This window comes from Affinundibacterium macrobrachii, from assembly GCF_014652415.1.
Classification (GTDB): Bacteria; Pseudomonadota; Gammaproteobacteria; order Burkholderiales; family Burkholderiaceae_D; genus Undibacterium; species Undibacterium macrobrachii.
The window spans coordinates 634,387-749,729 of record NZ_BMYT01000002.1; the positions used below are offsets into that span (position 1 = coordinate 634,387).

92 protein-coding genes (2 of these 92 only partly in view) are annotated in these 115,343 nt (G+C 45.9%); 59 read left to right on the plus strand and 33 right to left on the minus strand.

What is annotated here, in order from left to right:
- The 4 genes in view from IE103_RS08445 to IE103_RS08460 are tightly spaced (at most 40 nt apart) and all read left to right on the plus strand, a layout consistent with a single transcriptional unit that may run on beyond the window.
- On the plus strand, nucleotides 1–691 hold the final stretch of the coding sequence (locus tag IE103_RS08445) for a glycosyltransferase family 2 protein (RefSeq protein WP_189345660.1). Its footprint begins 1,028 nt before the window's first position; only the last 691 of its 1,719 coding nucleotides appear in the window; the start codon falls outside the window, past its left edge; it ends in the stop codon at nucleotides 689–691.
- Nucleotides 691–3,126 (plus strand): glycosyltransferase family 2 protein, encoded by a 2,436-nt coding sequence (locus IE103_RS08450; RefSeq protein ID WP_189345661.1) that lies wholly within the window; start codon nucleotides 691–693, stop codon nucleotides 3,124–3,126. Before IE103_RS08445 ends, IE103_RS08450 begins: the two co-directional genes overlap by 1 nt.
- Before the next feature lie 40 nt (nucleotides 3,127–3,166).
- Nucleotides 3,167–3,781 carry a class I SAM-dependent methyltransferase gene (locus tag IE103_RS08455; RefSeq protein WP_189345662.1) on the plus strand — a complete coding sequence of 205 codons (615 nt, stop codon included), beginning with the start codon at nucleotides 3,167–3,169 and terminating at the stop codon, nucleotides 3,779–3,781.
- Nucleotides 3,778–4,983 carry a glycosyltransferase gene (locus IE103_RS08460; protein WP_189345663.1) on the plus strand — a complete coding sequence of 402 codons (1,206 nt, stop codon included), beginning with the start codon at nucleotides 3,778–3,780 and terminating at the stop codon, nucleotides 4,981–4,983. The genes IE103_RS08455 and IE103_RS08460 overlap by 4 nt, the downstream gene beginning before the upstream one ends.
- Before the next feature lie 139 nt (nucleotides 4,984–5,122).
- On the opposite strand, the gene gatB is transcribed toward IE103_RS08460, so the two are convergent.
- The 3 genes from gatB to gatC form a co-directional block, all read right to left on the minus strand.
- A complete protein-coding gene (gene gatB / locus IE103_RS08465; RefSeq protein WP_189345664.1) occupies nucleotides 5,123–6,595 on the minus strand; it encodes an Asp-tRNA(Asn)/Glu-tRNA(Gln) amidotransferase subunit GatB in 1,473 nt (490 codons plus the stop codon).
- Nucleotides 6,596–6,675: 80 nt separating this feature from the next.
- Entirely contained in the window at nucleotides 6,676–8,130 is a 1,455-nt protein-coding gene (gene gatA, locus IE103_RS08470) for an Asp-tRNA(Asn)/Glu-tRNA(Gln) amidotransferase subunit GatA (RefSeq protein WP_189345665.1), read from the minus strand.
- A 94-nt stretch (nucleotides 8,131–8,224) separates the two neighbouring features.
- Nucleotides 8,225–8,527, minus strand: a complete 303-nt coding sequence (gene gatC / locus IE103_RS08475) for an Asp-tRNA(Asn)/Glu-tRNA(Gln) amidotransferase subunit GatC (RefSeq protein ID WP_189345666.1) — start codon at nucleotides 8,525–8,527, stop codon at nucleotides 8,225–8,227.
- A 544-nt stretch (nucleotides 8,528–9,071) separates the two neighbouring features.
- Between gatC and IE103_RS08480 the strand changes: the two genes are divergently transcribed.
- The 6 genes from IE103_RS08480 to IE103_RS08505 all read left to right on the plus strand — a co-directional run bounded on the left by IE103_RS08480 (nucleotide 9,072) and on the right by IE103_RS08505 (nucleotide 16,315).
- Nucleotides 9,072–10,106 (plus strand): rod shape-determining protein, encoded by a 1,035-nt coding sequence (locus IE103_RS08480; RefSeq protein WP_186941084.1) that lies wholly within the window; start codon nucleotides 9,072–9,074, stop codon nucleotides 10,104–10,106.
- Nucleotides 10,107–10,269: 163 nt separating this feature from the next.
- Complete coding sequence (mreC, locus tag IE103_RS08485; protein WP_189345667.1) at nucleotides 10,270–11,361, plus strand: rod shape-determining protein MreC; 1,092 nt, start codon at nucleotides 10,270–10,272, stop codon at nucleotides 11,359–11,361.
- Nucleotides 11,358–11,873, plus strand: a complete 516-nt coding sequence (mreD, locus tag IE103_RS08490; protein ID WP_189345668.1) for a rod shape-determining protein MreD — start codon at nucleotides 11,358–11,360, stop codon at nucleotides 11,871–11,873. Before mreC ends, mreD begins: the two co-directional genes overlap by 4 nt.
- A gap of 36 nt (nucleotides 11,874–11,909) precedes the next feature.
- Nucleotides 11,910–14,045 (plus strand): penicillin-binding protein 2, encoded by a 2,136-nt coding sequence (gene mrdA / locus IE103_RS08495; protein WP_189345669.1) that lies wholly within the window; start codon nucleotides 11,910–11,912, stop codon nucleotides 14,043–14,045.
- Nucleotides 14,045–15,154: a rod shape-determining protein RodA gene (rodA, locus tag IE103_RS08500; protein WP_189345670.1), complete on the plus strand. Its 1,110-nt coding sequence runs from the start codon at nucleotides 14,045–14,047 to the stop codon at nucleotides 15,152–15,154. Before mrdA ends, rodA begins: the two co-directional genes overlap by 1 nt.
- A gap of 9 nt (nucleotides 15,155–15,163) precedes the next feature.
- A complete protein-coding gene (locus tag IE103_RS08505) occupies nucleotides 15,164–16,315 on the plus strand; it encodes a septal ring lytic transglycosylase RlpA family protein (RefSeq protein WP_189345671.1) in 1,152 nt (383 codons plus the stop codon).
- 31 nt (nucleotides 16,316–16,346) lie between these two features.
- On the opposite strand, the gene rsmI is transcribed toward IE103_RS08505, so the two are convergent.
- A complete protein-coding gene (rsmI, locus tag IE103_RS08510; RefSeq protein WP_189345672.1) occupies nucleotides 16,347–17,267 on the minus strand; it encodes a 16S rRNA (cytidine(1402)-2'-O)-methyltransferase in 921 nt (306 codons plus the stop codon).
- Nucleotides 17,268–17,314: 47 nt separating this feature from the next.
- Here rsmI and IE103_RS08515 point away from each other — a divergent pair, with 47 nt between their 5' ends.
- From IE103_RS08515 to IE103_RS08535, 5 genes are all read left to right on the plus strand, one after another.
- Entirely contained in the window at nucleotides 17,315–17,701 is a 387-nt protein-coding gene (locus tag IE103_RS08515; RefSeq protein ID WP_189345673.1) for a YraN family protein, read from the plus strand.
- Nucleotides 17,702–17,870: 169 nt separating this feature from the next.
- Nucleotides 17,871–18,467: a phosphoheptose isomerase gene (locus IE103_RS08520; RefSeq protein ID WP_189345674.1), complete on the plus strand. Its 597-nt coding sequence runs from the start codon at nucleotides 17,871–17,873 to the stop codon at nucleotides 18,465–18,467.
- Nucleotides 18,460–19,131 (plus strand): BON domain-containing protein, encoded by a 672-nt coding sequence (locus IE103_RS08525; protein WP_189345675.1) that lies wholly within the window; start codon nucleotides 18,460–18,462, stop codon nucleotides 19,129–19,131. Before IE103_RS08520 ends, IE103_RS08525 begins: the two co-directional genes overlap by 8 nt.
- Nucleotides 19,132–19,194: 63 nt before the next feature.
- Nucleotides 19,195–19,785: a LemA family protein gene (locus IE103_RS08530; protein WP_189345676.1), complete on the plus strand. Its 591-nt coding sequence runs from the start codon at nucleotides 19,195–19,197 to the stop codon at nucleotides 19,783–19,785.
- A gap of 48 nt (nucleotides 19,786–19,833) precedes the next feature.
- Complete coding sequence (locus tag IE103_RS08535; RefSeq protein ID WP_189345677.1) at nucleotides 19,834–21,870, plus strand: M48 family metallopeptidase; 2,037 nt, start codon at nucleotides 19,834–19,836, stop codon at nucleotides 21,868–21,870.
- A 59-nt stretch (nucleotides 21,871–21,929) separates the two neighbouring features.
- On the opposite strand, the gene IE103_RS08540 is transcribed toward IE103_RS08535, so the two are convergent.
- The 4 genes from IE103_RS08540 to IE103_RS08555 form a co-directional block, all read right to left on the minus strand.
- Nucleotides 21,930–22,355 carry a BLUF domain-containing protein gene (locus IE103_RS08540; RefSeq protein WP_189345678.1) on the minus strand — a complete coding sequence of 142 codons (426 nt, stop codon included), beginning with the start codon at nucleotides 22,353–22,355 and terminating at the stop codon, nucleotides 21,930–21,932.
- A gap of 35 nt (nucleotides 22,356–22,390) precedes the next feature.
- Nucleotides 22,391–23,095, minus strand: a complete 705-nt coding sequence (folE, locus tag IE103_RS08545) for a GTP cyclohydrolase I (RefSeq protein ID WP_189345679.1) — start codon at nucleotides 23,093–23,095, stop codon at nucleotides 22,391–22,393.
- A gap of 139 nt (nucleotides 23,096–23,234) precedes the next feature.
- Nucleotides 23,235–23,444, minus strand: a complete 210-nt coding sequence (locus tag IE103_RS08550; protein WP_189345680.1) for a zf-HC2 domain-containing protein — start codon at nucleotides 23,442–23,444, stop codon at nucleotides 23,235–23,237.
- Nucleotides 23,445–23,451: 7 nt separating this feature from the next.
- Complete coding sequence (locus IE103_RS08555) at nucleotides 23,452–24,036, minus strand: sigma-70 family RNA polymerase sigma factor (RefSeq protein ID WP_189345681.1); 585 nt, start codon at nucleotides 24,034–24,036, stop codon at nucleotides 23,452–23,454.
- A 90-nt stretch (nucleotides 24,037–24,126) separates the two neighbouring features.
- Here IE103_RS08555 and argB point away from each other — a divergent pair, with 90 nt between their 5' ends.
- The 4 genes from argB to slmA all read left to right on the plus strand — a co-directional run bounded on the left by argB (nucleotide 24,127) and on the right by slmA (nucleotide 27,195).
- On the plus strand, nucleotides 24,127–25,050 hold the full coding sequence (argB, locus tag IE103_RS08560; RefSeq protein ID WP_189345682.1) for an acetylglutamate kinase: 924 nt from the start codon (nucleotides 24,127–24,129) through the stop codon (nucleotides 25,048–25,050).
- Nucleotides 25,051–25,210: 160 nt separating this feature from the next.
- The gene (locus IE103_RS08565; protein ID WP_189345683.1) at nucleotides 25,211–25,543 is read left to right on the plus strand and encodes a hypothetical protein; all 333 of its coding nucleotides are present in this window, start codon (nucleotides 25,211–25,213) and stop codon (nucleotides 25,541–25,543) included.
- Nucleotides 25,544–25,885: 342 nt separating this feature from the next.
- Nucleotides 25,886–26,590, plus strand: coding sequence for a pyrimidine 5'-nucleotidase (locus tag IE103_RS08570; RefSeq protein WP_189345684.1), 705 nt, complete (start codon nucleotides 25,886–25,888; stop codon nucleotides 26,588–26,590).
- Between the two features lie 32 nt (nucleotides 26,591–26,622).
- A complete protein-coding gene (gene slmA / locus IE103_RS08575; RefSeq protein ID WP_189345685.1) occupies nucleotides 26,623–27,195 on the plus strand; it encodes a nucleoid occlusion factor SlmA in 573 nt (190 codons plus the stop codon).
- Between the two features lie 82 nt (nucleotides 27,196–27,277).
- On the opposite strand, the gene IE103_RS08580 is transcribed toward slmA, so the two are convergent.
- The 3 genes from IE103_RS08580 to ettA form a co-directional block, all read right to left on the minus strand.
- Entirely contained in the window at nucleotides 27,278–27,874 is a 597-nt protein-coding gene (locus IE103_RS08580) for an IMPACT family protein (protein ID WP_189345686.1), read from the minus strand.
- An 80-nt stretch (nucleotides 27,875–27,954) separates the two neighbouring features.
- The gene (locus tag IE103_RS08585) at nucleotides 27,955–28,317 is read right to left on the minus strand and encodes a flagellar basal body-associated FliL family protein (protein ID WP_189345687.1); all 363 of its coding nucleotides are present in this window, start codon (nucleotides 28,315–28,317) and stop codon (nucleotides 27,955–27,957) included.
- 228 nt (nucleotides 28,318–28,545) lie between these two features.
- The gene (gene ettA, locus IE103_RS08590; RefSeq protein ID WP_189345688.1) at nucleotides 28,546–30,213 is read right to left on the minus strand and encodes an energy-dependent translational throttle protein EttA; all 1,668 of its coding nucleotides are present in this window, start codon (nucleotides 30,211–30,213) and stop codon (nucleotides 28,546–28,548) included.
- Nucleotides 30,214–30,818: 605 nt separating this feature from the next.
- Here ettA and IE103_RS08595 point away from each other — a divergent pair.
- From IE103_RS08595 to IE103_RS08605, 3 genes are all read left to right on the plus strand, one after another.
- Nucleotides 30,819–31,868: a GGDEF domain-containing protein gene (locus IE103_RS08595; protein ID WP_189345689.1), complete on the plus strand. Its 1,050-nt coding sequence runs from the start codon at nucleotides 30,819–30,821 to the stop codon at nucleotides 31,866–31,868.
- A gap of 157 nt (nucleotides 31,869–32,025) precedes the next feature.
- Nucleotides 32,026–32,982 carry a LysR substrate-binding domain-containing protein gene (locus IE103_RS08600; RefSeq protein ID WP_189345690.1) on the plus strand — a complete coding sequence of 319 codons (957 nt, stop codon included), beginning with the start codon at nucleotides 32,026–32,028 and terminating at the stop codon, nucleotides 32,980–32,982.
- Between the two features lie 278 nt (nucleotides 32,983–33,260).
- A complete protein-coding gene (locus IE103_RS08605) occupies nucleotides 33,261–35,216 on the plus strand; it encodes an alpha/beta hydrolase family protein (protein ID WP_189345691.1) in 1,956 nt (651 codons plus the stop codon).
- Nucleotides 35,217–35,326: 110 nt separating this feature from the next.
- Here IE103_RS08605 and IE103_RS08610 read toward each other — a convergent pair whose 3' ends face one another.
- Nucleotides 35,327–37,456, minus strand: coding sequence for a M56 family metallopeptidase (locus IE103_RS08610; protein ID WP_189345692.1), 2,130 nt, complete (start codon nucleotides 37,454–37,456; stop codon nucleotides 35,327–35,329).
- Nucleotides 37,449–37,850 (minus strand): BlaI/MecI/CopY family transcriptional regulator, encoded by a 402-nt coding sequence (locus IE103_RS08615; RefSeq protein ID WP_189345693.1) that lies wholly within the window; start codon nucleotides 37,848–37,850, stop codon nucleotides 37,449–37,451. Before IE103_RS08615 ends, IE103_RS08610 begins: the two co-directional genes overlap by 8 nt.
- Before the next feature lie 652 nt (nucleotides 37,851–38,502).
- On the opposite strand from IE103_RS08615, the gene IE103_RS08620 reads away from it, so the two are divergent.
- The 3 genes from IE103_RS08620 (at nucleotide 38,503) to IE103_RS08630 (ending at nucleotide 47,879) form a co-directional block, all read left to right on the plus strand.
- Complete coding sequence (locus IE103_RS08620; RefSeq protein WP_189345694.1) at nucleotides 38,503–42,093, plus strand: indolepyruvate ferredoxin oxidoreductase family protein; 3,591 nt, start codon at nucleotides 38,503–38,505, stop codon at nucleotides 42,091–42,093.
- A gap of 233 nt (nucleotides 42,094–42,326) precedes the next feature.
- The gene (gene icmF, locus IE103_RS08625) at nucleotides 42,327–45,605 is read left to right on the plus strand and encodes a fused isobutyryl-CoA mutase/GTPase IcmF (RefSeq protein ID WP_189345695.1); all 3,279 of its coding nucleotides are present in this window, start codon (nucleotides 42,327–42,329) and stop codon (nucleotides 45,603–45,605) included.
- Nucleotides 45,606–47,021: 1,416 nt separating this feature from the next.
- Nucleotides 47,022–47,879, plus strand: a complete 858-nt coding sequence (locus tag IE103_RS08630) for an alpha/beta hydrolase (RefSeq protein WP_189345696.1) — start codon at nucleotides 47,022–47,024, stop codon at nucleotides 47,877–47,879.
- A gap of 65 nt (nucleotides 47,880–47,944) precedes the next feature.
- Here the strand turns inward: IE103_RS08630 and IE103_RS08635 are convergent, their stop codons facing one another.
- The 3 genes from IE103_RS08635 to IE103_RS08645 all read right to left on the minus strand — a co-directional run bounded on the left by IE103_RS08635 (nucleotide 47,945) and on the right by IE103_RS08645 (nucleotide 51,449).
- Nucleotides 47,945–49,816, minus strand: coding sequence for a serine hydrolase (locus IE103_RS08635; RefSeq protein WP_189345697.1), 1,872 nt, complete (start codon nucleotides 49,814–49,816; stop codon nucleotides 47,945–47,947).
- 356 nt (nucleotides 49,817–50,172) lie between these two features.
- Nucleotides 50,173–50,592, minus strand: a complete 420-nt coding sequence (locus IE103_RS08640) for an organic hydroperoxide resistance protein (RefSeq protein ID WP_189345698.1) — start codon at nucleotides 50,590–50,592, stop codon at nucleotides 50,173–50,175.
- Nucleotides 50,593–50,987: 395 nt separating this feature from the next.
- Nucleotides 50,988–51,449, minus strand: coding sequence for a MarR family winged helix-turn-helix transcriptional regulator (locus IE103_RS08645; RefSeq protein ID WP_308426978.1), 462 nt, complete (start codon nucleotides 51,447–51,449; stop codon nucleotides 50,988–50,990).
- Nucleotides 51,450–51,772: 323 nt separating this feature from the next.
- On the opposite strand from IE103_RS08645, the gene IE103_RS08650 reads away from it, so the two are divergent.
- The 3 genes from IE103_RS08650 (at nucleotide 51,773) to IE103_RS08660 (ending at nucleotide 53,283) form a co-directional block, all read left to right on the plus strand.
- Nucleotides 51,773–52,315, plus strand: coding sequence for a hypothetical protein (locus IE103_RS08650; protein ID WP_189345699.1), 543 nt, complete (start codon nucleotides 51,773–51,775; stop codon nucleotides 52,313–52,315).
- 15 nt (nucleotides 52,316–52,330) lie between these two features.
- On the plus strand, nucleotides 52,331–52,876 hold the full coding sequence (locus tag IE103_RS08655) for a hypothetical protein (RefSeq protein WP_189345700.1): 546 nt from the start codon (nucleotides 52,331–52,333) through the stop codon (nucleotides 52,874–52,876).
- A gap of 65 nt (nucleotides 52,877–52,941) precedes the next feature.
- Entirely contained in the window at nucleotides 52,942–53,283 is a 342-nt protein-coding gene (locus tag IE103_RS08660; protein ID WP_189345701.1) for a hypothetical protein, read from the plus strand.
- A gap of 52 nt (nucleotides 53,284–53,335) precedes the next feature.
- Here the strand turns inward: IE103_RS08660 and IE103_RS08665 are convergent, their stop codons facing one another.
- Nucleotides 53,336–54,385 carry a type 2 periplasmic-binding domain-containing protein gene (locus IE103_RS08665; protein WP_189345702.1) on the minus strand — a complete coding sequence of 350 codons (1,050 nt, stop codon included), beginning with the start codon at nucleotides 54,383–54,385 and terminating at the stop codon, nucleotides 53,336–53,338.
- 429 nt (nucleotides 54,386–54,814) lie between these two features.
- On the opposite strand from IE103_RS08665, the gene IE103_RS08670 reads away from it, so the two are divergent.
- The 11 genes from IE103_RS08670 (at nucleotide 54,815) to IE103_RS08720 (ending at nucleotide 71,485) form a co-directional block, all read left to right on the plus strand.
- The gene (locus IE103_RS08670) at nucleotides 54,815–55,234 is read left to right on the plus strand and encodes a DUF2845 domain-containing protein (protein ID WP_189345703.1); all 420 of its coding nucleotides are present in this window, start codon (nucleotides 54,815–54,817) and stop codon (nucleotides 55,232–55,234) included.
- 443 nt (nucleotides 55,235–55,677) lie between these two features.
- Entirely contained in the window at nucleotides 55,678–55,767 is a 90-nt protein-coding gene (gene kdpF, locus IE103_RS08675; RefSeq protein ID WP_189345704.1) for a K(+)-transporting ATPase subunit F, read from the plus strand.
- Nucleotides 55,767–57,587 carry a potassium-transporting ATPase subunit KdpA gene (gene kdpA, locus IE103_RS08680; protein ID WP_189345705.1) on the plus strand — a complete coding sequence of 607 codons (1,821 nt, stop codon included), beginning with the start codon at nucleotides 55,767–55,769 and terminating at the stop codon, nucleotides 57,585–57,587. The genes kdpF and kdpA overlap by 1 nt, the downstream gene beginning before the upstream one ends.
- 16 nt (nucleotides 57,588–57,603) lie before the next feature.
- The gene (gene kdpB / locus IE103_RS08685; RefSeq protein ID WP_189345706.1) at nucleotides 57,604–59,838 is read left to right on the plus strand and encodes a potassium-transporting ATPase subunit KdpB; all 2,235 of its coding nucleotides are present in this window, start codon (nucleotides 57,604–57,606) and stop codon (nucleotides 59,836–59,838) included.
- A gap of 49 nt (nucleotides 59,839–59,887) precedes the next feature.
- The gene (kdpC, locus tag IE103_RS08690; RefSeq protein ID WP_189345802.1) at nucleotides 59,888–60,460 is read left to right on the plus strand and encodes a potassium-transporting ATPase subunit KdpC; all 573 of its coding nucleotides are present in this window, start codon (nucleotides 59,888–59,890) and stop codon (nucleotides 60,458–60,460) included.
- Nucleotides 60,461–60,502: 42 nt separating this feature from the next.
- Nucleotides 60,503–63,265, plus strand: coding sequence for a two-component system sensor histidine kinase KdpD (gene kdpD, locus IE103_RS08695; RefSeq protein ID WP_189345707.1), 2,763 nt, complete (start codon nucleotides 60,503–60,505; stop codon nucleotides 63,263–63,265).
- The gene (gene kdpE / locus IE103_RS08700) at nucleotides 63,262–63,981 is read left to right on the plus strand and encodes a two-component system response regulator KdpE (RefSeq protein WP_189345708.1); all 720 of its coding nucleotides are present in this window, start codon (nucleotides 63,262–63,264) and stop codon (nucleotides 63,979–63,981) included. Before kdpD ends, kdpE begins: the two co-directional genes overlap by 4 nt.
- Nucleotides 63,982–64,153: 172 nt before the next feature.
- The gene (locus IE103_RS08705) at nucleotides 64,154–64,900 is read left to right on the plus strand and encodes a TorF family putative porin (protein WP_189345709.1); all 747 of its coding nucleotides are present in this window, start codon (nucleotides 64,154–64,156) and stop codon (nucleotides 64,898–64,900) included.
- A 278-nt stretch (nucleotides 64,901–65,178) separates the two neighbouring features.
- On the plus strand, nucleotides 65,179–68,874 hold the full coding sequence (locus IE103_RS08710; protein WP_189345710.1) for a response regulator: 3,696 nt from the start codon (nucleotides 65,179–65,181) through the stop codon (nucleotides 68,872–68,874).
- Between the two features lie 117 nt (nucleotides 68,875–68,991).
- Complete coding sequence (locus IE103_RS08715; RefSeq protein ID WP_189345711.1) at nucleotides 68,992–70,182, plus strand: pyridoxal phosphate-dependent aminotransferase; 1,191 nt, start codon at nucleotides 68,992–68,994, stop codon at nucleotides 70,180–70,182.
- Between the two features lie 328 nt (nucleotides 70,183–70,510).
- Nucleotides 70,511–71,485, plus strand: coding sequence for an alpha/beta hydrolase family protein (locus IE103_RS08720; RefSeq protein WP_189345712.1), 975 nt, complete (start codon nucleotides 70,511–70,513; stop codon nucleotides 71,483–71,485).
- Nucleotides 71,486–71,698: 213 nt separating this feature from the next.
- On the opposite strand, the gene IE103_RS08725 is transcribed toward IE103_RS08720, so the two are convergent.
- Nucleotides 71,699–72,253 carry a cytochrome b gene (locus IE103_RS08725; protein WP_189345713.1) on the minus strand — a complete coding sequence of 185 codons (555 nt, stop codon included), beginning with the start codon at nucleotides 72,251–72,253 and terminating at the stop codon, nucleotides 71,699–71,701.
- 241 nt (nucleotides 72,254–72,494) lie between these two features.
- On the opposite strand from IE103_RS08725, the gene IE103_RS08730 reads away from it, so the two are divergent.
- The 3 genes from IE103_RS08730 (at nucleotide 72,495) to IE103_RS08740 (ending at nucleotide 76,511) form a co-directional block, all read left to right on the plus strand.
- A complete protein-coding gene (locus tag IE103_RS08730) occupies nucleotides 72,495–73,700 on the plus strand; it encodes a sensor histidine kinase (RefSeq protein WP_189345714.1) in 1,206 nt (401 codons plus the stop codon).
- A gap of 129 nt (nucleotides 73,701–73,829) precedes the next feature.
- Nucleotides 73,830–74,579, plus strand: a complete 750-nt coding sequence (locus tag IE103_RS08735) for a LytR/AlgR family response regulator transcription factor (protein ID WP_189345715.1) — start codon at nucleotides 73,830–73,832, stop codon at nucleotides 74,577–74,579.
- Nucleotides 74,580–75,053: 474 nt separating this feature from the next.
- Nucleotides 75,054–76,511, plus strand: a complete 1,458-nt coding sequence (locus IE103_RS08740; protein WP_189345716.1) for a M4 family metallopeptidase — start codon at nucleotides 75,054–75,056, stop codon at nucleotides 76,509–76,511.
- A 135-nt stretch (nucleotides 76,512–76,646) separates the two neighbouring features.
- On the opposite strand, the gene IE103_RS08745 is transcribed toward IE103_RS08740, so the two are convergent.
- Nucleotides 76,647–77,636: an alpha/beta fold hydrolase gene (locus tag IE103_RS08745; protein WP_229827176.1), complete on the minus strand. Its 990-nt coding sequence runs from the start codon at nucleotides 77,634–77,636 to the stop codon at nucleotides 76,647–76,649.
- A 205-nt stretch (nucleotides 77,637–77,841) separates the two neighbouring features.
- The gene (locus IE103_RS08750) at nucleotides 77,842–78,822 is read right to left on the minus strand and encodes a sodium-dependent bicarbonate transport family permease (RefSeq protein ID WP_189345717.1); all 981 of its coding nucleotides are present in this window, start codon (nucleotides 78,820–78,822) and stop codon (nucleotides 77,842–77,844) included.
- Between the two features lie 113 nt (nucleotides 78,823–78,935).
- On the opposite strand from IE103_RS08750, the gene IE103_RS08755 reads away from it, so the two are divergent.
- Nucleotides 78,936–79,820, plus strand: coding sequence for a LysR family transcriptional regulator (locus IE103_RS08755; RefSeq protein ID WP_189345718.1), 885 nt, complete (start codon nucleotides 78,936–78,938; stop codon nucleotides 79,818–79,820).
- A gap of 189 nt (nucleotides 79,821–80,009) precedes the next feature.
- Nucleotides 80,010–80,834 (plus strand): hypothetical protein, encoded by an 825-nt coding sequence (locus tag IE103_RS08760; protein WP_189345719.1) that lies wholly within the window; start codon nucleotides 80,010–80,012, stop codon nucleotides 80,832–80,834.
- A gap of 66 nt (nucleotides 80,835–80,900) precedes the next feature.
- Here IE103_RS08760 and IE103_RS08765 read toward each other — a convergent pair whose 3' ends face one another.
- Nucleotides 80,901–84,995: a DEAD/DEAH box helicase gene (locus IE103_RS08765; protein ID WP_189345720.1), complete on the minus strand. Its 4,095-nt coding sequence runs from the start codon at nucleotides 84,993–84,995 to the stop codon at nucleotides 80,901–80,903.
- A 257-nt stretch (nucleotides 84,996–85,252) separates the two neighbouring features.
- Here IE103_RS08765 and IE103_RS08770 point away from each other — a divergent pair, with 257 nt between their 5' ends.
- Nucleotides 85,253–86,953: an alkaline phosphatase D family protein gene (locus tag IE103_RS08770; protein ID WP_189345721.1), complete on the plus strand. Its 1,701-nt coding sequence runs from the start codon at nucleotides 85,253–85,255 to the stop codon at nucleotides 86,951–86,953.
- 76 nt (nucleotides 86,954–87,029) lie between these two features.
- Here IE103_RS08770 and IE103_RS08775 read toward each other — a convergent pair whose 3' ends face one another.
- From IE103_RS08775 to IE103_RS08805, 7 genes are all read right to left on the minus strand, one after another.
- Nucleotides 87,030–88,100 (minus strand): branched-chain amino acid ABC transporter permease, encoded by a 1,071-nt coding sequence (locus tag IE103_RS08775; RefSeq protein WP_189345722.1) that lies wholly within the window; start codon nucleotides 88,098–88,100, stop codon nucleotides 87,030–87,032.
- A gap of 63 nt (nucleotides 88,101–88,163) precedes the next feature.
- Entirely contained in the window at nucleotides 88,164–89,168 is a 1,005-nt protein-coding gene (locus IE103_RS08780) for a branched-chain amino acid ABC transporter permease (protein WP_189345723.1), read from the minus strand.
- 47 nt (nucleotides 89,169–89,215) lie between these two features.
- Nucleotides 89,216–89,968: an ABC transporter ATP-binding protein gene (locus tag IE103_RS08785; RefSeq protein WP_189345724.1), complete on the minus strand. Its 753-nt coding sequence runs from the start codon at nucleotides 89,966–89,968 to the stop codon at nucleotides 89,216–89,218.
- A gap of 1 nt (nucleotide 89,969) precedes the next feature.
- Complete coding sequence (locus IE103_RS08790; RefSeq protein ID WP_189345725.1) at nucleotides 89,970–90,752, minus strand: ABC transporter ATP-binding protein; 783 nt, start codon at nucleotides 90,750–90,752, stop codon at nucleotides 89,970–89,972.
- A gap of 22 nt (nucleotides 90,753–90,774) precedes the next feature.
- Complete coding sequence (locus IE103_RS08795; protein WP_189345726.1) at nucleotides 90,775–92,004, minus strand: substrate-binding domain-containing protein; 1,230 nt, start codon at nucleotides 92,002–92,004, stop codon at nucleotides 90,775–90,777.
- 34 nt (nucleotides 92,005–92,038) lie between these two features.
- Entirely contained in the window at nucleotides 92,039–92,929 is an 891-nt protein-coding gene (locus IE103_RS08800; RefSeq protein ID WP_189345727.1) for an alpha/beta fold hydrolase, read from the minus strand.
- A 200-nt stretch (nucleotides 92,930–93,129) separates the two neighbouring features.
- Nucleotides 93,130–95,415: a TonB-dependent receptor gene (locus tag IE103_RS08805; RefSeq protein WP_189345728.1), complete on the minus strand. Its 2,286-nt coding sequence runs from the start codon at nucleotides 95,413–95,415 to the stop codon at nucleotides 93,130–93,132.
- A gap of 580 nt (nucleotides 95,416–95,995) precedes the next feature.
- Here IE103_RS08805 and IE103_RS08810 point away from each other — a divergent pair.
- Together IE103_RS08810 and pbpC are read left to right on the plus strand one after the other, a co-directional pair.
- Nucleotides 95,996–96,901, plus strand: a complete 906-nt coding sequence (locus tag IE103_RS08810) for a LysR family transcriptional regulator (protein WP_189345729.1) — start codon at nucleotides 95,996–95,998, stop codon at nucleotides 96,899–96,901.
- 164 nt (nucleotides 96,902–97,065) lie between these two features.
- Complete coding sequence (gene pbpC, locus IE103_RS08815) at nucleotides 97,066–99,408, plus strand: penicillin-binding protein 1C (RefSeq protein ID WP_189345804.1); 2,343 nt, start codon at nucleotides 97,066–97,068, stop codon at nucleotides 99,406–99,408.
- Between the two features lie 69 nt (nucleotides 99,409–99,477).
- Here pbpC and IE103_RS08820 read toward each other — a convergent pair whose 3' ends face one another.
- Nucleotides 99,478–100,050 (minus strand): dienelactone hydrolase family protein, encoded by a 573-nt coding sequence (locus IE103_RS08820; protein ID WP_189345730.1) that lies wholly within the window; start codon nucleotides 100,048–100,050, stop codon nucleotides 99,478–99,480.
- A 92-nt stretch (nucleotides 100,051–100,142) separates the two neighbouring features.
- On the opposite strand from IE103_RS08820, the gene IE103_RS08825 reads away from it, so the two are divergent.
- Nucleotides 100,143–100,352: a hypothetical protein gene (locus tag IE103_RS08825; RefSeq protein WP_189345731.1), complete on the plus strand. Its 210-nt coding sequence runs from the start codon at nucleotides 100,143–100,145 to the stop codon at nucleotides 100,350–100,352.
- A gap of 75 nt (nucleotides 100,353–100,427) precedes the next feature.
- Nucleotides 100,428–100,922, plus strand: coding sequence for a nuclear transport factor 2 family protein (locus IE103_RS08830; RefSeq protein WP_189345732.1), 495 nt, complete (start codon nucleotides 100,428–100,430; stop codon nucleotides 100,920–100,922).
- A gap of 99 nt (nucleotides 100,923–101,021) precedes the next feature.
- On the opposite strand, the gene IE103_RS08835 is transcribed toward IE103_RS08830, so the two are convergent.
- Nucleotides 101,022–101,315 (minus strand): hypothetical protein, encoded by a 294-nt coding sequence (locus IE103_RS08835; RefSeq protein WP_189345733.1) that lies wholly within the window; start codon nucleotides 101,313–101,315, stop codon nucleotides 101,022–101,024.
- Nucleotides 101,316–101,699: 384 nt separating this feature from the next.
- Here IE103_RS08835 and IE103_RS08840 point away from each other — a divergent pair, with 384 nt between their 5' ends.
- Together IE103_RS08840 and IE103_RS08845 are read left to right on the plus strand one after the other, a co-directional pair.
- Nucleotides 101,700–102,182, plus strand: coding sequence for an FKBP-type peptidyl-prolyl cis-trans isomerase (locus tag IE103_RS08840; RefSeq protein ID WP_189345734.1), 483 nt, complete (start codon nucleotides 101,700–101,702; stop codon nucleotides 102,180–102,182).
- 115 nt (nucleotides 102,183–102,297) lie between these two features.
- Entirely contained in the window at nucleotides 102,298–103,509 is a 1,212-nt protein-coding gene (locus IE103_RS08845; RefSeq protein WP_189345735.1) for an exonuclease/endonuclease/phosphatase family protein, read from the plus strand.
- Nucleotides 103,510–103,529: 20 nt separating this feature from the next.
- On the opposite strand, the gene IE103_RS08850 is transcribed toward IE103_RS08845, so the two are convergent.
- Nucleotides 103,530–104,273 carry a helix-turn-helix domain-containing protein gene (locus IE103_RS08850; RefSeq protein WP_189345736.1) on the minus strand — a complete coding sequence of 248 codons (744 nt, stop codon included), beginning with the start codon at nucleotides 104,271–104,273 and terminating at the stop codon, nucleotides 103,530–103,532.
- 342 nt (nucleotides 104,274–104,615) lie between these two features.
- Between IE103_RS08850 and IE103_RS08855 the strand changes: the two genes are divergently transcribed.
- Entirely contained in the window at nucleotides 104,616–105,437 is an 822-nt protein-coding gene (locus tag IE103_RS08855; protein ID WP_189345737.1) for a hypothetical protein, read from the plus strand.
- 172 nt (nucleotides 105,438–105,609) lie between these two features.
- The gene (locus IE103_RS08860; protein ID WP_189345738.1) at nucleotides 105,610–105,873 is read left to right on the plus strand and encodes a hypothetical protein; all 264 of its coding nucleotides are present in this window, start codon (nucleotides 105,610–105,612) and stop codon (nucleotides 105,871–105,873) included.
- A gap of 12 nt (nucleotides 105,874–105,885) precedes the next feature.
- Here the strand turns inward: IE103_RS08860 and IE103_RS08865 are convergent, their stop codons facing one another.
- Together IE103_RS08865 and IE103_RS08870 are read right to left on the minus strand one after the other, a co-directional pair.
- The gene (locus IE103_RS08865; protein WP_189345739.1) at nucleotides 105,886–106,785 is read right to left on the minus strand and encodes a DMT family transporter; all 900 of its coding nucleotides are present in this window, start codon (nucleotides 106,783–106,785) and stop codon (nucleotides 105,886–105,888) included.
- Between the two features lie 13 nt (nucleotides 106,786–106,798).
- Entirely contained in the window at nucleotides 106,799–107,872 is a 1,074-nt protein-coding gene (locus IE103_RS08870) for an MBL fold metallo-hydrolase (RefSeq protein ID WP_189345740.1), read from the minus strand.
- Nucleotides 107,873–108,083: 211 nt separating this feature from the next.
- Here IE103_RS08870 and IE103_RS08875 point away from each other — a divergent pair, with 211 nt between their 5' ends.
- From IE103_RS08875 to IE103_RS08900, 6 genes are all read left to right on the plus strand, one after another.
- Complete coding sequence (locus IE103_RS08875; protein WP_189345741.1) at nucleotides 108,084–108,485, plus strand: MerR family transcriptional regulator; 402 nt, start codon at nucleotides 108,084–108,086, stop codon at nucleotides 108,483–108,485.
- Between the two features lie 246 nt (nucleotides 108,486–108,731).
- Nucleotides 108,732–109,916: an isovaleryl-CoA dehydrogenase gene (locus IE103_RS08880; protein WP_189345742.1), complete on the plus strand. Its 1,185-nt coding sequence runs from the start codon at nucleotides 108,732–108,734 to the stop codon at nucleotides 109,914–109,916.
- A gap of 206 nt (nucleotides 109,917–110,122) precedes the next feature.
- The gene (gene aceK, locus IE103_RS08885) at nucleotides 110,123–111,889 is read left to right on the plus strand and encodes a bifunctional isocitrate dehydrogenase kinase/phosphatase (protein WP_189345743.1); all 1,767 of its coding nucleotides are present in this window, start codon (nucleotides 110,123–110,125) and stop codon (nucleotides 111,887–111,889) included.
- Between the two features lie 291 nt (nucleotides 111,890–112,180).
- Complete coding sequence (locus tag IE103_RS08890) at nucleotides 112,181–113,362, plus strand: acetyl-CoA C-acetyltransferase (protein WP_189345744.1); 1,182 nt, start codon at nucleotides 112,181–112,183, stop codon at nucleotides 113,360–113,362.
- A gap of 194 nt (nucleotides 113,363–113,556) precedes the next feature.
- The gene (locus tag IE103_RS08895) at nucleotides 113,557–114,225 is read left to right on the plus strand and encodes an SDR family oxidoreductase (RefSeq protein WP_189345745.1); all 669 of its coding nucleotides are present in this window, start codon (nucleotides 113,557–113,559) and stop codon (nucleotides 114,223–114,225) included.
- 30 nt (nucleotides 114,226–114,255) lie between these two features.
- Nucleotides 114,256–115,343, plus strand: partial view of an acyl-CoA dehydrogenase family protein gene (locus IE103_RS08900; protein ID WP_189345746.1) — the 5' portion only. It continues 46 nt past the right edge of the window; 1,088 of the gene's 1,134 nt are visible here — the first part of the coding sequence; the start codon lies at nucleotides 114,256–114,258; its stop codon lies beyond the right edge, outside the window.

Below are 115,343 nucleotides of genomic sequence, written 5' to 3' on the forward strand. Positions count from 1 at the left end.
AGTTGATTGGTGTCTGCGAGCAAGTGCAAAAGGTTATCGCCATTTAGTCGCTACAAGTGTGTTTGTTGCTCACGCTGGAGGCGTGTCATTTGGTGCGGAGAAGATTTATAGAGTAGCTCAAAATCGTGCAGTCATTGCTTCTCGTTATCCCAGCTACTATCAGGCTTATCATCAATTTCTTAAAGAAGATCCACTGCAAGATGCACGTCATTTAATTCACAGCACATTATTAGAAGATGAATGTGATTGGCTGATGCGTATTGAATCAAATGACGTCGGCAAAATATCCAGTCTGCGTGCATTGCCAGCTCCAATACAAGGTTCTTATGAGCGAATTGCTGTTTGGGAAAACAGGATAGGATCTGTTTTTTCTCAGAAAATTTTGCAGTTGGCACGACTCCTAGCGACGCATGTTGTAACTTGTGCGGTTGAAGATCGCTTAGTTCACTTAAGGTTGTTGATTATTGGTGAGGTCAGTGAAGCCTTGTGGCACACCGGCGTTGTGGATGTATTGCCTTCAATTGGGTTTAAACAAAAGCCATTATTGAGCAATGTTGAAATACTTGGTTTCGCAGGGTGCAGGGAAGTTTTAATAGAGTCCGACCTGCAAGTTGCGTTAAATATCGACCAGGTACAAGTAAATGAGGATTTTGATCCTGCGATGTATTTAGATAATTGGAAAAAGCGCTGATGGAAAATTTCATTTCGCCTTGGTGTGGGGCTGTCGACGGCTTCCATAAAAATTTGTTATACGGATGGGCGTTGAATCGGCTTGATCCAAATTCTCGCGTGGTCTTAGAGATATGCCTGAATAGTGAGGTGATAGGTTGTGTGATTGCTGATGTTATGCGAAGTGACTTAGCTGCTATTTTCAGAGACCTTTCTTTTCCCGATACTGTTCAAGATCGCCCTCATGATCTTTGCCACGGATTTGTCGCCGACTTGGGCGCAGGCTATCAAGCAGCAGATGGCAGTTTATTTGCTCGAGTGGCGAATACCGACGTTATTCTCTCTGGTAAGATTGATTTGAGCGCACCAGAAAAACCTCCAATATCGCTAACAAGTAATGTGTTTTCAGATGGTGCTCTATGTTTATTGGGTTGGTGCATAGACTCCAGAGATACTATGGCACATAAGGAAGTAAAAGCATTTCTTGGGGAGCGACTCATTGCGCATGCTCTAGCCGATCTGTTGCATCCTGCTTTACGTTCATACGATGTTGGTTCACACGGGTTTGAATTAAATTTGCCGCTTGATTTGGCTGATGGACAAGTGCATAGCGTTCGAGTGACTGATGCACTTGGTAATGAATTAAATGGTAGTCCCGTATCTGTGTGTTGCTATGCTTCAGGTGGCAAGACGTTAGTTGACCCAGACCGCGAGCCAGTTATTGCGCAATTACTGGAATCTTACGAGCGCTATTTGCCGCGTAGTTTGGGAATGAGTTCTTATCGAGAGTGGTCGTCGTTATTTGAAGTGGCACCGACACAGGTTCCTACAAAGAAAAAATCGCTACCGAAACCACGTGTTGGGATTATTGTGTGTGCAGGAAGTTTTGAGAATGGCGTTCGTCAGTCAGCCGAATTTTCGCAGGCGTTGCAGGACACTCTACTTAGCTTAGAACAGCAAGATTTCAAACCACATATTTATTTGTCAAATGCCTTACAAATTTCACGTGCAGGAAAGCGCCAGCAACGAGCAACACAGTCGTTTGCAGAATTGTTGCAAAAGGCGCTGGATGATCAATGCGATGTGATTACTTGTGTTCGGCTTGGTGATACTTTGTTACCGCATGCGGTTAGTTGTGCGTTGGAAGGTTTTGTCAGCTCCGCTACGGAAATCGTTTATACCGACAGTGAGTTTGCCGGAGTACCTTGGTTTAAACCAGCTTGGAACCCTGAATATGCGCTATCGAGTGATTATCCTTTGGCGTTTATGCTGGTGCGTCGTGAAGTTCTTGAATCTTATTTGAAGAATAAATCGATGCCCTTGGATCACGCCGAGTTCTCGTGGGGAATGTTAGCGATGGTTTGGCCGCGCGGTGAACGCGCAATTGTGCATGTGCCACGTGTGTTGTATCAACTTAATTTTGCTATGAGTGAATCAGAAGCGGAAAGACGTACTGAAGCAGCTCAATTGGTCCTGCAAGAATTAGAGCCGGAATCTAGGCTATTGCCGCATAAGCCAAATACTGGTGAATTTGCCGCGCGTCGAATTTGTAGACATTTAAATCAGCAAGAACGTAATATCGCGGTGACTCTCATTATTCCAACGCGTGATCGAGTGAATTTATTGAGTCGTTGCATTAGCACATTGCAAGCACATACTGATTGGCCAAATCTGGAAATCATAGTTATTGATAACGATTCGGTTGAGGCGAAAACGAAAACCTATTTTCGGCGTATCGAAAACCAAGGTATAAAAATTCTCTCAATACCTGGTGTGTTTAATTTCGCCACTTTAAATAATCAAGCCGTTAACGTTGCTAAGGGTGAAGTTGTTGGCTTGATTAATAATGATATCGAGGCTTTGCATGATGGATGGCTTGACGAGATAATGAGTCATTTACTGCGACCGAATGTGGGGGCAGTTGGTGCCAAACTACTCTGGCCAAATGGGATGGTACAACACGGCGGCGTGCTGCTCGGCGTTGGAAATGTTGCCGCACATTTTGGTAATCGGCTTGCTGATCAAGATTGGGGCGACCATGGTCGTAACCAACTATTACAGCAGGTGAGCAGTGTGACAGCAGCGTGCTTGTTCCTGCGCAAGTGCGATTATTTTGCTGTGGGTGGCATGGATGGCGATGCGTTTCCTGTTGCTTTCAATGATGTTGATTTGTGTTTGAAATTGCGCCAACTGGGTAAGTCCATTCTCTGGACGCCTTACGCGCGCTTATTGCATGCGGAGTCCGCTAGTCGAGGGCATGAGGATACGCCACAAAAGAGAGCAAGGGCGGAACGTGAAATTGAGATATTTAGGCAACGATGGGGGGCATGTTTGCTGCGTGACCCAGCATATCATCCTAGCCTTAATCTTGATTCACATCGACATGCCTTCGCGGGATTAGCATTACCTCCTCGCGATCGAGCCCCGCGAGATGCACGCTTGTTTAAACATGAATAATTCGCTTATGCAAACTCACTTACAAAGTATCGAGCGCGAAATGAATTCCGAGACCGCGAAAGAAAGTCTTCAATTACTGCATGTTGGTTGTGGCCAGTCTAGGCGCGACGCATTACCGCTTTTTTTTCAGTCGACACAATGGAATGAAATCCGCTTAGATATTGATCCTGATGTCAATCCAGATATTCATGGCAGCATTCTTGATTTGAGCGCGGTGCCCGATGCCAGCGTTGATGCGATCTGGTCATCACATAACTTGGAGCATGTGAATTCGTTTGAAGTGCCAATTGCTTTGGCAGAATTTCGCAGAGTTCTAAAGCCCAGCGGCTTTGTGTTAATTACTGTCCCAGATCTTCGTGCAGTTGCAAAATATGTTGCAAGTCACGATTTGGATCAGCCTTTATATCAATCTGCTGTTGGTCCGATTATGGCAATGGATGTGATGTTTGGGCATCAGGCATCCATCGCAAAAGGTAATCACTATATGGCACATCGGACAGGATTTACTTCTAATTTGTTGGGCAAAGTTTTGCTGAATGCAGGCTTTAGCGAAGTACGTGTACATGAGGGGCAGCGCTGGGATTTATGGGCACTAGCGACTTTGCCAGACACTAGTTCAACGATATTTCAGGAGTTGGAGAGTGTATTGCGATGAAAATTCTTTTTATACATCAAAATTTCCCTAGTCAGTTTATACATCTTGCCGCGCGTCTAGCACAAAAGAAACAAAACAAAGTCGTTGCTTTAACAATGTCGCAGCCACAGCCAATTCCAGGTGTGAATTTGCGTCCATACACTTTGCTGCGGCAAGCAGCGCCGGAAACACATCCACTTTTGAAGGATCAAGAGTCAAAGATTTTGTTGGCAGAAGCATGTGCGGCAGCCGCAATGCAGCTCAAGCACGAAGGGTTTGTGCCAGACGTTATTATTGCGCATCCAGGATGGGGTGAAGCGCTATTTATGAAGGATGTATTTCCGCAGGCGAAATTACTGATTTATTGCGAGTTTTATTACAATTTAGAAGGGCAAGATGTCGGTTTTGATCCGGAGATTCCGCCGCTGAATTTTCAACAACGTTGTCGCCTACGTTTAAAGAATACGACTAACCTACTCAGTATGGAGATTGCTGATGCAGCAATTTCGCCGACAAAGTGGCAGAAAAGTACCTACCCATCTTGGGCGCAAGAAAAAATCACAGTGATTCATGATGGGATTGATGTCGAGCGACTGGCATTTAATCCCAATGCACGTATCGAAGTCGCATCTAATCAGCACCACGCTAATTTGAATTTCAAGCCGGGAGACGAGGTACTAAGTTACGTAGCGCGTAATCTTGAGCCTGTCCGAGGCTTTCAAATATTTATGCGGGCTTTACCAAGTATTTTGCGTAAGCGTCCAAATGCGCATGCCTTAATTGTTGGAGGCGATGGATTAGGTTACGGGCATAGCGCGCCAAATTCACTGAGTTGGCGTGAGCATTTAATGGCCGAGGTGGGAATCGATTTAGACATGCGTCGAGTGCATTTCTTGGGAAAAGTACCATACCAAACTTATTTGGATTTGCTCAGTGTGAGCAAAGTCCATTCTTATTGGACGACACCTTTTGTACTCTCATGGTCTTTTTTAGAAGCTGCGTATAGCGGTCTACCTGTCATTGCTTCAAATACGCAGCCAGTTACAGAATTCGCATCGCAATTGGGGGTTGAAACCTTTGATTTTTTTGACTTCGAAGATTTCTCTAAAAGAGCGACTCGTCAACTACAAGCGAAAACCAGTGTTCGGCGTGGTGTGAATTTTCCTGAGCTTCATTTGGAAAACAGTTTGAGGCAGCAGGTGAAATTGATTAATGATTTATAGCGAACTGTGAAAATAATCTTTCGATTCTATTTGTATGTACTAGATAGAAGCAGCGTAATTCCCAGATTCGTTAGCAATATTGTTGCCGTGAGTTGGAGTAATTTTACGCTTGGCTTCTATCTCTGGTTAGCGAAATAAATTATCCTGCCAACTTCTTCTTCAACAACTCATTCACTTGCGCAGGATTGCCTTTGCCTTTGGTCGCTTTCATTGCTTGACCAACTAAGGCGTTAAACGCTTTCTCTTTGCCAGCACGATATTCGTCGACTGACTGTTGGTTGGCTGCCATTACTTCGTCGATGATTTTTTCTAATGCGCCGACATCGGAGATTTGTTTCAAGCCTTTCGCATCAATGACTTTATCTGCTAGATCAACATCAGCAGATGGTGTTTGCCACATCGCAGCGAATACTTCTTTTGCGATTTTGTTGGAGATGGTGCCATCGGCAATGCGTTGTAGTAGCAGTGCGAGTTGCGCTGCGTTGACTGGGATTGCGCTGATGTCGATGCTTTCACGATTGAGTGTGGAGGAGACATCGCCCATCAGCCAATTGGCGATTTGCTTAGCTTGTGCTGCTTTGTCGCCGTTTGGTGAAGCTGCTAGTGCGGCCTCAAAATATGCTGCCATCGCTTTTGATTGCGTAACGATCATCGCATCGTAATCTGATAAGCCATATTGTTCGGTGAAGCGAGCGCGCATTGCCGTTGGTAATTCTGGCATGGTGCTGCGCACTTGTTCTACCCATTCGCGACTAATGCGTAATGGTGGTAAATCAGGATCAGGGAAATAGCGATAATCTTGTGAGTCTTCTTTGCTGCGCATAGAGCGCGTTTCTTTGCGATCTGGATCATACAGACGCGTCTCTTGCACCACGGTGCCACCATCTTCGATCAGTTCGATTTGACGGCGCACTTCAATATTGATTGCTTCTTCGAGGAAGCGGAATGAGTTTAAATTTTTGATTTCGCAACGCGTACCAAATTCTTTTTGACCAACTGGACGCACCGAAACATTGGCGTCGCAACGGAATGAGCCTTCTTGCATATTGCCATCGCAGATATCAAGCCACACCACTAAAGAGTGAAGTGCTTTAGCGTAGGCGACTGCTTCGGCTGCACTGCGCATGACAGGTTCGGTTACGATCTCTAATAGCGGTGTGCCAGCGCGATTTAAATCAATGCCAGTCATGCCTTGATAGTCTTCGTGTAAGGATTTTCCGGCGTCTTCTTCCAGATGTGCGCGGGTTAATTCAATTACTTTGACTTCTGATTTACCGTCTTTTTCCACCACACAAGTGACAGAGCCACCTTGTACTACAGGGATCTCGAATTGGCTGATTTGATAGCCTTTAGGTAGATCAGGATAAAAATAATTTTTGCGTGCAAAGATTGATTCTGGTGCGATATGGGCGCCAACAGCCAAACCAAATTGAATGGCTTTTTCTACCGCACCTTTATTCATGACTGGCAGTACGCCTGGCAATGCTAAATCGACAGGGCTAGCTTGCGTATTCGGTTCTGCACCAAATTGGATGGAAGAACCACTGAAAATTTTAGAGTTAGTTTTGAGTTGTGCATGTGTCTCAAAACCGATAACGACTTCCCATTGCATAATGCATTCCTTTTGTAATTCTCTATCGACCTAGCGATGTTTTCAAATTCATCTTCCCTTAGCGGGACAGAATTTGCGATTTATTCCGGTGATTTCGTATGCCAATTAGTTGCTTGTTGATACTGATGGGCGACATTGAGCAACTTCGCTTCGGAAAAATAATTGCCGATAATTTGTAAGCCAACTGGGCGGTTACTATTTTTTTCACCTTGGCCGAATCCGCAGGGAATCGACATGCCGGGTAAGCCCGCTAAGCTAGTTGATAAGGTAAAAATATCCGCCAAATAGTTGGCTACTGGATCATCTGATTTATCGCCTAAATCCCATGCGACTGTTGGTGCCACTGGGCCCATGATGACATCACATTGCGCAAACGCAGCTTGAAAATCTTGTGCAATCAAGCGGCGAATTTTTTGTGCTTGTAAGTAGTAAGCATCGTAGTAGCCATGTGATAAAACGTAGGCACCAGTCAAAATGCGACGTTTGACTTCATCACCAAAACCTTCGGTGCGAGTCTTACGATACATGTCATTCAAATCTTTATAGTCAGCGGCACGATGGCCGTAACGTACACCATCAAAGCGACTTAAATTTGAGGAAGCTTCAGCGGGTGCAATGATGTAATAAACAGGGATCGACAATTCGGTTTTTGGTAGCGAGATATCGACTAAAGTGGCACCTAATTTTTCATATTCAGCTAAAGCTGTGCGTACCGCTTGTTCTACATCGCTGGCAAGACCGGTACCAAAAAACTCACGTGGTACTCCAATTCGCAGACCTTTGATATCTTGATTGAGTTGGCGAGAGAAATCTTCTTTGTCACGTTGTACGCTGGTCGAATCTTTCTCATCAAATCCCGTCATTGCATTGAGTAGCCAACTGCAGTCTTCCGCGGTCTGTGCCATTGGGCCGCCTTGGTCTAGCGAAGAGGCAAAAGCAATCATGCCGTAACGTGAGACGCTGCCATAAGTTGGCTTAATCCCAGTAACCCCGCAAAACGCGGCGGGTTGGCGAATCGAACCACCTGTATCTGTACCGGTTGCGGCAGGTGTGAGGCGTGCGGCAATGGCTGCTGCCGATCCACCAGACGATCCACCCGGAACAGCACTCGTGTCCCAAGGATTCTTGACTGCTCCAAAATAGGAATTTTCATTGCCTGAGCCCATCGCAAATTCGTCGCAATTGAGTTTGCCTAGCGTGACCATGCCAGCTTGCTTGAATAATGTGACGACGGTGGCATCGAATGGACTGACATAGTTTTCCAACATGCGTGAACCTGCGGTCGAACGCCAATCGCGCGTCACAAAAATATCTTTGTGCGCAATTGGAATGCCTGTCAGTGCGGTAGCATCGCCTGCAGCCAGCGCTTGATCCGCCGCGTTTGCTTGTGCCAGTGTTAAGCTGCGATCAACATGCATGAAGGCGTTTAAATTGCTGGCTTCAATCCGATTTAAATAATGTGTCGCTAATTCGGTAGCGGAAATTTGTTTGCTCTGCAGCATTGCAGAAAGTTGTTTTAATGAGTGCGTGTGCATGGATTTTTCTCAGCGTATTCTTTGTTTCAAGGTGTGATGCCTGCAGCGTTATTCGGCCGGCTGGTACACATAAAGTGACTGAATGGCGATCTTTCTACTCGATGACTTTTGGTACAAGGTAGAGTCCATCCTGCGTCGCTGGAGCGACTTGTTGATATTCGTCGCGGTGATTGCTTTCAGTGACTTGATCTTCACGCAAGCGCAAACAAATCTCAGGCATCAGTGCAGCAATCGGATGACTAAGTGGAGCAATGCCTGTGGTGTCGACGGCTTTGAGTTGTTCTGCAATGGCGAAGAAACCATTGAGTTTTTCTAGCGTTTGATTGGCTTGTGTTTCGTCAAGTTCGAGTCGTGCCAAATTGGCGATACGTTTAACATCGTTTAATTCTAATGACATAGTTTATTCCGCAGTATGGCGCGCCAAAATAGAGGTTAAAGATAGGATTTGAATTGGTGAAAATGCTGCATTAGGCTTAACGAACTTATTATTTTTATATGTATATTCATTCTTTTTTCTTCCTTTCAAAATTTGCAGAAAAAGTGCAAATTCTATTTGGTAGATTGCCTATGATTTCTAGGATTATAAGGTAGAATGTCGGGTTAATACTCTTAAAATCGCCGAAGATGTCGAGTTTGATGATGAATTAGGCAGTTTTGATGTAAGGACGCGAGAAGCAATTTCGCATGTTCTTAATGCAAATGAGTTTTGTTATTTGTACTCTTTTGTTGTTAAGTTCATTTAAAACATTGCATTTTCATTCCGGCGAAGTGTTTTTCGACCGTGATTTTTTGTGAAAATGTTGAATTGCTCGTGGTTTATACAGCGTAAAGAGTGAACAAATTTTCGTACAGATTCATGCTGTACATGCTTACGTGGTGTGCGACATTGGGGCGCACGATGTGGGCACCACATTGACAATACAGAATACACAGGAATTTACATGTTTGGTTTTTTTCGTAGTAATGACTTGGCAATCGATCTCGGTACTGCCAATACGCTAATTTATGTACGCGGCCAAGGCATCGTTTTGGATGAGCCTTCTGTCGTTGCGATTCGCCAAGAAGGCGGTCCAAACGGCAAAAAAACAATTCAAGCCGTGGGTAAAGAAGCAAAGCAAATGTTGGGTAAAGTACCTGGCAATATCGAAGCGATCCGACCAATGAAAGATGGTGTGATTGCTGATTTCACCGTCACCGAGCAAATGCTGAAGCAGTTTATTCGCATGGTGCATGACACCAAATTGTTTAAACCGTCACCACGCATCATTATTTGCGTACCTTGTGGCTCTACCCAAGTTGAGCGTCGCGCGATTCGTGAATCTGCATTGGGTGCGGGCGCATCTCAAGTGTATTTGATTGAAGAGCCGATGGCGGCGGCGATTGGTGCAGGTTTGCCAGTGTCGGATGCGACTGGATCGATGGTCGTTGATATTGGTGGTGGTACCACAGAAGTCGGTGTGATTTCTCTTGGCGGCATGGTGTACAAAGGCTCTGTACGCGTTGGTGGCGATAAGTTTGACGAAGCGATTGTCAATTACATCCGCCGTAACTACGGTATGTTGATTGGTGAGCAAACCGCTGAAGCAATTAAGAAAACGATAGGTTCTGCTTTCCCTGGTTCTGAAATTAAAGAAATGGAAGTTAAAGGACGCAATTTGTCTGAAGGTATTCCACGTTCATTCACGATCTCTAGCAATGAAATTTTGGAAGCATTGACTGATCCTTTGAATAATATCGTTTCCGCAGTAAAAAATGCATTGGAACAAACACCACCAGAACTCGGTGCAGATATCGCAGAAAAAGGCATGATGTTGACGGGCGGTGGCGCTTTGTTGCGTGACTTAGATCGTCTGTTGATGGAAGAAACTGGCTTGCCAGTGCTAGTAGCAGAAGAGCCTTTGACTTGCGTGGTACGCGGCTCTGGCATGGCCTTAGAGCGCATGGATAAGTTGGGATCATTGTTCTCTTACGAATAATTTGAGATTCTTTGGATTGAAACGCGGGTTAAGTCGCAGGCAATAGTTTTGTTCAATGCGCACCTTAATGATCTATTGAAGTTAGCTTTTAAAGTCAGATCTGGCAGCGGTAGAATGCCAGATCTTTTTTTAAGTTTTATTGCTTGTTTGCTGGCGTCCATCTATGCAACATAGTCCACCACCACTATTCAAACAAGGCGCATCGGCGCGCGTTAAAGTGGTGTTCTTCGCTGTCTTCGCGATCGCTTTATTGGTAGTCGATTCGCGTTTGAATTCTTTGGTGCGCGTACGTCAAATCGTAGCGACCGTCCTTTACCCTTTGCAGATGTTGGTATTGATGCCGCGTGATGCAGCAAATGCTTTGAGCGACTATTTTGCCTCGACCACGCGCCTGCAAAGCGAGCTTGGCGCATTGAAGCAACAACAAATTTTGCAAGCGCAAACTGTTCAAAAAACCAGCTTACTGGAGAGTGAAAACGCGCATCTACGTCGCTTATTGGAATTGAAAGAGCGTACGCCGAGCAAATCATTGTTAGCCGAAATCTTGTATGACGCACGTGACGAATATGCACGCAAGATTATTTTGAATAAAGGATCACAACAAGGCGTTGCGCTAGGTCAGCCAGTCATCGACGAGCGCGGTGTGATTGGTCAAGTAACGCGCGTCTTCCCATTAACTGCCGAAGTCACTTTATTGACCGATAAAAATCAAGCGATTCCAGTGCAGGTTGAGCGCAGCGGTATGCGTAGCGTGATTCATGGTCGCGGTCGTTCAGCTTATTTGGAAATGCGTGTCACCAGTAATGCCGATGTCAAATTGGGCGACACCTTGATTACTTCTGGCTTGGATGGAATCTATCCACCGGGTTTGCAAGTGGCAAAAGTAACGCAAGTAGAGAGTAAGGCGAGTACAACTTTTGAAGTCGTCTTGTGTATGCCTGTGGCGGGATTAGAGCAACATAAGCAGCTCTTAATTTTATTAGTCGACATTAGCCAATTGGCACCACCGGAATCCGAAGAAGAGCGGACCAAAAAAGAAAAAATTAATCGTCGAGTGACGCGTGACTCAGCAAAAGACGAGGATAAGGCGGCGGTTAAAGAGGCTGTTCCTTTAAATGCAGATGCTGTGCCGGCAACGCCAGTCGGCGCAATTGCTGCTACAGCACCGATAAACTCAACAAGTCCAACATCAGTCCAACCGAAAGTGGATGTGCGTGCGAATCCCGCTAGCACAGTTAAAGAGGATAAAAAATGAGCCATCCTCATTACATTTTATTGCCTGCCAATTCTTTCTTTATCGCTTTTAGTTTGATGCTGGCGTTCATCTTGAATTTGTTCCCTTGGGGGCTCAGTGTTGGCGTGCCGGATTTTGTTGCTTTGGCTTTGGTGTTTTGGAGTATTCACCAACCGCGTAAAGTTGGAATCGGTGTCGCTTTCATCATGGGCTTACTGATGGATGTGCATGATGCGGTGTATTTAGGTGAAAATGCCTTGGCCTATACTTTGTTATCTTACTTCGCGATCTCGATTCATCGTCGCGTGTTGTGGTTTCCTCCCATAGTACAAAGCCTACAGGTCTTCCCCTTATTTCTTGGCGTTCAATTGATTCAACTTGCAGTGCGTTTATTGTCCTCTGATTCGCATTTTCCGGGATGGCTATTTTTCTTGGAATGTGTTGTCACCACCGCTTTATGGCCGCTCGCAACGTGGCTTCTTCTCGCTCCTCAACGACGTGCTGTCGATAAAGACAATACGCGTCCGATTTAAGTAAGTTACTCGATCTCAGGCTGGAGTTAAGTAGGCATGACAGAATTAAAAAATACTGAGCGTGAGCTATATTTATTTCGGGTGCGTCTATTCGTCATTGGATTGCTTGCACTCGTTTGCTTCAGTATTTTATTGGGGCGTTATGTATGGCTACAAATTATCAAGCACGACACGTATGCCACCAAGGCCAATGAAAATCGTATATCGGTGGTCCCTATCGTACCAAATCGGGGTTTGATTTTAGATAGAAATGGCGTCATCCTTGCGCGTAATTATTCTGCTTACACCTTAGAAATTACGCCGTCAAAAATTACCCAAGACTTAGATAGTTTGATTGATGATTTGGCTGAGTTGGTTGACATACAGCCCAAACACCGCAAGCGTTTGCGTAAGTTAATGGAAGAATCAAAAAGCTTTGGTAGTTTGCCGATTCGTACTCGCTTATCCGATGAAGAAGTCGCGCGTTTTACCGCGCAGCGCTTTCGTTTCCCTGGTGTCGATGTGCAAGCCCGTTTGTTTCGCCAATACCCTTTGGGCGATGTCGCCTCGCATGTGATTGGTTACATCGGTCGGATTAATAAACGTGATGCTGATTTGATCGAAGATAGTGAAGATGCACCGAATTACAAAGGCACAAACTACATCGGCAAAGAAGGTTTAGAAAAGAGTTACGAAAAAATCTTACATGGCACCACTGGCTTTGAAGAAGTCGAAGTTTCGGCAGGTGGCCGTCCCGTTCGAACGCTATCTCGAAATTTGCCGACTTCTGGCAAAAATTTGATTCTCTCGGTTGATATTGAATTACAAAAAGTTGTGGAAGAAGCGTTCGGCGATCGTCGCGGTGCTTTTGTCGCGATTCAGCCAGAGACGGGTGACGTGCTGTCTTTTGTATCGATGCCGACATTTGATCCTAACTTGTTTGTTGAAGGGATTGATCAGCAAAGTTGGAATGAGCTGAATACCTCCGAAGACATTCCTTTGTTGAATCGTCCTTTGACTGGTGCATATCCACCGGGTTCTACCTTTAAACCATTTATGGCGCTGGCGGCCTTGGAACTAGGTAAACGCACCATGACGCAGGCCATTTCCGATCCTGGTTATTTCGCATTTGGGAATAAGATTTTCCGAGATGATAAACCGGGTGGTCATGGCTTCGTTGATATGTATCGCGCAGTCGCTTTATCTTGTGACACCTATTTTTATCAGTTAGCGAATGAAATGGGTGTTGATACCATGCACGATTTCATGGCGCAATTTGGGATGGGGCAAATCACTGGTATTGATTTGGATAATGAGCGAAAAGGATTATTGCCTTCGACAGCATGGAAGCGCGCTGCCTTCAAAAAGCCCGCTAATCAGCGTTGGATTCCCGGTGACACGATTTCGCTTGGTATCGGTCAGGGGCAAAATACATTTACGCCATTGCAGATGGCGTATGCCACCGCGATTCTGGTGAACAATGGCGTTGTGATGAAACCGCATTTGGTGAAACAGATTGAAGATCCGCAAACCAAACAACGTAGTTTGACCGTTCCGAAAGAAAGTTATCGCATTCCTTTGAAGCCAGAGAATGTGGAATTTATCAAAAATGCGATGGGTGGCGTGGTGCGTGAAGGTACAGGAGCGCGTGCTTTTGCTGGTGCTGAATATACTTCCGGCGGTAAGACAGGTACCGCACAAGTGATTGCTATGAAAAAAACCGAGAAACATGGAACCAAGCACGCGGTCGAGCGTTTCCGCGATCATTCTTGGTATATTGCTTTTGCCCCGATTGATAAACCGAAGATTGCGGTAGCGATCATTGTCGAAAATGGCGGATATGGCTCTGAATCTGCCGCGCCGATTGTGCGTAAAGCTTTTGACTATTATTTATTGGGTAAGCGTCCTGCTGAGAAAGCGACTCCTGTACAACCTGCCGTCGGTAATGAGATTGAAGATATTTCTCATACACATGCTGACGACAATCCGGTGGCAGAATCTGTTAATGCACAGGTAAATAACGCACCGGTAAATCCTCCAGCGACAACACCCACGGCGACACCGGCATCAAGCCAAGGACAAACTCCTGCAAAGCTGCCAATACAAACACAGCCAAAGGTACCACCGCAAGTACCGCCCCAAGCACCAGCGAAGATAGTGACTGAGGTGAAACCTGCCGGAGTAAAAAAATAATGGATAACAAGTCGGTTTACTGGAAGCGCTTTCGTTCTCTTTTCACGGTCTTTGATGCACCACTGGCGATCTTATTATTTTTGATTATCTCAACTGGAGTTGTGACGATGTACTCGGCAGGTTTGGATTGGCCAGGACGAGTTGAACATCACATCCGTAACATCGTTGTTGCTTTTTTTGTGATGTGGATAGTAGCAAATATCCCGCCACAAACCTTGATGCGATTTGCCGTACCTTTGTATGTGCTTGGGGTTACATTATTGATTGGTGTGGCGATGTTTGGCATTGTAAAAAATGGCTCGCGTCGCTGGCTTAATGTGGGTACGGTAGTACAACCTTCAGAGATATTAAAGATCGCCTTACCTCTGATGCTCGCTTGGTATTTTCAAAAACGTGAAGGTGCATTACGTTGGAAAGACTTTGTGATTGCGACCGTGATTCTGGTCATTCCTGCTGGTTTGATTGCGAAGCAGCCCGATCTCGGTACAACGATTTTGGTGTTTGTTTCTGGTTTCTCGATTATCTTTTTTGCCGGTTTGTCGTGGCGTTTGCTGGGAGCGTTGACTATCATTGGTCTGGCTAGCTTGCCTTTAGTGTGGAAGTTTTTATTGCATGATTACCAGCGACATCGGGTTGAGATTATGTTCGATCCGACAGTCGATGCATTGGGTAAAGGTTTTCATATTATTCAATCGATGATCGCGGTCGGTTCTGGCGGCTTAACTGGTAAAGGCTGGCGAGGGGGCACGCAATCGCATCTAGAATTTATTCCTGAACATACTACCGATTTTATTTCTGCTGTGTATTTGGAAGAATTTGGCTTCATGGGCGCAGCCTTTTTAGTGACGCTTTATTTCTTGTTTGTGGTGCGTGGTTTGATGATTGCATCAAATGCGCCAACCTTGTTTTCGCGTTTAATGGCAGGTGCGGTGACGATGATCTTTTTCACCTATGCTTTTGTGAATATGGGTATGGTGGTCGGCATTTTGCCAGTCGTTGGAGTCCCTTTACCTTTCGTTAGTTTTGGTGGTACCGCGATGGTAACGCTGGGTATGGGGGCAGGTATTTTGATGAGCATACAGCATCATCGAAAGTTAATGAAATCTTAGGGCAACTCCATGACTTTATTCTCGCGTGTTTTACACATCGGTGGCTTATTCGCCCTCATCTTATTGAGTGCGTGTTCAAGTCCGCCCAAAGTAAAACCCGTGATACAAGAACAAAGTAAACCTGCATCGAGTATGAATGTAGCTACGACGCCACCTAAGTCTGCGAGCAGTGCCGCACCCGTTTTACCGAAAGCCAATTCTGGTCGTGGTGGTTACTATATGGACGACGGTCCAGGCGATGAAATTCCTGAAGGTTTGGAATCGACCGTTGATCCAATTCCTGTGGTTGAACCTTACTCGCGTACCGGCAATAAGCCATACAAAGTTTTCGGAAAAACCTATACACCGATTAACGACAGCACGACGCCATTCAAGCAAAAAGGCTATGCCAGTTGGTATGGTAAAAAATTTCACGGCAAGCGCACTTCATCGGGCGAGCCTTACGACATGTATAAAATTACTGCAGCGCATCCGACTTTGCCTATTCCCTCTTATGCGCGGGTGACAAATTTAAGCAATGGCAAACAAATCATCGTGCGTATCAATGATCGTGGTCCATTTCATTCCAATCGGATTATGGATTTGTCCTACACCGCTGCGCTTAAGTTAGGCTATTTGGGTAAGGGCAGTAGCGAGGTCGAGCTTGAGCGTTTGTTGCCTGAAGATATTGCAAGAATGGCGGAAAACAGTCAAAACCAACAGGCAAATGTTGGCGTTCAAAATAACACTCAAACTGCCAGCGCAGTTAAAGATCAGCCGAAGTCTGTGGCAGACAAAACTGCTCAAGCGGAAGAAAAAGAAGGTGTTAGTTTGGAGGCTTTGATCGCCTCGCAAGAGCGTATTATTAAAACTGAGTTGCCGCGCGCTGAAGAGAAAGCACCTAGCAGTTCAGAGTCATCAAAATCTCAAAACGGTTTTTATTTGCAATTTGCAGCTTTTGCGATTCGTGCGAATGCAGAGGCAAGCAAAGCGCAATTGATGCAAGTCTTGAAAGATAAGCAGCAAAAATTAGGTACGGAATACGAGTTGCATTTGGAGATTGTTCAACAAGGTAATCTGTATCGCTTGCAAGGCGGTCCTTATGCGCAACGTGAAGCAGCACAAAAAGCAGCGCAAGAATTAGCGGTAGGTAACGCAAAACCGATTGTGGTTCAGCGATAAGCAAATGTCAGTAGCATTCAGGCTTGAGCAATCAAGATTCTTCGTTGTTTGACTCTTTCATTGTTAATGCCAGTTGGTAAAGTGCGTTTTTCTTTTGCCCAGTAATTTGCGCTGCGAGCGCGGCAGCTTGTTTGACCGATAGTTCTGTCAATAAGATGTTCAATACGCGGCGCGCTTCGATGTCATTTTGATCGCTTTCCTCACTTGCACCTTCAACGATCACCACATATTCGCCTTTTTCGCGATGGCTATCTTGCTGTAGCCAAGCAGCGGCTTGCGCTAATGGGCAGCGATGAATTTCTTCGAATAGTTTGCTTAACTCACGTGCAAATACGACTTGGCGCGCGTCGCCGAAAGCTTGATGTAGCGCTTGCGTTGACTCAATGATACGGTGTGGTGCTTCATAAAAAATGAGGCTAGCTGGGATATGCGCTAGTCCTTTTAAAACACTGTCGCGCTGCCCCGCTTTTGATGGTAAAAAACCGACGAAATAAAATTGATCATTGATGAGACCGCTTGCGGATAAAGCGCTAATAGCAGCGGATGCACCTGGTAATGGTGAAACGCGCAAACCAGCAGCGCGTACTGCGTCAACGATAATTGCGCCGGGATCAGATACCGCAGGCGTTCCAGCATCCGACACTAAAGCAATGCGCTCGCCCGCTTGTAGACGGCTAATAATCTTGGCCGCGACTTCATGTTCATTATGTTGATGTGCCGCGATTAAGGGTTTATGCAAGCCATAGCGCGTCAGTAATTGGGCGGTATTGCGCGTATCCTCGCAAGCGACAGCATCGACCAGCGTTAACAGATGCAAAGCACGTAATGAAATATCGGCACTGTTGCCAATTGGTGTTGCCACTATGTACAGAGTCGCGTTAGGATAGCTTTGCTGCTGAACTGCTTCAAATAAAGCACTAGGATTGAAAGAGGCTTGGTGGTGTTGGCTCATGGGGGCTATTTCAAAAGGTTTTTAAGCGCGAATGAAGATTGTACGCTATGACTGAAACAAATTGGCTAGCACGACGATTGGCTGCGATCCGCACCAGTAAGCAAAGAACCGGTGATGCTGCGGAACAGCGAGCGCTTTTGTATTTACAGGAGCAGGGTTTGCAGTTGCTGCAGCGGAGTTTCTTATGTAAAGGTGGTGAGATCGATTTAATTATGCGTGATGGCAAGTATTTAGTGTTTGTTGAGGTAAGACAGCGCAGTTCGAAGCAGTTTGGTGGCGCGATTGCAAGCGTTACATCTAGCAAGCAAAAACGATTAGTTCATGCCGCTCAAGTCTATTTGCAGAATATTAAACAAGTACCGGCCTGCCGTTTTGACCTCGTCGCCATCGAGGGAGAAGAGTTAATTTGGTTAAAGAATGTGATCTCCGCTTGAGCTGACCTACAATGTCAATCTAAGTCATCTTGACAGCAATTGGCAGCAATGATTGGTCGCGCTTCATTAAAGGACAAGAACGACGAATTCGCCGAACGGTAATAAAATCTTTCTTTTACCTGCAAAGCAGGTATCTACTTCGCCTTGACTCCCCTATAATTCTTCCACTATGAAAAATCCACGCATACTTTCGCACTTTCAGGAAAGTGCAGAACTGAAAATGATTTCGGCAGAATTACTAGCCGAGCCGATCGAACAAGCGATTGAGTTAATGTTCACTGCGCTATCGAATGGAAATAAGATCCTAGCTTGTGGCAATGGCGGTTCGGCTGCCGATTGCCAACATTTTGCAGCGGAATTAGTTGGCCGTTTTGAACGTGAGCGTTTGCCCTTACCAGCTTTAGCGCTCACCACAGATAGCTCGATTATGACTGCGGTTGCCAACGATTATAGTTTTCAAGAAGTGTTCTCTAAGCAAGTGCAGGCATTTGGACAAGCGGGAGATATTTTATTGGCGATCACGACTTCAGGAAATTCACAAGGCGTACTAAATGCAGTAGATGCCGCGCTTGAACGTGATATGCGGGTGATTGCGTTAACTGGTAAAGGCGGTGGCGAGATGCGCAGTCGCTTGACGGATGCCGACGTGCATATCTGTGTGCCGCATGACCGCACTGCACGAATACAAGAAGTACATTTATTAACCATACATTGCATGTGTGACGGCATTGATGCCGCTTTATTTGGAGGTGATACGGATGAATAATTCTTTGTGGAATCCGCTGGTGAAAAAAATTTCTCGCCCATTATTGGCAGTTAGTTTGTCTTGTGCGGCTCTAGTCAGCTTGCAAGGCTGCGTTGCCGTGGTGGTAGGTGGTGCGGTGATGGGAACTTTAGCCGCAACCGATAGACGTACTTTTGGCGCGCAAACCGAAGACAAGGCGATCGTTCTGAAAGGGGAAATGGCTGTCAAACGCGCTTTAGGTGATGCAGCGCATATCAACGTCAATAGTTTTAATCGGGTTGCTTTGTTGACGGGCGAAGTGGCTGATGCGCAAGCACGCGCCACCGCAGAACGCGAAGTGAAAGCGATTCAAGGTGTATTAGCGGTGCAGAATGAATTAGTCATATCTGGCTTATCCAACCTATCTGCGCGCTCATCAGACGTCGTGATTACAACCAAGGTAAAAGCGTCGATTGTTGATACCAAAGATTTGTACAGCAGCGCATTTAAGGTTGTTACCGAAGCTGGTACGGTATTTTTGATGGGACGTGTGACGCATCGTGAAGGCGATTTGGCGGCACGTGTTGCAGCCGGTGTGAATGGCGTACGTAAGGTCGTAAAGGTGTTTGAATACATCACCGAGGACGAGCTAAAAACCATGTTAGCAACACCAAGTAAAGTGGATTTGAACGAAGAAAACAAGTAAGCGTGAAGTCAAAATAACAGAGCTGCAAAATAATTTTGCAGCTCTTTTTTTCAGGAGAACGATATGGGATTCATTATTTTTTTACTTATCATCGGTGCGCTCATTTTTTGGGCGATCAGCACCTACAATAATTTAGTTAGTTTCCGCAATCGTTTCAAAAATGGATTTGCGCAAATCGATGTGCAGCTTAAGCGTCGCTATGACTTGATCCCCAATTTGGTCGAAGTAGCTAAAGGCTACATGAAGCACGAACGCGAAACCTTAGAAGCCGTCATCGCCGCGCGTAATCAAGCGGTCACTGCGAATGCGAAAGCTGCGGTCGATCCATCGGATGCGGCGGCGGTACATCAATTATCGAATGCAGAAGGCGCATTAGCATCTTCACTCGGCAAACTGTTTGCATTATCTGAGGCTTATCCTGATTTAAAAGCCAATGAAAACATGCTGCAGCTAACTGAGGAATTGACTAGTACCGAAAATAAAATTTCGTTTGCACGTCAGGCATATAACGACAGCGTGATGCAATACAACACGGCGTGCGAGCAATTTCCAGGCAACATCTTTGCTGGTATGTTTGGCTTTAAGCTTGCTGAGTTATTGCAATCCACCGAAGCACCAGAAGAACGTAAAGCAATCAAAGTTTCTTTTAATTGAAGTTTCAACTGAGTCGATATTTCCGAATTCCAGCACAGGCCGGCGAGCATGAATTTTTTTGAACATCAAGCGCAAGCACATAAAGAAAGTAAGAAATTGCTGTTCTTATTTGTGCTTGCCGTGATTGCGATCGTGTTAGCGGTGAATGGCACTTTAGCTCTGTTATGGATATGGATGAAAGGCCAAATTGGTACCGGGATTTACACTTATCCACGAGGCTTCTTTTTTACTAATACAGCAGTGACTTTGTTGTTCATTGGCGGCGGCATGTTGTTTGAAATGTCGCGCTTAAAAGATGGTGGTGATGCGGTAGCGCGGATGGCAGGTGGTCGATTAGTGCAGCCAGATTCGCGCGATATTCAAGAACGTCGTTTGTTGAATATCGTCGAAGAAATGGCGTTAGCGGCGGGCATGGCATGTCCACGCGTCTATGTGATGGATGAAGAAGATGCGATTAATGCTTTTGCTGCGGGCTATCACCAAAATGAAGCCGTGGTTGCGGTGACACGTGGCAGCTTAACGCGTCTAAGTCGTGATGAATTACAGGGCGTGATAGCGCATGAATTTAGCCATATTTTGAATGGCGATATGCGCATGAATATTAAGTTAATTGGCGTGCTGTTTGGGATACAAATGTTGGCGGGTTTTGGTCAGCATTTGATGGAGTGGGGCGCACGATTCGGTGGTAGTCGGAGCCGTGATGAGAAAGGGCCATCGATACAACTCATCTTGTTTGTATTTGGTTTGGCGCTGTTCGTGATTGGTTATATCGGTATCTTCTTTGGACGTTTGATTAAATCTGCGGTCTCGCGTCAACGTGAATTTTTGGCAGATGCCAGTGCAGTGCAGTTCACGCGTAATCCTGATGGCATTGGCGGTGCTCTACGTAAAATTGGCGGCCTTACACGTAGTAATCAATGTGGTTCGCGTATCAAAAATCCAAATGCGGAGCAGTTATCCCACATGTTTTTGGGCGCTGCACGGCCAAATCTTTTATCTGGTTTGTTTGCCACGCATCCTCCTTTAAGTGAGCGTTTGCAACGTTTGTATGGACGTAATATTGAATTATTGGATGCCAGTGAATTGCCTCCTGAGATGGAGCTTGATGAACATGCAGTGAGCATGGGTTTCTCCGCAGGCGACGGGGCGAATGCGGGATCAAGCTCGACTGGACTCACGGTGTCACCTTTGGGATTTCATCCTGAGTATGGTTATCAAACAGCCCCCGCGTCAAGTGCAAATAGTTTGAGCGACAATGCGACTAAATTAAGTCCCGCTAAACCAAGCCTCGCTAAACCAAGCCCCGCTAAACAAGCAGCACCTATCGCAACCATCCCAGCAGAGCTGGTACACGCTGCGCGCGATCCTAAAGCCGCTAGTGCATTAGTGTACGGACTTTTATTGGATCGACGTGATCCCGCTAGTTTTGAAATTCAACTGGCAATTTTGCGTCAAGCCTTACCTCAGCAATGTGCGCTCGTTAGTTTGTTGCATGAGACATTAGAAAAACTCGCAGTCAGTTTACATCTCCCGATTTTGGATTTGGCAACACCAGCTTTGAAATTGTTAGATGCTGAGCAGCGTCAGCAAATAATGGGAATTAGTGCGCGTTTAATCGCAGCAGATCAAAAAGTATCGCAGGCAGAATTTGTGTTGCAGACCATATTGCAGCGGCGTTTAAATCCAAAGTCTGGCCGCGATGTTGGTGTGAAATATACCGGTCTCGTACAGTTGCAAGCAGAAACCGCTTTGATGATTTCTTTGATGGCGACGACAGAATTTTCTGCTGAACACGCACCGCAGGCGTTTGTAAAAGCATCGAACAGTATGCCAGAGCTACATTTGCAAGTTGCACAATTTGTAGCGCGCGATCAACTGGATTTCTTTGTGGTGAAGCAGGCTTTAGACAAGTTTCAACAATTAGCACCATTGGCAAAACCATTTTTGATTCGCCTGATGTTGCAGGCGAGTGGCAATCCATTGAGCGCTGATGGTGCTGACTTACTGCGTAGTATTTGCGCTGCGCTTGACGCTCCAGTGCCGGACGTTGTGAGTGCGAGCTATGCTGAAAGACCGCAGCACTAATCATTTGTGCTGAGCGCGTTCAGCATTTGTTCTGCGCTCATGTTGTAACAGTATTTTTCTTAAGCGCGTCCGACGATTGCTGCGGTTGCCATTAGTTCTTCAATCAAAGCAAGTGACATTTTTCCTGACATGCGATGAGGATTGAGTTCTGGCAATGCAGAGTATTTCAATAGAATCGATGGATTGATTTTACCTAAGTTCGCTTGACCCATCGTCCAGCCAGCATAACGACGCTGACTAATTTCTTCATAGTCGAGTAACACCACATCGGTATGACGCGGGTCGCGCAAGATGTGTGCATACAGCGTATTGATTGCTTCGCGTCCACCTTCTAACACTTGCATAAACACTTGATCGCTATGGCAGAGTATGCCGGTGATACCGTGTTGAGGGTTGTGATCGCGCGATTGTTGCATGATGCTCTGCACGATTTCACCTAGGTTTCCATCGACAGCACGACTGGCATATAAGAGACGAACTAACATACGATATTCCTCATCACAGTGGATATTTTGTTGGCTTATTTTTTTATCAGCGATAAAAATTCACGACGCAAGTTTGGATCTTTCAAGAATGAACCATGCATCACGCTATTAATCATTTTAGAATCCATATCTTTCACGCCGCGCCAATGCATGCAAAAGTGATCGGCTTCCATCACGACAGCTAATCCATCGGGTTGCATTTTTTCTTGCAATGTATCTGCCAATTGCACTACGGCTTCTTCTTGAATTTGCGGGCGGCTCATAATCCAATCCGCAATTCGCGCGTATTTAGATAGACCGATCAGATTCGAATGTTCATTCGGCATCACACCTATCCACACTTTGCCGATGATAGGGCAAAGATGATGTGAGCAAGCTGAGCGTACCGTGATTGGGCCGATAATCATCAATTCGTTCAGATGCGAGGCATTGGGAAACTCAGTGACTGGCGGCATTGGCAAATACCTGCCTTTAAAAATTTCATTCAAATACATTTTGGCGACACGACGTCCGGTGTCCAAAGTATTGTGATCACTGGCGGTATCGATCACGAGGCTTTCTAATACGCCACGTAGTTTTCCTTCTACTTCCGCTAATAATTGATCGAGTTCGCCGGGTTCAATAAAGTCCGCAATATTGTCATTGGCGTGATAGCGAACTTTGGCTTTGACGATGCGCTCACGAATACGTTGTGAAACGGGGATTGCGGGAACAGCTTGATATTGAGAATCGGTCGGCATTATGTATCCAATCGGCGTAGGCGCCAAAATGCAAGAAATTGGTATGGTAACTGAATCGTCGTACTTGTGTTTTTTGTTTGGGAATTTTTTCGGTTTAACTTTAGCAAGACCATCTTTTTGCGACCGCGCTTATCTGCACTTACTGCTGCGGATCTTGGTCAGATGACTTGCCAGCCGCCATTTGTTTCATCGCCATGCGGATAGTTTGCATCTGCGTCTTAAAATTACTACAAGATGCACACATACTCAGATGTAGCTTGAGTTGCGCGCGCTCTGTCAGACTCAGTTCGCGGTCTAAATTCTCTGAGAGTTTTTGATGGGCTTGTTTGCAAGTGTATAGAAATAACATAGCGATCCTATTTTGTTGTCGTGGCAATAGCGAACCAATTGAGTTCCAAACACTCACGCAGACGTAAGCGTGCTCGATACAAAAGAACCCATAAATTAGACGAACTGAGGTCTAATTCCTTACAAATTTCTTCGCTTGATAATTCCAACCACTCGCGCATCATGAACACACGTGCGGTTTGTGCTGGTAGTTTCTCTAGACATAGTTCTAATGTTTTGAAAAAGTCATTTTGCTGCAAGTTGGCTTCTGGCACACCCCATGCACTCGCAGGATTTAAGGTGTGCCCACTTGCATTAAATAGATGATCAACAATATCATCGTCTGCTTGATCCATCGCGCCAAACTCACTGAGTTGCGCCTCACGATTGCCGCTACGTAAAAAATCAATAATTTTGAATTTTAAAATGCCAATCACATAAGTTCGCAGGCTGGAATGACCTTGGAAGTTTTCTGGCTTCTCTAACACTGCCAGTAGCGTTTCCTGAATCGCGTCTTCTGCATGAACGGCATTTCGCAACTGTAGCATGGCAAATCGATACAACGCGGGACGCATCGCTTCGAGTTCTTGCGCTAAATTGACTATGGGAGCCATGTGTAAAAATACCTGATGAGGTTTTAACGAGGGGCGCATTTGCCTGTAAAATTCAGGCTAAACCCCGATTCTTCATAGGATAACCTTAATATGAGCAATACGACAATCATTCCTCACGAAACTTCTGATCGTTTGGCAGGTGTAGAGCCTGAGATCAAAGCAGAGATTCTGGCTGAGGCTTTACCGTATATCCGTAAATTTCACGGTAAAACTATCGTCGTTAAATACGGCGGCAACGCAATGACGGAAGAGCGTCTCAAACACGGGTTTGCGCGTGATGTGATTTTGCTTAAATTGGTTGGTATGAACCCAGTTGTCGTACATGGCGGTGGTCCGCAAATCGACAACGCGCTGAAAAAAGTCGGCAAGCAAGGCACTTTCGTACAAGGGATGCGCATCACCGACGAAGAAACCATGGAAGTGGTGGAATGGGTACTCGGCGGTGAAGTACAACAAGATATCGTGATGCTGATTAACCACTACGGCGGGCAGGCGGTTGGTTTAACAGGTAAAGACGGTGGCTTAATCCGTGCCCGCAAAATGAAAATGCCAGATCGCGAAAACCCGGGCGAATTCTTAGACATCGGCTTCGTTGGTGAAATTGACGCCATCAATCCAGCAGTGGTCAAAGCCCTGCAAGACGACGCCTTCATCCCGATTATTTCGCCTATCGGTTTTGGTGAAGACGGCCAAGCCTACAATATCAACGCCGACTTGGTAGCGGGAAAAATCGCTGAAATCTTGAAAGCCGAAAAGCTAATCATGATGACGAATATCCCTGGCGTATTAGACAAACAAGGCAATTTGGTCACCGACTTGTCAGCAAGAGAAATCGACGAAATGTTCGCCGACGGCACGATCTCTGGCGGTATGCTACCAAAGATTTCTTCCGCGTTAGACGCTGCGAAATCAGGTGTGAACACGGTACACATCATCGACGGCCGCATTCCGCATTCTTTGCTGCTTGAGATTTTGACGGAGCAAGCTTTTGGTACGATGATTCGATCCCACTAATATAAATTCCATTTTCGGGCGCATTGCGTTGTTGCTTGTCCTCGCAATACCTGAGTATTGCTGCGGGAAGCGCCTAGCACTGCATCCCGAGAATGAAATTTTTGACTAGTGGTCTATCCAGTTTGAGAAAGATAGGTTTTTTAATGCAAATTTCAACATCATGGAAATAGTCTCGAACCATACACACTTGTTAGCACCAGTTGATTGGCCATTCGATGCGCCGACTAACGCTGTTGCGTACACTAATCAGCGAGTTCTACGAGAAGATCATCCAGTACTTTTAGTAAGCCACGACAATGATGGTGATTGGCAGTTCTTGTGTGGAAGCGACGACCCTGGTGAATGTCTTATCGTTTGTCTAGCGTGCGCGTTTGAGCGGGATAGAACCGTGGGCTTAGTAGCCGATCTGCCAGTCGGTTGGCAAGCATGGCGTGAATCAGTAAGTGATCATTGGCATCGTGCACCGCGTGAAGACGATGAAAATGATGTTTGATATTACATTCGGGGCGGATTGGCTTGAAGAGGTTTGATTCTTTAGAAATTGTCTGTTCGGCCTGCAATTCAATTCCACGTTGAGTAGTCCGACTTCATTCGCATGTGACACTGCCAATTGTGCGGGACAGAAATGGGAAAAAGAGAGTCAGATGTCTGAGCGAAGCGAGTTTCTGACTCTCCCCATTTTTGTCTTGCACAATTGGGAACCCGAAGGGCAGTGGCGCCTGCGTCGCCTTTTTTGGGTTACCTTTTTTGGCGAAGCAAAAAAGGTAACTGGCTGTCGGGCCACCCCCGACCAGTAAATGACATCGCTTAGCTCAGGTTGCGAAACTCGCTGCAAATGAAACAAAAAATAAAACCCACCATCTGGCTATTCGACCTAGACAACACCCTACACAACGCCAGCGCAGCAGTCTTCCCCAGCATAGCCAACAACATGACCCGCTACATGACACAAGTCTTAGCGGCGGCAAATCATCCTTCAGACATAGATACCGTCAATCAATTAAGAGTCGATTACCTGAAACGTTACGGTGCCACGCTTAAAGGTATGGTGATCCACCATGGCGTCGACGAAACGGACTTTTTACGTGAAGCGCATCAGTTTGAACATCTTCCTGATTTGCTCAGAAGAGAACGTGGCTTATCGAAAATTCTTGCACTACTACCTGGCCAGAAAATTTTATTTACGAATGCGCCTCAAGAATATTCAAAGCAAACGATTCGCTATTTCAACTTGCATCGCCACTTCTCGGATCACATTTCGATAGAGGCCATGCATGTACATGGCAAGTCGCATCCCAAGCCAAGCAAGCCTTATCTTAGAAAACTATTGGCGCAACATGCTTGGTCGCCACAACAATGTATTTTGGTGGAAGATAGTGTTGCGAATTTGGTCGCCGCGAAACAAATTGGTTTGCGCACAGTGTTGGTGACTGGGCATGGTCAACATGTACAGCAGAAAAGTATTTCTGCCAGCGCCGATATCAAAGTAAAATCGGTGTTTGAATTGCCGCATCGTTTGCGTCAATTAGGTTTCTCTTAGTCGTCCTTAGTTGTTCTAATTTGTCCAAAACTATGTCTATCACAAAGCCCGGTGAGCGTAAGCTCCAGATTTTGCAAACTTTAGCCGCAATGCTAGAAAACCCGAAAGGGGAAAAAATTACCACGGCGGCATTGGCAGCGAAGATCGATGTGTCTGAGGCGACCTTGTATCGACATTTTGCCAGTAAGGCGCAAATGTTTGAGGGCTTGATCGAGTTTATCGAGACCACAATCTTTGGTTTGATTAATCAAATCAGCCAACAACATAAAGATGGTTTGCAGCAAGCGCATAACATTACCTTGATGTTACTCAGTTTTGCAGAACGTAATCCTGGTATGACCAAGGTCTTGATCGGCGATGCTTTAGTCAATGAAGACGAACGTTTGCAGCAACGCATGAACCAATTGATGGATAGAATTGAACTCGCGTACAAACAGGCCCTGCGACAAGCTGGTGTACAAGGGCAAGTGCCAGAAACAGAAGTGGCGATGCGCGCGAATCTATTAACGACTTTCGTGTTGGGTCGCTGGCAGCGTTATGCAAAAACTGGTTTTAAAGCGAGTCCAACAGAGTTGGTCACCGCGCAAATCACTTTGTTGCTGTGAGTCGCGAGCAATCGGATGGTCGCGTAAGTCAGAAATAAACCGCTCACCGAATGCTTGATTGACCTAAGCAAATGAATTGAACTCAGGCGACATCGTCGATCGCAAGTTTTTCGAGATTGCCACGCAATAAATTGTGCGCTTCGTTGTAGAACGCATCGACTTGATTTTCTTTGAGTCGAATCTGCAAGATTGCGCGATCGGTATAGTCCGTTGCGATGATGTTCGCTTGGTAGTGTTCACATAGGCGACGTAGTTGTGATTCATCGGCAAATTGAATCGCTAACTTGATCTCGCTGAGGATTTCAATCGCGATTAATTCCGCATTTTTGAATGCATCAGAAATGGCTTGGCCATACGCACGGGTTAAACCGCCTGCACCAAGTTTAGTCCCGCCCCAATAACGTACGACTACCGCAAGTACATTGAATAGTGCTTTATGCACCAAGACGTTGTACATTGGTTTTGCCGCAGTGCCGGATGGTTCGCCATCATCGTCTAAGCCAGAATCACCCTCGCACAAAAGTACCCAGCAAACATGCACTGCATTTGGATGTTGGGCACGAATCTGCGCCAGCATCGCTTGTGCTTCTACGCGGCTATAAACTGGATAAAGCTGTCCGAGAAAGCGGCTTTTCTTGATTTCGATTTCAGCACTGACGGCTGATTTAAGTTGATACATAAAGTTGATACATAAATCCCAGTAATTGATTCCTAGTAGAAGAATCTTGGGAATAATTTTAGCGTTGCCAAATAAACTTCTTATTGAATGACAAAATTTTCAAAGAAGATATCTTGCACGCCATCGTGATCTTTTGTGGACAATGCACCATTGATTTTCTTACGTAACTCTTCGATCAAGGTCTTTTTCCCCTCGACGGTTTGTATCTCGGTATAGTCTTTGCTGCTAAGCGTCGTAATCACTGCATGACGAACCATGGGCATAAATAATTTTACTTTGTCAGCCGATTCAGGCGCGCCCATTTGCAAAGTGATGATCGTTTGTAAGTAGCGATCAAAGCTCGCGAGATTTACTACAAATGGTTCTAGACGCGCGGTTGGTGCTGCGCCCGCAGACGCACTTGCGCTCGCCTTGTCACTAGCATGTGCTGAGCCGATGCTCATAAGACATCCTACACTCAACAGTACACTTGCTATCCATTTTTTTGTAAACGATTGAGATTTGTTCGACACAATCAACTCCTTGAATTTTGCTGCACATGGATGTCAAGAATTAGATCAGAAGATTTGCTGGATGAGGCCATGCAAATACAACACACTAATTCTTGAACATCGTCATGACGCGATTGGCTTGTGATGACTTTAGTTTGCCTTAGCTGCGCCTAGCTTGGTTTAGGTCGTTAAAGGCTTGTAGCGAATGCGTTTTGGTTTAGCTCCTTCTTCACCTAAACGTTTCTTCTTGTCCGCTTCGTACTCTTGGTAGTTACCATCAAAGAAAGTCACTTGTGAGTCACCTTCAAATGCCAAGATATGCGTCGCAATACGATCCAAGAACCAACGATCATGCGAAATCACCATCACGCTACCAGCAAATTCCAACAAGGCGTCTTCCAATGCACGCAATGTTTCAACGTCCAAATCATTTGATGGTTCATCGAGTAGCAGTACGTTACCACCTTGCAGTAAAGTTTTCGCCAAATGCAAACGACCACGTTCACCACCAGATAAATTACCAACGATTTTCTGTTGATCGCCGCCTTTGAAATTGAAGCGACCTAAGTAGGCACGTGAAGGCATTTCAAAACGGCCCACCGTCAAAATGTCGGCACCATTGGCGACATCTTCGAATACGGTTTTGGTATTACCCAAATCCTCACGAGATTGATCAACCAAAGAAATCTTGGCAGTCTGACCCAATACCACTTCACCGCTATCTGGTTGTTCGATACCTTTGATCATTTTGAACAAAGTCGATTTACCAGCGCCGTTCGGACCAATGATACCAACGATCGCACCAGGTGGAATTTTAAAACTGAGATTGTCGATCAACAGACGGTCACCAAATGATTTGCTGACGTTTTTAAATTCAATCACTTCGTTACCTAAACGCTCAGCAACAGGGATGAAAATCTCCTGTGTCTCGTTGCGTTTTTGGTATTCGTGTTCGCTCATCTCATTAAAGCGTGCCAAACGCGCTTTGCTCTTGGCCTGACGGGCTTTGGGATTTTGACGCGCCCATTCCAATTCTTTTTGCAAGGCTTTTTGACGTGCAGATTCGGTCGCTTCTTCTTGCTTCAAGCGTGCTTGTTTTTGATCGAGCCAAGAAGAATAATTGCCCTTCCATGGAATACCCGCGCCACGGTCGAGTTCTAGAATCCATTCTGCTGCGTTGTCCAAGAAGTAGCGATCATGGGTAATCGCAACGACGGTGCCAGGGAAGCGCAATAAGAATTGTTCTAGCCAATCGACTGATTCTGCATCCAAATGGTTGGTCGGTTCATCAAGCAACAGCATGTCTGGCTTGGATAGCAATAAGCGACAAAGCGCAACGCGACGTTTTTCACCACCAGATAACACACCGATTTTTGCATCCCATGGTGGCAAGCGTAAAGCATCTGCCGCCATTTCTAATTGCAACTCAACATTGTCGCCAGCAGAAGCAGAAATAATCGCTTCTAGACGCGCTTGTTCATTGGCAAGCGCATCGAAATCCGCATCTTCTTCTGCGTAAGCCGCATAGATTTGTTCGAGTTTTGCTTTGGCTTCAAATACTTCGCCCAGTGCGCCTTCGACGGCTTGGCGTACGGTTTGTTCAGGATCTAGTTGCGGTTCTTGCGGTAAGTAGCCGATATTCAAATTCGGCATTGGCACTGCTTCGCCTTGAATATCTTTATCGATCCCTGCCATGATTTTTAACAGAGAAGACTTACCTGAGCCATTTAGACCCAAGACACCGATTTTGGCGCCGGGGAAAAATGAAAGTGAGATATCTTTCAGAATTTGACGTTTAGGCGGCACGATTTTGCCGACTCGGTTCATGGTGTATACGTAATTTGCCATTTTTGGAGTAATTTTATAGAGGAAATTGGAAGCCGCTAGGATACCTCAATCGCATCCTTAAAGTATCGTTAAACGGCTTGTATGGAACAAAAATAATTCCGTATTTCACCGATGATGATCGATCAATTTGCTATGAATACGATTGTCTATGATCTTGCAATTCACATTGTTACAAAATGTTACTTCTTCTCGAAATGCCGCGTTTGTCGTCGGCAATTCTGTGTTGAATGTGGTGGTGTGAGGTGATTTGCCTAGATAGGCTTTACGCAATAAAAAAAATCGACCATAAGTTTGGGTGGTGCAAGCCTGACATAGTGCGTATTTTCACCGATGGAAAGTCTTGCTATCACCACCCTATGTAGTTAAGATGCTTGGATGTGTTTTGATGATGGTTATCAAAGAAATAAAATGCTGTTATAGTTTATGCTTATTATTGCTATCTTGATTCATTTTGACGGTGATTTAGTCCTTATTGAAATCAATTGATTGGTTTTGGATTCGCCTTAGCAGTGATTAGTAGTTCTTTTACGATGTATTACGATTTGCACTTACTTGGACACGTACTGCCAGTGTCTTTTCTGGAATTTGTTCCTTAGATTGTGTTTATGGAATCAATCATTAAACATTTGATGGAGATTACGGGTCACCGCGACCACGATCTTCTCAATATTTCTGTGATCTCAGCCTTGAGCGAGCTAACCCATGCTTCACGCGCACGAGTGCTGGATATTTTGCACGTTGGCGACAATGTTTTCGTGAAGGCGCAAATTACGATAGATCATGGCAAATTGGCTTCCAATGAAGAACACCTAGTTCACTTGATTCCAGAAGTCCCGATTGAGCAGTTTCCTCAGCTTGCTTCCGGATTGCAGCAACATGAAAATGTGATTGAGTACGTCGCTGATAACGGTGACCGTACGGTTTGGTTGCCGATCTGGATGAATGAAAAAGTCCACGTTTGCCTTGAGATTTTTAATCCCGCCTCATTTACCGAAAACACCAAGGAAGTGATGAGCGGTATTTTGGTTGTGTATCGCAACTTCCAAAACTTGCTTGATTACAGCGAACGAGATTCACTCACTGGTTTATTGAATCGCAAAACCTTTGACGATAATTTTTCAAAAATATTACGTACTAGCGTACAGAAGCAATTGTCTGAAGAAGTCGATCAGCCCGCAGTTGAGCGACGCCGCGACGAGAAAGAAAAGCAGCATTGGTTAGCTGTATTGGATATTGATCACTTCAAACGCGTCAATGATACCTTCGGACATCTGTATGGTGACGAAGTATTGATTTTGGTGGCAAATCTGATGCGCAGTTCTTTCCGCCCAAGCGATAAATTATTTCGATTTGGCGGCGAGGAGTTTGTGATCTTATTGCGCTCAACAACCAAGGAAGACGCGCACATGATTTTTGAGCGCTTCCGTGAGAATGTGGCGCGTTATCCATTCCCGCAAGTGGGTACGGTAACGATCAGTATCGGCTTTGCACATATCGATCCATTTGAACCTGCAGTCGGCATCATTGGCCGTGCTGATCAAGCTCTGTATTACGCCAAGAGCAATGGGCGTAACCGAATTTGCCATTACGAAGATTTGGTGGAATCAGGCTTGCTACATATTGAGCACTCTCAAGATAGCGTCGAGTTCTTTTGATCTTTGTCTAATCTTTGTCTAATCTTTGTCTGATCTAGTTTTGATGACGAAACTGCTCGCCCTCAATGATTTTAGGCGAGCGACTTCGTTAATCTTTCTTGCGAATTGCAACTTAATTTCCAGTTCATCGTTGAGCTAATCTGCGCTAATTCATATTATGGAACTACGTCAACTACGCTATTTTGTCGCCATTGTTGACCACGGTTCACTATCTCGTGCCGCACGCGTTTTGCATATCGTGCAACCGGCGTTAACCCAACAAATTCAGCAGTTAGAAGAAGAACTGGGCGCGAGTTTGTTGCATCGTTCCGCACAGGGGATGCAAGCAACCGACGCAGGTAAAATTTTCTATGAACACGCGCTGGCGATCTTAAAACAAATTGCTGACGCTAAATCTGCGGTTACTCAATCGACCGATAAACCAACCGGAACGGTCGCTTTAGGAATCCCACAAAGTGCTTCTGGTGCTTTGGCATTTCCTTTGTTGACGGCAGTACGTGCTGCTTATCCTGATATTGTGTTTCAGTTGACAGAGGAATTGACCGGAAACTTAACTGAGCAGTTGGCATCGGGGCGCTTAAATTTAGCGATCTTATTTGATGATGGTCAGCTTGGTAAATTTCATACCAAGACCTTGGTTGAAGAACAGATGATGTACATCACGCGCGCCAACTCGCAGTTTGCATGCAAGCGCAAATCGATTACCTTGGATAAGGTATTACAGTCACCACTGATCTTACCTAGCATCCAACATGGTGTGCGACCACGTATTGAACAAGTGGTGCGTGCGCAAGGAAAGCAAATCGAGAATGTCATTGATATTACCTCGATTGCGATTTTAAAGTCCGCGATTTTGGCCGATATGGGTGCCACCATTTTGCCCATTTCTCCTTTTTTGGCGGAAATCCAGCGCGGTGAAATGTGTGCTACGCCGATTAGTGATGTGACGCTGTCACGTACCGTGAGTTTGTGTGCTTCAAAAAATATTCCCTTGACGAATGCAGCGATCGCAGTCGAAAAACTTGTACTCGATGTTAGTCGTGACTTGTGCGAAAGTGGTCGATGGCTTGGAGCGAAAAGTCTCTCGGAAATAAAGCCAGTCAAATCCTGTTAACCGAGTAATTAAAATCATCAATGCCTAAATCGCATCACGCATAATCGATGATGCGAGATGTTCTCTCTTTGGTGCTAATCTTTGTTGAGATCTTTTCCAATTAGGTGTTACTTACCCAAACATCAAATTAGCAAGCGTTTGGTTTGAAACATGAACACCTTGGTTGCCACTAGACAGTCAATTTTCGACAGAAATTTTTAGTAATAGATAATTAAATTTAGCTATTAAGCTTTCGATATTGCAGTTATGATCACTGTTTTCGATTGAGGGAGACATTGATGAAAAGACTGCTGTTATCTGCATTAATTTTGGCGATTCCAACTTTTGCAAATGCACAAACAAGCAATAAGCTTGTGCCGATAGATGCTTTTGTTGAAGAACAAAAATACAGTATGCCGCGCTTGTCGCCAGATGGTAAGCATCTGGCTGTGAATGTGCGGATACAGCGTCGTGATCGTATTGTTCCAACCATGACGATTTATGCCTTACCTGATTTAAAGATCGTTAATACTTTCGTGCTGCCCGGCTACGAAGTGCCCATCGATTTTGGATGGATAAAAAATGATCGTTTGGTCATTCAAAAGGGGATTGAGGTCGGCTATCGCGAACGGCCAGAAGCAACGGGTGAGGTTGTTGCGGCAAATATGGACGGTACTGAAATTGAGTACCTGTATGGTTACAACGGTTCCACACAGTCGAAACGTGCCTCACGTTATCACGACGATTTGGGCTACGGAATTATCAGTCACATTCCAGCATCGATGGATGGCACGATACAGCTGACGTCGAATGAGTGGCGAGTTGACCGTACGCAGTTATATGAAATCAATACATTCAGTGTGTATCGCAAACTGCTAGCTGATATCCCCATGCGGCGCTTGAGCTTTGTGCATCAATCTGACGGAAAACCACGATTCGCAATTGGTTCCAATCAAAAAAATGAAACCATCGTATTGCGAAAAGATGACGCAACCGGAGCTTGGAATAGCATCGATCAAGCTTCATTAGATATGCATCTTCAACCATTTGACTTTACAGCAGACGACAGCGCGTTCTATGCAAACTTTAGTCAAGATGACGGTCCATATGGCTTGTTGCGCGAAGACATAAAGACAGGCAAGCGCAGCATTATTGTGCAAGACAAATTGTCGAGTCTGGGAACCATAGAATACACATCTCATCCATCCACACCATTTGCCTACACCCTAAGTGTTGGGGTACCAAAGGCGCGCTATTTGGATGAGAGCTCAGCGGATGCACAATTGCATAAATCCTTGAGCGCTTCGTTTCCTGATGCTTACGTGCACTTCATTAACTTTACGATGGACGGACAGAAATTGCTATTTAGTGTGAGCAGTGATCGTGATCCAGGTTCCTATTACATTTTCGATAGAAAGACAGGCAAGGCAGATTTATTGTTAACGAATATGCCGGGGATCAATGCTGAGCAAATGGCTGAACGCCGTGCGATTAAATTTAAGGCGCGTGATGGATTAGAAATAACTGGTTATTTGACGATGCCAAATAATCCAGATGGGAACAAATTGCCGATGGTTTTATTACCCCACGGTGGACCATTTGGGGTGTCAGACACGTGGTATTTTGATGACGAAGCGCAATTCTTAGCAAGTCGTGGTTATGCGGTATTACAAGTCAATTTTCGCGGCTCAGGAGGACGAGGACCGAAGTTCCGTAGAGCGGGCTATCGTGAATACGGTGGAAAGATGATGGATGATCTGATTGATGGCGTGAAGTGGGCGAATAATCATCCAGAAATTGATAAAGATCGTGTTTGTGTCTTTGGTATTAGCTTTGGTGGTTACGCTGCATTAATGGCACCGATACGCGCGCCAGGTATGTTTAAATGTGCAGTTGGATATTCCGGCCGTTACGACTTAGCAAGTCGTTTGAAACGTGAAGATATTAGTTCAGATAAACAAGCAACAAATTTTGTAGTTGAATCAATGGGCAACGATCCGCTCGTTTTGGCGCAACAATCGCCAACAAGCCAAGCAGAGAAGATCAAAATCCCTGTGTTTTTAGCACATGGAACGAAAGATGAAACAACCCAATTAGATCAAGCGGAAAAGATGCGTGATGCCCTGATTAAAGTTGGAAATTCACCTGAGTGGATGTTAGCGAAAAATGAAGGTCACGGTTTCTACGATAGCGAACATCGCCGTGATTTTTATACCCGTTTAGAGACGTTCTTGAAAAAGCATTTGTCTAAATAATCGTCTACTCAGAATATTCGACTTCGTAAAAAAATGAAGCATAGCCAGATCTGTTTTTGGCTATGCTTCACCTAAGGGGAGACTATTCTTTGCTGTCGACTTACTTCAATTTATTTGGTATTTACAATCGGAGCGACGTTTGGATTGCTAGAAGTTGTAACCGAGCGAACTCCTGTTTCAATTTCTACTGGCCTACGTTCCATTCTTAAAAAGCGATCTCGTTCCATATCCATGCTGAGCTCTATATGACGTCCTTTCTGAGCCTTAATTTCAGATCGCCAAATATCGTTATTTTTATTAAATTCCACCAACAGTTGCTGGCTATTCTGCAGTGCTTGAGTTCCCATATCGAAGTAGACATTTTGTACTAATTGTTTAGTCTGTTCGATTTCATCTTTTCGCATGAGATGACGTAGATCGGCGCGCAGATAATCTTCATTGGCAAGACTTTGCATGAGTCCGGCAACATAGTTGTTGTAGCAGGTCAGATTTGCATTTACTTTATCAATCAGATTTTTGTAGTCTTTCGCGGATGGAAGCATGCTCGAAACAATGGGGCGCTCACAAATTTTTTCCGACCATTTCAATTTTCCACCATCAAATTGTTGCGTGTAGAAAGTGATCTCCGCCTGACGTTTAGCTCTTTCGGTAAACAAGGCCGTGTATTGTTGAGCTTTAGCGTGTCCTTGATTGGCAGCCTGCGCCAACATCGATATAGCAGTTTCTGGATCGACATTGCTACCCTCACCGCGCCATAGCATATCGCCAGCCATATATAGGGCTTCTGCGTGTCCACGTTTAGCGAGATCGCGAAATAGTTGCAGCGCTTCCGTGAAATTCTTATTCGCATAGGCGGCCTGTGCCTTTTCAAACTCATTGGCTTGTGTCGCGCTTGTCTCAATAGGAGTAACGGCTAGTTCACTTACTGATATATGATTTTTCGGTGGATCATCATTAGTATGAACAGCAATCGTATCGGTGACTTCTGCATCATCTCGCGCTTCAGTTTGTGCCACAGCCATCAGCATGCTCGGCGCATCAACTTTACGCACTTCTTGGCGAGCGGGAGCAGATGGTGCAATGATTGCTTTAGCGATGGGAACCTCAGCAAATCCTATCGTTGGCATCGCGTAACTGATTCCTGAAAGGCTAGCGATTGCGATTAGGCCTAGCGCTAAGCTGCTAACGCTTGTGGGTTTATTGTGTTCTCTTGGTGTTTGCTTGTTCATAATATCCTCATCTAAGATGAATTCAATGCGTTGAAGTAGAGACGTACTTTTCGCCATGGGTATAGCGAACGAGGGATGTTTGCTGGAGACGGCCATTTCTGCACAGCGCACAAGAGCTTGAGCAAAGGTGTCGACCCCATTTGCTCTGACTGCGACATAGTCGCAATCGATTTCTGCGAGCAGTGTTAATTGCTTATCTGCTGCACGATTTAATACCTGAAAAAAGAAAGCAGTTTTAATAAATTCTTGGGCGATACGCCAAGCACTATCCTTCCGAACAATGTGTCGAATTTCATGTTGCAACATCGCATGACATAAAGCTTGATTTTCTTGCTTTAGAGCCCATGCGGGCAAACATATGATGCCGTTTGGACAGACAAAGGGGCTATTAAAAATAGTGCTAACACGCAGCGCCTGTGCGTTGTTTCGTTTAGGTAGCGCTTTGGTGAGTAAAGCTGTTAAATCTTTACGAGAGACGATAGGCATTGCATTTGCTATGCGATTTAAATGTTGCACATTGAGCGCTATTTTGGTGGCGATCAGCGCGCAATAACTTAGCCAAATTAGAACCATCAAACTTATCAGATCTTGTAAGTTTGCAGGCAAACGAATCGTAGCCTTGTCAGATGGCGTGTTTGTTGAAAGTTGAGTGACGGTCTGATTGTGTACAGGACTTGCTGAGGCTGTTAAATCGACTCGTTCATCTCTCATCAATAATTTTTCTGAATCGCCTGCAAGGTTTGACCTATTAGGCGCGATGATTTGAGAAGGCGCGTTCGTCAGACTATTGTTGTTCGGCGATTGCCAATATTCTTGTATCCCAAGTTGTAAGCTTGCCGTTGCCAGACCACCAAACAATGCTAAGCGCCAAACCAATTCCGCTAGTCGTCTTTGTTGGAGTGCTCCGCAGTACTGAGCCAGACCGGCGCAGCCAAGTAAGATGCTGCTGTGAACCAGATAATTGAACAACCAGCTCAATGTGTGTGCAGCAAGTGAGTGGACGTTATCCATGTGTCTTTCCTTTGCTGGAATGAGCAAGCAATCGCTGACGAATTTGTTCTAGATCTTCTTCTTTGATTTCTTCTTCGCTGACGAGGTGCGAGAGTAGTGCGCGTGCATTTCCCATAAAAACGGAAGAGAGCAATTCCGAAACCATCGATTTTTGAATCTCAGCTTCTGAGTAGGTTGCGCGGTAGATTAATTGACGACCTTCTTTGATGGTCGTTACTAGGCCGCGCTTTTCTAACCTGCTGAGCATAGTTGCGATGGTGGTATGCGCTAGCGGACGGGTTTGACGCATCGCATCGACGACTTCACTGACGCTGGAATTGGGTTTGCTCCATAGCACACGCATTAAGGCTAACTGTGGCTCACTGAGTGAAACGTTTTTGCTATCTTCTTCCATGCTAAGTATCTCTAAATATCTTTCGGTTGTCGGCTATGTTTGAATAGTTAAGCTGCTTTGTTTTTGCATAACTACTCATGTAGTTCTACAAATGTAGTTGATTAAAAATGAGAAGTCAACATAAAAACTTACATTTATTTTTTAGATGTATGTTTGTGCAACATATTGATGTATCTTAGATCGATTTGCATGGGTATCATTTTTTATGATATCCCTATGATTATTCCGTATTTTTCAAACTCTAAAACTTTCACTACACTATGAACACAGCAGATTTCAAAGGAAGTCGAGAAAGCGCTGCAGCGAATGGGTGTGGTCTCCATCCCAGAATTTCGAAAGCTTTCTTTGATGTCTCCGATTCAGATTTGCCTGAAACTACGTAAAGTATTAAAACCTGATGTTCAAGCGCTGTTCATAGGAATTGTGGCGCGGCTCATTAGGGTTTAAGAAATTTTCTTAAGAAATTCGACCATGTTCGCGGGCGTTTTCTTGGGTATCAGGCCTGAATTGAATTAAAATGGCTGCCATCTCAGCCGATGCAACTTGAACTTATGGCGATTACCTTCCCATAAGCTCAGAACAGACTTGTGTCTTACCGGACGCAGCCCAAGTTCTTTGCACACAAAAATCACAAATTTTTTGGAGCTCTACCATGTCATCCGACACAGCAATGAAATCTGCTGGTCTGGTGGAAGCGTCTTCGCTTTCGTCTACCGCAGCATCTGAAACATCCCTCCCAGTCAGCCCGCAAAGTGCACCTGTTTTGGCACCCGTCACGCTTGACGACAAATATACATCGAATACCGGCACCATTTTCTTATCAGGCATTCAGGCATTAGTGCGCTTGCCGATGATACAAAGACAGCGCGACCTCGCTGCTGGCTTGAATACGGCCGGTTTCATCTCAGGATATCGCGGTTCACCGCTCGGTGGTTTGGATGAAACTTTGTGGAAAACCAAAAAACTCCTAGAACAAAATCACATCAAGTTCGTGCCTGGCGTCAATGAAGATCTCGCTGCCACGGCAGTTTGGGGCACGCAAACCGTCGATCTGATCGGACCCGCCAAATACGATGGCGTATTCGGTTTATGGTATGGCAAAGGCCCAGGCGTAGACCGCAGCGCGGACGTCTTCAAACACATGAACCACGCAGGCACCTCGAAACACGGTGGCGTGATCTTGGTGGCAGGTGATGATCATGGTGCTTACTCCTCAACCCTACCGCATCAGTCCGATCATATTTTTTCTGCTTGCATGATTCCGATGTTGTATCCAGCCAATGTGCAGGAATACTTAGACTTGGGTTTGCATGCATGGGCCATGTCGCGTTTCTCTGGCTGTGCCGTGGGCTTCAAAGCTTTAGCTGATACGGTGGAATCGACATCGTCTGTCGATGCTGATCCTTTCCGTTTGAAAATTACCATCCCCGAAGATTTTGTGATGCCAGAAGGCGGTCTCAATACCCGCTTGTCACTCGACACTTTAGGCATCCAAGCACGTAAGCAAGAAGCCTTGATGCAAGACTACAAAATCTATGCGGCCTTGGCGTATGCACGTGCGAATAAACTCAATCACATCACGATTGATAGCCCACACGCGAAGCTCGGTATCGTCGCTTCGGGCAAGTCTTATCTCGACGTATTAGAAGCATTTGAAAACCTCGGCATCGATGAACAAATGGCGGCAGACATCGGCATCCGCTTATACAAAGTGTCTATGCCTTGGCCATTGGAACCGGACGGCGTGCGCGAGTTTGCACAAGGTCTCGATGAGATTTTGGTGGTCGAAGAAAAACGCCAAATGGTCGAGTACCAACTCAAAGAACAACTCTACAACTGGCGCGACGATGTGCGTCCACGTGTGATTGGTAAGTTCGATGAAAAAGGCGAATGGGTTGCACCACGTGGTGAATGGTTGTTGACATCAAAAGCGGATTTCTCCGTGTCGCAAATCGCTCGCGTGATTACCCAACGTATTGCACGCTTCCACACTAGCGATCTGATCAAAGAACGCATGGCTTTCTTGGAAGCCAAAGACGAAGTCTTGACTAAACAAGTTAACACCCCAGCGCGACCAGCGTATTACTGCTCAGGTTGCCCGCACAATACCTCGACGAAAGTACCAGAAGGTAGTTTGGCCTTAGCAGGGATTGGTTGTCACGTAATGGCAACCGCGATTTATCCTGAGTTCAATAAGTTGACGACGCACATGGGCGGTGAGGGCGCACCATGGATCGGTCAAGCAGCATTCTCGACTTTGCCACATGTGTTCCAAAATCTGGGGGACGGTACTTACTTCCACTCCGGTTATTTGGCGATCCGCGCTGCGGTCGCGGCGAAGGTCAATATCACATACAAGATTTTGTATAACGATGCAGTCGCGATGACAGGTGGTCAGCCTGTTGATGGCACCATCAGCGTACAAATGATGGCACAACAAATGGCCGCCGAAGGTGTGAAACGCATTGCCTTGGTGACCGAAGATTTGAGCCGCTATGAAGACCGCAGTGGTTTGCCGGCACAAGTCACTTTGCATGACCGCAAAGATATGGATGCCGTACAGCGCGAACTACGTGACATCGAGGGTGCCACGGTCTTGATTTACGATCAAACCTGCGCGGCAGAAAAACGTCGTCGTCGCAAGAAAGGTCAATTCCCTGACCCGAATCAACGCATGTTCATCAACGAATCAGTGTGTGAAGGTTGTGGTGATTGCGGTGTGCAATCGAACTGTACTTCCATCATGCCGGTGGAAACGGAATTTGGTCGCAAGCGCGCAATCGACCAGTCGTCCTGCAATAAAGATTATTCTTGCGTCAAAGGCTTCTGCCCAAGCTTTGTGACTGTTGAAGGTGGTAAGTTAGTGAAGTCAAAAACGGGTGTAGCGAAAAACGATGACTTCGGCGATATTCCATTGCCGACTCTGCCAAGCTGCGATACGTCCTACAATATTTTATTGAACGGTATCGGCGGCACGGGTGTGATTACAGTCGGTGCTTTGCTCGGTATGGCAGCGCATCTGGAAGGTAAAGTCGCTTCTGTGTTGGATATGACAGGAATGTCGCAGAAGAATGGTTCGGTGACGTCGCATATTCGCGTGGTGGAAAAAGTCAGTAAATTGCGTGCGCAACGCATCCCAACGGGCGAAGCCGATTTGATTTTAGGCTGCGATATTTTGACAGCAGGCCAGCACGATGCGATCTCGAAAATGCGTGCGGGTCGTACACGTGCCGTGATCAATAGTCACGAACAGCCAACCGGTGCGTTTGCGAAGAACCCAGATTGGCAATTCCCTTTAGAGTCAACAGAGCGTTTGATTTCTGATTCCGTTGGTGGCAATGTCGATTTCGTCGATGCGACGAAGTTGGCGACGGCTTTGATGGGTGATTCGATTGCGACCAATTTGTTCATGCTGGGTTTCGCTTTCCAAAAAGGCGCGATTCCTTTGTCTGAAGCGGCTTTGTTGCGCGCCATTGAATTGAACGGCGTCGCTATCGATGCGAACAAAAAGGCCTTCTTGTGGGGCCGTCGTGCCGCCGTCGATTTGAAGCGTGTGGAGAACATCGCCTTCCCAGCCAAACCAGTCGTCGTGCAGATGCCCCAAAGTTTGGACAGTATCATCAAACGTCGCGTCGCCGAGCTGACTGCGTACCAAGATGCGGGATACGCCGCTCAATACCAAGAGCTCGTCAATGCCGTGCGCAGTGCTGAAGAAAAGCTAGCTAAAGGCAATCGCTTAAGCATGGCCGTGGCGAAATACGCTTACAAATTGATGGCCTACAAAGACGAGTACGAAGTCGCTCGTTTGTACACCAATGGCGAATTCAGTGAGAAATTGAAACAACAATTCGAAGGTGACTTCAGTATCAAGTTCAATTTGGCGCCACCGCTATTTGCCAAGAAAGACGCGCAAGGCCGCTTAGTCAAAGCGCAATATGGCTCATGGATGTGGCAAGCCTTCAAATTGCTCGCGAAATTCAAAGGCCTGCGTGGCACCAAGCTCGACATCTTCGGCTACACCGAAGAACGTCGCCAAGAACGTGCTTTGATTGCAGACTACCGAGATACCATGCTGTCTTTATTGAACAAACTCAATGCTGACAACCTCGATCAAATCGTCGCGATTGCGAGCTTGCCTGAGAAAATCCGCGGTTTCGGCCATGTGAAAGAAAAAGCCATGCAGGCTTATCATGTTGAGAAAGCGGCTTTGATGAGTGTGCCTAGCAAACAGCAGGTGGCTTGATTCTACATGTCACTCCTGCGAAGGCAGGAGTCCAGTGACTTTTGTTGTTGAGACTACGCCACTGGATTCCTGCCTACGCAGGAATGACGAATCACCTTAGAACCATCGCCAAAACCAACAAAAAACTGAAATTTCTAAGTGACGTGAACGTAAACGTAAATCGAAACGTCATATAATCGAAACATAGCGTAATTGCCATAAGCAGTTATCGAATGAACAAAAAGGAAAACAACATGACCGATCTATCCATCGCCGAGAAGTTAACCGAATACAAACCTAGCAATAAAGTCCGTTTTGTGACGGCAGCATCCTTGTTCGACGGCCACGATGCCTCGATTAATATCATGCGTCGTATTTTGATGGCGAATGGTGCCGAAGTGATTCACTTGGGCCACAACCGTTCGGTCGAAGAAATCGTCACAGCGGCTTTGCAAGAAGATGCGCAAGGTATCGCGATCTCGAGTTACCAAGGTGGGCACGTTGAGTATTTCAAATACATGATCGACCTCTTGAGAGAGCGTGGTGGTTCGCACATCAAAGTATTTGGTGGCGGTGGCGGCGTGATTGTGCCAGATGAAATCGCTGACTTGCATGCGTATGGCGTATCACGCATTTTTAGTCCTGAAGATGGTCAACGCATGGGCTTGGTCGGCATGATTTTGTCCATGATCCAGGCTTGTGATATTGATCTCTCGACCTACGCACCGAATGCTTTGGACGTATTGAAACAAGGCGATATCGCCGACAAACATCGCCCATTAGCGCAATTGATCACGGCACTCGAGAACGACAAAGTCGATCCAGCCCTGCGTGCTGAAATCCAAGAGACTGCGAAAGCGATCAAAACCCCCGCCTTTGGTATCACCGGTACCGGCGGTGCAGGTAAGTCTTCATTGACAGATGAATTGATTCGTCGTATTCGTTTGGACCAAGACGATGAATTGAACATCGCTTTGATCTCCATCGATCCATCGCGTCGTAAGTCGGGCGGTGCATTGCTCGGTGACCGTATTCGTATGAATGCGATCAATCCATGGAAAGGCAAGACACGCGTCTTCATGCGTTCTTTGGCAACACGCGAAGCTGGTTCGGAAATTTCTCCAGCCTTGCCTGATGTGATCGCGGCGTGCAAAGTTGCCGGCTTTGATTTGGTGATTGTCGAGACCTCTGGTATCGGCCAAGGTGATGCCGCCATCGTGCCGCATGTGGATTTGTCGATGTATGTGATGACGCCAGAATTTGGTGCCGCTTCCCAGTTAGAAAAAATCGACATGCTCGATTTCGCAGACTTTGTCGCCATTAATAAATTCGATCGTAAAGGTGCGCTCGACGCCCAACGCGATGTCGCCAAACAGTATCAACGTAATCGTGAGTTGTGGAGCAAGAAGCCGGACGAAATGCCTGTGTACGGCACACAAGCTTCGCGCTTCAATGATGATGGTGTAACGGCGCTATATCAAGGCATCTTGCCTGAATTGGTCGCACGAGGCTTGAAGGCGAAACCAAGTAAATTGGCAGCAGTCAGCACCAAAACGTCGAGCGCACAAAACGTGATCGTGCCACCAGCACGTACACGCTATTTGGCTGAGATTGCAGACACTGTTCGTAGCTACCACAAGCACACACACAAGCAAGTAAAGATTGCTCGCGAACGTCAACAATTGACAGCGACCAAGCAAATGCTGGCCGCTGTCGGTAAGTCTGCGGAATTGGATGACTTGATCGCAGAGCGCGAGAACCATCTCACAGCAGAATCGAAAAAACTCGTCACGATGTGGCCCGACATGCAGAAGGCTTACGCGGGTGATGAATACGTCGTCAAAATTCGTGACAAAGAAATTCGTACACGCCTCACGCAAAAATCCTTGTCTGGCACGACGATTCGTAAAGTCGCATTGCCACGCTTTGAAGATCATGGCGAAATTTTGCGCTGGCTAATGTTAGAAAACGTCCCTGGCTCCTTCCCATTTACGGCAGGTGTATTTGCTTTCAAACGCGAAGGCGAAGACCCAACGCGTATGTTTGCTGGTGAAGGTGATCCATATCGTACTAACCGTCGCTTCAAACTCGTATCCCAAGGCATGGATGCGAAACGCTTGTCGACCGCGTTTGACTCTGTGACTTTATATGGCGCAGACCCAGCAATTCGTCCAGACATCTACGGCAAGATCGGTAACTCCGGTGTCTCCGTCGCTACTTTGGAAGATATGAAAGTCCTCTACGATGGCTTTGATCTCTGCGATCCAGCGACTTCGGTGTCGATGACGATTAACGGCCCTGCACCAACGATCTTGGCATTCTTCATGAACACCGCGATTGATCAGCAAATGGATAAATTCCGTGCTGATAACAAGCGCGAACCGACCGCTGATGAAGCCGCAAAAATCCGCGCATGGGTTTTGATGAATGTGCGTGGCACAGTGCAAGCCGACATTTTGAAAGAAGACCAAGGTCAAAATACCTGTATCTTCTCGACGGAATTTTCACTCAAAGTGATGGGCGATATTCAAGAGTATTTCGTGCATCACCAAGTACGTAATTTCTACTCCGTGTCGATCTCCGGTTACCACATTGCCGAAGCCGGTGCGAATCCGATTTCGCAATTGGCATTCACCTTGTCGAACGGTTTCACTTTCGTTGAAGCCTACCTCGCACGCGGCATGCACATCGATGATTTCGCCGCCAACTTGTCCTTCTTCTTCAGCAACGGCATGGACCCAGAGTACACGGTCTTGGGTCGCGTTGCTCGTCGTATCTGGGCAGTCGCCATGCGCGATAAATACGGTGCGAATGATCGTAGCCAGAAGTTGAAATACCATATTCAAACTTCAGGTCGCAGCTTGCACGCGCAAGAAATCGACTTCAACGATATCCGTACGACATTGCAAGCTTTGATTGCGATCTACGACAACTGCAATAGCTTGCACACCAATGCTTACGACGAAGCGATCACCACACCGACCGACGAATCAGTCCGTCGCGCCTTGGCAATTCAATTGATCATCAACCGCGAATGGGGCTTGGCGAAAAACGAAAATCCAATTCAAGGTAGTTTCATCATCGAAGAATTGACCGACCTCGTCGAAGAAGCAGTCCTGCAAGAATTCGAACGCATCGCAGAACGTGGCGGCGTTTTAGGTGCGATGGAAACCGGCTACCAACGTGGCAAGATCCAAGAAGAATCCATGCACTACGAACACCTCAAGCACGACGGCACTTTGCCTATCATCGGCGTCAACACCTTCCGTAATCCAAAAGGTGGCGAAACGGTGCAGAAGATCGAATTGGCGCGCTCAACAGAGGAAGAAAAACAATCGCAACTCACGCGCTTGGCAGACTTTCACCAACGCCACGCCGACGTCGCACCACAAGCACTCGCCGCTCTACAACAAGCAGCGATCAACAACGAAAACGTGTTCGCAAAGTTGATGGATGCAGCACGGGTTTGCTCGCTTGGGCAGATTACGACGGCCTTGTTTGAGGTGGGTGGGCAGTATAGACGTAACATGTAAATAACAAGCTGTTAAATCCAATTGGCGGGCACATAGCGTTGTTGCTTTTCCTCGCAATACTCAAGTATTGCTGCGGGAAGCGCCTAGCTCTGTATCCCGCTAATTGAATTTTCCAGCATGTTATTGCGGATAACGAATATCGACATATTGATCGGACATTCGCTAAAGAAAGTCGATGCGTCTTGTAGGGCTTGTCAAACTAGCGCTGTAAATTTCCTAAATGACTTATCGTTCCGATTTTTATCTTTTAATTTCTCTTCTCAGCATCTATTATTGCACGCGGTTGAAGCGGTGGTTCATCCAGCGAGATCTCTTGTGGCTATCCTTAAAACTGATCCTGATGCCAGCGGACTTGCTATGTTCTCTCCGGAGATTTAGTTTTTTAGTTGGAGTAACAATGTGGATGATAAGACAGTGAAAACAACAAAATACCTGTAAGGGAAATAGATATGGACGTACGAGAAGTTATTACATTGTTTGTCATTTATGTCGCGATCTATTATTTTAATGCGAAAAGATTGTTGTCATGGATCAGAGATTTTGATAAGGAATATTCAGAAAGCTTAAGCTTTACAAATGGATTTGGTATGAAGGACTCAATGGCGGTAGGGAAAATTTTATTTGACAACAAGCTCCCAAAGCCGAATTATCCGGACCAAGTGAAGTTTAGATTTAAATTAACCCGACTTATGCTTTTTCTCTCTCCAGTTTTTGTTTTAGTCACGGTTGCTCTGAACGGATTTATTATTCACATTAGTTACTAAGTTTGCGCAACAAATTGGCTCTGATCTTGATATGTTGCGTTTGAAAAATGGAATAAATTTGCAATCCGCAAGATAGTAATCTTGCTGAAGAAACTCAATCTAAAATGTAACCTAATGCTCAAGTTGAAACCTCGTTTGAGGGCAAAGTAACATCAATGCTAAAAATGATTTAGTGCAAATGTGATAGTCACCTAGGGCGAATGCAACTCTCGCTGTAAATACACCTTAATAATTTATCGTTCTAACTTTTCCTTCTTTAATTTCCCTTATCGACAACCTGCAAATCCGGGCGACGCTGGTTGCCCCCGTCCTTCGAGTAATCGATGTTTTTGTCGTTTTGGGTTCGTGATAAGCTAGTGATTTCGAATTAATTACCAACATCTCGATGTCCCGCTATCGATTTATCGCTTGCATTACGTCGGGACCTGCCTGAAGGCGGCGCTGACTTTTCTACCCATTGGAGCATGATCAAATGGGAAATTCCCCAATCACCTTTCATCCCCATTTATCGCACGTCGGTCTTGCTTGGTTTTTTTTGCTATAGAAATGATTGCCATAAAAGATAATTGTTGAAATAATCTTGCGCGGTGATCTTTGAGCGATCGCCTTGTTGTTCAAATCATTTAAACAATTCTAAAACAAGGGGGGATTCATGCGGTTTTTTATGCTGATGCTGTTGGTCTGTGGTTTGAGTGCTTGTAAATCAATTGTGGTGAAAGATTTAGATTTAATTCGTCCAGATAATTTAACTGGATATAAAACCAAAGCGGTGTTTGATCAAGAAAAATTGCAAAAGATTTTGCCGTCTGCGCAGTTAAAGGATGAGCAAATTGTAGTCGCGCAAGCAGGTGTTGAGCCTGTAACGATCAAAGGGGTTCGTGCTGTTTTGCCAGAGGCAAAAACAACCGTCTTATATTTTGGCGGCAACCTCACGCATGTTGATGAGAATGCGCCGATTCTGGCCAAGTTGTCAGCAACGTGTCCTGCTAACTTTACCACTTTCGATTATCGTGGTTATGGTCGTACCAATGGGCAGCCTGATGCTTTGTTGTTGAAAGAAGATGCTCTGCGTATTTATGATTTTGTGCGAGCTTCTACTAGTGGAAAGTTGCTGGTGTATGGCTATTCTTTGGGTGGCTTTATGGCTAGTCATATCGCGGCGAATCGGTCGATTGATGGTCTTGTATTAGAGGGTAGTGCGACGACACCTGCGCAAGTAGTCGATGCACAAATTCCTTGGTACTTTAAGCCTTTCGTCAATGTGACGATTTCGGACAATCTAAAAACCATCGACAATCTGGCTGCGACCTCACAATACAAAGGTAAAATCTTGGTGATTACGGGCGGCAAAGATACGACAATGCCTGCCTATTTAGGGCAGCAGCTGTATGACAATTCACCAAGTCAAGAGAAGCAGTATGTCTTCGTTGAAAACGGTACACACAGCAATTTGACCAACGATGCGCGCGTCAAAGCGCAGTACTGCGAATTATTGAATAAGCTCAATTAAACTAGGAATCGCGGGCTGTTTTATGGCGCCAAGTGTGAGATTCAATTGGCGCTTTTTTATTTGTATCAGTTCTTTGAAAACTGCAGAAATGGCTTGGTATTGATTGCAGCTTCTTTTAGTTGGCTAGAATAGCGTATCGCTCTTGCATTCAATGATTTCTGCTGATCGCTATCGATTTGCAAGTAATAGACACCTTGATGAGTAACTAGCGCATAAACATTCGAATGTAGATGGTGGACAGGCCACTCATATTGCATCGCTTGAATTGTCCCGCTTCCTTGATTGATGTTTAGCTTGCCTGTGAACGGTGTATCTTGCCCGCCAAATTGCATCTCTCCCTGAATTGCGTAGTGACCATCAGCGACGCTAGGATTATGTTTTTTGTTTAAAAAAGCCTGCGCTAACATATGTGCGGTTTCTTCGATTGAACTGACCCACTCTAGATTGGTCATCACGGAAATGGCGAGATCTTCATTAGGAAAATAACTAATGACTGAGCGTGCGCCTTGAGTGACTCCAGCATGTTCATAGACCGGGCGACCATGGATGTCATAGCTCAAACGCCAGCCAATACCAACTTGGATCTTCTCGCCCGATTGCAAGGCTTGACTCGTGAACATAGTTCGCATCGTATCCGCACTGAGATAGCCATTTGAAAAAGCTCGAGTCATGTTTACCATATCGCTAGGTGTAGTTACCCATCCGGCAGACGCCCAAAAAGCACTGAGCTCACGCGGATTTTCTACGAGCACATTATTGTTGCCTGACTTTGCATAGATACGCGACATGTTCGGCATCGCCTTGTGTCGCAGCATCTCCGCTTCAGTGCGTTTTAGCCCCAAAGGGTTGAGTACAGATTGTTGGACATAACTTAAGTACGGTATTCCTGATGCGGCTTCCATCATTGCAGAGAGTAAGACAGTGCCATGTGAAGAGTAGTGGTACTTTGTTCCTGACGGTGCAATTTGTTGGTGATGGGCGAACACGCTTAATGCATCTTGCACGGTAGGATAGTAGCGATTTTCTGTTCGATCGCCCGTGATGTAGTGCGGAAATCCTGCAATATGTCCGGATAGTAAGCGGGCTGTAATTGGATATTCTTTTTGCGGAAATTGTGGAAGATAGCGTGCAATCGGCGCATCAATATCAATCAGCCCATCTTGCATCATTTTTGCTAATGCGGTCGCGGTAATGGCTTTTGATACGGATGCAGCGCGGAATTGGGTTTGTGGTGTAACAGGTTGACGCTTTTCGAGATCGGCAAAGCCAAAACCTTGCGCAAAAACGAGTTGATCTTTATGTCGAATGGCGACAGACAGGCCAGGAAGATTTGCAACTCTCAGTAAATCCTCAGCGATGGCGCGAACCTTTTGTGATTGATCGAAGTCACCACCAATCGCCTCTTGAGGCTCCGGCTTAATTTTTTCTAGTTCTTTGGAAAAAATCACACTAACGATTTTCCAATCATCCATCACCTTAATCAAGTGCCATAACTCTTTGCCCCAATTTCCTTTCTTTCCATTTACCCAAAAACTGTAATCGAAGGAAACCGATGCAACGTGACCATCTTCGACGATTTCGATGTTTTTGAAGTGCTCTTGCTTAGGACTATTTTGCATTACGGACTGAAACCATGTTTGATAGTCAGAACGCTGATAATTTGGCGCAAGCGGGTTTAACTTTAAGCGCTCTTTTTGTGTCGCATCTTTATTCACAGCAATCCAAGTCACAGGGCCATCAAGAAAAAGGGCATACATTTTTTCTTGATCTTTGGTTTCAATGTATTGCATGAACGATTGCAGCAGCGATTCAATCTTTTGTCGATCTGTCAGTGGCTGCGATGGCGTGTTGTGGCCTTGAACTGTTATCGCATTTGCGTTTGCGATAAAGTTTGTGATCATTGCAAACGCAATGATGCATTTAATTAGTTGTCTCATTTTTTTCTATTTCCTTTAAAGGGGAAAAGTGTGGCGCAACCCATTTTGGTAGTTGCGTTCGCGTTGAAATGCGAATTGAGATTCTAACTTTCTGCGGTACGAGAATATGTTTGTTGAATGTATGGAAATGTATCTTGATAATACGTATTGATACTTTAAGTTACCTATATGCTTTTGCAAAACAGGCGCTGGCTTTGTTGAGTTTTCCTTGACTTGCAATCGCACTCGGTAGCGCTCGTGAGCGTCCACGAGCCGATCATAGGCTCGCGGAGTTAGCTTTATTAATTTGAGTATAGAAGTCGCGGCATCATCCGCTAGATACCTTGTTGATGCCAGAATCCCGCTCCAATATGGGCTTAAACTAACTTCAAATCCACTTCAATATTGCCACGTGTCGCGTTTGAATAAGGGCAAACTTCGTGTGCTTTAGCGACAATGTTTTCAGCGACAGCGCGATCCAAACCAGGTAGTGCAACGCTTAAGCTGACTTTGAGTCCAAAGCCGCCCTTGCCATTGGGACCAATGCCGACTTCACCAGTGACGTTGGTATCTGCAGGTAGCGTTTGTTTTGCTGCAGCTGCGACAAACTTCATTGCACCAATGAAGCATGCTGAATAGCCTGCGGCAAATAATTGTTCTGGATTGGTACCTTCGCCGCCAGCACCGCCCAATTCTTTTGGTGTGCTTAAATTGACGTTGAGTTTGTGGTCATCGCTATGAGCGCGGCCATCGCGGCCACCGGTTGCTGTTGCGCGTGCTGTGTATAAAACTTGCATGATGAACTCCTTGATTTGTGGAAGCAATTCACAAATTGCATTGCTTCACTTCGATTAAATAAACACTGCTATCCGCTATCAAACTTTTTTTGTTTGAGAAGGATTGGAAAGGATAATAATGCACAATTAAATTGTGTGCAATTGAATTTTAAAAAATAATGTTAATCGGTCCGATAGTGAATATTGATGACACTATGTAGGAAGCGTGCAGTTTTCTATGAAGCTCCATGGGTAGCTCACTGTATGTTTCAATCTCTATACAAGTGTAGAAGCGAATTCAGTAGCCAGTAGAAAAGTGGCTGGTAATTACCTAGCTAGCGATCAGGCAATTGCTCTATGTGATCGTGAATCAAGGTGTGGTAGTGTTCAAACAAGCTGAATGCTCGAAGACTTTATTAATTTAACTTAGTATGTAATGCGTCTCTTAAGACCTGTAACTGTGAACGTAGTTCGGCCAATTGCGATGCGTCTTGTCCGCTTGCGCAAAGAATTTCACGCGGGATCTTTTCTGCTAATTTCTTCATGGCATTGCCGTTGGGTCTGAGTAGTATCCGCACTTGCCTTTCATCTTCTAGGTCGCGTTGTCTAGAGATTATGTCGGCAGCTTCCAAACGTTTGAGTAAGGGAGTGAGTGTTCCCGAATCGAGAAAAAGTTTTTCACCAATCTCTTTGACCAAGAGTCCATCCTGTTGCCACAGAACCAGCATCACAAGATACTGCGGATAAGTCAGGCCAAGTTCATCAAGCAATGGCTTATATGTTTTTGTCATTGCTAATGATGCCGAATACAAAGCAAAACAAAATTGCTTATCCAAGCTCAGAAAATCGGTGTTGGTAGAAGATTTTTTTTTCATCATAGTCTTTCAAGAGAGTCACATTATGATGAAGTGTGCCTCGATTATCAATCGACATTCCATGTATGCTGGGTTTCAGCATACGTTCAGAGTAATTTGATGCGAATTTTTCGAGTAGCGACGATTAGTACCGTTTGCAAGTTGAATGATTTGCAGGCATTCTTTCATTTCTATCTATATCAACAAACTATCTATAAGCGATCAACTGCCGATGGACTACTCATTAACAGCATCAATAAACTAAGATTAAAAACTAAGATCCCATCGAAATAATGCCGCAAGCTCATTGATGGCAAGCCAATTAAAAATATCAGGAGAAATCTCGCATGTCAGAAAAGTCGGTGTTCATCAATATTCTCGTGGCACTCACTGCTTTTACAGCAGGATGGTTTGCGCACCAAGAATTACGCCCGTTTATCTCTCCGCCAGACGAGGCCATGCCACTCAAAATCGCGACGCCCGGGCAACTAGCACAAACCTCGCGCGTGATTTTCACTGCGGATAAAACGGGCAATTATCGCGATCAGAAGATTCGCGTCGAGCAAGTGACGATGTTGCAGGAATTGCCCGATTCTGTGTTGATGGAAGTGAAGTATCACTATGACGGTGCGGTTCCAGCTAACGAGGTGAAGATGTTTGTTGGTATGGAGTCTAAGTATCTGTATTTGGGTAACGATACGATACATCCCGGCGACGGTGTGCTGCGTTTGGCGATAGGAATGATAGAGAGCGATATGAAGCAAGACCAAATACAAAACTTCAAAACCGAGCGTATGCATATCTCTTTCGAGCATTATCCACCGGGCTCGTATCAAGGTGTTTTGGCGACGACCAAAATTCCCTATAGCAAAGAATGGAAGTTACCTTAAATTGAAGGAGTTGCAATGCGTGTCTTGAGCGTATTTTTGATCTTGTTACTCGGTGCTGCTTATTTCTTATTTGATCAATGGCTAGCGCCCCAACTACGTGGCCCAATTCGTATAGGTGAATCCTTACTGTCGGTGCAAGAACAAAAGCTCGCGCTCGATAAGCAAGCTTTCTCTATTACCCATGCGAACATCGTTGAAGAGAACGATAAGCGCATCGTGGTTCAGTTTACTTATCAAGGCAAAAATCCTAGCTGGCATTTGAATGCTTGCGGTGATATTGCGGAAAATAATATGAACGGTCCTTGGGGCTGTGAACCGCGTGTACTACAAGTGGCTGACGACGGTAAAGTTGATATTAGTTTTGTGCTAGCAAACGGCGATGCGGTAAAAGGACGTAGCAGAGAATGTTCGGATACCGTGAGTGTTAGTGTTTACGGTCGAGATGGCTCAGTGTTTTATCGCCACAAATTTGCGCTAAAAAAAGTATGGCATCAGGAGCCAGGCATGTGGTCTTGGTATCGATATCGACATGAAGGGTGTCCAGTGCGCAGTGAAATGTAAGTGTCGATGTGCATAAAAAAAGTCTGACACTTTTTTATAAATTACGATAGTAAAGTCTTTGATCCGTGAATTTTTCTAACTTGTCACGTCAGCCTATCTTGCAAGGCATGTTTACCATGCTGGTGTTTGCCGCCTTAACTTTGTGGATGCCGGAGCTTACTATTCCTTGGATAATTGCATTCGGCATGTGTGCCGCGTTTAACTGGTTTCAAGCATGTTTTATTCAGTTTGGATTCGGTGCATGCTTGGCGTGGCTTAAGTTGACCATCATTGTTTTTCTTTTTGTCGATGGTAGTGCCGCGATCCTTACTATGCCGATGTTGGCAGTGGTATTTGGGGCGGCTTTGTTTTGTGGTTTATTGTTGGTGAAAGCGCTACAATTCCTCGCTTCTTTTTTTCGTCGCTAAATTGATGAGGCTTTTTGTTTTAGTTAATCGTCACAGATGATCAGCTAGCGCATTAAGGCTTGAACCACAATTTTGTATTCTGTAGTGGCAACGATCCCTCTTTGATTAATGGATTTTTCAATTCAAAAATCACGCGGTATTTGATATTGGCACTGCGGATAAATCCTTGAAAAAATTTATTGAATATGCGCTCGAAACTTCCATCTGCAACCGCGCGTTCCAAACCTAGTGTCAAATCGGCAGCGAGTTTCTTTTGATTTGGCGCCACGAAAAAATAAAATGCGGTCGGATAATGCAAAATGAAGGTGGTGTCGATTTCAAAATCTTGATAAGCAGGATTTTTCTTCTCATTCCAAATCGCGATGACTGGTCTCGGAAAATAGTCAAAACGTTTCGCTCTTAACATATTCGCTAAGGACTCGTCGGCACCTGTAATGACCGGCAAACCATTGCTACGCAAGATATCGGTATCTGGCCACAATGCTCCTTGACCAGCGCGAAACTTTGCCAGATCACTTATTTGTTTAACTTTGCTAAGTAATAGCGGCTGGTCGCGATGCACAAATGCGATGCGCCAACCAAAAAAACCCTTATCAATAGGAATGCGAATAGGCAAAATTTGGCGCTCACGTTCGTCACTGGTCATAGTCCAGATCACATCTAACTTGCCGAGATTTTGCGACATTTCGACTATTTGGCGTGCTTGTGGTACTGGCGCTTCTTTTGACTTGACGATGTAGTAAGGTTCACCACTTTTAGTAATCGCAAGTTGCAGAATCTCGACGATGTAGGATGCGATTGGATCGCCGGTTTTTTCTAAATCTTGGATGCGAATTGGAATTGGCGCGGTTGATTTTCCCATGCTATTTTTTTGCGCCGTGGGCTTGGTATTTTCAGTTGCAGTAGTCGAGGTTTGTGCAGTTGCTATGTTTGCGATGCTCGATAAGATTGCAAGACAGGCCGTGATGAAGAAGATGCGGATTGAAAGTAATCGATCTTGCGCCAATTTAGCGAAGTGTTCGCAATGATTTGAAAACTTTAAATTTAAAAATCCTAAGTTTAAAATGTTGAATGCGGGAATGTCGGCTAGATATAGGCGCATGCGTGGTGAAATCAATTGATCATTCCCTAGCAGTTTATGACTCTCTAAAAGAGTCAGCGTTTTCGATATTGCAATTGGCTTCAATTTACGCGTTATTTACGAGTTATTTGCGAACTATAGACAGCTAAGTTACGAATAATTGCATTGATCATAAAGCGATAAATGTGAATCGAGTGTAGCCTATTTTTTGTACGTCACTTATACATACTATGTATTTTGTCGTGAAAGTGCTCCTTAGTTTGATTTTGACGTCTTTTTGAATGAAGCTTGTCGCGTTTCATCACAATCACCAGTGCAAGCAACAACAAGGCTGGGGTTTAAGGCGTTTCATTTTGGTCAACCTTGGCGGGTAATTAAGCGTTGTTTAAGTTTGAAGTTGGACGCATACCTTTAATGATTCCATCACATCGACCAAAGTTAGGAGTGCAGATGCGAAAGCGATATTTGACCTGTTTAAGCGCTTTGCTGTTGCTTGGACTAGTGCCTGTTGATGCAGCGCAAGCGCTGGCATTTCGCTGCAATTCTTATGTGATTGACGTTGGCATGCACAAAGCAGAGGTCATGCAAAAATGTGGTTTGCCTGCACTTCGTGATCAAAAGACAGAGCGACGTCGTATCGGTTTGCGGCAGTTTGATCCCTCTTTGATGGTTCATCCAAATCAGAACGCTGGAAACCGCGTTCGTCATGCACGCACTTATGAACACCAGATTGCGCAGGAAACTGCGTATGAGATCGATGTTCAAATTGAAGAGTGGGTTTATAACTTTGGTCCACAGCGCTTTATGCAATTGCTGCGTTTTGAAGATGGACGCTTAAAGCAGATTCAAGATTTAGCTTCTGGACACTAAATTCAATAATTCACTTTCGATATCGAGCACTCGATATTTTTTTCTTATTTCTAGATTACTTGGGCTTGAACTAGAGCCAATGTCTTTTCTATTCTCTTCTGTTTCCTCAAACAGCTAGGCTGATCCTTACTTCGGTCTCAATTGTCTAAAAAACACAATTGACGACGGAGATATTCATTTATTTGGCGCGCATCTCCAGTGAGGTTTTCTCTTTCGACACCAAACAGTGAATTTTTACACTTTGTTTACATCCTGAGCCAGTCTTTTAACAAGATTCTTACGGCATTTTTACTATTCTTCAATCTGCAGAAAATGCTTATGGAGGTTGGGATGAATAATTTAATCGATATGTTGTATGTGGGAGGAATCCTAGGATTTCTCCTACTGGTATTGGCGCTTGCGGCGATCTGTCACAAACTGGAAAACCATCAGGAGAGCAAATAATGAATAGCTTTTATGTGATTGGTGCTGTGGTTGCTGCGGCATTGCTGGTTTATTTGGTGGTTGCATTACTAAATGCAGAGGAGTTGTGATGACTGGTCAATCAATTTTATTAATGCTAGTTTTCTTTGTGGTGTTGCTGTCTTTAGCCTATCCACTAGGTAAGTTAATTAGTCAGGTTGCAGATGAGAAGGCCAAGGTCTCTGGACTGCAGTGGTTGGGCTTTTTAGAGCGTGGTTTATTTAAATTGGCTGGTATCAAAAGCGAGCAAGAGATGACTTGTAAAGGCTATGCCATCGCTTTGTTAGTCTTTAATGCTTTTGGCACTTTAATGGTCTATCTAGTGCAGCGCCTACAATTTTGGTTGCCTTTTAATCCGCAAGGATTGCCAAATGTTAGCCCAGATTCGTCCTTCAATACCGCGGTGAGTTTTGTCAGTAATACGAATTGGCAGGGCTATGTAGGCGAAGCGACCATGAGTTATTTGACGCAGATGTTGGTGCTGGCTGGACAGAATTTCTTTTCCGCCGCGACCGGTATTGCGGTTGTGTTCGCGTTGATTCGTGGATTCTCGCGCCATTCATCTAAATCCATCGGTAACTTCTGGGTCGACTTGACGCGATCTACTGTGTATCTGCTGTTGCCATTATCAGTGATTTTTGCGACGTTTCTGCTTAGTCAGGGCGTGATTCAGAATTTCTCATCGTATAAACAAGTGCAATTGATTGAGCCTGTGACATATAGCGTGGCAGCAACGGGCGCTGATGGGCAAGCTTTAAAAGATGATAAGGGTGCGCCAGTGATGGAAACGTTGACGGCGAAAACACAAACGCTGGCGATGGGGCCAGTGGCGTCACAAGAAGCGATCAAATTGTTGGGTACCAATGGCGGTGGATTTTTCAATATGAACTCAGCACATCCTTTCGAGAATCCAACCGCATTGAGCAATTTCTTCCAGATGATCGCGATCTTCTTAATTCCTGCCGGCTTATGTTTTGCTTTTGGTCGTATGGTTGGAGATCAACGACAAGGCATGGCAGTTCTTGCCACGATGAGTCTTTTATTTGTTGTGATGACTGTGGGCGTCATGGCTGCAGAACAACAAGCACACCCCGCCTATGCCGCCTTGAATATTGATCAAGCGCCTAGTGCTCTGCAAGCTGGTGGCAATATGGAAGGTAAAGAAAGTCGTTTTGGTATCAGTGCTTCCGCGTTGTTTGTTGCAGTCACTACGGCGGTCTCTTGCGGTGCGGTGAACGCAATGCATGACTCTCTTATGCCACTCGGTGGATTGGTACCTCTGGCTTTAATGCAATTTGGTGAAGTCGTATTTGGTGGCGTTGGTTCTGGCTTGTATGGCATGTTGATCTTTGCGATCTTGGCGGTATTTATTGCGGGTCTGATGATTGGTCGTACCCCTGAATACTTAGGCAAAAAGATTCAAGCTTACGAAATGAAAATGACCTCGATTGCGATCTTGGTGACGCCGATTCTGGTGTTAGCTGGCACTGCGATTGCCGTGATGAGTGACGCTGGACGTGCAGGTATCTTAAATCCCGGTGCGCATGGTTTCTCTGAGGTGCTGTACGCTTTTACTTCAGCGGCGAATAACAATGGTAGTGCGTTTGCGGGATTAACTTCGAACACACCTTTCTACAACATGATGTTGGCGATAGCGATGTGGTTTGGACGCTTTGCCGTGATCGTTCCGGTGCTTGCCATCGCAGGTTCTTTAGCAGCGAAAAAACGTTTGGAAGTCAATGCTGGAACGATGCCTACGCACGGCCCAATGTTTATCGCTTTGTTAGCGGGCACGGTGGTGTTAATCAGTGTGTTGAACTATGTGCCCGCTTTGGCTTTGGGACCTGTGGTCGAACATTTACAAATGTTTAGTCCAGCAAGTCCACGCTAAGCCTGAGGAGAATCTGATGTCTAATACGAATTTACAGAAAAATCTTGCTGCAGCAAATGCAGCAAATGCAGCAAATGCAGCAAATGCAGCAAATGCGGCAAATGCAGCAAATGCGGCAAATGCAGCAGCAAAAGCTGAACACCTTGCTAATGTGGATACTGCCAGTGCGAATAATCGTCTGGCGCTATTTGATGCGAAGTTGATCAAACCCGCCATTATTGATGCTTTCCGAAAATTGACACCACGCACGCAGTTACGCAGTCCAGTGATGTTTGTAGTGTATATCGGTAGCATTATTACGAGCTTGTTGTATGTGCATGCCTTGTTCGGAAAAGGCGAAGCCGATGCTAGCTTTATTTTGGCGATCAGTATTTGGTTGTGGTTTACAGTATTGTTTGCAAATTTTGCCGAAGCTTTGGCTGAGGGGCGCAGCAAGGCGCAAGCCGCTTCGTTAAAAGGACTAAAGCAATCAGTGATCGCCAAAAAATTGGCAACGCCAAAATATGGTACAACTTGGTTGCCAGCAAACGTACAAGATTTACGTAAAGGGGATGTGTTTTTGGTAGAAGCCAACGACGTGATCGCGATTGACGGCGAAGTCATCGAAGGTGTTGCGACGGTGGATGAAAGCGCGATTACCGGTGAATCTGCACCAGTGATACGTGAATCTGGTGGCGACTTTTCTTCAGTGACAGGCGGTACTCGGGTGCTGTCTGATTGGCTGGTGGTGCGAGTGACCTCCAATCCGGGCGAGGCCTTTATTGACCGTATGATTGCTATGGTAGAAGGTGCCAAACGTCAAAAAACACCGAACGAAGTAGCACTCACGATTCTCTTGATCGCATTGACGATTATCTTTCTGGTTGTGACCGTTACCTTGTTGCCTTTCTCCTTATTTAGTGTGAATGCAGCGACTGCTCTAGGTTTTAGTTCCGCGCCTGTATCGATTACGGTTTTGATTGCCCTGTTGGTCTGTTTGATTCCGACTACCATTGGTGGTTTGTTATCCTCAATTGGTGTCGCTGGCATGAGTCGTATGATGCAAGCGAATGTGATTGCGACATCGGGTCGTGCGGTTGAGGCTGCGGGTGACGTCGATGTCTTATTGTTAGATAAAACTGGCACGATCACTTTGGGTAATCGCCAAGCGTCAGAATTTTTCCCAGCACCTGGCGTGACAGCGGTGCAATTGGCCGACGTTGCGCAACTCGCCTCGCTCGCTGATGAGACGCCAGAAGGCCGCAGTATCGTGGTGTTGGCAAAACAGCGTTTCAATTTGCGTGAACGCGAGATGGCCTCTCTGCAGGCACAGTTTGTACAATTCACCGCCCAGACTCGCATGAGCGGTGTTGATATCGGTGAAGTTGCGGTTCGTGTTGTCCGCAAAGGGGCTGCTGATGCGGTACGCAAATTTCAAGAGGCGGCAGGACGCACTTTCCCAGCCGAAGTGACGAAGACTGTCGATGATATTTCTCGCCGAGGCAGTACGCCTTTGGTAGTACTCGATGATGGTAAAGTCATGGGCACAATTGAACTTAAAGATATCGTCAAAGGCGGAATTAAAGAGCGCTTTGCTGAATTGCGCCGCATGGGAATCAAAACCGTCATGATCACTGGTGATAATAAGTTGACTGCAGCAGCGATTGCGGCGGAAGCGGGTGTCGATGACTTTCTGGCAGAAGCAACGCCGGAAGATAAATTGAAATTGATACGCAGCTATCAAGCCGAGGGGCGTCTAGTTGCGATGACTGGGGACGGCACCAATGATGCACCAGCATTGGCCCAAGCGGATGTCGCGGTGGCCATGAATTCCGGTACGCAAGCAGCGAAAGAAGCAGGCAATATGGTGGATTTGGATTCGAATCCGACTAAGTTATTAGAGATCGTTGAAATCGGCAAACAAATGTTGATGACACGCGGATCCTTAACGACTTTTTCGATTGCGAATGATATCGCCAAATATTTTGCGATTATTCCTGCGGCATTTGTGGCGACTTATCCGCAATTGAAATCACTGGACATCATGCAATTGACGAGTCCGAACTCAGCAATTATGTCGGCTGTGATTTTTAATGCTTTGATTATTGTGTTTTTGATTCCTCTCGCTTTAAGAGGCGTGAAGTATCGTGCGGTCGGCGCGTCTTTGTTATTGCGTCGTAATCTATTGATCTATGGCCTCGGCGGTATTGTTCTACCTTTTGTCGGGATTAAATTGATCGATATGATTTTGACTTTTTTGAATTTGGCTTAACCGATTTATCTGCATGCATATAGGAAATATCATGAGTACAAATAATTCTATCCTATCCACCTTGCGTCCTGCAGCGATGCTGTTTGTCGGACTCACCGTTGTGGTAGGCCTTGCTTATCCACTAGCGATGACGGGTATAGCAAAACTTGCTTTTAACGAAAAGGCAGAAGGTAGTTTGATTGTTAAAGATGGTAAGGTCGTCGGCTCTAGTTTGATCGGACAGTCCTTTAGTTCCCCGCAATTTTTCTGGGGGCGCCCGTCTGCGACAAGCCCAATGGCGAACAACGCTACTAATTCGAGTGGCTCGAATTTAGGCCCGACAAACGTGGCTCAGTTGGACAATGTGAAAGCGCGCGTTGATGCTTTGAAAGCCGCAGACCCTAGCAATACTGCGGCAATTCCAGTGGACTTGGTAACCGCTTCAGCCAGTGGTTTAGATCCAGAAATTAGTTTGGCTGCTGCGTACTATCAAGTCCCTAGAGTTGCGCGAGAGCGTAAAATGACAGAAGCGCAAGTACGCGCATTGATCGATCAGCTCGCGCAGAAACCTGTCATGGGATTGTTTGGTGAACCGCGTGTGAACGTTTTGCAGTTGAATCTAGCACTCCCGCAATCTAAGTAAATATGTAATTAATTGAGTTTAATCGACAACACGCATATTGTTATGGGAAACAACATCGACCAACGCCCCGATCCTGATGTTCTGCTCGCTCACGTGCAGGCACAGGAAAGGCGTGCAACACGCGGTAAATTACGCATCTATTTTGGCGCCTCCGCAGGGGTTGGCAAAACTTACGCGATGCTTTCAGCCGCACATAAATTGCTGAAAAATGGTGAAGCAGTCTTGGTCGGTGTGATCGAAACCCACGGTCGTGATGAGACAGCGGCACTGGTGGATGGATTAGAAGTCCTACCGCTGAAAACAATTAATTATCGCGACAAAACTTTGTATGAATTTGATATCGATGCAGCGCTGGAACGTCGCCCCGAATTAATTTTGATAGATGAACTCGCTCATTCGAATGCACCAGGATCACGGCATCCAAAGCGGTGGCAAGATGTGGAGGAACTATTAGATGCGGGCATCGATGTGTTCACCACAGTCAATGTCCAGCATCTAGAAAGCTTAACTGACGTAGTCGGTGGCATCACCGGCATTCGTGTTGCTGAGACTTTACCTGATACGATCTTTGACGAAGCCGATGAAGTTGTGTTGGTGGATATTCCAGCCGATGAATTGCTAGCACGCCTAAAGACAGGACGAGTCTATAAAGCGCAGCAAGCAGAACGCGCTGCTAAGAATTTTTTTCGTAAAGGGAATTTAATTGCCCTACGCGAACTCGCTTTACGCCGTACTGCCGATAGAGTAGAAGATGATGTCCAAGCCTATCGTGTAGAAAAATCGATTAATACGGTTTGGAAGACTGACGCTGCCTTGCTGGTATGTGTCGGGCCACAAGCGAATGCGGATCATGTGGTTCGTAGTGCAGCGCGTTTGTCTAAACAGATGAATGCGGAGTGGCAGGCCATCTATATCGAAACTCCTACTTTACAAAAATTACCAGCATCAGCACGTGAACGAATTTTAAAAAATTTGAAATTGGCACAAGATTTGGGCGCAAAGACTGCCGTATTGACAGGCAATGATATTGCGCAAACGATCGTTGATTATGCGAATCAATATAATTTCTCTCGTATTGTGATAGGTCGTCGTAAAGCGGTGTTCAACTGGCGTACCACCTTGGCACAACGGTTGGCAGCACGCGCCCACAATCTTGATTTGATTGAGATAGGTGGAGAATCGAATCATTTTGAAATCAATCAGGAGCCTCGTTCATTTGATCAAAAGCCAGCAGTGATTGATGGCGCAAATTTAGGTAAGCGACGCGTCTTACGCTATGTTTATGCAGGGCTCGCTAGCGTTCTTACCGTGATCATTGCGACGCCTTTATTGGCGGTGTTTAATTTAGTTAACATCGCGATGCTGTTCTTGTTAACTGTGGTCCTAGTTGCGGTGCGATTTGGACGTGGACCCTCTGTATTGGCCACTGTGGTTGGGGTGCTGGCGTTTGACTTTTTCTTCGTACCACCGCGCTTTTCTTTTGCTGTCAGTGATTTGCAATATGTAATGACGTTTGGCGTCATGCTTGCGGTCGGATTGATTACGGGACATTTGACCGCTGGTCTTCGTTATCAAGCCAAAGTAGCCTCACATCGGGAGTCTCGTTCACTTGCTCTGTATGAATTTGCTCGTGATTTATCTGGCTTTTTGCAAAGCGAACAAATCATTGAAGCGACGCAAACGGCTATACAAACTACTTTTCGTGCAAAAGCCACCTTGTTACTACCAGATGATGAAGGACGTTTGCAATTACCTGAGTCGGCGGCGATTGGCTTAGATATGGGTATAGCGCAATGGGCTTTTGATAAAGTTGAAGTCGCAGGCATCAGCACAGACACTTTGCCGTCAAGCCCGTATTTCTATTTACCTTTGGTCGCACCGATGCGCACGCGCGGTTTATTGGCGATCGCTCCCGAGAACCGCAGTTGGATCTTGATTCCAGAGCAACGCCAGCAATTGGATACTTTTGCAGCCTTAGTTGCTATCGCATTAGAACGCGTGCATTACATCGAAGTTGCACAGGGTGCTTTGCTACACATGGAATCTGAACGTTTGCGTAACTCTCTGTTGGCCGCATTGTCGCATGATCTGCGTACTCCACTGACCTCGATCGTTGGCATTTCAGAAGCATTGACTACATCAAAACCAGAGCTCAGCCAAAAACAACAAGTGATGACGCAAGCCCTGCATGCAGAAGCCCTACGCATGAGTGCCCTGGTTGCGAATTTGCTCGATATGGCACGCATACAAAGTGGTGAAGTGAAATTGGATTTACAGTGGCAAGCATTCGAAGAAGTGGTGGGTAGCGCGATACGCATCAGTGCACCGCAGTTAAGAGAGCATCAGGTGCAAACACAGTTAGCGAGTGACTTACCACTGGTGAATTTTGATGCAGTTTTGATAGAACGTGTTCTATGCAATTTGTTAGAAAATGCAGCGAAATATACGCCAGAGGGATCACGTATCACACTGAGCGTGAATCTATTGGAAAGTGATCTCCAGGTGATGGTTTATGATAATGGACCGGGTTTGCCCGTTGGCAAAGAGGAAGCGATATTTGAAAAATTCACGCGGGGTGAGCGCGAATCCTCTAAGCCCGGCGTCGGCTTAGGATTAGCTATTTGCCGTGCGATAGTTGAAGCGCATCATGGTCGAATACGCGCCGCGAACTCTCCTGACGGCGGTGCTTGTATTACTTTTACCTTACCATTGGGAATGCCGCCAAAAATGCCAGAATTTGACGCTACCAACGCAATCCATGAAGGATCGCCCGTGATTACACATGCTAAAAGGCAAGAGCAATGAGTCAAACAGCAAAAGATCCAAATATCAGTACACCGAGTGCCCTGTTGGTCGAAGATGAGCCGCAGATCCGTCGCTTTGTGCGCACTGCATTGGAAGAAGAGGGCTGGCAGGTGAATGAGTCGAGCACCTTGCAGCGAGGTCTAATTGATGCAGGCACTCGTCATCCCGATTTGGTGATTCTCGATTTGGGATTGCCGGATGGTGATGGAATCGATTTCATTCGAGATGTACGACGCTGGTCTAGCGTACCGATTATTGTGTTATCCGCACGGGTTAGTGAGGTGGAAAAAATCCGCGCACTTGATGCTGGTGCCGATGATTATTTAACAAAACCGTTTGGGATTGGCGAACTGCAAGCACGAGTGCGCGCTACCTTGCGGCGACAACGCCAGCCAGGTGTCAACTTGAGCGGTATTGTGCAATTTGGTGACGTGAAAATCGATATGAAGGCAAGATTAGTCACCAAAGCTGACGAAGTGGTGCATCTGACGCCAACTGAATTTAGATTGCTGAATGTCTTGGTCAACCATGCAGGACGTGTGGTAACGAATCCGCAGCTACTCAAGGAAGTCTGGGGCCCATCGCATGGGGAGAGCGGACATTACTTAAGAATCTATATGCGTTATCTAAGACAAAAATTGGAAGACGATCCAACTCAGCCCAAGTATTTCTTAACCGAAACCGCCGTGGGGTATCGTCTGATGTTACCGCAGTAATTTAGCAAACCCAAGCAAATCCTAAAAACATGTGCATCGACAAGCATTGGTTTGTCGATAGGGCTTCTGCACGCCAACATTTACTAATTGAAGTATTTTTGTTCTTGTCGATAATCGAATTTATAAGAACATTCACCAGAACGACATCGTCGTTAATTTGAAAGGAAGTAAGATGAAGAGAGTTTTTTTAGTCACTGCTATAGCAACTATGTTTAACGCTCAAGTAGCACACGCGCAAGATGCCGCACCAACCGCGAAGCCGGAGCATGAGTTTAGTTTCAATGCGGCGTTGGTATCGGACTACCGTTACCGTGGTATTTCACAAACGCGTTTAAAGCCAGCCTTACAAGGCGGTGTTGATTATGTGAATAATGCATCTGGTTTCTATGCCGGCGCTTGGGCATCGACCATTAAATGGACCAAAGATGCAGGTGGTAGCGGTAGTGTTGAAGTCGATTTGTATGCAGGTAAGCGCGGTTCATTGACTAGTGACGCCAGTTATGACGTCGGAGTTTTAACTTACGTTTATCCATCTAATGGATTGGCTGTGAGCGCGAATACAACAGAAATTTATGGTCAGATCAACTATGGTTCCGCGTATGCGAAATACTCGCACTCGACGACGAACTTGTTTGGTTTTGCGAATAGCAAAAACAGCGGCTACCTAGACATCGGAGCGAATATTGAAATTAAGAACGGCTTGGTGTTGAATCTGCATGCTGGTCATCAACGAGTTAACCACAACAGCATTTCTTCTTATACCGATTGGAAAGTTGGCATCACCAAAGACCTCGGCGTATTCAATGCCGCATTGGCTGTGATCGGCACGAATGCAAATAAACTTGCATACGCTTCACCTGCGAATGGAAAGTTTTTGGGAAAAACAGCGGTGGTAGCAACTGTTAGCAAAAATTTTTGATCAAGCTAAATTAATCTTGTTATTTTGAACTTTTTCTTGTCATTTGAAATCGCCTAGCAAAGTGAAGTTACCGAAAAATGACAAGAGAAAGGCAGTCATACAACAAAAAAACGATGATTTAAAACAATTTTTTTATGGAAATGGCTAGAAACATGCGCTTCACCTTTAGAATCAGAGGATTATAAAAACGCAGCAAATTTGTATTTAATTTTTGCTTCGCTGTAATTTCTTCTTAACAGACTCTTCACAAGCTGTTGATCTCTGAATTCCGATACCGAATGGCAAAAGCGCTCCTTTCTCATCTGCGATTTAAGATATTGATGCTCACTTTGGTCGCGGTGTTTGGCGTATTAGACCTGTGGGCGAGTAGCTACTGGCAGCGTAGTGCTGGCCCTAAAATTGCGGCTGAGTTGGGCGCGACTTTCGGTGCACCTGATCGTTACTATCGACTGCCCATTGAGCAGTTAAAACCAGAATCACCCTTGCTGCAAGCGGGCGCGAGAGTCGGTGACCATGTGGTGTTTGATCGGATCGGTGATGAGTCACGTTTATTGGCGATGGAAGATCGTATCGGCTTGCGCTGGTACCCAGCTAATCGAACGTCGGCTCAACCGCAGTCGGCTCACCAAGGTGCAGAAGTTAGTCAGCCTGTTAGTCAACATTTGATACTGCAACCAATCCCCAAAAATTTGCGGCATGCCGAGATTTGGTTGGCGATTACCTTAACGCAATTTGCAACGACCTTCATCGCCTTATTTATTATCAGCATGTTGGTCTTGCGCCATGCGAATAGTATGCCCATGCGCGTATTGGCGATTGCGATGTTGGCGATTATTCCCGATACCTTTATTCCGTATTTACCCAGCGGTGACTTACAGGATTTTCTGACTTTATATGTTTTCCCGATTGAGCTTTTTGTCGGTTACGTTTTCTTCACTTATTTCTGTCTTGTCTTTCCGGAGAGCAGACCACATTGGCGTTTAGCTTCAGTGCGACTCTTGTTCTACGTGTATGCGCTGTGCTTTGCTAGCTACACCTTCTGCTACATCTTCTTGAAGTTAGGCATCTTGCCTTGGGAATTGCGCGAGTGGTTAAACATGCGTTTGTGGCGTCGTGCTTTGGCGATTACCTCGGTGATTTTCTCTCTGGGTGCATTGCTGATATCGTGGCGAGCGAGTAGCGGCATCACGCGGCAACGTTTGGCATGGATAGGTTTTTGCATGGGAAATATTTATGCGATCTATATGTTCCATAATTTATTTCGAATCGTCGACGAAGAACTCGCGCTTGCATATGTCGAGTCATTTAACTCTTCAATTATTTTTCTTGCTTATGGTGGCTTGGGTTACGCCTTATTAAAGAATCGCTTGTTTGATTTTAGCTTTGCATTAAATCGCTTTAGTGTGTATGCCTTGGTCGTTCTTGGCTTGCTTGCTTGTTTTGCTTTGATGCAGTTATTGATTGCGCCTTACTTCGCGCTAAGCACGCGTTGGACCACGTTATTATTTGATGCGGTTTGCGGTTCTATTTTGTTAGCACTTTATAAGCCATGGTTAGAATTTTCTGAGCAATTGGTACGAACTTGGCTTTATCCAAGATGGCGGGCGCAGCAAGAAGCTTTGCAAATTGCAGTAGCCAATGCCAAAGATATTAAAGGACAAGCGCAATTAGTTGAGCACTATCTGAATGCATTTAGCGCCTATACCAATGGTGCTCGTAGTGCGATCTACACTTATCACGAAGGTTTTTGTCGCAAAATCGCGGGTGATTTTGATCTTGCTCCCGATAAGGTGTACGCCTTGGGTGGCGACTTGGCGCGCATCTTACGTTCGAGAATGCCGCAGTCGATTGCCAGTGTGGCGGGTGAGAATGCCTTGTTGGTGCCGTTCACGCATCGCGGCAACCTGACTGGCATGTTATTGCTCGGTAGTAAACCAGATTTCAATCAGTATCGCCCCGATGAAGTGCGCACCATTGTCCAAACTGCAGAACTGCTCGATCAGGATTTGCAGGCAGAAGCACAACGATCGCATCAGCAAATGTTAGCGGAAAAAATCGCGGCTGAATTGCATGCACGCGAAGTTGCGGAGTTAGCAAATCAAGCGAAGAGTTCTTTCTTAGCAAATATGAGTCATGAGATTCGCACACCGATGAATGCAATTATCGGCTTGGCGTATTTATCCTTGCGTACCGAGTTAAGTACTAAGCAACGCGACTATCTCAATAAAATTCATGATGCGGGAAATGCTCTGCTAGGAATCATCAATAGTATTTTAGATTTCTCAAAAATTGAGGCAGGGAAAATGGATGTTGATTTCAGCCCGTTTTCTTTGGATGAGGTCGTCAAACATGTGAGTACCGTGACGGCACAAAAAGCACATGAAAAAGGTCTGTTACTCAAATTTGAACTGGCTGATGCGCTTCCTCGATTTTTGGTTGGCGATGCTTTGCGTTTAGGTCAAGTGTTAGTGAACTTGGTCAATAATGCGATTAAGTTCACCGAGCGTGGCGAAGTGAGTTTGCGTATTACTGCGTCGACTAGTGAGCACGCGATGTCGGGTCATCATGTGATGCTGGATTTTGCTGTTAAGGATAGCGGCATCGGTATGACCGAAGAACAAGTAGGGCGATTGTTCTCCGCTTTTTCACAAGCAGATAGTTCTACCAGTCGTAAATTTGGTGGTACGGGTCTGGGTCTGTCGATCTCGCATCAGTTGGTTACTTTGCTAGGTGGGCAAATTCAGGTGCAAAGTGAGTTTGGTGTTGGCTCTTGTTTTGAATTTAGTTTGCCGTTTGAATTGAGTCATTCAAACAATGTGGTTTCGAACAGTGGTGCTGGTTCGCAGATTCAACATCGCTACGCTGATGCCTTAGTCTTGTTAGTGGAAGATAATGAAATCAATCAGCAAATTGCTGTTGAACTGCTAGAAACGGTAGGGATTAAAGTAGAAGTGGCATCCAGCGGTCATGAAGCGCTAGCGCGGCTAGAACAAGTTGGTCCCAATTATTACGATTTAATTCTGATGGATTTGGAAATGCCAGGAATGGATGGGCATCAAGCGACTCAGCATATTCGTAGTCAGCAGCAATTCTATCCATCTCCAATTATTGCAATGACCGCGCATGCGATGGCAGATGTACGGCAACGTTGCTTGGATGAAGGCATGCAAGATTTTCTCGCGAAACCTGTGCAACCAGATGCTTTATTTTCGAGCTTGGCACGCTGGCTTGCGCATAAAATTTGTCCAACGCCGACTGAGGTTCTACCTAATCAGACTGCATCAGCAGCACTCGCTATCCAAGAAGAGCGTGAGGCATATATCCCGCAGACAAACAACCTTGATCAAATTAATTTCAGCCATTTGACTCAGATTGATAGTGCATTAGGCTTGAGTTTGATGATGGGTAAGCGCGATCTTTATTTGAAAGTATTGCGTCGCTTTTTAGACGGCCAAGCCGAAACCACAGAGCAATTGCAACATGCCTTACAAGCGAATAACGACGAACAGGCTTTGTTGTTGGTACATACGCTCAAAGGACTCGCCGGCAGTATTGGGGCGAAGCAAGTGCAAGCAGATTCGCTACAGTTGGAAATCGCGCTACAGTTAGCACAGCAAGATCCGACTGCAAGAACACGTTGTCAGAATTTGTGCGAGCAACTAGTGACTTCTCTTCAACTCTTGCTTACAGAGTTAAGACAACAGCTTCCTTCTGATTTACCTAGTTCGACGAATGTCTGTCTCGATCCCGTGACCACGGACGTGGATGATAAACAAGTTCGTCAGCGACTAGCGCATTTAGCACAGTTGTTGAGTGAATTTAGTGGCGATTGCCCACAATATTTTGAAGAAAATCGTGCTTACTTCTGTCAGATTTTAGACCCCAACATGGTCGCGCGAATTGAACAGCATATTGCGCAATATGCTTATGATGATGCGTTGACGGTGTTAAGGACGCTGCAAATCGCTCCTTAATTCGCTCCTTGGCATTTCGGCTATCACTTGATTTGATAGTGACATTGCTGGTTAGTATTTCCCAACTTGCGCTAAGCTGATTACACTAGCACTTCTTACCAATTAGTTTCACATCGAATGACAAATAACAAAAATGCTTACAGCGCTCGTAGTCGGGCCATAGAACCATTTCATGTGATGGCATTGTTGGCGCGTGCCAATGAATTACAAGCTAGCGGACATGATGTCATTCATCTTGAAATTGGCGAGCCTGATTTTACGACTGCCGCGCCGATTATTCAGGCAGGGCAAGCCGCGTTGGCAGCAGGTCACACGAAATACACAGCCGCACGTGGATTACCGCAACTGCGCGAAGCAATTAGCGGTTTTTACCAACAGCGTTATGGATTACAGATCGACCCGCGTCGCATCTTGATTACGCCGGGTGGTTCGGGGGCTTTGTTATTGACCACGAGTTTATTGGTCGATCCGGGCAAACATTGGTTGATGGCAGATCCTGGTTATCCTTGTAATCGCCACTTCTTGCGTTTGATTGAAGCCTCTGCCGCCTTGGTTCCAGTCGGGCCCGAAATGCGTTATCAACTGACGCCCGAGTTAATTCAAGCACACTGGCAAGAGCAGACGGTGGGCGCACTATTGGCGTCACCTGCCAACCCAACTGGGACATTGCTGAGCAAGCAGGAGTTGCTTGCCTTATCGCAAGCGATACATGCCCGTGCAGGGCATATGGTTGTGGATGAGATTTATCATGGTTTGACCTACGGCGTTGAGGCAAGTAGCGTTTTGGAAGTGAATGATGATGCCTTTGTACTCAATAGTTTCTCTAAGTATTTTGGCATGACAGGTTGGCGACTAGGCTGGCTGATTGCGCCGGATGCTGCGGTATCTGAATTAGAAAAATTGGCGCAAAATTTATACATCAGTGCTTCAAGCATTGCACAATATGCAGCGCTTGCTTGCTTTGAGCCTGCAAGTATCGATATCTTTGAAGAACGTCGGCGTGCATTTGCAAGTCGGCGAGATTTTCTATTGCCAGCGCTACGCCAATTAGGATTTAAGATCGCTGTGGAGCCTGCAGGCGCATTTTATTTATATGCGGACATCAGTGCATTTGGTGGCGATGCTTACGCGTTTTGTCAGCATTTTTTAGAGACCGAGTATCTTGCTTTTACGCCAGGACTTGATTTTGGATATCACCAAGCGCAGCAACATGTACGCTTTGCTTATACCCAAGACCTTTCACGTTTGCAGCAAGCGGTAGAGCGAATTGCGCGCGGCTTAGCAACTTGGAAAAGCATCGCAGCATAAATTCGTTGTAGGAAATTCTGTGTTTGTGACGATGCCTTATCTCACCGTTTTTGATTGATGCTTGTTTTCGTCGACGCCAATTGTTGCTCGATAATGACATTGCAAACACTGCTGATGCTTCGCTAGCATTAAATCACTTCACGCGTCAGCAATTGCGATTCTTTTTCCATTAAAATTAGCGCGATGCTAAATCTGATGCGACTGTATCTCCTCAGTTTGATGCGTCGCATAAATTAATTTGAATGCTTGTAGATCATTAAACTGATCAACCATAAATCTTCTGGTGCTGCCTTGTCTGTGCAGTACCTCATTAAATGTGGAGTCGTGTATGCAGTTATTCACCATTGCAAGACAGATTGTGTTCGGTACTTTGTTGCTGCTCTTGATTCCAGCGCGAGCAGAATTTGTGCAAACAACGATAACGGTGGGCGAGGGCGTCAACACACTGTATGGTAGCTTATTGGTTCCGGGACATAAGACTAAGCCGCCAGTGGTGTTAATTATCGCTGGCTCTGGACCAACTGATCGTGATGGGAATAGTCCGGCTTTACCAGGAAAAAACAATAATTTAAAAATGCTTGCGGAGGAATTAGCAATCGCTGGTTTTGCCTCAGTTCGTTTTGATAAACGCGGCATAGGCGAAAGTTTTGCTGCGGGCAAAGCCGAAGAAGATTTACGCTTTCAAACTTATGTCACGGATGTGCAAAGTTGGATTCAGCTACTGAATAAAGACCCGCGTTTTAGCGGTGTGGCGGTAATAGGCCATAGTGAAGGATCGACTTTAGGCATCATGGCCTTGCAAAATGAATCGGTGCAAGCCTATGTATCAGTTGCAGGGCCAGCACAATCCGCATCAAAAATATTGCGCGCACAATTGGCAAATAAATTGCCCCCCGATTTGGCAAAGCTCAATGAGTCTATTCTCACCAGTATGGAGAAATCTGAATTCGTGAAAGATGTTCCTGCTCCATTGTTGGCATTGTATCGCCCTAGCGTACAAGGCTATTTGATGTCGTGGTTTCCTATCGTGCCAGCTGATGCGATAAAAAAATTAGCGATGCCTATCGCGATTTTTCAAGGTGATACAGATATTCAAGTGGGCGTGAGTCAAGCCGTACAATTAGCGCAGGCACAGCCCAAAGCGGAGTTACATGTGATCAAAGGAATGAATCATATTATGAAAACCGTACCTGCTGATAACGCCCAACAAATCGCTTCTTATAGTGATCCAAACTTGGTACTTGATGCCGATTTCATTAAAAAGTTGACGAGTTTTTTGAAGAGAAATTTAGTTGCGAAGTAGTGACGTAGAGGATGCTCGATATTTATATGCCGCTTAGTACTAGGTATTTTAGTAGGTGCTTAAGTCGGTGCTTTAGTAAACACACCAAAGCAAGGTAATAAAAAGAAACAGCGCCGTTTTGATGCGGCGCTGTTTTTTTTAAGGTCTTTTTTGCGGATGCTGTTTTAGGATCATTTTTCAGAGTTCATGAACAGTAAGCACCCTGATCAGGCGTTAAGGCAACATCCGTTTTAAAGTATTGTCCTTCACCATATAGTGATGATACAGACCCGCTAAGGCGTGCAAGCCAATCAGGTAGTAGCCAACTAAGCCGACGGTTTCATGTACTTCTTCGATACTTTTTGCGAGTGCCTTATCGGGACCGATTAAGGCTGGAAGTTCGAGGCCAAAGAATGGAATTGGCTGTGCTTCCGCGCTTAAGATTAACCAACCAGCAAGCGGCATGCCAAGCATTAGTGCATACAAGGCGATGTGCATGACTTTCGCTAGTATTTCTTGCCAAGCTGGTGGCGCAGGAATGATCGCTGGAGTCGGATTACGTAAACGAATTAGCACACGCAATACGGCAAAAGCGAGTACCGATAAGCCCAACATAAAGTGCCACATTTTCATCGCTTTGCGCGCATCTGTTCCTTTGGGAAAGAGTTCTCTTAATTCGATGCTGGCGTACACCGCAATTAATAAAAATAGCATCAGCCAATGCAAGCCTATGCTAAGCGCGTGATAGCGCTGCGTGCTAACGGTAGAGACAGGTTTTGGGATAGCCATATAGTTTCCTTTGATGATGCCAAGTATTTATATGATAGGCGAAGTCCAGAGTCGATTGACATCGTTTAATGAAAAGTGTCGTTTTATTTGTAAAAGCGCAAGCAGTTTGTCGATGCCATAAATCGAATGCGAAAAAAATCGTATTTGATCCGCGGAAAATCGTAATTGATCTCAATTTGCTCGTGTTACACGAGCAGTCGATCTACAGTAAGCTATCACTGATGTTGAATGAGGAAAAACTATGTGGCAGAGCGTAATTAATTGGTATAAAAATTGGAATGACGAGTTACTGAATGTCTTGCGTGATCCACAGTTGGTAGAAACTGTGACGATTCCATGGCGCAAAAAAATTGCGAAGCAAGCTGCAAATTTATCAGCAATTGAGCGCGATCAGTTGTACCAGTTTTGTCTTGAATACCAAGGCGCAAAGCTGTGGTGGGCGGTGACCAAGTTAACGATTTTGTTCTCTGCTCTAGGCTTAGTGCTGTACTCGTTTAAACAAAAGGTGCACTGGTTGCCTGCTGTATTGGTGATGAATTTATTAGGATGGATGTTAGTGTTTGCCTTGGTCGGTATTTGGTTTAATTATCGTCAAATTTCGCGACGGCATTTTCATTTTTCTGCGAGTGCATTTCTTGGCGTGCTGTTTGGTTTTTTTGGTTTTACTTCATTAAGTGCGGTGATTCGAGGAAAAGATATTTGGGCGACAATTTGGAAGGACGGTCCGATTGTATTGGTAGTCGCTGGCATTGCTGGCGCACTGTATGTGCTGATGATTGGTATCGTCGCAGGTTGGCGTAATCAAGGCTACGAGACCAAAGCCGCGCAATTGGCGCTCGATGCAGAACGCGAAAAGAGCGCACGACAAGAAAGTGAGTCACAGTTGCGCTTGCTAAGGGCGCAAATCGAGCCACATTTTTTATTTAATACACTAGGGGCCGTGCAACAACTCGCTGAACAAGGCGCACCAAAGGCGGCGGAGCTGACTGCGAATTTGATTGTCTTTTTGCGAGCCAGTATGAGTGAAATGCGCGCCGAGCAAATTAGCCTGGCAGAAGAGTTTCGCTTAATCCAAGCCTATCTCGAAGTGATGAAAGCGAGAATGGGGTCACGGTTGAATTTCGAATTACAATTGCCGCCCGAGTTGGCATCGATTCCTGTACCAAGTATGTTATTGCTGACCTTAGCTGAAAACGCCATTAAACACGGTATCGAGCCATCTTTACGTGGCGGCGACATCCAAATCGTTGCGGAAAAATTAGGCACGGATTTGCTGATCACAGTGCAAGATAGCGGAGTTGGATTGAGTGATAAGCCGAACCCAGGAATAGGATTGCGAAATGTACGTGATCGTCTACGTTTGCAATACGGCACACACGCGACACTGTCGATTGCAGAAGCGGAACAAGGTGGGGTGATTGCCGAAGTGACGATACCCTTGGCTTGATCTGTTTTGCTGGTCGTGGAGGCCAGCACATCACGGTTTGATAACACTAAGCACATTAATCGATTCGTCAGCGGATTCGTCAATCAAGTCATCAATAAAGAATTTATACCAATCAATAAAGAGTGATCAATGAAAACAAAAGTCTTAATCGCCGAAGATGAACCTCTAATGCGTGAACGCTTATTAAGCCAATTGGACAGATTGTGGCCGCAGGCGGAGATTGTCATGGTGGCAGAAAATGGCAATGATGCTTGGGATGGTTTTCTTGAGCATGAGCCGAATTTGGTACTGCTCGATATTCGTATGCCCGGCTTGTCTGGGATTGAGGTTGCGCGTCGAATTGGCAAGGCTGCGCATATCATCTTTATCACCGCGTATGATCAATATGCGATCGAAGCTTTTGATGCTGGCGCGATTGATTATGTACTGAAACCTGTACAAGAAGATCGTTTGCGAAAAGCACTCGACAGAGTACAAGAGAAATTGCAAGCGACACCTACTGATTTGCAGGCAATCTTGAAGAGTCTACAAGCAGCTACTGCTTCCGTTAAGCCTGAGAAAATGAAGTGGATTAAAGCAAGTGTTGGAAAACAAATTAAGTTAATCGATGTCGATGATGTGTTGTTCTTTCAATCTGATACCAAATACACCCGCGTTGTATTGGCCGAATATGAAGCCTTGCTGCGGACACCATTGAAGGACTTGCTCGATGGGCTCGATAGCGACAAGTTTTGGCAAGTGCATCGATCTACCGTGGTCAATGCCAAAGCGATTGCAGCAGCAGAAAGAGTGGATGCTGAACGTATGCAGTTGCTAATAAAAGGACACAATGAAAAGCTGTTAGTGAGCCGAAATTTCACTTATTTATTTCGCGAGTAATGAAAAAAAATGCCGAAGTGGTCTGCAACCAAGGTAATTACGGCAACAAAAAGCTGTCACTAATGGCATCATTTTTGAGTAGAAGTGTAAAATTTTTTTGTTTTATTAACTATTGTTGTTTTTATCTTCGTTTGTTTTATACAACTACACACAAAAAAATCGCATCGGTTTTTTTCTATATAAAATTCAGAATTTACCTATGTCTGCGGCTGAAATGTGAGTGAATTTGACGGTTTCTTCCCTAAAGTTTGGACTCGTACAGTTTGATACTTGTTGTTACACTTTGCATACAAATACAGAATCCAAACAAATTGGATCAATTTAAACGTTCGGGGGGAGCCTGTAGTCAAAAGCTACGGACGCTGAATTACAAAATTGGTATGTAAGCTCAGCGTGATGTTGGTCAACCATGTTGTCCAGCATTGATCAATCTGCCTGTACATAATTATTTTAAAAAAATGGGGATATTTAATTATGGTAAAGCAGCACAATAAAGCATTACGTCCATTGGCAATTGCGATTTTGTTAGCAGGTGCGTTTAGCGCACAAGCTGCGGATCGTGAAGTATTCAAAGGCAATAATTCTGTTGCCTCTGCAGGTCTGAAAGCGTCCGATATGAAAGCGGAACGTAGCATGACTTATGCAAATGGTTTGAAAGTGACACGTCATCAGCAGATGTATCAAGGCGTTCCAGTTTGGAATGAAGCGATTGTTGAACACGAAGAAAAAAACGGCAATCGTCAATTAAAAGGCTCTATGTTGCGTAATCTCGATCGCGACTTGCCAAGTGTCAAAACAATTTTCTCTAAAGCAGATGCTTTGATTCAGGCGAAAACACAAGCACAAATTTTTGAGACTGAAAATGATCAGGCGCAACTATATGTGCGTCGCTCAGATAGCGGTGTTGCGCACCTTGTATATGTTGTGTCATTCAACGCGACCAATACCGAGGAACCACGCCGTCCATTCTTCATGCTCGATGCAAATACTGGTGTTGTGATTGATCGTTGGGAAGGTATTCATCACGTCAATGGCACTGGTCCTGGCGGTAATTCCAAAACAGGTCAATATGAGTTCGGTGTGAATTATGGTTATCTCGATGTAACGCAATCGGGCACGACTTGTTCCTTGAATAATGCGAACGTCGCGACCTACAACATGAATTCACGTACTAGTACGCCATCTAAGCCACATAGCTATACATGCCCACGTAACACGGTCAAAGCGATCAATGGCGCGTACTCACCAATGAACGATGCGCACTATTTTGGCGGCGTCGTTTTCAATATGTACCAAGCTTGGGCTGGCGTACGTCCATTGACGCAAAAATTGATTATGAAAGTGCATTACAAGCGTGCCTACGAAAATGCTTTCTGGGATGGTACTGCAATGTATTTCGGTGATGGTGCAACGACTTTCTATCCATTGGTTTCCTTGGATGTGACTTCGCACGAAGTTAGTCATGGCTTTACTGAGCAAAATGCGGGCTTGGTGTACTCCGGTATGTCTGGTGGTATGAATGAAGCATTCTCAGATATGGCGGGTGAAGCGGCAGAGTCCTACATGAAAGGAACGAATGATTTCCTAGTAGGCGCAGACATTTTCAAAGGTAGTGGCGCACTCCGTTACATGGCCAATCCACCACAAGATGGCCGTTCGATTGATCATGCTTCCAAATTCACCAGTACCATGGATGTGCACTATTCAAGCGGTGTATATAACAAAGCATTCTATTTGTTGGCCACCAAAACTGGTTGGAATGTACAAAAAGCTTTCCAAGTGATGGCTGATGCAAATCGTTTGTACTGGACTGCGAATAGCACTTTTAATCAAGGTGCTTGTGGCGTAGAAACGGCAGCGGTTAATCGTGGTTATGTGAAAGCGGATGTAACCGCAGCATTCTCTGCTGTGGGTGTTACTTGCACACCGTAAGTTCGATGTGTGATTGACGGTTAAATTTTAGTCTGTGGGACTTTTAGACGCCTGACAGAAATGTCAGGCGTTTTTTTTACGCATTTCAATCGAAAGATAACTTTGCGTGATCTTAGTGTGATTTTGGTATGTGGATTATTTCACCTTCGTAAGAAATTCTTCGATTTTCTGTAGCATCCATTGTGGCGCATCCGCCATAATAAAATGCTTCGCGTCTTGCGCAAACGCGATGTTGTTGAAGTCTTTAGGAATGTTTGCTAATTGTTTTTCGTAGGTCGCTTGTACTTGTGCCGCAGGTGTGTACGGTGCGCCATTTTGGAGTGCGCCCAAACTGAGTACCGGCACTTGAATGTTCTTTAATGCTGGACGTAAGTCTTTACTCGCCAGTTCACTCATCGCACGACCCGAAGTCATCGGATCTGAACGCATCATGTCTTTCGCAATTTGCGCATGCCAGTCAGCATTGTTTGCCATATTTTTTGCCATTGCCATTGGATCAAAGCCAGTATTTTGTGGCGGTGGCGTATTACCTGATTTTTGCATATTCGCTTGTGCTTCTGCATACATCGCGCCCAAGGCAGGTAAGCCGTCTACATTAATCGCCGCAGCAATTTTGTCTGAGTGATTTGACGCGAGTGAGAGCGCTAAAAAGCCACCTAAAGAATGTCCGATGATGATGGGCTTTTGCAATTTCTGCGCAGCGATATAGTCAATAATCGCTAGTTCTTGGGTCGCGATAAATCCCTTGCTGATCGCGCTGTTCGGCAACGCTTTGGTGCCAGCGAAGCCCGCTAAAGTGAGTACATGTAGTTGATACTTAGATTGAAGATGAGCGACCGTGTCTTTCCAAACGGCAGATGATGATGCGAGACCTGGAATCAAAATGATCGGGGTTCCAGCACCGCTTACTTCGACGGTGAACGGCGCTACCGCGCTGATTGGTGAGCTTGTTGTATCGCTAGCTTTTTTGTTGGCGTCTAGTGGTGTACCTTGTTGCGCAGTCGCTGGAAGATTGATACTAAGCACTGTGGCGACAAGAATTGCACTACTGCACAAGATGCGGCGCATATTCGTGAAACTTGATGTTGTTTGCATTTGGGAAGTGTGGAATGTTGGCGTATTCATAGTATGTCCTTGTGTTTGTTTTTTAATCTGAATGGCGAGTGAAGTGCATTGTAGAGATCAAACAAACACGAAACCAGTGACAAATGTCACCAGTTTTTATGACGATTTACCTCATCACAAGATCTGCCTAGATATTTGCAGATTCGTGATCGCCGATATGCATAGGATTTCATGCATTTGAATTGCACCGAACCTATGCGAGGTCTCAAGCAAGTACCCGTTGCGCCACTTGTAAGTACAAGGGAATCCCAAACAATAAATTTAATGGGAAAGTAAGGGCGAGCGACATACCGATGTATAAAGATGGATTGGCCTCAGGAATCGCATAGCGCACCACCGCGGGTACAGCGATATAGGAGGCACTCGACGCAAGTACCATCAACAACACCGTATTCCCTAACGAAAGCTGGAAGATCACGCCCATACCGAGTGCCAAGCCTGCATGACAAAGCGGTGCGATGACACCGAACGCAAATACCAGTGGCGATTGGTTTTTTAAGCCTGGCACATTGCGTGCAGCTAACAGACCCATGTCGAGTAAGAAGAATGCGAGTAAGCCCTTAAATAAATCGACAGAAAAAGGCCGCATCATATTTTGTCCAGCTTCGCCACTGATCATGCCGATCATGAGTGAGCCTAGCAAAAGCAACTGAGCGCCATCGGTAAAAGATTCATGGAGTAGTTTCTTCACCGAGAGCGAAGATGGCATCTCTTGGTTGACTGCGTTTGCATGGGCTTGCTGACTACGTACGCGATTCGCAATAAAAATCGCGATGATGATGGCGGGCGATTCCATCAGCGCCATCGCTGCTGCCATATGTCCACCATACGCGATCGATTGATGATCGAGTATCTGCGTGGCGGTGATAAATGTGACCGCGCTGACTGAGCCATAAGTTGCCGCTAATGCTGCTGCATCGAAATGCGTAATAAAGCGTTTTAGCAATTGAAAAGCGAGTAAAGGGACAATGATCGCTAAGCTGATGGCGCAAGCCAAGCTGATCAATACTTCGCTGGTAAAGCCGGTTTTCTCAAGTGCGAATCCACCTTTTAAGCCTAGTGCCATCAATAAATAGAGCGATAAAAAGCGTGAAATTTGTTGTGGAATTTCTAGATTAGATTTGAAAAATCCAGCCAATAGACCGAATAAGAAAAAGAGAATAGCCGGGTCGCTAAACGTCATCATAAACAAAAGATCCTAGTGTGGTGCGCGTACGGAGCGCAATAGGGCGGCATTGTAGTGATTGGTTGCTATAGAGTAAAATCAATAATTATTATGTAAATCATCGATAAAAATCTATGAATGTCAGTTTTCGCCAATTAAAACTTTTACTCGCAGTAGCCGAACATCGCAGCATTACCGCAGCGGCCGATGCTTGCTACATCACGCAACCGACAGTATCAATGCAACTGAAAGCGATGTCGGATGAAGTAGGTTTGCCTTTGTACGAAGTGATTGGCAAACAGGTTTTTTTGACGGCAGCGGGAGAGGCGGTGGCGCAATCGGCGCGCATGATTCGTGACGAGTTTGATTACTTGCAGCAGACTATCAGTGCAATGAAAGGGCACACAGAAGGGCGCTTACGCGTGGCAATTGCTAGTACCGCAAAGTATTTTGTGCCACGTATGTTGGGGAACTTTTATAAACAGTTTCCGAATATTGATATTGCATTCGAAGTCTTAAATCGTGACGGTGTCGTCAATCGTTTAAAGGCGAATGCAGATGACTTATACATCATGTCGATTCCGCCCGCTGATTTAGATTTAGAGCAGTATCGATTTTTAGAAAATCCGCTAGTAGTAATCGCGCCTATCGATCATCCGCTCGGTGCAAAAAAGCGAATTAAACGCAAGGAGTTAATCGATGAATTATTTGTCTTGCGTGAAGCGGGTTCAGGCACGCGACTAGCATGTAACGCCTATTTCACTGAGCATCAGTTTCAACCCAAAGTACGTTTAGAACTTGGCAGTAACGAGGCCATCAAACAAGCAGTCGCGGGTGGTTTAGGTCTCGCTATTATTTCCAAACACGCATTGAGTCAAAATCTCGCATCAGAAGGTTTGCAAATTTTAAAGGTCGACAATTTTCCGATTCATTCTAATTGGTGGATTATTTATCCTAAAGGAAAACGATTATCCCCAATCGCAAAGGTGTTCTTCGAGCATTTACAAGATTGGGCATAATTTTATTCCAGCAAATAAAATATATTTTATTTTTCATAATGCATAGATTGTAATAAAATTGATTTAGGTTTACACGTCCAACTTCATCAAATTAATCAGACCTGCGACAGCTTTTGAGTCTTAGTTGATGTAGTCATCGGAATAAGTATTGAATCCAACTGAAAACAGGCTACTTATCAATCTACGTATATGAAAAAACTAAACCTACTATCTCTTATCATTATTTTTTCCGTATTACTCAGTGCGTGTGGCGGTGGCGATTCGACCAGTCCTAGCCAGAGTCCTAGCCCAACACCTATCGTTATTGTTAAGAAAACGATTAACGTTGATAACATAGAGCAGGTATTTGCTAGTTTCTTGCTCTATCGTTATCGGTTAACCAAAGAAATTGATCTGCTTTCGAAATTCAGTGGGACTATACCTGTCTCTTCTGCTAGGTTTGTTCCGTGTCCACTGGGGGGGAGTGTGGATAGGTCCGTTACGGTAACGTTTTACTATTGTTACACTGATCAAGGGGTAATGAATAGTGGCTCCATAACTTGGACCCCCCCAGGATATGGGCCAACTCGGAATAATTGGTATGATTTTGTTGATCTAAATTATCAATTGAGTGACGATACTGAAGTACAGCTGCTTAGTGGTATCTATCATCCTTTGACGAGTACATTATTTAACACTGTCGATTTGCGACGTTTCAATGTTAAATATACTAGGGGAGCAAGAACTGAAACATATAACAATTATGCCGAGTGGCCAAGAATCGTTGAGATCACAACGTTTGATGGTGTGGCCAGCCAAAATTTTAAATTGACTGAATATGATGATAAAAGCTTGCCTGTTACACCAGTTATCAGTGCGGCAGATGGTTCGAATATTAGTATCGAATTTAGCTCTAATGGTTCTGCGAATTTGAGCCTGCGAAACGATAAAGACGGTGTTGCACACGCGACGAAAAACTTTACGCAAGCCGAGATCGATAGGCTTCTTGTGAAGGAAAGAAAATCAAAGACTTGATTTTTTCATGACGCTACAGTGTTAATAGTGCGGTAAATGATCGATGCAAGCATTGACCGTTTCTTCTTATACACTCTCTTTTAATAAACTTAACAACGCCGCAGTATCCATACGTGCAGCGGCATCGCCACCATCTAATAAACTGTCCGCAAGATCACGTTTTTCGGCATGTAGTGCGAGGATCTTTTCTTCTATCGTGTCTTGCGTTACCAATCGATAAATCGTGACTGGGCGTTGTTGTCCCATGCGGTGCGCACGGTCTGAGGCTTGGTCTTCTACCGCTGGGTTCCACCATGGATCAAGGTGAATCACGTAATCGGCGGCAGTTAGATTGAGACCCGTTCCGCCAGCTTTTAAGCTGATTAAGAAGATATCGCCGTGACCTGCTTGAAATGCATCGACGCGTTTTTTACGTTCTTGTGCTGGTGTGCTACCGTCAATATATTGATAGGCGATCCCTTGTTGATCGAGCCAATCACGAACTAATGCTAGGTGATCGACGAATTGGCTAAACACCAAAGCCTTGTGGCGATTGTCGAGTAATTCTTCAACCGTATGTTGCAAGACCGCGAGTTTGCTGCCACTGATGTTGGCGTTTTTCATTACCAGTTTTGGGTGGCAGCAGAAGCGGCGCAGCTTGGTAATTTCCGCCAATACTTGCATCGATTGACCGGAAGTCGGATCGATCTGCGCGATTTTGTCGATGGCTTCTTGCCTTAATGCCTCATACAGATGGCGTTCTTCGTCGCTGAGTTCAACTTGTAGATTGATCTCGGTGCGTGGTGGCAGTTCACTTAAGACTTGCGTCTTGGTACGCCGTAAGATAAATGCTTGAATTAGCTTTTTCAAATGGGCGCGCACCGCTTTGTCGCCGCGTTCGATCGGGGCGCTAAATTTATCGATGAAGTGTTCTTTTGATCCTAATAATCCTGGGTTGATGAAGCGGAACAGATTCCACAATTCACCTAAATGATTTTCTACGGGGGTTCCGCTAGCAATCATCTTAAAATCTGCGCTCAAAGCCATGGCAGCTTGGCTGCGCTTGGTCGCGGCATTCTTAATGACTTGTGCTTCGTCTAGCACAACGCTGTGCCAATGCTGTGCTGCAAAGCTTGCTGCATCTTGTTGTAGCATGCCGTAACTAGCAATCACGATATCAAAAGCGCCCAAATCTTGTAGTGAACGTTCTTGTTGATAAGCGCGAATTTTCAGTGTGGGCGCAAAGCGTGCCACTTCGCTTTGCCAATTCATCGCAACCGAAATTGGCGCGACCACTAAAGCTGGCCCATTTGGTGCGCGATCGACTAACAGTGCTAGCGTTTGCACCGTTTTGCCTAAACCCATATCATCCGCCAAGCATGCGCCCACACCCCATTTGGCCAGTCTAGCTAACCATTGGAAACCTTCTAATTGATAGTCGCGTAATTGTGCTTGTAAAGTGGATGGCACTTGCGGCGTAAAGTTGGCGAGTACTTCTAGTTTTTCGACTTGCTCACGCCAAGCTTTATCGACTTTGAGTTCACCAACTTCATCGGCTAGTTCTGCCAGTGCAGGAGCCGCTAAAGAATTGATGCGTATGCCATCTTTTCCACTCAGTTCTGCAAAATGGCGTAATTCGTCCAAGCGTTTGCGGAAGCTTTCGGTTAAGGCGATAAAGTCATGTTCACCAATTTTTAAGAAGCGTCCCTTAGTTGTTTCTGCCATTTGCATTAGTTCTCGCAGCGCCAGTACCCGACCATCATCGAGGGTGACTTCACCACCAGCGACAAACCATTCGCCCTGTTTTTTGATACTCAGGCGCATATTGCCTAGAGATCTTTGTCCTTGTAGACGGAAGCGCTCACCTTCAGGCCATACCAATTGCAATTGTTGCTCGGGAATTGCGTTGAGTTGGCTTAACAATTCCAGACATTGTTCCGGCGTTTGCCATTGCCATTCGCGATTACTTTCTTCCGCGCTATCGGCCTGCGTAAAAGCTGGACAGCTAGCGAGGATGTCTTGTAAGGCGGTATTTTCTGCGACTAAATTACGGCTTGCTTGTACCGTTTTTCCATCGATTTCGCCCAACACATTGCTAGCACCTTTTGCTGGCATCAACCATGCACCCTGCGCTAAGGGACGCACTAATAACTGCAAACGTAGACCTTCTTTGAGCGGCAGTAAGTGTGCATACAAAGTGGCATCGGCTGCTACCGTATGAATGTGCTGCGCTAATTCTGGCAGGTCAGAATGAATCGCTAGATGCGGTGCAATCGCCGCGATCACATCAACCAATTGCGATTTGGCTGCGCTTGGCACCGTCAGTCCAGAACCGAGGATGCTCGCAATTTGTTTGATCTCGGGACTAGAGCTATAAATCGCCAAGCGCGTTGGTGTTTCTTTGCGCGCGACGTAAGCTTGTTGAGCCGTGATTGGCGGTTCTAATTGCAAGCTAATGTGATCGTTCTTTTCTTTGAGAAAAAGAGTCAGTTCGCCTTTGACGATATCGACACGAATATCCGGTGCATCGCTCCAATACACTTGTGGGTGACTGATCAGCAAAGGCAAGACTTTGTCGATGTCGAGTGTATATTCGGCGTGACCGTAATAGCCATCTAAAGTCTTGCGTACGCAGTCGATTACTTGCTTATCTTGTTCGCTAAGATAAGTTAGGCTTTCTTGCTCCTGCACTAGACGCTTGAGCGCAATCGGTCGGCCCTTACTCCACACACCTTTGGCACTGATTTTTTGTTCGCGCGGTTCTATTAGCGCGTGATCACGCAATACGCTTAGTTGCCAGACTAAGCGCGTTTCGGTCGGGGCTTTGTGATTGTCGCTATTCGTAGTTAGATTTAATTGACTTAAGGCAGTCAGTGCACGTTGCCAAGATTCTTCGCGTTGGAAGCAGCTATACAGTGGCTGTAGTTTGTGTTGTGCATGCCAAGCCGTCATTTGTGGCGCATCGCCATAGTGTTTGGCTAGCAAGGCATCGGCCTCTGCTGCCAACCATAGGTAGCCATGTTTGGTATAGCGTTGATAGGCAGCACGCAATCGTTGATGTGCATCTTCTCTGATTGGTTCGCTTTCCCAAAACAGAGCTAAACACTCGAATAAAGTTTCAACGCCAAGTTCACGTTGCAATACAAAGCGTTTGCTTGTGAGTGGTGTTCCTTTGGAGATATGGTTAGTGAGTGATTCCAATAGATAGTATGTGAAGGCATCGTTTTGTTTGATGCCATCATCAACTTGCTCTTTTAGTTTTTTGCGATGGTCTGCGCTATCGACCGCGAATAAGCAAACCGTGTAAAGCAGACCAAGCAGGTCACCCAAATGAACTTTGCGCTTGCCAGTGTTTTTCTTGATATTTTTCGTAATCGCTTCGATCTGTTCTAAAGCCAGCGCATAGTCGCCACGGCTGATTGCGACCGCGAATGCATGTGTGCTGCGATGTTCATCCAAGCAGTACGCTGCTAATTTTTCTAATGCAGCAAAATCGGCACGTAGCAGTGTCTGCCAGATTAATTGCTCCAGCACTAGTGGAATACCTTCACCTAACTGCGCTAAATTTTCTAGCGCATATTGATAGGCAGCTTGGGTGTCACCAGCAGTCCAATTGTTTTGGTAAAACAAATCAGATAGCAAAATACCTTTGCTAAATGCAGAGAATTGATTAAAGATCTGTTGACCTGCATTGGTCTTAAATAGCTGCTCAGCCAAGACGGTTTTGTCACCAGTACGTGCTTCGAAAAATTCATTGCGCCAATAAGCGATTCCATCGATCTCATTAATCAAGCAGGAAAAGAATAATTCGCGTCGACAAAAAGCGGCGTTATGCACCTTCCAATGTTTGTATTCTTCTCGCTTGCTTAGAATCACGCGAATGCTACTAATCCAAGCATGGATGTCGCTGTGTTCCAATAGATGTGCAATCAATGGCATCTGTAAGCCTTCATTCAGCACATAGCCTTTGCCGCTCACAGGCGAGACCAATTGCTTTTCATGTAGCACGGCCAATTGATCACGCACCGCTATCACTCCTGGCACTTCACCCGCTTTTCCAAAAGATTCGCGCCGCTGCAACAACAATTCCAGCATGACATTTTGGCTGAGTGGCGAGTCAAGTAGCGCGAGTGCATACAGAAATGGAAATTCCTGCGCTTCGAGATGATCAAATTGGTGCATTGGCTGAGGGATTTTGAGGAATTCTGAAAGCTGGATTTTACCTGATTTGCGCCTGTGTTAAGTATCACATTACTCTGAGCCTAGTGTTTAGGATCTGGTCTCATTTGTAATCTATTATTTTCTAAGGATGTGCTAATTATTTGGCTTGGTGGAAGATGGCGGTGATTGAATTGATTCGAATAAACTCTCTAAGCCTGGTCATTAACAAGTAACAATGCATTCATAGTATCAAGACCTTCATCACTCGGAGGTCGTATATGAATTCTCAACATAGTCGTCGTCAGTTTATTCGTCAATTCGCAGCTACTACTGCGGTTGCTTCAACTAGTCTCGCTTTAAGTGCATGTGGCGGTGCAGGAATTGCGCCGGTGTATGCGACTTTTGAGCATGGTGTGGCTAGTGGTGATCCCTTGAGTGATCGCGTTATTATTTGGACGCGGGTAACACCATCGAGCAACTACGATGGTCGAGATTTTGAATTGACTTGGCAGCTTGCAAGTGACGAGCAATTTTCTAAGGTGATTAAGTCGGGTTCGATTGTGACCAATGCGAGTCGAGACTTCACTGCAAAAATTGACGTGACGGGTTTGAGTGCAAACACCAATTACTTTTATCGCTTTAATTTTGATAGTCGCTTATCGCCAGTGGGGCGTACCAAGACTTTGCCGATTGGTAGCGTGCAACAAGTTAAGCTCGCAGTCGTTTCTTGCTCGAATTATCCGGCTGGCTATTTTCATGTCTATGCAGAGATTGCCAAATTAAACGATCTTGATGCCGTGCTGCATCTTGGCGACTATATTTATGAATATCCACGCGATGGTTATGCTTCGCAAGATGCGGCGAGTTTGAATCGTCAAGTCGAACCAAAAACCGAGATCGTTACCTTGACGGATTACCGCACGCGATATGCGATTTATCGTAGTGATACCGATCTGCAAGCGGTGCATGCGAAGCATCCTTTCATTACGGTTTGGGATGATCACGAGTTTGCTAACGATACTTGGAATGGCGGTGCAGAAAACCATGATCCAGCCAAAGAAGGTCCATTTAGCGCACGTCGCGCCGCAGCTTTACAGGCTTATCATGAATGGATGCCAATTCGCTTGCCTGATGCGAGTAAAAATGATCGCATCTACCGCTCATTCGATTTTGGTAATCTAGCTTCCTTGCATATGTTAGATACGCGATTGATTGGTCGTGATAAACAATTATCTTATGCGACGTATATGGGAGCTGGTGGTGCGTTTGATACGGCAAAGTTTAGTGCCGATATGGGCAATCCAAACCGTCAATTGATGGGGCAGGAACAAAGCACTTGGCTGCAAGCACAAATGAGTAAATCAACTGCGACTTGGCAGATTTTGGGGCAGCAGATTTTGATGGCGCGCATGAATATACCGGCACCACTAGTGTTGGGACAAATTAGCTTCTCGGATTACACCACGCTATTAGGAAAAGCCCAACTAGCACCAGCAACTTTGACGTCGAGCGAAACAGCGATACTGACGCAACCCGCGATTCCATACAATCTTGATGCTTGGGATGGCTATGTAGTGGCGCGTGAAACTGTATTTGCGACCGCCAAAGCATTGGATAAAAATTTGATCTCTTTGGCTGGAGATACGCACAATTCATGGGCGAGTGATTTGCTTGATTTGAATGCGAACGCGATCGGTGTTGAGTTTGGTGTTTCGTCCGTGAGTTCACCAGGTTTTGAAGAATACTTTGCGAAAGAAGATCCGGCGAAGGTAGCAGCAGGATTAGAGCAAATCATTGCGCCATTGGTGTACGCAGAAACGAAAAGTCGTGGTTATATGTTGGTGTCGGCTACACCGTCTGAAGCGCGTTGTGAATGGCGTTATGTGAGCACGGTAAAGTCAAAAACATATACCGCTGTGAGTGGCAAAACTCTCAAGGTTTTGCCTGGTAAAGCGAACCGTAAATTATTGCCTACTTGAGTTGTGCACTGAGATAAGTCGTATATGAAGAAGGAGGCGTGGCGGTGGCGATGCTTCCTTCTTTGTACAAGCTGAATTACTTTAGCTTGTGGCTTCGCAGTTTGCCAACAATGCCGGTCGGGAAAAAGTAGACCGACAGAATAAACAAAACACCCAGCCACAGCATCCAACGATCAGGATGAAATATTTGTGCCAAGATAGGAAAATCAACTAGCGATTCAGCGCCTTGGGCCATTAAATTTTTCAAGTAATTTTGCGCAATGATAAATAACGCCGCACCAATCACTGCACCATATAAAGTACCCATACCACCGATCACGACGATCAATAAAATGTCGGTCATGACCTCAAAACTTAGCATGGTTTTGGGCCCAACATAACGTAGCCATAGCGCCATTAAAGCACCTGCTAACGCAGCTAATAAAGCTGCTAAACAATTCGCCAACACACGATACACAACGGTACGATAACCAAGCGCTTCAGCGCGGAATTCATTTTCACGTATTGCCTGTAGGACGCGACCGAATGGTGAATTGACGACGCGCAGCAAGAATAAAAACAGTAATACGCAAACGCTAAATACGATGTAATAGGTAATGATCTTGCCGTCGATGGTACGTCCCCATAAATCATTTTCAAATAGCTGAAAGCCGGGTGTCAGAATTTCTGGAACGCGAAAGGTAATGCCATCTTCGCCACCAGTGAGATCAGACAGTTGTGACGCTAATACGGCAAATGAGGATGCCACTGCCAAAGTAATCATCGAGTAAAAAATGGCACGTACGCGTAAGGCGAATAAACCTATCATCAATGCGAGTGCCACTGTCAAGATCAAAGCGAGTAAAACACCGATCACGATGATGCCCCAGCCTGGTGTGCCAGATGATAGTGCTAAGCCAACGCCGTAAGCACCGATGCCAAAAAACATTGTGTGCGCGAATGAAACGATACCGGTATAGCCGAGTAGTAAATCGTAAGACGCGACCAAAATAATGTAGATGCAAATTGTCGCTGCGGTATTCAAAGGGCGTGCGCCGCTCGTGATGAATGGTGCCGCAGCCAATCCGAAAAATGTCAGTAATAATAAAGCCGATAGCATACGGCTACGCGGTAGATCATCGGACAAGAGTTGACGGAATAGATTCATATAATTTTCGTTCTCTAGGTAAATTGCAGCAAATTTTTACGGCATACTTTTTCGCGTATGCGATTAAGCTCCGCGCCGACCAATCGCGTACAGACCTGCTGGCCGCCACAATAGAATCGCCATCATCAAAGCAATATTTGATACTAAGGCGAATTTGGGTGCTAAAAATCCTGCGTAATTCGTTACCAGGGCCATCAATAAAGCGCCAATAAAACAACCGCCAACCGAGCCTAAGCCGCCAATGATGACTACGATAAATACCATGACCATCACTTCACTGCCCATCGCGGCGGTCAGTGTTTCTTTGTACAAGCCCCACATCACACCACCTAAACCAGCGAGTGCTGAGCCAGCCGCGAATACCGCGACGAATAGACGACGAATGCGATAACCCAAGGCTTCCACCATCTCGCCATTTTCAACACCTGCGCGGATTAATAAACCTAGCTTGGTACGATTCAGAATCAAGAACATGGACAAAAAGACGATGATGCCAACTACCACAGCGATCAATCGATACTTTTCAATCGCCGCATCGCCAATAAAAATCGCGCCGCGTAGGCTTTCTGGTAGGGGCAAAGGAATCTGTTCAGCGCCCCAGATGACACCGATGATTTGTTCGGCGACGATCATGCCACCCATCGTAATGAGAATTTGTTTTAAATGTTGTCCATACACAGGCATGATGATCAAGCGTTCAAACGCCCAACCTAAAACCGCGGTGACTAACATTGCAAAAATAAGGGCTAAACCAAGTACGCCCAGATTCATCCATAAAGAGTCAATCTCTAGCCATCCCTTCATCGGCAATAGCACCATGGTTGCTGCGTAAGCGCCGACAGCGACAAATGCACCATGACCAAAATTTAAAACATCCATCAGACCAAACACCAGCGTCAAGCCACTAGCCATGATGAAGATCATCATACCCATTGCAAGCCCAGCCACAGTCAAGGTGAGCCACGTGGGAAAACTGCCGATCAAGGGCAGCATCGCCAACGCCAATACAGGCACTAAAAAAAGAGGCGCTAGATCGCGCGGTTTGCTTGGTAGATCAGGATTGCTCATATACGGTAATTACCTATTGCTTGATGTGACGGCAAATTGTTCTGGCTTTATTGATGGCTGGCCAGTGATAGTCCTAATAATTTTTGCTGTAAATCTTCATTGTTTGCTAGTTCGCGCATGCTGCCGGTATGCACGACACGACCATCATCCATGACGGCTACCGTGTCACCCAAATTTTTTACAAAGTTAAAATTCTGCTCGACCAAGAGTATGGTGGTATCGGTCGCTTTGAGTTCTGTGAAAGCGTCCATCAGGCTTTGAATAATGGCAGGTGCCAAGCCTTTGGTTGGTTCATCGACCAGTAATAATTTGCGCGGCTCTATCATCGCGCGCGCAATCGCTACCATTTGTTTTTGACCGCCGGATAGGTTGCCAGCGGGGTAATTCCAGAACTTTTTTAAAGCGGGAAAGAAAGCAAAAATCCATTCAAGCCGATGCGTATCCATCGTTCCATTGCGTGCGGCTAAGTGCAGGTTTTCTTTCACCGTCAAATCCGAAAAGATCTCCATGCTTTCAGGTACATAAGCAATGCCTGCTTGTGCAATTATTGGCGTTGCTTGCGCTGCGATGTTGTTGCCATCGAACAGAATGCTACCTTGGCTGGCTTTCCATAAACCCATAATCGTGCGCAAAGTAGTAGTCTTGCCAGCACCATTTCGACCGAGTAAAACCGAGAGACCACCACGCGGCACTAGCAAATCGACACCTTGCAAAATGTGGTACTCGCCTATATGCGTATGGACGCCATTCAACTGTAATAGTGGTTGATCTACCTGGGTTGGATCTATTACTTCAGACATCTTACGCCACTCCCTTACCTAAATACGCTTCTTGTACTATGGCAGATGCCATCACACTCGCTGGTTCACCATCCGCCACCAAGGTGCCATTGTGTAGCACGATGATGCGGTCGGCCAAAGAGCGCACCACGTCCATTTTGTGTTCGACTAAAAGAATGGTTTTATTTTTCTCCGACTTCACTTCTTGGATCAGATTCAACACCACCGGCACTTCATCGACACTCATGCCTGCTGTGGGCTCGTCGAACATCATGATCTCAGGCTCTAATGCCAAGAGGATGGCGACTTCGAGTTTGCGCTTATCACCATGCGATAAGGTAATGACGCGATCATTGCTACGATTCGCTAATGCCACGCGGTCTAGATAATGCTCAGCACGTTGAATTAACTCACGATGACTAGACCACAAGGAGAAAATATTCAAACCAATTCCGGCCCGACTCTGTACCGCCAAGCGCACATTTTCCATCACCGATAAATGCGGAAATAAATTAGTCAGCTGAAACGCACGTCCGATGCCCGCACGTGTACGTTTGGCTGCACCAAACTTGGTAATGTCTTGACCAAATAAACTAACGCTGCCCGCACTGGCATTCAATTGACCCGAGATCAGATTAAAGTAAGTGGTTTTGCCCGCGCCATTGGGGCCGACGATGACAGTGAGGCTGCCCGGATAAAAATCCGCGCTCACTTGATTGACCGCGACATGACCACCAAAGTGGATGCTCAAGTCGCGGGTACTCAAAGAAGGCGAGCTAACAGTTGATGTGCTGCTGGTTTGCATGTGCTGTGCTATCTAGAATGAACTATCGTTTGTTTTTTACTGGGACAGGAATATCGCTGACAGGAATTTCGCGCACTAACTCCAAAATATCCCATTCGTTTTTCTGATCTTTTTTGATCTTGAAGTGATACATGGTTTGCAGTGCTTGATGATCCTCTTTGCGGAAATTCATCTTGCCTTTTGGCGTATCAAATTCCATGCCTTCCATTGCCGTGATCAATTTTTCTGTATTAGTCGATTTGGCTTTGTTCAAAGCGGTGTACACCGCACTAGCAGCAGCAAAACCGCCTGCGGTAAAGAAATCTGGTGGTGCCTTAAAACGTTTGGTATGTTCTGCGACAAGCCAATCATTCATTTTGTTTTTCGGGAAATCATAGTAGTAGTAAATCGTTCCTTGTGTCCCCGCGTATGATTTCCATAACTTCATCACCGGTAAAATATTGCCTCCGGGTGCGAGATTGATACCAAAGCGCTCTGGTTTGAGATCTGCTAACTTATTCATTGGACTTGGTCCCGCCCAAACGATTTGCAATATGCGTGGCTCTGGTTTGTTTTTTAATGCGTCGAAAATTCTTTGCGCAGGTGCGGTGAAGTCTGTGGTGTTTTGTGCAGAAAATTCTTCATGCACGACTTTAGCTTTTGATCCTGCCATCGTCAGTGCTTCTTTCGCCGCTTTGATCGCATCACGTCCAAACGCATTATCCTGACTTAAAAACGCAATGCTGCCACCAGCTTTAATGGTGCTCGCCGCCGCCAAAGCATCTTGCATAGAATTGCGACTGGTGCGGAAAATATAACGATTCCATTTGTCACCTGTAATCGCATCAGCAACCGCAGGTTCAACGATTAAGATTTTTTTGTATTCTTCTGCGACTGGCAACATCGCTAATGCCGAGCCAGAAGAAGTGGTGCCGACTGCGATATCTACTTTGTCATCGCCATAAGCTTCAGCCAACAATGCACGTCCCATATCCGGTTTGCTTTGATCGTCTTTGATGATGACTTTGATTTTCTTGCCGTTGACTTCCATCTTGCCAGCGGTCAGATATTCTAGTCCCATCATGAAACCGGTTTCGGTTTCTTTTGCATACGGTTCCAATGCGCCTGTCTTGCCAGCGATCAGTGCAATTTTAATCTCTTGTGCAATTGCTGCGCCGCTAGCGCTAAGCAAGCTCAAGCCTAAGCCAAGGCTGATTACAACTTGCTTGAGTTCGAATTTGAATGGATTGCCTTTTTTGTGCGAGGTAGACATACGTGCTCCTTTGGTATTTTCTATCGTGATATTTTTATTCAACTTGCTGTAAAAATTTTTGTAAAGCCTGTAACGCTTCAATTTCGGTCAGCATCGGTGCATGGCCGATTTGTGGCACTTCAACATATTGCAGTTGCGGGCAAACCTGCTTCATATAGTTTGCTTGTTCGACTTCGAGTAAATCCGAGATCGCGCCGCGCACTAACAAGCATGGACGATTTTTGCTTAGTCGTTTAAATGCCCAACGTGCTAACCAAGAAGTCGCTTTTAATTCGCCCGTTTTGAGTGGGGTCGCAATCAAAGGATCATACTGCAATTCCAATTCACCCTGCGCATTCTCGGCAAACGCACGATGCGCCCATTTATCCCATTCTTGATCTGTATTGTTAGGGAAGGCAGATTGGTTAATTCGCTGAATATAATGACGCGCTTGTTCCCAAGTGGTGCAATGCATACCGTCACCTGCATAGCCAGCGATTCTGTCTAAGCCTTTTTGTGACAACATCGGACCCACATCGTTCAATACCGCTGCGGCAATTAAGCTGGATTTGCGAATTGCCAGTGTCATGGTAATTAAGCCACCCATCGAGGTGCCGATAAAAACCGCACGTTGGATACCAAGTTGCTCGGCTAGGCTAACGACATCATTGGCATAGACCCAAGGGTGATAGTGCGCTGCTTTGTGTGCATGTTGCGAACGTCCTCGGCCGCGCACATCCACCGCGAGCACACGTCGTCCTTGCTGTGCTAATAGTGGTGCTAATTCATTAAAATCAGCTGAATTGCGCGTCAAGCCATGAATACAAATAATCGGGAGCTTAGCGGTGGCTGCAGCGGCGTTTGCAACAGTGTGTGCAGCATAATCACGCGCATACAAACGTAAGCCATCTTTGCTAGTGAAATAAACGTCTTTGTAATCGCTCACGATGATCAAGCCCTGATTGAATGTGCAAATAGGAATAGGGAGCTGCGAAGCAGCGAATGAAATTCGTAAAAAAAACGACCAGCAGGTCAGCTCATTAGCGCAATCGCTAAATAACGCAAGCGTTGAGCTGGTCGCAAATTTTCTAAAACGTGAATGAGATTGCAGTGGCTGCATACCAGAGCCACTGCGATATCTCCATTTTAGAAACGATAGTCCAAAGTTAATGTGTAAGTGCGTGGGTTGCCGTAGAACGCTGTGGTACTACCTTCACCCAAGGTTGGGAACAAGTAGCCAGCAACTTTGTAACGCACGTCGCTCAAGTTTTTGCCGTGCAAACCAACACGTACGCGGTTATCAGAGCGGCTCCAAACCAAACTTGCATCCCATAATTTGTAGCTATCTTGATCGAGGATCGGTGTTGGAGTTTCGAACTGATAGGTTTTGCCGCGGAACGCCACACTACTACTCAAGCTGAGTTTGCCGGAATTGCCTAACAAAGCCATATCCCAATCATAGTTGGCACGGACACTCGCAGTTTGTTTTGGCGTGTTTTGGAATACGCGTAAATTAGCAACATCGATATTGCCTGCGCCGATGTACTTGGTGTAGCGCGCATCGATGTAACTGAACATGCCAGACATGCTAAACGCATCAGTTAAACGTGCCGTTGCTTCCAGTTCGATACCATCAATTTTGGCTTTACCGGCATTAGTGGTCACCCCTGCGAAGCTATCGTCTTTGCCGTCACCATTGGTATCAATTGCGACTGAACCCGGGATTTGTACGTCTTTGTAATCACTGTGGAAAACCGCGACGTTAGTCAATACCGTGTTTTTTGCAAAGGCGGATTTCAAACCGATTTCGAAAGTGCTGATTTGTTCCGGCAAGAAGCCTTGTTTCGCTTTGTCTAAACTCAGTTTGGAGCCAACCAAATTCATCCGTGGATCAAAGCCACCACCTTTAAAACCTTCAGTCCATGATGCATATACGTTTTGGTCTGCGCTAGCTTTCCAACCGAGCGAAATACGTGGCGTGAATTTCTTGTCTTCACGATGCAAATCAGATTTCGTTAAATTGGTATCAGTTCTGAACAAGATTGCCGCAGGGTTACCCATTGCTGGTGAACCTGCTGTACCTAAATAGATTTGACGCAAGATACTGGCTTCGCGTTTATCGACGGTATACCGACCACCGAGAGACAAGCTCAGATCTTTAGTCAAATCAAAGCTTGCATCAGCAAATGCTGCCCATGCTTTGGTATCGATATCACCTTCTGTGAAAGTGGATGTGCCGAGCAAGCGCACGTCGAATTTATTGTATGCATTGGCATCGATGTAGTAGACCCCAGCGACGCCTTGGAATGCTTTGCCAGTGTAAGTCAACTGAAACTCTTGGCTGAACTGCTTGTTTTTGTATAGTGCTGGCACGTCAAAATCAACCGTGCCTAAAGAGTCGAAATCAATCGGGGCATACGATTTGTCATGGCGTGAAGAAGTCACCGATTTCAACATCAAATCGGATTCAAGTTGATATTCGACCAAAGCCGATACACCACTTTGTGTCACTTGTTGTTTGTGGCCTAATGCGGTATTTAAGTTAGCGCGTGAGTCATACACATTGCTCAAGATCGGGGCACCGCTAATTTTGCCAACGGTCAGGCGATGACCGTGTTTAGGGTTGGAGTCGTCTTGACTGGTATCTGCGGAAACACGAATGAACAAAGAACTGTTTGGCAAAAACTCGGCACTTAAACGCGCCGCTGTTACATCTTTATTGTAGTTGTCTTCACCCGTTGTAAAGTTGGTGCCGAAACCATTACGCTTAAATTTTGCCAGTGTGCCACCAACGCGCACAGTCTCGGATAGTGGTGTGCTCGCAGTTAACACACCATCCATTTGACCATAGCTACCGATTGAGGTTTTGAGGCGAACATCCGTGTTTGGTCCCATCTTGCGCGTGACATATTTAACCGCGCCACCAATCGTATTACGACCGTATAAAGTTCCTTGTGGCCCACGCAGCACTTCAATGCGTTCCACATCATAAATATCGGCAACTGCACCTTGTGGGCGTGCCAGATAAATATCGTCGAGATAAATACCAACGCCGGATTCAAAGCCAGCCAAAGGATCTTGTTGTCCAACACCACGAATGAAAGAGGTGAGTGTTGAGTTGGTACCGCGCGACGCACTCATGGTTGTATTTGGCAGTGTTAAAACCAAGCCAGTGATATCTGCAACGCCGCTCTTAGATAATTGTTCAGCGCTATAGGCTGTCACTGAGACCGGAACATCTTGTAAGGTTTCTTCGCGGCGACGAGCACTCACCACGACTTTGGAAATTTGTGAGTCATCGTTGGCTTTTGCAGTGGCGTCGCTAGACTGTGCTTGCGCAAAGCCAATGCCACTACCATAAATTGCGAAGATCGCAGCAGCAGAGCGGCTGAGTAGAACGAGATTACGCTTAGATTGTTTTGAGGAAGTCATGATAAGTCTCCAGAGTTTTTATGGTTTCGAGTCCACCGTTTATGCCATTGGAGTGCAATGAGCGGCCTGTCGAAGCGGTATTACCGTTTTTTTGATTTCAGGTGGTATGCGATTGCATTAACACGGATTGGAGTTTGTATGAATTCAAAGCGCTTAGAAACCCGTCCAATTGCCAACCGACTGTGCATAAATGCACATCAATAAATTATTGACAATTAAAACGCGTCTTGCCGCAAGAAAACGTCATATTTGATCGAATTTGCACGAAATAAGCACCAAAATTGTGCAGTGCACGCACGTGGTAAGTGCGCAACAAACTAATCAATGCGCTATGACGGCGCATTTTTCTCTTGATAAAAGAGTATTTTCAACCGAAAAGAAGCTAATTGCTAAACTTATGTGCTTTGATGCACAATCGCATGACAGTGTTCCGCTTTGCGTGATTGATGTCGCGAAATCAGGCAATCTGGAGCACACGAAGCAGCTTGTGAAATGCTTGAAATTGTGATGTTTTGCTGCGACTACCGAAAAATAAGTTAACAAATTACGCCACAGATCATCAACGAAAAAACGGAATGCTATGACTACTTTGCCCGAATGGACCGATCTACGTTTTTTTCTTGAATTAGCGCGCTCTGGCACGCTGTCTGGCACCTCGCGACGCTTATCGGTTGAACACACGACAGTCGCCCGACGTATTGATCGATTGGAAGAACAGCTAGGCGCAACTTTGTTTGATCGTAGCCGCGAAGGTTATCAATTGACAGAAATGGGGCTCGCTTTGTTGCCGCACGCCGAAGCGATGGAAAGCGCGGTCACTGCAGCACAAGATGAATTAAGTGGTGCACAAATTTCTGTGCGAGGAATTGTACGTTTGGGCGTGCCCGAGATTTTAGGCTCGCGCGTGATCGCACCAGCGTTGGTCGATTTATTGCAAGCGCATCCTGATTTAAGTGTGGACTTATTATTGCTACCGCGTTTTGCCAACTTAGCCAATCGCGAAGCCGATCTCGGTGTGATGTTAGATCCGCCTAGCACGGGCCGTTATATGGTGACGCGCTTAGCTAGTTTTCGCATGTACATTTATGGCGCGCCATCGTACTTAGCCAAGCATCCACCAATCAAGGAGCATGCAGATTTAATCAAACATGATTTCGTCGATTATGTGCAAGATCGCTTGGCCAGTAGTGGCTTGAATTACATGGGCGAATTGGGTTTTACGCCACATCGTCGTATGTGCTGCACCAGTCTCGCAGCCCAATGCGAAGCCGCCGCGCTTGGTTTAGGTTTGATTGTGGCGCCTCCGTATGCGGTGCCCGATGATGGTCGTTTGGTGCGTGTTTTAGAAAAGAATTTTTATGCAGAGCGTTCGTTTTGCTTAGTTGCCCCAACCGATTTATATCGTCTACAAAGGGTACGTGTGGTCTGGAATTTATTGCGTGATGTGGCGGAGAAAAACCCCGCTTTATTTATCGTTCCAGAATAAGTTAGTTTTGCCGAACGACGCTGACCTTAGCTGAGTAAAGTTTGTTGCGGCATCGCTAACACTTTGCCCGCTATTCCTCTTACAATGCGCTCTCCCCAAACGGAGTTTGCTGCATCGTGTTTTCATTTTCTTTATCCACTGCTTGTCTGCGATTGTTCCAAGTGATGCGTTGGTGCCGTTCTCATCCCTGGCGCGCGAGTTTTGCGCTTGTCTTGTCGACCTTACTGCTGTTGGATCAAATTTTCCCGCCGCCGATTCCGCGTGAGGAACCCGGCATGGTTGTGGTGGCGCGTGATGGTAGCCCTTTACGCGCTTGGCCCGATGCCGATGGCGTGTGGCGCTTTCCTGTTACGCCCGACAAGGTGTCAGCCAAATATCTGGATGCCTTATTGACCTATGAAGATCGCTGGTTTTATTGGCATCCGGGAGTAAATCCCTTAGCGCTGACGCGTGCTGCTTGGCAATGGCTAAGACACGGTGAAATTGTGTCAGGTGGATCTACCTTAAGTATGCAAGTAGCGCGTGCCTTGGAGCCGGTGCCACGTAGCTTATCTGGCAAACTCAAACAGATTGCACGTGCTTTGCAATTAGAAATGCGCTTGTCTAAACGCGAAATTCTCACGCTGTATTTGAATCATGCCCCAATGGGGGGGATTGTCGAAGGCGTGGAGATGGCGAGTCGCAGTTATTTGGGTAAGAGCGCGCATCAACTCTCTGCAGCAGAAGCTGCTTTGCTAGTCGTGTTACCGCAAGCACCATCGCGTTTGCGGCCTGATCGTCATCCAGCACGAGCGCAGTTATATCGCGACAAAGTATTAAAGCGGATGGCGCAATTGCGGCATTGGACACAAGCTGAAGTCGATGACGCTTTGATCGAAAAAGTGGGAGCGAATCCGCCGCGTTTAGCATGGTTAGCGCCATTGGCGGCAGAACGATTACGGCAATCAGTAACGCGTCAGAAATTAAAAAACACTACTACAAGTGGTGCTCAGACTATCGTGCAATCGACTTTGGATAGGGAAGTCCAAACCTTGCTAGAACGTATGCTGGCAGACAAAGTGAATCAACTACCGCGCTTTGTGTCGATGGCTGCTATGGTGATGGATAGTAAAACGATGGAAGTGTTAGGCTACGCTGGTTCCGCTGATTTCGCTGATGAGCGTCGGTTTAATCATGTGGATATGGTGCGAGGAATTCGATCACCTGGCTCTACCTTAAAACCATTTCTATATGCAATGGCCTTAGATGATGGTTTGGTTCATTCCGAGAGTTTATTGGCTGACACGCCGCAATCCTTTAGTGGCTATGATCCGGGCAATTTTCAAGCTAGTTTTTCTGGCCCCGTGAGTGTGTCAGAAGCCTTGCAAAAATCCTTGAATGTGCCTGCAGTGGATTTGCTTGATCGAATAGGCGCGAGTCGCTTTACTGCGCGATTGTCGAGTGCTGGGTTACGTTTGCGTTTGCCGAATGATGCCTCGCCCAATCTGAGTGTCATCTTAGGTGGCGCTGGCACCAGCTTAGAAGAATTGGTAGGCGCATATCGTTCATTGGCGATGGCGGGTATGGCAGGCGCACCGCGTATTACCCCCGATGCGCCTGTACGCGAGGCTCGTATGATGAGCGCGGGTGCGGCATTTATTATTCGCAATATTCTAGAAACCGGTGGACATCCAGACCAACCCTTTGTCGAGGATGGCCCAAGCAGCCCACGTTTGGCGTGGAAAACCGGTACTAGCTATGGTTTCCGTGATGCGTGGGCAGTTGGTGTTAGTGGCTCTTACACCTTAGGTGTGTGGGTTGGTCGCCCCGATGGTACGCCCAATCCCGGATTCTTTGGCGCGAATATCGCTGCGCCCTTACTACAACAGATTGCGCTTGCTTTGCCACGCAGTCACGATTATTTGCGCACACAACCCGTCGAGGTCGGCAGTGCTCAGATTTGCTGGCCCTTAGGAACCGCAATTGATAAAACAGCGCCAGAACATTGTCATGTGAAACGTAGTGCTTGGATTTTAAAAAATACGATTCCGCCGACTTTGCCAGATCGCTTGCGTGCACGCGGATTACTTGAAACGATTTGGATTGATCCCAAGACGCAATTACGCACCTTGCCAGCTTGCGATGCGCAAGCACGCCAAAAAGAGGTGGCGCGTTGGCCTGCTTTGTTAGAAGCGTGGCTGACGCCACAGCGACAACAAGAATTGGGTGTCTCCGCTTGGTCTGCAGATTGCCTACAAGCTGGTGTAGCCGGTGGTATCAAATTAATGGGACTCAATAGTGGTAGCCGCTTGCGTGCGACACCAGGAAAATCTAGCGTATTAGTTACGCTAGACGCGGTTGGTGGAAGTGGTCGACACTATTGGTTATTAGACGGCCAACAAACTGAAAACGCGAACGGGAAAAAACGTCAAAGTTTTACGATAGATAGCCCTGGCGCGCATCACATCACGGTGATTGATTCACTTGGCCATGTTGATAGCGTACGATTTACGCTCGACAAAAAATAAGTTGTGGCGCATTCATTAAGCTAAGACTAAGCAAAAATTCAGCAAAGATTCAGCAAGGTCGTGGAATTGCTAAGCGACTTTGCGAATGCTCGTTCCCAATTTCTCCGAGAGTACGACGAGGTAATGGGTTTGTGTTTTTAACGAGAAACCTGCCGAGTAGGGATTCATAAAGCCATGCTTACTACCGATGGCGATTTCGGCATGATAGCCATGTTCGCGTAATTGCTTGACTAGCTGAGCAGGTTTAAAGGCGTTTTCATGTTCCGCAAAAACAAAGTGCACATTGGCATTCGTTTGAATGTCTAAATGATCACGAATTCTCGAACCATAAAATAAAGTAACGCTCTCTAACTGTTTTGCCTGCGCTGCTTCCGCCAGCCACCAAGCACTAGCACCCGCGCTAAAGGCGATCACATGTTGTATCCCCGTTCGTCCAATTAATGCCTGTTTCAGTTTATTCGCATAGGCTTGCACACCGCCTTGGGCTAAAAATGCTTGATAAGCGCGTTGTTCATTATCGACGCAAAAACCATCCTCAAATGGTGAAACGATCAGGCAAGGTAATCCGAGATGGCGCTGTAAGCTAGCGATGGCGGGGGTGTTACCGAAAATGTCAGTAACAATTAAAACAGAAGCGGTCATGGTGTTGAAGCAAGGTTGAAGCTGCGCATACGCTATCAATCTGATAAGCGAAGCGAAAAAAGAGCGCGAAGCTTATCGGGTTGGCGTCATGAATGCAAGTTGAATCGTCGAAACAGCGATGCCGCTGGCTTAATTGGGTGTTGATTCGGCGTGAAATCCGTTTGATTAACGCGCTTGGTATCGTGCGGGGCAGCTTATTAGCGATCTTGTTACTGCCGTTCATCCATCAAAAATTGGATTTCGTCACAAGTCCATCACCGAGCTTGATAGTTTGCGTTGTAATACCGACTTTGACAGTGTAAATATTGACGATTAGAAATTGGCAAAGTTTTCAATATTCCATATCCAATACTCAATAGATAGGTGAAGGTAGGCAAATGATGAAAGTGGACTTTTATATTGCAGCGCTATGTTTGATCAGTTTGGTACCGGTAACGGCATTAGCACAGACAACTGCGCCAAAGTCAGGCGTGAATGGACTAGCAAATGGCTCAGCAAATGGAATAAGCGCAAGCGAAAGCCTGAACTTGATACAGCGACATGCGCAAGCACAAGCCAATTTCGATCAAAAAACTTTAGAGGCGATCACGCATACCCAATATCTTGAAGTATCGCCAGCGGGTGAAGTGGACGAACGTGCCAAGATGTTGAGCTTTTACGCGTTAGAAAATAAAAAGCAAGTGCCTCTAGTTGAAGTATTAGAACCAATCGCACGCGAGATTGGTGACAGCAAATTAATGATCGTGAAATTGCGCTACAAGATGCAGGCGGGAGAACAAGTCAGACAATTCTCTATCCGTGCAAGCTACATGCTGTGTAAAGAGAAGTCGGAATGGAAAGTTTGTTCGGCGCAGTATACGGGGATTCGATAGGGTGTCTTTAATCGGATATGGTGAGTGCACCGTGGCGAACGCAGCATTAAAATAAGGCGCAAGTGGCTGCGCCTTAACAAATTGAATACACGCTTCAATTCAATGCGATGTGCCTCGATTATTTTGTGCCTTAAGCCCGTCTGGATCGCTTTTAAACCATAGCCATTGCGTATCAATAGCGCCCGCATTGAGTAGAAATTGATTGACGACAAATTTAAGCCACATGGACAAAAGAATAGCGACAGAGAAGATTGCTGTACCGCCTAAAACATAAGTCAAGCTCACCCACATTGAAGTGCTAGGCGCAAGATCCTTAGCTGCCAAGACGACTACGATGCCAATAGTAAAATTGGCGAGAATTAGTTTTGATATAAAAACTGAGCGTCTTTTCATGTTTTGTTTTCCTTTGTTAAGTGAAGCATTTTTTCGTGAGGTAATGAAGGGACGTCCAGACTTCAACCCTAGCTCATAGCACTATCTAATTTTACAAATAGAAAAGATACTCGAGAATTAAAATAAAAACAATTTGTTTCTTTCCGTTCGTAAGCCTCAAGGATGCCGTTGATCAAAATTAAAATTACTCGATTAGATGAGCTTCATCTCTGAGGAGATCACTAGTTCTAGTCTTGCTAATTTCAAATCTGAAGATGAAAAAGCGGCTCGGTAATTGATACGCCATCTTATCTATACGTTTGAATTCGAGACCAAGAAAACAACTATAATCGCGACTCTCGTTTCAGCGCGTAGTAGTTTTTACTAAAAATCATCCGGGTAGTTATGTATTTTCAATTTTCTCGTTTCATTTCCAAGATCTCCGCTTCGAGTTTGATTCTACGTTTGAGCTTAGGTCTAAGCTCAGTTCTAATTTTAAGCGCATGCAATCGTCCGTCGGAAGTGGTTGATCCAGCAAATTCTGTCGCTGCTATGCAGAGTACTGATTTGATTGTTGGCACCGGTGTTGCTGCTGAGTCGGGTAAGCAGGTGACCGTGCATTACACTGGTTGGTTGTATGACGCAAAGGCGCCGGGGCAACGTGGTCAGCAGTTTGATAGCTCAGTCACACGCGGTACGCCTTTTAGTTTTCAACTTGGTGATGGTCAAGTTATTAAAGGTTGGGATCAGGGCGTGCTCGGAATGAAAGTGGGAGGGCATCGCAATTTGATTATCCCTTCTGATCTTGCGTATGGTCCGCGTGGTCGTGGTCCGATTCCTCCTGCTGCGACTTTGGTGTTCGACATTCAATTGATCGCAGTGAACTAGGCGCGGTATTTTGTATCCAAGCAGTGTTTGAGATTGCATCGTGCGGTGCAGATGAATCGTGGCAATTGATGAGGATTTACGCAATATTGAATGTAGCTTATATAGAAAGTTTCATATGTCAAAAATGAATAAGATAGCCATCGCCTTGGCGCTGAGTTTTAGCGCACCCGCAATTTTTGCTGCTGAAGTGGGAATTGCATCGTTTAATTTGGCGTGGATGGGAAGCAAAGACGACTTCAAAAAACATCTCGAAGTTTGTTCTGCGCCGCAAGTGAATTGGTGTGAAACCCGCGCCAGAACCATGCGCGATGCGCAGGCACCAACAGCAGAAGAGATTGAGCGCGCCAAGCAATGTCAGGCGAATTTTGAAACGGCTGCTGGCGGTGCTGAAAAGAGTATGCTGGTTGCACCGTGTAACGCTTATCGTCTCAACAGTAATAATTGGCAAAACGCGCATGAGTGGTATGCGCAAAAAGTGAATGGCTTGGCTGCGACTATCGATAAATTGGTGGTGGACGAGAAGATCTCGATTTTTGCATTTCAAGAAGTCAGCAATCGCGCTGCTATCCAAGATATTTTAGGCAAGCATGCGGCTGATTTTGACTCATGTGTAGCGGAACACAACGCATTTCAAACGGTCGGTTTTGCTTGGAAAAAATCCTTAAGCAAAAAGCCTGTCGTTTGCAAAAACGAAGATGCCTTGGCTATCAAAGAAAAAGCCGATGATGCAAAAGGGATTCGACGTTTGCGCCCTGGTGTGGAATTGAATTTAACGATTGCAGGAAAACCACTGAGTCTTTTAAACGTGCATTTGAAATCCTCATGCGCAAATTTAGTAAAAACGGATCGATATCCCGCACGCGAATTAACCGATAACGATGCCGCCTGCAAAGTATTAAATCGCCAAATCGCACCACTAGAAAACTGGATAGAAACGGTTGCGGCAAAGACGCCGATGTTTATCGTGTTAGGCGACTTTAACCGTCGTATTGACGAAGAAGCCGCAGCGAATATTCCTGCCAAAGACGTGCGTCTTGATGGTTCTGATCCTGCTAGTCCAAATCGTACAGGCGCAACCGGAGAAGTGACATCACGCGTGATGTGGCAAGAGATTTCGGACGGTGCGCCGAGCTTAGTACAAATCCCGTTGGCAGAAGGATCTGCTTGCAAAGGATTTGTCGGCTTAGATCATATTTTGTTTAGTCCGGCATTACATGCCAAGCAAACGCTGGGATTCAATTCTATTAAATTACCAGTGGTGCAAGAAGCAGGGCAGAAGATCATTTCCAGCGATCATTGCCCGCGCATCGTGAAGATGAAAATCTAAGTAGATTGATTGGGGGGCGATTAGTTTTTTCTTAGCTTAGAAAAACTGATCGGCTCCCATGGTCGCATCGCCATCAATACACCAATGCCGTGTCGTTTCTTCAAAGGCGATTGCAAGCTCTCGGCATGTAATTCCGCAAATTTGCGTTTTAGATGACGTAATTCGGTTTGAAATTTACTCGCCGCTGCCTCCGTCAACATGCCATGTGTGAAGGTGAAGTTTTCCATCTCATGATGAAAGCGTGAGTTGAGAAAATCTGGCATGCCTTGTTGCCGGAAATAATCACGAATCGGACCACCCGGTATCCAATCAAAATCGCGGCTGATATTTAAGCGAATCCGATTGCCAGGCAGCAAACTAATCAATTTCAATTGATCGAGTTTGAGTAGATGCCGCAGACATTCGGTTTCTGATAAGCGGTAGGTGGCGAGAATATCCGCCATACTCCAATGATTGACAGCGCACACAGCGACCATCAGCAATACGCTATCAGACACGAGTTCAGTTTCTTGGGCTGTGCTTAAGGTGCTTAATTTCTCGTGACTGAGACTTGCCTCCTGGGTTAGCTCAGCCAAACTAAATCCCAAAAAGTGACTGATTTCGACAATCCTATCGAGTGTGATTGGCGCCTCACTACTCTCACTAAACATGCGCTTGATACTTGCTTCAGATAATTGTAAGGCTTCGGCAACATCACGGTAGGTTTTGGCCTGTTGCTTCAATTGATACTTAATCGTGTTGAGTAATTGTTTAATTTCAGTCATAGCGTGTTGAGACGGAGTCGTAGTCGAGATAGCGTTTGTGTTTTTTCGATTAGATACTGAAGAAAGCTGGCAATCAAATCTCTAAAAAATGGCTATATTTATTCCTGCATTCCTTATTGCTGCAATTACCCTGTGATGGAATGTGCCGAATTTGAATGAGGCTTACTTTACCATGATGTATCTCGCTTGAATATGTTGAATCACGATCCGCTCAGGGTAGCGTGATTTGCGACGAATCTTTTGTGATTACTACACTTTGTCATTGATGTTTTGAATTTCGATCAGTTCTTGCGATGCTGCGCATCTCTATTCCTTCTAAACATTTCTGAGTACAGGTGCGCGATGAATAAGCAGTGGCGAATATTACCAACGATTTTAGTGACGATATGCGTGTTGGCTATGCTGATGCATGGTGTGATTTTGCAATACGAGGATTACCATCAATTTGCTGACACGCGGCGGTATTTTGCGATTCCAAATACGATGGATGTGCTGAGTAATATGGCATTTGGATTGACGGGACTAGTGGGATTACTTGCTACCTACGTACTCTTTCGAAAATCAAATCGGCAGGTGCAACATGTAAGTCAAACTTCGGCAAATTCAAAGACGCATACTCATCGTTGGCAAGTGAAGGACTTCGCCTATCTGATATTTTTATTGTCAATTCTGATGACTTGCTTTGGCTCTGCTTATTATCATTGGGCTCCCGATGATGGTCGTCTATTTTGGGATCGTCTACCGATTGCATTGGCTTGCGCCAGTTTGATGGCAGCGGTGCGGATAGAGGTGCTGCAGACACTAGAGACGCAAAAAAATCGCCCGCCGATTTTTGCGATTGCTCATGTATTCATTATGCTGTTGTTTGCTATGTTCTCTGTGTTGTGGTGGCAGTACACTGGCGATTTACGACCGTATCTGGGATTGCAGCTTTTGGCAATTTTGTTGATTCCTGTGTGGCAGCATCTTTATCCAACGGCTCGTAGAACGCGATGGGTTTTTTTGTGCGCTGTGTGTTTATATGTGTGCGCAAAAGCGACTGAAATCTTTGATGCCGAGATTTTGTATCTTACTGGGTTTATTAGCGGTCATACGATAAAGCATTTGCTAGCAAGTGCGGCTGCTGGATTAATTTGTTGGAATTGGCTGCGTGCGAAATTTTAAGCCTCGCTAGCAGGTGTCGTAATCCGAGGATGGTCGTATTGCGCGATGAGGTAGCAAAAAATGCTACTTGTCGTAGCGATATATCGTACTTTTTAGATAGCTAAATTGAATCTGCAACTTGCTGAGGGCTTCGTGTTCAAATGGCGCATCTCTGGCCTTTTGAATTGGTTCTATGTCCCATTATCGAGTCCTGCCACCTGTGTTAGATGCATCACGAGAAGCAAGTGCAAAATATTCTGCAATGTATAGTTTAAGTACGCAAGAGGAACTTCGGCAACAAGTGCTGCGTGCAGCAAAGGTGCAGGCAGAAATTCAAGGAAGTGCATCGACTAAATTGCCGATACGATCTCGCATTAAGTCGCTGCAATCTTATTTCCTACCATCCTTGCTGGTTGCTGCAACGCTTGTTACCTTGAGTATTTACTTGTTTGTTTAGATCACAGACGTTTTAGTGCGACGTCCGGTTGGTTAAGGACACGCCGGCTATCGTTAATACACCGCCTACAATCATCGAAATCAGAATTGATTCATTCAATAACAGGGCGCTCAAACTGACGCCAAATACTGGCACCAGATTATTAAAAACCGCAGTGCGTGCTGGACCGATTGTTTTCACACCTTCGTAATACCAAACAAAGCCAATCACGGTACCAAAAATACCGAGAAATACGATGGCGCTGAGTACTTGCCAAGTTAATTTGGTGGTATCTAACATCGGTAATTGATTCACCGCACCCATGCTCAACAAAAGTAAGCCCCACAAAGAGGCGTAAGTAGTCGCTGCGATTGGCGATAGCCCTTTGAGTGCATGTTTTCCTAGTATGGTGTAAGCGGTCCACGAACCCACTGCGGCTAACATAAACAGTTCGCCGCTGCCCATAGAATGAGAAATATCATGGGCGACGCTCATTAGATCACCGCGTGTAATGACAACCGCCGCACCGACAAAAGCAATGGCGATTCCTAGCCACTTTGTGAAGCCCAAACGCTCCCGAAACAAGATAGCCATCGCCAGTGCAGTCACGATGGGACTCAGTGACACAAACAAAGCACTACGTCCTGCGGGCATGCGCTCTAAAGCCGCTAGAAAGCAAATGTTGTAGAGGAATATTCCGGTGGCACCGAGCCCAAAGGTAGCATGTTTTTGTTGTCTGCTTAATTTAGGCAAGCCACCTTCAACTCGCCAAGCCAACAATAGTAAAAATATGCAAGCCACTAAAAAACGACCAGCCGCCGCAATCATGTGTGGGATTTCAGTAGAGACTATGCGACCTGCGATAAAAGTGCCACCCCAAAATAAGGCGACACAGATCAGTTTCAGATAAACCGAGAAGGGGACGGTGTTCATGTGAAATGCTTGATTAAATATTGGCAGACCGAATAAAGCGATACACTTCATCGCTATCAAGCTGGCGAGTCAATTTGCCTTCCAACCACAAATAATGGCAATGCGCTAAAGCTTCGCCAAGAGCAAAGGTCAGTTGATGTGCATCTAGTGTTCGTTTAAACATGATGGGCACAATGTCGTGGGCTGATAGCGGAGTCACACAGGCATCTAATACTTCTTGCAAGCGCTCCGCATGATGATCGCGTAATTGCTGGATACGTGTATGAATCCCGGTGAATGGTTTGCCATGCGAAGGCAATACCAACACATCATCCGGTAAATCCGCGTATTTCGTTAAGGAGTCGAGGTACAGCTTAACTGGATTGGCCTCTGGCTCAGCGGCAAATACCGAGACATTGGTAGAAATACGCGGTAGCACCATATCGCCAGAAATTAGGCAATTTAGATCTGCGCAATACAACGAAACATGCTCAGGTGAATGACCAAAACCTGTGATTATGCGCCAAGCATGCTCGCCTATCATTAATTCTTGTTCATCTTGTAGACGGTGATACGACGTTGGCACGGTCGGCACTAAGCGCGTGTAATAGGTTTTGCGTTCTTGAATTTTTTCCTGCATCTCTGCAGTGACCAAACCGTGTTTGCGGAAATGTGGAAACATCGCTGAGCCGTCCACGCCAGGCAGACCTGCCGACATCATGCGCGCAAATGCGTATTCTCCTGTGCTCATATAGAGCGGCGCATTCCATAAAGTGCACAACCAATCAGCACTGCCAACATGATCGGGATGGCAGTGGGTGGCGATCACGCGCACAACGGGCAAGCCTTTGAGATGGGACGCAAACAAAATTTCCCAAGCATCGCGGGTCGCGTCACTATTGATACCGCAATCGACTATCGTCCAACCACGAATTTTGCCTTGGTCGGTTTGATAGTCATCTTCGATCAACCACAGATTGATGTGATTCAGGGCGAACGGCAATCCCATTCTTATCCACAAAATTCCCGGGGCAATTTCTATGGTTTGTCCCGCTTCCGGGAACTTGTCATTCATTGGGTAATGCAGTTCTTGTTCTAAATGGTTCATAGTTTTGTGTGTGTGATGCAACAGCTGTTCGTTGCGGGGTTGAAGCTCAATTCGTTAAATTGACGTTTACGTTAACTGCGTTTCAGGTAAGATTCTAAATTCAAAACACAATTGATGTTGGGCTTATCTTGCTTTTTGCCAGCATTCACCGAGATTTTTTGGGTGTTTTTAAGATAATTTTATTGTTTGGCTTTACAAAAAATATTCAGCAATGGCAACTTATACAATTACCGAATTAGCAAAAGAGTTTGATATTACGCCACGCGCAATTCGCTTTTATGAAGATCAGGGCTTGATTAGTCCAAGCCGCGAAGGCCCTAGTGGACGCAATCGTGTGTACTCGGCACGTGAGCGCACACACCTCAAATTAACATTGCGTGGCAAGCGTTTGGGATTAAGCCTGTCGGAAATCAAGCATCTGGTGACGATGTATGACTCGCCCAAAGATACCGAAGTTCAGTTAAAGAGTTTCTTAGAAGTTTTGGCCAAACATCGTGCTTCTTTGGAGCAACAACGTGAAGACATCGAAGTAATGCTAGGGGAAATCACCGCGCACGAAGAAGAAAGCCAGCGTTTATTAGAAATTGTTAATAAAGCAAAAATCAATTCCTGAATATTCGTGAGCATTCGTGAATATCTGCAAAAACAAGGGCTAAATACTTCTAATTGACGTTTACGTTAACGTCAATTAGAAGTATCATTTTTGACTGACGCAAAATGAACTTTTAATTTGTTTTGCCAAATTTTTCGACATTCAGGCGGGCATATAATCTCAAGCTTAGCTTCTACGGACTGTTAGTAGAGTGAGCGAGTTACCGCAGCTTGAAGTCATATCATTACTACCTAGATTGGGGACACTATGTTGCACTTACCAGGTTTAACGTTTGATCATGGCGAAGACATTGCTGCTTTGCGCGAAGCAGTTCAACAATTTGCAGCGGCTGAAATTGCACCGCTCGCAGCAGAAATGGATAAAACAGATCAATTCCCTATGCACCTGTGGAAGAAAATGGGTGAAATGGGTTTGCTCGGTATGACAGTTTCCGAGGAATACGGCGGCGCAAATATGGGTTACCTCGCGCATATTATCGCCATGGAAGAAATTTCGCGCGCTTCTGCTTCTGTTGGTTTGTCCTACGGTGCGCACTCGAATTTGTGTGTGAACCAAATCAATCGTAACGGCAATGCCGAACAAAAAGCGAAGTACTTGCCGAAGTTGATCTCGGGTGAACACGTTGGCGCTTTGGCGATGTCCGAGCCAAACGCGGGTTCCGATGTTGTTAGTATGAAGTTGCGCGCTGATCTGAAAGGCGATCGTTACGTCTTGAACGGTAACAAAATGTGGATCACCAATGGTCCTGATGCAGACACTTTAGTGGTGTATGCGAAGACAGATCTGGAAGCCGGCCCACGTGGCATGACAGCCTTCATCATCGAAAAAGGTTACAAAGGTTTTAGCATTGCACAAAAACTCGATAAGCTCGGTATGCGTGGTTCACACACTGGCGAGTTGGTTTTCCAAGATTGCGAAGTGCCAGTGGAAAACGTACTCGGTGGCGTTGGCAAAGGCGTCAACGTTTTGATGTCCGGCTTGGACTTCGAACGTGCAGTTTTGTCTGGCGGCCCATTGGGCATTATGCAAGCGTGTATGGATGTGGTGGTTCCTTATATCCACGAACGCAAACAATTTGGTCAAGCGATTGGTGAATTCCAACTGATGCAAGGCAAAATCGCTGATATGTACTCCACCATGATGGCATGTAAGGCATACGTTTACGCAGTCGGTGAAGCTTGCGTACGTGCGAAAACACCAGAAGCTACACGTGCTTTGCGCAAAGATGCAGCTGGCGCGATTTTGTATTCCGCTGAAAAAGCCACATGGATGGCAGGCGAAGCGATCCAAACTTTGGGTGGTAATGGTTATATCAACGAATACCCAGTGGGTCGCTTGTGGCGTGATGCGAAGTTGTATGAGATTGGTGCGGGTACGAGCGAAATCCGCCGTATGTTAATAGGACGGGAGCTGTTCGCCGAAACTCTGTGATGACGCATTGATAAATCCGATTCTGGGGCGCATTTCGGCGTTGCCGATCCTCGCAATATTGACATATTGCTGCGGGCGGCGCCTTGAACTGCCTCCCCATAATCGAATTTCTCAACGGTCATTGGTTCGTAGTACGCAATTCTGAAAATCGTTGAACTCGGGTCCTTGCGAGTTTGTGTTGAGAGGTTTTGAAACGGTTGACGCTGATGCCCCAAATCGCCTTTCCTAAATTGTTGTCTTCGCAAATTGCATTCGACATTGCAAGGACCATACTCGACGGTTTTGATAAGCATTACCGTTTGTTCCGCGCGACGACGCAGTTGGCGAAGCAGCGATTTGAACGTGGTGATTGGAAAGCCGCACAAGAAGATGCGCGTGAGCGTATTGCTTACTACGATAAGCGCGCCAAAGAATGTGTACAGATTCTGGAAGATGAGTACGACAGTGACGATTTAACCGATGAAGTGTGGCGCGAAGTAAAACTGCATTACATGGGTTTGTTGATCGATCATTTGCGACCTGAGTTAGCTGAAACTTTCTTCAATACTGTTTGTACCAAGCTTCTCCATCGCACTTACTTTCATAACGACTTCATTTTCGTTCGACCAGCGACAGCAACTGACTATATCGAGCGCGAAGATACGCCCGCGACCTATCGTGTCTATTACCCAGCAGCTGATGGCCTGAGTTTTAGCTTAAAGCGTATCGTCACTAACTTCCAATTGCAAACACCATTCGCGCATCTCGATGCTGATTTGGCGAAAGTAGAAGCGCGTTTGCTCGAGCAATTTGGTGAAATGCGTTTCGAACCGAATCACCAGTTTCAAGTTTTAGCGAGTCTGTTCTTCCGCAACAAAGCCGCCTACATCATCGGCAAAAGTATCAACGGCAATCAAGAAATGCCGTTTGTGATTCCCATTATTCACAATAAAAATAGGGAGTTGATCCTCGACACGATCTTGTTCGAAAACATACATATAACCGTCTTGTTTTCGTTCACGCGCGCTTACTTCATGGTCGATATGGATGTGCCGTCGGCCTACGTACAATTCATTCGCAGCATTTTGCCGCGCAAACCGCGCAGTGAAATTTATACGATGTTGGGTTTGCAAAAGCATGGCAAGAATTTGTTTTACCGTGACTTCCTGCATCACCTCAAGTATTCCTCAGACATGATAGAAGCCGCGCCCGGTATTCGCGGTTTGGTGATGTTGGTATTTGCTTTGCCATCTTTTCCCTACGTTTTCAAACTCATCAAAGATAGCTTCCCACCGCCAAAAGAAACAACCAAAGCGCTGATTAAAGAAAAGTATCAACTGGTTAAGAACCATGATCGCGTCGGGCGTTTGGCAGATACCTTAGAGTATTCCGATGTGGCATTTCCGCGCGCACGTTTTTCCGAAGACCTATTGGCAGAAATTCGTCGCTATGCGCCTTCGATTTTAGAAGTGAGTGATGATGAAGTGATCATCAAACATTTGTACATCGAACGCCGCATGACACCTCTGAATATTTGGCTGACAGAGGCTGAGCAAAAAGGCGATGACGCAGCGATGGAACATGCAATTGTCGAGTACGGCAACGCGATCAAAGAATTAGTCGGGGCAAATATTTTCCCTGGCGATATGTTGTACAAGAATTTCGGTGTGACGCGCCATAAGCGGGTGGTGTTCTATGACTACGATGAGATTGAAACCATCGTTGACTGCAATTTCAGGAACATTCCACAGCCACGCAATGAAGAAGATGAAATGTCGGCAGAGCCTTGGTATCCCATTGCGAAGAATGATGTGTTCCCAGAACAGTTCGGCACCTTCTTGCTGGGTAATGCCAAGGTTAAACAGTATTTTATGAAGCACCACGCCGACTTGCTAACTGCACAGTATTGGCAAGAGCGTAAAGACAGAATTGTGAAGGGTAAGGTGGATGATGTTTTTCCATACCCTCAATCCATTCGATTTAGGGGCGGCTGACGCAATCGCGCCCCAGCGTTGTTGTGTCGCCTTGCCGTGCATGCTCACTGTCTTCGACGACACGCCTAGCTGGGATGCGATTGCGTCAGCCTCTTGAAGCAGAAAATTTAGTAGGAAGTTGTTTGAGTATTAAGTCCCCGCCCCTTCAAGGGGCGGGTTAGGGTGGGGATGGGTTTCGTTTGTGTAACGGATATCGACAATTCGTCGATGGAAACCCATCCCCATCCCGACCTTCCCCTTGAATGGGAAGGAGAAGTGTAAAAGTTCTTATCAATAATTTTGGAGAAAACCATGAATGATCCTATCGTAATCGTCGGCGCCGCTCGTACACCTATGGGTGCGTTTCAAAGTGATTTCGCTTCTTTGACAGCGAGCCAACTCGGTGCTGTGGCGATTAAGGCGGCAGTTGAACGTGCTGGTGTTAAACCAGAATTGATCGAAGAAGTCTTGTTCGGTAACTGCTTGATGGCAGGTCAAGGCCAAGCTCCAGCGCGCCAAGCTTTGTTGGCAGCGGGTTTGCCGTTTTCCACTGGTGCAGTCACTTTGTCTAAGATGTGTGGCTCAGCGATGAAAGCGACGATGATGGCTTACGATGCCCTGCTCGCTGGTAGTAACGAGGTGCTCGTATCTGGCGGTATGGAATCCATGACCAATGCGCCGTACATCATTCCTAAAGCACGTGGCGGCTATCGTATCGGTCACGGCACGATTATGGATCACATGATGCTCGACGGTTTGGAAGACGCGTATGACAAAGGTCGTAGCATGGGCACATTCGCGGAAGATTGTTCTTCCAAATATGGCTTCACACGTGAAGCGCAAGATGCGTTTGCTATCGCTTCTGTGACACGTGCACAAGCAGCTGCTTCCAGCGGTGCTTTTGCTTGGGAAATCACACCAGTGACAGTCTCTGGTCGTGGCGGCGATGTGGTCATCGATAAAGACGAAGGCCCATTGAAAGCCAAGCTCGACAAGATTCCAAACTTGAAGCCAGCCTTCAAAAAAGACGGCACCATCACAGCAGCATCTTCGTCTTCCATCAACGATGGAGCAGCAGCCTTAGTCTTGATGCGCGAATCCAAAGCGAAAGAATTGGGCTTAACGGCTATCGCTAAAATCTTGGGTCACGCAACGCATGCACAAGAACCAGGCTGGTTCACGACTGCGCCTGTTGGCTCGATTGAAAAGCTCTACAAAAAAGTAGGTTGGACGACAGCGGATGTCGATCTGTTTGAAGTTAACGAAGCGTTTGCCGCAGTGCCTATGGCGGCGATGCATGATCTCGGTATTCCACATGACAAGATGAACGTGCACGGTGGCGCTTGTGCACTCGGTCATCCAATCGGCGCATCGGGTGCTCGTATCATCGTAACTTTGATCGGTGCCTTGAAAGCACGCGGCGGTAAGCGCGGTGTGGCGTCTTTGTGTATCGGTGGCGGTGAAGCGACAGCGATGGCGATTGAGTTGGTGTAATTGAGAAAGTCCCCTCTCCCGCAAGCGGGAGAGGGCTAGGGTGAGGGCGGTTCAGAAGCGGTAATGCCAAGTAGCCCGTCATTCCTGCGTAGGCAGGAATCCAGTGGCGTTGCTTGAGTAAGGAAAGACGCTGGGCTCCTGCCTTCGCAGGAGCGACAAAGAATTTTTTACCGTATTAGAACGGAGTAAAAGCAATGCCAACAGCCTTAATCATCGGAGCCTCACGCGGCATAGGTCACGAATTCGCGCGGCAATACAAAGCAGCCGGTTGGCGTGTAATCGCCACTGCACGCAAGACCGACGACCTCGCGCAATTGGCAGCACACGGCTGTGAAGCACTGCCATTAGACGTGAACAATTTGAATGATTGCGCAGGATTGGCTTGGCGTCTCGACGATGAAAAAATCGATGTCGCTATTTTGAATGCGGGTGTGTTTGGTACCAGAACGAATGGTTTGCAATCGCCGCAGCAAGAAGAGTTTGATCAAGTCATGCACACCAATGTGTTAGCCGCAATGCGCATATTGCCTTTAGTTTTGCCCATGGTCGAAAACGCGAGTGGCAAGTTAGCCGTCTTGTCTTCACGCATGGGCTCCATCGCTCTACGCGAAAACAATGTGGCATGGTTGTATCGCGCCAGCAAAGCAGCCTTGAATTCGGTCTTGAAAGATGCATCGCTCAGCACGCAAAAAGCCACGTGCATCGCGTTTCATCCAGGTTGGGTGCAAACCGACATGGGCGGCGCAGGTGCAGAGATTAGCGTTGATGTCAGCGTCGCTGGCATGCGCGAAGTGATTGCGAAAAGTAGTCGTGTGCGGAATGGGCAGTTTTTGAATTATGACGGATCGCCGTTGGCTTGGTAGGTTTTTTAAAATTTTAGAATCGAGTAACACATGCAACTAACATCAGAACACGAAATGATCCGCGACGCCGTGCGTAGTTTTGTACAAGAACGCATCACGCCAAATGCTGCACGCTGGGATAAAGAACACCATTTCCCTGCTGAGGAATTAAAAGAACTCGCGGCCATGGGTGCCTATGGTGTTGCCGTGCCCGAAGAATTTGGTGGTGCAGGGATGGACTATTTGTCTTTGGCACTGGTGCTGGAAGAAATCGCTGCTGGTGATGGCGGTACTTCTACTGTCGTATCCGTGAATAATTGCCCGGTCTGCAGCATCGGCATGATGTATGCCAACGCAGAGCAAAAAGAACAATGGTTACGTCCTCTCGCCAGCGGCGAAAAACTCGGCGCGTTTTGTTTGACTGAACCGCATGCAGGTAGTGACGCTTCTGATTTACGTACTACCGCAAAGCGTGAAGGCGACGAATACGTGTTGAACGGCGTAAAGCAATTCATCACCAGCGGCAAGCACGCCGATGTTGCAATCGTGATGGCAGTGACTGATAAAGCCGCAGGCAAAAAAGGAATTAGCGCATTCTGGGTCGATACGAAAACGCCAGGTTATATCGTGGCCAGCCTCGAGCACAAAATGGGACAACACTCCTCCGACACCGCACAAATCTTGTTCGAAAATTGCCACATCCCTGCAGCCAATTTAATCGGTGAAGAAGGTATGGGCTACAAGATCGCTTTGTCCGGTTTGGAAGGCGGTCGCATCGGTATCGCTTCGCAATCAGTAGGTATGGCACGCGCAGCGTTCGAAGCAGCCTTAGCCTACGCCAAAGATAGGCGCACATTTGGCAAGGCTATTTTTGAACATCAAGCTGTGCAATTCCGCTTGGCGGATATGGCGACACAAATCGAAGCCGCACGCCAATTGATTTGGCATGCAGCAAGCATGAAAGATGCAGGTAAACCATGCTTAAAAGAAGCGGCGATGGCGAAATTATTTGCATCTGAAATGGCAGAAAAAGTGTGTTCCGATGCGATTCAAATTCACGGCGGCTATGGCTATGTCAGCGACTTCCCCGTCGAACGTATTTATCGCGATGTCCGTGTATGTCAAATCTATGAAGGTAG

Coding starts and splice junctions, on each gene's coding strand:
- IE103_RS08450 (WP_189345661.1), top strand. CDS start 691: ATGGAAAATTTCATTTCGCCTTGGTGTGGGGCTGTCGACGGCTTCCAT.
- IE103_RS08455 (WP_189345662.1), top strand. CDS start 3,167: ATGAATTCCGAGACCGCGAAAGAAAGTCTTCAATTACTGCATGTTGGT.
- IE103_RS08460 (WP_189345663.1), top strand. CDS start 3,778: ATGAAAATTCTTTTTATACATCAAAATTTCCCTAGTCAGTTTATACAT.
- gatB (WP_189345664.1), bottom strand. CDS start 6,595: ATGCAATGGGAAGTCGTTATCGGTTTTGAGACACATGCACAACTCAAA.
- gatA (WP_189345665.1), bottom strand. CDS start 8,130: ATGCACACGCACTCATTAAAACAACTTTCTGCAATGCTGCAGAGCAAA.
- gatC (WP_189345666.1), bottom strand. CDS start 8,527: ATGTCATTAGAATTAAACGATGTTAAACGTATCGCCAATTTGGCACGA.
- IE103_RS08480 (WP_186941084.1), top strand. CDS start 9,072: ATGTTTGGTTTTTTTCGTAGTAATGACTTGGCAATCGATCTCGGTACT.
- mreC (WP_189345667.1), top strand. CDS start 10,270: ATGCAACATAGTCCACCACCACTATTCAAACAAGGCGCATCGGCGCGC.
- mreD (WP_189345668.1), top strand. CDS start 11,358: ATGAGCCATCCTCATTACATTTTATTGCCTGCCAATTCTTTCTTTATC.
- mrdA (WP_189345669.1), top strand. CDS start 11,910: ATGACAGAATTAAAAAATACTGAGCGTGAGCTATATTTATTTCGGGTG.
- rodA (WP_189345670.1), top strand. CDS start 14,045: ATGGATAACAAGTCGGTTTACTGGAAGCGCTTTCGTTCTCTTTTCACG.
- IE103_RS08505 (WP_189345671.1), top strand. CDS start 15,164: ATGACTTTATTCTCGCGTGTTTTACACATCGGTGGCTTATTCGCCCTC.
- rsmI (WP_189345672.1), bottom strand. CDS start 17,267: ATGAGCCAACACCACCAAGCCTCTTTCAATCCTAGTGCTTTATTTGAA.
- IE103_RS08515 (WP_189345673.1), top strand. CDS start 17,315: ATGACTGAAACAAATTGGCTAGCACGACGATTGGCTGCGATCCGCACC.
- IE103_RS08520 (WP_189345674.1), top strand. CDS start 17,871: ATGAAAAATCCACGCATACTTTCGCACTTTCAGGAAAGTGCAGAACTG.
- IE103_RS08525 (WP_189345675.1), top strand. CDS start 18,460: ATGAATAATTCTTTGTGGAATCCGCTGGTGAAAAAAATTTCTCGCCCA.
- IE103_RS08530 (WP_189345676.1), top strand. CDS start 19,195: ATGGGATTCATTATTTTTTTACTTATCATCGGTGCGCTCATTTTTTGG.
- IE103_RS08535 (WP_189345677.1), top strand. CDS start 19,834: ATGAATTTTTTTGAACATCAAGCGCAAGCACATAAAGAAAGTAAGAAA.
- IE103_RS08540 (WP_189345678.1), bottom strand. CDS start 22,355: ATGTTAGTTCGTCTCTTATATGCCAGTCGTGCTGTCGATGGAAACCTA.
- folE (WP_189345679.1), bottom strand. CDS start 23,095: ATGCCGACCGATTCTCAATATCAAGCTGTTCCCGCAATCCCCGTTTCA.
- IE103_RS08550 (WP_189345680.1), bottom strand. CDS start 23,444: ATGTTATTTCTATACACTTGCAAACAAGCCCATCAAAAACTCTCAGAG.
- IE103_RS08555 (WP_189345681.1), bottom strand. CDS start 24,036: ATGGCTCCCATAGTCAATTTAGCGCAAGAACTCGAAGCGATGCGTCCC.
- argB (WP_189345682.1), top strand. CDS start 24,127: ATGAGCAATACGACAATCATTCCTCACGAAACTTCTGATCGTTTGGCA.
- IE103_RS08565 (WP_189345683.1), top strand. CDS start 25,211: ATGGAAATAGTCTCGAACCATACACACTTGTTAGCACCAGTTGATTGG.
- IE103_RS08570 (WP_189345684.1), top strand. CDS start 25,886: ATGAAACAAAAAATAAAACCCACCATCTGGCTATTCGACCTAGACAAC.
- slmA (WP_189345685.1), top strand. CDS start 26,623: ATGTCTATCACAAAGCCCGGTGAGCGTAAGCTCCAGATTTTGCAAACT.
- IE103_RS08580 (WP_189345686.1), bottom strand. CDS start 27,874: ATGTATCAACTTAAATCAGCCGTCAGTGCTGAAATCGAAATCAAGAAA.
- IE103_RS08585 (WP_189345687.1), bottom strand. CDS start 28,317: ATGAGCATCGGCTCAGCACATGCTAGTGACAAGGCGAGCGCAAGTGCG.
- ettA (WP_189345688.1), bottom strand. CDS start 30,213: ATGGCAAATTACGTATACACCATGAACCGAGTCGGCAAAATCGTGCCG.
- IE103_RS08595 (WP_189345689.1), top strand. CDS start 30,819: ATGGAATCAATCATTAAACATTTGATGGAGATTACGGGTCACCGCGAC.
- IE103_RS08600 (WP_189345690.1), top strand. CDS start 32,026: ATGGAACTACGTCAACTACGCTATTTTGTCGCCATTGTTGACCACGGT.
- IE103_RS08605 (WP_189345691.1), top strand. CDS start 33,261: ATGAAAAGACTGCTGTTATCTGCATTAATTTTGGCGATTCCAACTTTT.
- IE103_RS08610 (WP_189345692.1), bottom strand. CDS start 37,456: ATGGATAACGTCCACTCACTTGCTGCACACACATTGAGCTGGTTGTTC.
- IE103_RS08615 (WP_189345693.1), bottom strand. CDS start 37,850: ATGGAAGAAGATAGCAAAAACGTTTCACTCAGTGAGCCACAGTTAGCC.
- IE103_RS08620 (WP_189345694.1), top strand. CDS start 38,503: ATGTCATCCGACACAGCAATGAAATCTGCTGGTCTGGTGGAAGCGTCT.
- icmF (WP_189345695.1), top strand. CDS start 42,327: ATGACCGATCTATCCATCGCCGAGAAGTTAACCGAATACAAACCTAGC.
- IE103_RS08630 (WP_189345696.1), top strand. CDS start 47,022: ATGCGGTTTTTTATGCTGATGCTGTTGGTCTGTGGTTTGAGTGCTTGT.
- IE103_RS08635 (WP_189345697.1), bottom strand. CDS start 49,816: ATGAGACAACTAATTAAATGCATCATTGCGTTTGCAATGATCACAAAC.
- IE103_RS08640 (WP_189345698.1), bottom strand. CDS start 50,592: ATGCAAGTTTTATACACAGCACGCGCAACAGCAACCGGTGGCCGCGAT.
- IE103_RS08645 (WP_308426978.1), bottom strand. CDS start 51,449: ATGATGAAAAAAAAATCTTCTACCAACACCGATTTTCTGAGCTTGGAT.
- IE103_RS08650 (WP_189345699.1), top strand. CDS start 51,773: ATGTCAGAAAAGTCGGTGTTCATCAATATTCTCGTGGCACTCACTGCT.
- IE103_RS08655 (WP_189345700.1), top strand. CDS start 52,331: ATGCGTGTCTTGAGCGTATTTTTGATCTTGTTACTCGGTGCTGCTTAT.
- IE103_RS08665 (WP_189345702.1), bottom strand. CDS start 54,385: ATGCGCCTATATCTAGCCGACATTCCCGCATTCAACATTTTAAACTTA.
- IE103_RS08670 (WP_189345703.1), top strand. CDS start 54,815: ATGCGAAAGCGATATTTGACCTGTTTAAGCGCTTTGCTGTTGCTTGGA.
- kdpF (WP_189345704.1), top strand. CDS start 55,678: ATGAATAGCTTTTATGTGATTGGTGCTGTGGTTGCTGCGGCATTGCTG.
- kdpA (WP_189345705.1), top strand. CDS start 55,767: ATGACTGGTCAATCAATTTTATTAATGCTAGTTTTCTTTGTGGTGTTG.
- kdpB (WP_189345706.1), top strand. CDS start 57,604: ATGTCTAATACGAATTTACAGAAAAATCTTGCTGCAGCAAATGCAGCA.
- kdpD (WP_189345707.1), top strand. CDS start 60,503: ATGGGAAACAACATCGACCAACGCCCCGATCCTGATGTTCTGCTCGCT.
- kdpE (WP_189345708.1), top strand. CDS start 63,262: ATGAGTCAAACAGCAAAAGATCCAAATATCAGTACACCGAGTGCCCTG.
- IE103_RS08705 (WP_189345709.1), top strand. CDS start 64,154: ATGAAGAGAGTTTTTTTAGTCACTGCTATAGCAACTATGTTTAACGCT.
- IE103_RS08710 (WP_189345710.1), top strand. CDS start 65,179: ATGGCAAAAGCGCTCCTTTCTCATCTGCGATTTAAGATATTGATGCTC.
- IE103_RS08715 (WP_189345711.1), top strand. CDS start 68,992: ATGACAAATAACAAAAATGCTTACAGCGCTCGTAGTCGGGCCATAGAA.
- IE103_RS08720 (WP_189345712.1), top strand. CDS start 70,511: ATGCAGTTATTCACCATTGCAAGACAGATTGTGTTCGGTACTTTGTTG.
- IE103_RS08725 (WP_189345713.1), bottom strand. CDS start 72,253: ATGGCTATCCCAAAACCTGTCTCTACCGTTAGCACGCAGCGCTATCAC.
- IE103_RS08730 (WP_189345714.1), top strand. CDS start 72,495: ATGTGGCAGAGCGTAATTAATTGGTATAAAAATTGGAATGACGAGTTA.
- IE103_RS08735 (WP_189345715.1), top strand. CDS start 73,830: ATGAAAACAAAAGTCTTAATCGCCGAAGATGAACCTCTAATGCGTGAA.
- IE103_RS08740 (WP_189345716.1), top strand. CDS start 75,054: ATGGTAAAGCAGCACAATAAAGCATTACGTCCATTGGCAATTGCGATT.
- IE103_RS08745 (WP_229827176.1), bottom strand. CDS start 77,636: ATGAATACGCCAACATTCCACACTTCCCAAATGCAAACAACATCAAGT.
- IE103_RS08750 (WP_189345717.1), bottom strand. CDS start 78,822: ATGATGACGTTTAGCGACCCGGCTATTCTCTTTTTCTTATTCGGTCTA.
- IE103_RS08755 (WP_189345718.1), top strand. CDS start 78,936: ATGAATGTCAGTTTTCGCCAATTAAAACTTTTACTCGCAGTAGCCGAA.
- IE103_RS08760 (WP_189345719.1), top strand. CDS start 80,010: ATGAAAAAACTAAACCTACTATCTCTTATCATTATTTTTTCCGTATTA.
- IE103_RS08765 (WP_189345720.1), bottom strand. CDS start 84,995: ATGCACCAATTTGATCATCTCGAAGCGCAGGAATTTCCATTTCTGTAT.
- IE103_RS08770 (WP_189345721.1), top strand. CDS start 85,253: ATGAATTCTCAACATAGTCGTCGTCAGTTTATTCGTCAATTCGCAGCT.
- IE103_RS08775 (WP_189345722.1), bottom strand. CDS start 88,100: ATGAATCTATTCCGTCAACTCTTGTCCGATGATCTACCGCGTAGCCGT.
- IE103_RS08780 (WP_189345723.1), bottom strand. CDS start 89,168: ATGAGCAATCCTGATCTACCAAGCAAACCGCGCGATCTAGCGCCTCTT.
- IE103_RS08785 (WP_189345724.1), bottom strand. CDS start 89,968: ATGTCTGAAGTAATAGATCCAACCCAGGTAGATCAACCACTATTACAG.
- IE103_RS08790 (WP_189345725.1), bottom strand. CDS start 90,752: ATGCAAACCAGCAGCACATCAACTGTTAGCTCGCCTTCTTTGAGTACC.
- IE103_RS08795 (WP_189345726.1), bottom strand. CDS start 92,004: ATGTCTACCTCGCACAAAAAAGGCAATCCATTCAAATTCGAACTCAAG.
- IE103_RS08805 (WP_189345728.1), bottom strand. CDS start 95,415: ATGACTTCCTCAAAACAATCTAAGCGTAATCTCGTTCTACTCAGCCGC.
- IE103_RS08810 (WP_189345729.1), top strand. CDS start 95,996: ATGACTACTTTGCCCGAATGGACCGATCTACGTTTTTTTCTTGAATTA.
- pbpC (WP_189345804.1), top strand. CDS start 97,066: ATGCGTTGGTGCCGTTCTCATCCCTGGCGCGCGAGTTTTGCGCTTGTC.
- IE103_RS08820 (WP_189345730.1), bottom strand. CDS start 100,050: ATGACCGCTTCTGTTTTAATTGTTACTGACATTTTCGGTAACACCCCC.
- IE103_RS08825 (WP_189345731.1), top strand. CDS start 100,143: ATGCAAGTTGAATCGTCGAAACAGCGATGCCGCTGGCTTAATTGGGTG.
- IE103_RS08830 (WP_189345732.1), top strand. CDS start 100,428: ATGATGAAAGTGGACTTTTATATTGCAGCGCTATGTTTGATCAGTTTG.
- IE103_RS08835 (WP_189345733.1), bottom strand. CDS start 101,315: ATGAAAAGACGCTCAGTTTTTATATCAAAACTAATTCTCGCCAATTTT.
- IE103_RS08840 (WP_189345734.1), top strand. CDS start 101,700: ATGTATTTTCAATTTTCTCGTTTCATTTCCAAGATCTCCGCTTCGAGT.
- IE103_RS08845 (WP_189345735.1), top strand. CDS start 102,298: ATGTCAAAAATGAATAAGATAGCCATCGCCTTGGCGCTGAGTTTTAGC.
- IE103_RS08850 (WP_189345736.1), bottom strand. CDS start 104,273: ATGACTGAAATTAAACAATTACTCAACACGATTAAGTATCAATTGAAG.
- IE103_RS08855 (WP_189345737.1), top strand. CDS start 104,616: ATGAATAAGCAGTGGCGAATATTACCAACGATTTTAGTGACGATATGC.
- IE103_RS08860 (WP_189345738.1), top strand. CDS start 105,610: ATGTCCCATTATCGAGTCCTGCCACCTGTGTTAGATGCATCACGAGAA.
- IE103_RS08865 (WP_189345739.1), bottom strand. CDS start 106,785: ATGAACACCGTCCCCTTCTCGGTTTATCTGAAACTGATCTGTGTCGCC.
- IE103_RS08870 (WP_189345740.1), bottom strand. CDS start 107,872: ATGAACCATTTAGAACAAGAACTGCATTACCCAATGAATGACAAGTTC.
- IE103_RS08875 (WP_189345741.1), top strand. CDS start 108,084: ATGGCAACTTATACAATTACCGAATTAGCAAAAGAGTTTGATATTACG.
- IE103_RS08880 (WP_189345742.1), top strand. CDS start 108,732: ATGTTGCACTTACCAGGTTTAACGTTTGATCATGGCGAAGACATTGCT.
- aceK (WP_189345743.1), top strand. CDS start 110,123: ATGCCCCAAATCGCCTTTCCTAAATTGTTGTCTTCGCAAATTGCATTC.
- IE103_RS08890 (WP_189345744.1), top strand. CDS start 112,181: ATGAATGATCCTATCGTAATCGTCGGCGCCGCTCGTACACCTATGGGT.
- IE103_RS08895 (WP_189345745.1), top strand. CDS start 113,557: ATGCCAACAGCCTTAATCATCGGAGCCTCACGCGGCATAGGTCACGAA.